This window comes from Burkholderia seminalis DSM 23518, assembly GCF_902832885.1.
Classification (GTDB): domain Bacteria; phylum Pseudomonadota; class Gammaproteobacteria; order Burkholderiales; family Burkholderiaceae; genus Burkholderia; species Burkholderia seminalis.
Map to the genome: position 1 here is coordinate 95655 of NZ_CADFDK010000004.1, position 115343 is coordinate 210997.

Annotated in this window: 97 protein-coding genes and 3 pseudogenes; 47 read left to right on the forward strand and 53 right to left on the reverse strand. The window is 67.9% G+C overall.

The features are described 5' to 3' along the window. From HWX00_RS14645 to HWX00_RS14670, 6 genes are all read right to left on the reverse strand, one after another. Window positions 1-4088: ESPR-type extended signal peptide-containing protein (locus tag HWX00_RS14645; RefSeq protein WP_279612810.1), on the reverse strand; the 4088-nt coding region annotated here is incomplete at its 3' end. Between the two features lie 1007 nt (window positions 4089-5095). Beyond that, window positions 5096-5434 (reverse strand): hypothetical protein, encoded by a 339-nt coding sequence (locus HWX00_RS14650; RefSeq protein ID WP_034185996.1) that lies wholly within the window; start codon window positions 5432-5434, stop codon window positions 5096-5098. Window positions 5435-5752: 318 nt separating this feature from the next. Then, complete coding sequence (locus HWX00_RS14655; protein WP_034185997.1) at window positions 5753-6655, reverse strand: hypothetical protein; 903 nt, start codon at window positions 6653-6655, stop codon at window positions 5753-5755. Window positions 6656-6750: 95 nt separating this feature from the next. Next, window positions 6751-6969: a hypothetical protein gene (locus HWX00_RS14660; RefSeq protein ID WP_006480563.1), complete on the reverse strand. Its 219-nt coding sequence runs from the start codon at window positions 6967-6969 to the stop codon at window positions 6751-6753. Window positions 6970-7207: 238 nt separating this feature from the next. Then, window positions 7208-7858 carry an NADPH-dependent FMN reductase gene (locus HWX00_RS14665; protein ID WP_034185998.1) on the reverse strand — a complete coding sequence of 217 codons (651 nt, stop codon included), beginning with the start codon at window positions 7856-7858 and terminating at the stop codon, window positions 7208-7210. A 318-nt stretch (window positions 7859-8176) separates the two neighbouring features. Beyond that, window positions 8177-8482 carry an NIPSNAP family protein gene (locus HWX00_RS14670; protein WP_049028850.1) on the reverse strand — a complete coding sequence of 102 codons (306 nt, stop codon included), beginning with the start codon at window positions 8480-8482 and terminating at the stop codon, window positions 8177-8179. A 281-nt stretch (window positions 8483-8763) separates the two neighbouring features. On the opposite strand from HWX00_RS14670, the gene HWX00_RS14675 reads away from it, so the two are divergent. Continuing rightward, complete coding sequence (locus HWX00_RS14675) at window positions 8764-9552, forward strand: GNAT family N-acetyltransferase (RefSeq protein ID WP_049028849.1); 789 nt, start codon at window positions 8764-8766, stop codon at window positions 9550-9552. A gap of 495 nt (window positions 9553-10047) precedes the next feature. Here HWX00_RS14675 and HWX00_RS14680 read toward each other — a convergent pair whose 3' ends face one another. The 3 genes from HWX00_RS14680 to HWX00_RS14690 all read right to left on the reverse strand — a co-directional run bounded on the left by HWX00_RS14680 (window position 10048) and on the right by HWX00_RS14690 (window position 15538). Beyond that, entirely contained in the window at window positions 10048-10701 is a 654-nt protein-coding gene (locus tag HWX00_RS14680) for a lytic transglycosylase domain-containing protein (protein ID WP_175029297.1), read from the reverse strand. A 104-nt stretch (window positions 10702-10805) separates the two neighbouring features. Continuing rightward, window positions 10806-12161, reverse strand: coding sequence for a DUF3999 domain-containing protein (locus tag HWX00_RS14685; RefSeq protein WP_175029298.1), 1356 nt, complete (start codon window positions 12159-12161; stop codon window positions 10806-10808). Then, a complete protein-coding gene (locus HWX00_RS14690; protein ID WP_175868120.1) occupies window positions 12158-15538 on the reverse strand; it encodes a DUF2339 domain-containing protein in 3381 nt (1126 codons plus the stop codon). Before HWX00_RS14690 ends, HWX00_RS14685 begins: the two co-directional genes overlap by 4 nt. 495 nt (window positions 15539-16033) lie before the next feature. Between HWX00_RS14690 and HWX00_RS14695 the strand changes: the two are divergent. The 12 genes and pseudogenes from HWX00_RS14695 to HWX00_RS14750 all read left to right on the forward strand — a co-directional run. After that, window positions 16034-17325: pseudogene (locus tag HWX00_RS14695) on the forward strand (quaternary amine ABC transporter ATP-binding protein); the annotation flags it as partial. Then, window positions 17318-18214, forward strand: a complete 897-nt coding sequence (gene choW, locus HWX00_RS14700) for a choline ABC transporter permease subunit (RefSeq protein WP_034186004.1) — start codon at window positions 17318-17320, stop codon at window positions 18212-18214. The pseudogene HWX00_RS14695 and the gene choW, both read left to right, overlap by 8 nt. A 108-nt stretch (window positions 18215-18322) precedes the next feature. Beyond that, window positions 18323-19321 (forward strand): GlxA family transcriptional regulator, encoded by a 999-nt coding sequence (locus tag HWX00_RS14705; protein WP_034186005.1) that lies wholly within the window; start codon window positions 18323-18325, stop codon window positions 19319-19321. A 110-nt stretch (window positions 19322-19431) separates the two neighbouring features. Further along, window positions 19432-20379 carry a choline ABC transporter substrate-binding protein gene (locus tag HWX00_RS14710; protein WP_034186006.1) on the forward strand — a complete coding sequence of 316 codons (948 nt, stop codon included), beginning with the start codon at window positions 19432-19434 and terminating at the stop codon, window positions 20377-20379. A gap of 586 nt (window positions 20380-20965) precedes the next feature. Then, entirely contained in the window at window positions 20966-22003 is a 1038-nt protein-coding gene (locus HWX00_RS14715; protein WP_175026727.1) for a fimbrial protein, read from the forward strand. 64 nt (window positions 22004-22067) lie between these two features. Beyond that, entirely contained in the window at window positions 22068-22250 is a 183-nt protein-coding gene (locus HWX00_RS14720; protein ID WP_049035325.1) for a hypothetical protein, read from the forward strand. A gap of 207 nt (window positions 22251-22457) precedes the next feature. Beyond that, a complete protein-coding gene (locus HWX00_RS14725; protein WP_226194129.1) occupies window positions 22458-23660 on the forward strand; it encodes an HlyD family secretion protein in 1203 nt (400 codons plus the stop codon). Window positions 23661-23663: 3 nt separating this feature from the next. Beyond that, the gene (locus tag HWX00_RS14730) at window positions 23664-25763 is read left to right on the forward strand and encodes a peptidase domain-containing ABC transporter (RefSeq protein ID WP_175026728.1); all 2100 of its coding nucleotides are present in this window, start codon (window positions 23664-23666) and stop codon (window positions 25761-25763) included. Further along, a complete protein-coding gene (locus HWX00_RS14735) occupies window positions 25760-27067 on the forward strand; it encodes a TolC family outer membrane protein (RefSeq protein WP_175026729.1) in 1308 nt (435 codons plus the stop codon). The genes HWX00_RS14730 and HWX00_RS14735 overlap by 4 nt, the downstream gene beginning before the upstream one ends. After that, window positions 27057-27971, forward strand: a complete 915-nt coding sequence (locus HWX00_RS14740) for a hypothetical protein (protein ID WP_226194125.1) — start codon at window positions 27057-27059, stop codon at window positions 27969-27971. The genes HWX00_RS14735 and HWX00_RS14740 overlap by 11 nt, the downstream gene beginning before the upstream one ends. 21 nt (window positions 27972-27992) lie before the next feature. Beyond that, window positions 27993-28091, forward strand: a pseudogene (locus HWX00_RS14745) (glycine/betaine ABC transporter substrate-binding protein); the annotation flags it as partial. Between the two features lie 248 nt (window positions 28092-28339). Next, window positions 28340-28966 carry a trimeric intracellular cation channel family protein gene (locus HWX00_RS14750; protein WP_069705524.1) on the forward strand — a complete coding sequence of 209 codons (627 nt, stop codon included), beginning with the start codon at window positions 28340-28342 and terminating at the stop codon, window positions 28964-28966. 9 nt (window positions 28967-28975) lie between these two features. Here the strand turns inward: HWX00_RS14750 and HWX00_RS14755 are convergent, their stop codons facing one another. After that, on the reverse strand, window positions 28976-29401 hold the full coding sequence (locus HWX00_RS14755) for a PACE efflux transporter (protein ID WP_049035329.1): 426 nt from the start codon (window positions 29399-29401) through the stop codon (window positions 28976-28978). Between the two features lie 147 nt (window positions 29402-29548). Here HWX00_RS14755 and HWX00_RS14760 point away from each other — a divergent pair, with 147 nt between their 5' ends. Next, a complete protein-coding gene (locus HWX00_RS14760; RefSeq protein WP_069705523.1) occupies window positions 29549-30493 on the forward strand; it encodes a LysR substrate-binding domain-containing protein in 945 nt (314 codons plus the stop codon). Here the strand turns inward: HWX00_RS14760 and HWX00_RS14765 are convergent. The 3 genes from HWX00_RS14765 to HWX00_RS14775 form a co-directional block, all read right to left on the reverse strand. Next, window positions 30480-31610 carry a WD40/YVTN/BNR-like repeat-containing protein gene (locus tag HWX00_RS14765; protein ID WP_175026730.1) on the reverse strand — a complete coding sequence of 377 codons (1131 nt, stop codon included), beginning with the start codon at window positions 31608-31610 and terminating at the stop codon, window positions 30480-30482. The genes HWX00_RS14760 and HWX00_RS14765 overlap by 14 nt on opposite strands. A gap of 67 nt (window positions 31611-31677) precedes the next feature. Then, window positions 31678-31947, reverse strand: a complete 270-nt coding sequence (locus HWX00_RS14770) for a MoaD/ThiS family protein (RefSeq protein ID WP_049035332.1) — start codon at window positions 31945-31947, stop codon at window positions 31678-31680. Window positions 31948-32067: 120 nt separating this feature from the next. Continuing rightward, window positions 32068-32757: an aspartyl/asparaginyl beta-hydroxylase domain-containing protein gene (locus HWX00_RS14775; RefSeq protein ID WP_034186014.1), complete on the reverse strand. Its 690-nt coding sequence runs from the start codon at window positions 32755-32757 to the stop codon at window positions 32068-32070. Between the two features lie 208 nt (window positions 32758-32965). Here HWX00_RS14775 and HWX00_RS14780 point away from each other — a divergent pair, with 208 nt between their 5' ends. Together HWX00_RS14780 and HWX00_RS14785 are read left to right on the forward strand one after the other, a co-directional pair. Next, complete coding sequence (locus HWX00_RS14780) at window positions 32966-33310, forward strand: DUF4148 domain-containing protein (protein WP_049035333.1); 345 nt, start codon at window positions 32966-32968, stop codon at window positions 33308-33310. Window positions 33311-33381: 71 nt separating this feature from the next. Beyond that, entirely contained in the window at window positions 33382-33657 is a 276-nt protein-coding gene (locus HWX00_RS14785; protein WP_175026731.1) for a DUF4148 domain-containing protein, read from the forward strand. A 180-nt stretch (window positions 33658-33837) separates the two neighbouring features. On the opposite strand, the gene HWX00_RS14790 is transcribed toward HWX00_RS14785, so the two are convergent. The 3 genes from HWX00_RS14790 to HWX00_RS14800 all read right to left on the reverse strand — a co-directional run bounded on the left by HWX00_RS14790 (window position 33838) and on the right by HWX00_RS14800 (window position 36506). Then, window positions 33838-34365 (reverse strand): cytochrome b, encoded by a 528-nt coding sequence (locus HWX00_RS14790; protein WP_034186016.1) that lies wholly within the window; start codon window positions 34363-34365, stop codon window positions 33838-33840. 69 nt (window positions 34366-34434) lie between these two features. Next, window positions 34435-35850, reverse strand: coding sequence for an ATP-binding protein (locus HWX00_RS14795; RefSeq protein ID WP_059556938.1), 1416 nt, complete (start codon window positions 35848-35850; stop codon window positions 34435-34437). After that, window positions 35847-36506, reverse strand: a complete 660-nt coding sequence (locus HWX00_RS14800; RefSeq protein WP_034186018.1) for a response regulator — start codon at window positions 36504-36506, stop codon at window positions 35847-35849. Before HWX00_RS14800 ends, HWX00_RS14795 begins: the two co-directional genes overlap by 4 nt. Before the next feature lie 294 nt (window positions 36507-36800). On the opposite strand from HWX00_RS14800, the gene HWX00_RS14805 reads away from it, so the two are divergent. The 3 genes from HWX00_RS14805 to HWX00_RS14815 all read left to right on the forward strand — a co-directional run bounded on the left by HWX00_RS14805 (window position 36801) and on the right by HWX00_RS14815 (window position 39468). After that, complete coding sequence (locus HWX00_RS14805) at window positions 36801-37151, forward strand: hypothetical protein (protein WP_049029880.1); 351 nt, start codon at window positions 36801-36803, stop codon at window positions 37149-37151. A 62-nt stretch (window positions 37152-37213) separates the two neighbouring features. Beyond that, a complete protein-coding gene (hpnI, locus tag HWX00_RS14810) occupies window positions 37214-38383 on the forward strand; it encodes a bacteriohopanetetrol glucosamine biosynthesis glycosyltransferase HpnI (RefSeq protein ID WP_080287712.1) in 1170 nt (389 codons plus the stop codon). Next, a complete protein-coding gene (locus tag HWX00_RS14815; protein WP_175026732.1) occupies window positions 38380-39468 on the forward strand; it encodes a lysylphosphatidylglycerol synthase domain-containing protein in 1089 nt (362 codons plus the stop codon). Before hpnI ends, HWX00_RS14815 begins: the two co-directional genes overlap by 4 nt. A 28-nt stretch (window positions 39469-39496) precedes the next feature. Here HWX00_RS14815 and denD read toward each other — a convergent pair whose 3' ends face one another. The 8 genes from denD to HWX00_RS14855 form a co-directional block, all read right to left on the reverse strand. Continuing rightward, complete coding sequence (gene denD, locus HWX00_RS14820; protein ID WP_175026733.1) at window positions 39497-40468, reverse strand: D-erythronate dehydrogenase; 972 nt, start codon at window positions 40466-40468, stop codon at window positions 39497-39499. A 28-nt stretch (window positions 40469-40496) separates the two neighbouring features. Next, window positions 40497-41273, reverse strand: coding sequence for a 2-oxo-tetronate isomerase (gene otnI, locus HWX00_RS14825; protein ID WP_034186022.1), 777 nt, complete (start codon window positions 41271-41273; stop codon window positions 40497-40499). A gap of 67 nt (window positions 41274-41340) precedes the next feature. After that, window positions 41341-42666 carry an MFS transporter gene (locus HWX00_RS14830; RefSeq protein ID WP_059556935.1) on the reverse strand — a complete coding sequence of 442 codons (1326 nt, stop codon included), beginning with the start codon at window positions 42664-42666 and terminating at the stop codon, window positions 41341-41343. Window positions 42667-42790: 124 nt separating this feature from the next. After that, window positions 42791-43429 carry a 3-oxo-tetronate 4-phosphate decarboxylase gene (gene otnC / locus HWX00_RS14835; protein WP_175026734.1) on the reverse strand — a complete coding sequence of 213 codons (639 nt, stop codon included), beginning with the start codon at window positions 43427-43429 and terminating at the stop codon, window positions 42791-42793. Continuing rightward, a complete protein-coding gene (gene otnK / locus HWX00_RS14840) occupies window positions 43426-44715 on the reverse strand; it encodes a 3-oxo-tetronate kinase (RefSeq protein ID WP_069705518.1) in 1290 nt (429 codons plus the stop codon). Before otnK ends, otnC begins: the two co-directional genes overlap by 4 nt. A gap of 19 nt (window positions 44716-44734) precedes the next feature. Next, complete coding sequence (gene ltnD, locus HWX00_RS14845; RefSeq protein WP_049029526.1) at window positions 44735-45625, reverse strand: L-threonate dehydrogenase; 891 nt, start codon at window positions 45623-45625, stop codon at window positions 44735-44737. A gap of 70 nt (window positions 45626-45695) precedes the next feature. Continuing rightward, window positions 45696-46400, reverse strand: coding sequence for a FadR/GntR family transcriptional regulator (locus HWX00_RS14850; protein ID WP_034186027.1), 705 nt, complete (start codon window positions 46398-46400; stop codon window positions 45696-45698). A gap of 189 nt (window positions 46401-46589) precedes the next feature. After that, entirely contained in the window at window positions 46590-47657 is a 1068-nt protein-coding gene (locus HWX00_RS14855) for a GlxA family transcriptional regulator (protein ID WP_034186204.1), read from the reverse strand. A gap of 287 nt (window positions 47658-47944) precedes the next feature. Between HWX00_RS14855 and HWX00_RS14860 the strand changes: the two genes are divergently transcribed. From HWX00_RS14860 to HWX00_RS14885, 6 genes are read left to right on the forward strand one after another with little or no spacing between them, the layout of a single operon-like run. Next, the gene (locus HWX00_RS14860; RefSeq protein WP_034186028.1) at window positions 47945-49330 is read left to right on the forward strand and encodes an L-serine ammonia-lyase; all 1386 of its coding nucleotides are present in this window, start codon (window positions 47945-47947) and stop codon (window positions 49328-49330) included. Between the two features lie 14 nt (window positions 49331-49344). Then, window positions 49345-50589 carry a sarcosine oxidase subunit beta family protein gene (locus HWX00_RS14865; RefSeq protein ID WP_006480591.1) on the forward strand — a complete coding sequence of 415 codons (1245 nt, stop codon included), beginning with the start codon at window positions 49345-49347 and terminating at the stop codon, window positions 50587-50589. Between the two features lie 15 nt (window positions 50590-50604). Continuing rightward, window positions 50605-50919 (forward strand): sarcosine oxidase subunit delta, encoded by a 315-nt coding sequence (locus tag HWX00_RS14870; protein ID WP_034186029.1) that lies wholly within the window; start codon window positions 50605-50607, stop codon window positions 50917-50919. Continuing rightward, complete coding sequence (locus HWX00_RS14875) at window positions 50916-53927, forward strand: sarcosine oxidase subunit alpha family protein (protein ID WP_175026735.1); 3012 nt, start codon at window positions 50916-50918, stop codon at window positions 53925-53927. The genes HWX00_RS14870 and HWX00_RS14875 overlap by 4 nt, the downstream gene beginning before the upstream one ends. Then, window positions 53917-54549 (forward strand): sarcosine oxidase subunit gamma, encoded by a 633-nt coding sequence (locus HWX00_RS14880; RefSeq protein WP_049036441.1) that lies wholly within the window; start codon window positions 53917-53919, stop codon window positions 54547-54549. Before HWX00_RS14875 ends, HWX00_RS14880 begins: the two co-directional genes overlap by 11 nt. After that, on the forward strand, window positions 54546-54986 hold the full coding sequence (locus HWX00_RS14885) for a dihydroneopterin aldolase (protein WP_034186032.1): 441 nt from the start codon (window positions 54546-54548) through the stop codon (window positions 54984-54986). The genes HWX00_RS14880 and HWX00_RS14885 overlap by 4 nt, the downstream gene beginning before the upstream one ends. A gap of 223 nt (window positions 54987-55209) precedes the next feature. Here HWX00_RS14885 and HWX00_RS14890 read toward each other — a convergent pair whose 3' ends face one another. From HWX00_RS14890 to osmF, 6 genes are all read right to left on the reverse strand, one after another. Further along, a complete protein-coding gene (locus HWX00_RS14890) occupies window positions 55210-55896 on the reverse strand; it encodes a lytic transglycosylase domain-containing protein (protein WP_175026736.1) in 687 nt (228 codons plus the stop codon). A gap of 157 nt (window positions 55897-56053) precedes the next feature. Continuing rightward, window positions 56054-56449 (reverse strand): NAD(+)--rifampin ADP-ribosyltransferase, encoded by a 396-nt coding sequence (arr, locus tag HWX00_RS14895; protein WP_124607570.1) that lies wholly within the window; start codon window positions 56447-56449, stop codon window positions 56054-56056. Between the two features lie 32 nt (window positions 56450-56481). Beyond that, complete coding sequence (locus HWX00_RS14900; protein ID WP_034186035.1) at window positions 56482-57249, reverse strand: ABC transporter permease; 768 nt, start codon at window positions 57247-57249, stop codon at window positions 56482-56484. Further along, window positions 57246-58184, reverse strand: coding sequence for an ABC transporter ATP-binding protein (locus tag HWX00_RS14905; protein ID WP_175026737.1), 939 nt, complete (start codon window positions 58182-58184; stop codon window positions 57246-57248). Before HWX00_RS14905 ends, HWX00_RS14900 begins: the two co-directional genes overlap by 4 nt. Further along, window positions 58181-59359, reverse strand: coding sequence for an ABC transporter permease (locus tag HWX00_RS14910; RefSeq protein WP_069705517.1), 1179 nt, complete (start codon window positions 59357-59359; stop codon window positions 58181-58183). Before HWX00_RS14910 ends, HWX00_RS14905 begins: the two co-directional genes overlap by 4 nt. Further along, the gene (gene osmF, locus HWX00_RS14915) at window positions 59356-60279 is read right to left on the reverse strand and encodes a glycine betaine ABC transporter substrate-binding protein OsmF (protein WP_049036449.1); all 924 of its coding nucleotides are present in this window, start codon (window positions 60277-60279) and stop codon (window positions 59356-59358) included. Before osmF ends, HWX00_RS14910 begins: the two co-directional genes overlap by 4 nt. A gap of 166 nt (window positions 60280-60445) precedes the next feature. On the opposite strand from osmF, the gene HWX00_RS14920 reads away from it, so the two are divergent. Then, window positions 60446-61375, forward strand: coding sequence for a 2-hydroxyacid dehydrogenase (locus HWX00_RS14920; RefSeq protein ID WP_175026738.1), 930 nt, complete (start codon window positions 60446-60448; stop codon window positions 61373-61375). A 21-nt stretch (window positions 61376-61396) separates the two neighbouring features. Here the strand turns inward: HWX00_RS14920 and HWX00_RS14925 are convergent, their stop codons facing one another. Both HWX00_RS14925 and HWX00_RS14930 read right to left on the reverse strand, forming a co-directional pair. Beyond that, entirely contained in the window at window positions 61397-61765 is a 369-nt protein-coding gene (locus HWX00_RS14925) for an NUDIX domain-containing protein (protein WP_175026739.1), read from the reverse strand. Between the two features lie 131 nt (window positions 61766-61896). Next, the gene (locus tag HWX00_RS14930) at window positions 61897-63861 is read right to left on the reverse strand and encodes a Xaa-Pro dipeptidyl-peptidase (protein WP_175026740.1); all 1965 of its coding nucleotides are present in this window, start codon (window positions 63859-63861) and stop codon (window positions 61897-61899) included. 503 nt (window positions 63862-64364) lie between these two features. Between HWX00_RS14930 and HWX00_RS14935 the strand changes: the two genes are divergently transcribed. Next, on the forward strand, window positions 64365-65174 hold the full coding sequence (locus HWX00_RS14935; RefSeq protein ID WP_175026741.1) for a hypothetical protein: 810 nt from the start codon (window positions 64365-64367) through the stop codon (window positions 65172-65174). Between the two features lie 8 nt (window positions 65175-65182). Here the strand turns inward: HWX00_RS14935 and HWX00_RS14940 are convergent, their stop codons facing one another. Continuing rightward, window positions 65183-66451, reverse strand: coding sequence for a lipoprotein-releasing ABC transporter permease subunit (locus tag HWX00_RS14940; RefSeq protein WP_175026742.1), 1269 nt, complete (start codon window positions 66449-66451; stop codon window positions 65183-65185). A 291-nt stretch (window positions 66452-66742) separates the two neighbouring features. On the opposite strand from HWX00_RS14940, the gene HWX00_RS14945 reads away from it, so the two are divergent. Both HWX00_RS14945 and pbpC read left to right on the forward strand, forming a co-directional pair. Then, window positions 66743-72745 carry an alpha-2-macroglobulin gene (locus HWX00_RS14945; protein WP_175026743.1) on the forward strand — a complete coding sequence of 2001 codons (6003 nt, stop codon included), beginning with the start codon at window positions 66743-66745 and terminating at the stop codon, window positions 72743-72745. A gap of 54 nt (window positions 72746-72799) precedes the next feature. Then, window positions 72800-75211 carry a penicillin-binding protein 1C gene (pbpC, locus tag HWX00_RS14950; protein ID WP_175026744.1) on the forward strand — a complete coding sequence of 804 codons (2412 nt, stop codon included), beginning with the start codon at window positions 72800-72802 and terminating at the stop codon, window positions 75209-75211. A 21-nt stretch (window positions 75212-75232) separates the two neighbouring features. Here pbpC and HWX00_RS14955 read toward each other — a convergent pair whose 3' ends face one another. The 6 genes from HWX00_RS14955 to HWX00_RS14980 all read right to left on the reverse strand — a co-directional run bounded on the left by HWX00_RS14955 (window position 75233) and on the right by HWX00_RS14980 (window position 83597). Beyond that, window positions 75233-76639 (reverse strand): methyl-accepting chemotaxis protein, encoded by a 1407-nt coding sequence (locus HWX00_RS14955; RefSeq protein ID WP_069246007.1) that lies wholly within the window; start codon window positions 76637-76639, stop codon window positions 75233-75235. A 248-nt stretch (window positions 76640-76887) separates the two neighbouring features. Further along, the gene (locus HWX00_RS14960) at window positions 76888-77958 is read right to left on the reverse strand and encodes a porin (RefSeq protein WP_175026745.1); all 1071 of its coding nucleotides are present in this window, start codon (window positions 77956-77958) and stop codon (window positions 76888-76890) included. Window positions 77959-78318: 360 nt separating this feature from the next. Continuing rightward, the gene (locus HWX00_RS14965) at window positions 78319-80193 is read right to left on the reverse strand and encodes a sigma-70 family RNA polymerase sigma factor (protein ID WP_175026746.1); all 1875 of its coding nucleotides are present in this window, start codon (window positions 80191-80193) and stop codon (window positions 78319-78321) included. Further along, window positions 80177-80491, reverse strand: a complete 315-nt coding sequence (locus HWX00_RS14970) for a high-potential iron-sulfur protein (RefSeq protein ID WP_049033830.1) — start codon at window positions 80489-80491, stop codon at window positions 80177-80179. Before HWX00_RS14970 ends, HWX00_RS14965 begins: the two co-directional genes overlap by 17 nt. A 98-nt stretch (window positions 80492-80589) precedes the next feature. Continuing rightward, window positions 80590-81795, reverse strand: a complete 1206-nt coding sequence (locus tag HWX00_RS14975) for a c-type cytochrome (protein WP_034186046.1) — start codon at window positions 81793-81795, stop codon at window positions 80590-80592. A gap of 80 nt (window positions 81796-81875) precedes the next feature. Further along, entirely contained in the window at window positions 81876-83597 is a 1722-nt protein-coding gene (locus HWX00_RS14980; protein ID WP_034186047.1) for a methanol/ethanol family PQQ-dependent dehydrogenase, read from the reverse strand. Window positions 83598-84029: 432 nt separating this feature from the next. Here HWX00_RS14980 and HWX00_RS14985 point away from each other — a divergent pair, with 432 nt between their 5' ends. Further along, window positions 84030-86360 carry a TonB-dependent receptor gene (locus tag HWX00_RS14985; protein ID WP_175026747.1) on the forward strand — a complete coding sequence of 777 codons (2331 nt, stop codon included), beginning with the start codon at window positions 84030-84032 and terminating at the stop codon, window positions 86358-86360. Between the two features lie 59 nt (window positions 86361-86419). Here HWX00_RS14985 and HWX00_RS14990 read toward each other — a convergent pair whose 3' ends face one another. Further along, entirely contained in the window at window positions 86420-87409 is a 990-nt protein-coding gene (locus tag HWX00_RS14990; protein ID WP_175026748.1) for an alpha/beta fold hydrolase, read from the reverse strand. A gap of 317 nt (window positions 87410-87726) precedes the next feature. On the opposite strand from HWX00_RS14990, the gene HWX00_RS14995 reads away from it, so the two are divergent. The 7 genes from HWX00_RS14995 to HWX00_RS15025 all read left to right on the forward strand — a co-directional run bounded on the left by HWX00_RS14995 (window position 87727) and on the right by HWX00_RS15025 (window position 94183). Further along, a complete protein-coding gene (locus HWX00_RS14995; RefSeq protein ID WP_049035952.1) occupies window positions 87727-89757 on the forward strand; it encodes a sigma-54-dependent Fis family transcriptional regulator in 2031 nt (676 codons plus the stop codon). 314 nt (window positions 89758-90071) lie between these two features. Further along, window positions 90072-90146, forward strand: a complete 75-nt coding sequence (gene pqqA / locus HWX00_RS15000; protein WP_006485436.1) for a pyrroloquinoline quinone precursor peptide PqqA — start codon at window positions 90072-90074, stop codon at window positions 90144-90146. A 61-nt stretch (window positions 90147-90207) separates the two neighbouring features. Further along, complete coding sequence (gene pqqB, locus HWX00_RS15005) at window positions 90208-91131, forward strand: pyrroloquinoline quinone biosynthesis protein PqqB (protein WP_049035953.1); 924 nt, start codon at window positions 90208-90210, stop codon at window positions 91129-91131. A gap of 2 nt (window positions 91132-91133) precedes the next feature. Beyond that, window positions 91134-91853 (forward strand): pyrroloquinoline-quinone synthase PqqC, encoded by a 720-nt coding sequence (gene pqqC / locus HWX00_RS15010; RefSeq protein WP_034186052.1) that lies wholly within the window; start codon window positions 91134-91136, stop codon window positions 91851-91853. Beyond that, window positions 91850-92131 carry a pyrroloquinoline quinone biosynthesis peptide chaperone PqqD gene (gene pqqD, locus HWX00_RS15015; protein ID WP_049035955.1) on the forward strand — a complete coding sequence of 94 codons (282 nt, stop codon included), beginning with the start codon at window positions 91850-91852 and terminating at the stop codon, window positions 92129-92131. The genes pqqC and pqqD overlap by 4 nt, the downstream gene beginning before the upstream one ends. A gap of 1 nt (window position 92132) precedes the next feature. After that, on the forward strand, window positions 92133-93272 hold the full coding sequence (pqqE, locus tag HWX00_RS15020; RefSeq protein ID WP_124669600.1) for a pyrroloquinoline quinone biosynthesis protein PqqE: 1140 nt from the start codon (window positions 92133-92135) through the stop codon (window positions 93270-93272). A gap of 212 nt (window positions 93273-93484) precedes the next feature. Further along, window positions 93485-94183: an energy transducer TonB gene (locus tag HWX00_RS15025; protein ID WP_175026749.1), complete on the forward strand. Its 699-nt coding sequence runs from the start codon at window positions 93485-93487 to the stop codon at window positions 94181-94183. An 18-nt stretch (window positions 94184-94201) separates the two neighbouring features. Here the strand turns inward: HWX00_RS15025 and HWX00_RS15030 are convergent, their stop codons facing one another. After that, complete coding sequence (locus HWX00_RS15030; RefSeq protein WP_006493567.1) at window positions 94202-94540, reverse strand: helix-turn-helix domain-containing protein; 339 nt, start codon at window positions 94538-94540, stop codon at window positions 94202-94204. A gap of 78 nt (window positions 94541-94618) precedes the next feature. On the opposite strand from HWX00_RS15030, the gene HWX00_RS15035 reads away from it, so the two are divergent. Next, window positions 94619-95518, forward strand: coding sequence for a hypothetical protein (locus tag HWX00_RS15035; RefSeq protein ID WP_034186055.1), 900 nt, complete (start codon window positions 94619-94621; stop codon window positions 95516-95518). Window positions 95519-95725: 207 nt separating this feature from the next. Continuing rightward, window positions 95726-95956, forward strand: a complete 231-nt coding sequence (locus tag HWX00_RS15040; RefSeq protein ID WP_034186208.1) for a hypothetical protein — start codon at window positions 95726-95728, stop codon at window positions 95954-95956. Window positions 95957-96041: 85 nt separating this feature from the next. Here the strand turns inward: HWX00_RS15040 and HWX00_RS15045 are convergent. The 5 genes and pseudogenes from HWX00_RS15045 to HWX00_RS15065 form a co-directional block, all read right to left on the reverse strand. Beyond that, a pseudogene (locus HWX00_RS15045) lies at window positions 96042-96167 on the reverse strand (helix-turn-helix domain-containing protein); the annotation flags it as partial. Continuing rightward, window positions 96164-97042, reverse strand: coding sequence for an alpha/beta hydrolase (locus HWX00_RS15050; RefSeq protein ID WP_175026750.1), 879 nt, complete (start codon window positions 97040-97042; stop codon window positions 96164-96166). The gene HWX00_RS15050 and the pseudogene HWX00_RS15045, both read right to left, overlap by 4 nt. Window positions 97043-97152: 110 nt before the next feature. Beyond that, window positions 97153-97893, reverse strand: a complete 741-nt coding sequence (locus HWX00_RS15055; RefSeq protein WP_034186057.1) for an alpha/beta fold hydrolase — start codon at window positions 97891-97893, stop codon at window positions 97153-97155. Further along, window positions 97890-98696: a DinB family protein gene (locus HWX00_RS15060; protein WP_034186058.1), complete on the reverse strand. Its 807-nt coding sequence runs from the start codon at window positions 98694-98696 to the stop codon at window positions 97890-97892. Before HWX00_RS15060 ends, HWX00_RS15055 begins: the two co-directional genes overlap by 4 nt. Window positions 98697-98801: 105 nt before the next feature. Further along, window positions 98802-99233, reverse strand: coding sequence for a YciI family protein (locus HWX00_RS15065; RefSeq protein ID WP_034186059.1), 432 nt, complete (start codon window positions 99231-99233; stop codon window positions 98802-98804). Window positions 99234-99440: 207 nt separating this feature from the next. Here HWX00_RS15065 and HWX00_RS15070 point away from each other — a divergent pair, with 207 nt between their 5' ends. Further along, window positions 99441-99671, forward strand: a complete 231-nt coding sequence (locus tag HWX00_RS15070) for a hypothetical protein (protein WP_034186060.1) — start codon at window positions 99441-99443, stop codon at window positions 99669-99671. Window positions 99672-99716: 45 nt separating this feature from the next. On the opposite strand, the gene HWX00_RS15075 is transcribed toward HWX00_RS15070, so the two are convergent. From HWX00_RS15075 to HWX00_RS15090, 4 genes are all read right to left on the reverse strand, one after another. Next, window positions 99717-99956 (reverse strand): hypothetical protein, encoded by a 240-nt coding sequence (locus tag HWX00_RS15075; RefSeq protein ID WP_034186061.1) that lies wholly within the window; start codon window positions 99954-99956, stop codon window positions 99717-99719. Next, window positions 99953-101377: an MFS transporter gene (locus tag HWX00_RS15080; RefSeq protein WP_069705500.1), complete on the reverse strand. Its 1425-nt coding sequence runs from the start codon at window positions 101375-101377 to the stop codon at window positions 99953-99955. The genes HWX00_RS15075 and HWX00_RS15080 overlap by 4 nt, the downstream gene beginning before the upstream one ends. 152 nt (window positions 101378-101529) lie before the next feature. Continuing rightward, window positions 101530-102291, reverse strand: coding sequence for an ABC transporter permease (locus tag HWX00_RS15085; RefSeq protein ID WP_034186063.1), 762 nt, complete (start codon window positions 102289-102291; stop codon window positions 101530-101532). Between the two features lie 3 nt (window positions 102292-102294). Then, on the reverse strand, window positions 102295-103239 hold the full coding sequence (locus tag HWX00_RS15090; RefSeq protein WP_034186209.1) for an ABC transporter ATP-binding protein: 945 nt from the start codon (window positions 103237-103239) through the stop codon (window positions 102295-102297). Window positions 103240-103659: 420 nt separating this feature from the next. On the opposite strand from HWX00_RS15090, the gene HWX00_RS15095 reads away from it, so the two are divergent. The 7 genes from HWX00_RS15095 (at window position 103660) to HWX00_RS15125 (ending at window position 111059) form a co-directional block, all read left to right on the forward strand. Continuing rightward, window positions 103660-103956: a cupin domain-containing protein gene (locus tag HWX00_RS15095; protein ID WP_059556917.1), complete on the forward strand. Its 297-nt coding sequence runs from the start codon at window positions 103660-103662 to the stop codon at window positions 103954-103956. A 620-nt stretch (window positions 103957-104576) separates the two neighbouring features. Beyond that, a complete protein-coding gene (locus HWX00_RS15100) occupies window positions 104577-106190 on the forward strand; it encodes a DUF2957 domain-containing protein (protein WP_175026751.1) in 1614 nt (537 codons plus the stop codon). Between the two features lie 71 nt (window positions 106191-106261). Next, a complete protein-coding gene (locus HWX00_RS15105; protein WP_049035971.1) occupies window positions 106262-107515 on the forward strand; it encodes a DUF2957 domain-containing protein in 1254 nt (417 codons plus the stop codon). Window positions 107516-107589: 74 nt separating this feature from the next. Beyond that, window positions 107590-108414: an OmpW/AlkL family protein gene (locus HWX00_RS15110; RefSeq protein ID WP_034186067.1), complete on the forward strand. Its 825-nt coding sequence runs from the start codon at window positions 107590-107592 to the stop codon at window positions 108412-108414. Window positions 108415-108535: 121 nt separating this feature from the next. Next, the gene (locus tag HWX00_RS15115) at window positions 108536-109039 is read left to right on the forward strand and encodes a hypothetical protein (protein WP_049035976.1); all 504 of its coding nucleotides are present in this window, start codon (window positions 108536-108538) and stop codon (window positions 109037-109039) included. Window positions 109040-109224: 185 nt separating this feature from the next. Beyond that, a complete protein-coding gene (locus HWX00_RS15120) occupies window positions 109225-109728 on the forward strand; it encodes a hypothetical protein (RefSeq protein WP_059556970.1) in 504 nt (167 codons plus the stop codon). A 209-nt stretch (window positions 109729-109937) separates the two neighbouring features. Beyond that, window positions 109938-111059 (forward strand): hypothetical protein, encoded by a 1122-nt coding sequence (locus tag HWX00_RS15125; RefSeq protein ID WP_069245998.1) that lies wholly within the window; start codon window positions 109938-109940, stop codon window positions 111057-111059. A 270-nt stretch (window positions 111060-111329) separates the two neighbouring features. Here HWX00_RS15125 and betA read toward each other — a convergent pair whose 3' ends face one another. Genes betA through betI form a run of 3 tightly spaced genes read right to left on the reverse strand, consistent with a single transcriptional unit; the run spans window position 111330 to window position 115142 of the window. Beyond that, window positions 111330-113030, reverse strand: a complete 1701-nt coding sequence (betA, locus tag HWX00_RS15130) for a choline dehydrogenase (protein WP_175026752.1) — start codon at window positions 113028-113030, stop codon at window positions 111330-111332. Window positions 113031-113055: 25 nt separating this feature from the next. Then, window positions 113056-114525 carry a betaine-aldehyde dehydrogenase gene (gene betB / locus HWX00_RS15135; protein ID WP_034186071.1) on the reverse strand — a complete coding sequence of 490 codons (1470 nt, stop codon included), beginning with the start codon at window positions 114523-114525 and terminating at the stop codon, window positions 113056-113058. Between the two features lie 32 nt (window positions 114526-114557). Continuing rightward, window positions 114558-115142 (reverse strand): transcriptional regulator BetI, encoded by a 585-nt coding sequence (gene betI, locus HWX00_RS15140; RefSeq protein WP_034186211.1) that lies wholly within the window; start codon window positions 115140-115142, stop codon window positions 114558-114560. Between the last annotated feature and the right edge of the window lie 201 nt (window positions 115143-115343).

Sequence of the window (115343 nt, forward strand, 5' to 3'; positions counted from 1 at the left end):
GTGATCGAGCTGTTCGCCGACGAGAGACCGGTCGAGGTCGAGGTCGACAGCGACGTGATCGAGCTGTTCGCCGACGAGAGACCGGTCGAGGTCGAGGTCGACAGCGACGTGATCGAGCTGTTCGCCGACGAGAGACCGGTCGAGGTCGAGGTCGACAGCGACGTGATCGAGCTGTTAGCCGACGACAGGCCGGTCGAGGTCGAGGTGGACAGCGAAGTGATCGAGCTGTTGGCCGACGAGAGGCCCGTCGACGTCGAGGTCGACAGCGAGGTGATCGAGCTGTTGGCCGACGACAGACCCGTCGAGGTCGAGGTGGACAGCGAAGTGATCGAGCTGTTCGCCGAGGACAGGCCCGTCGAGGTCGACGTGGACAGCGACGTGATCGAGCTATTCGTGGACGAGAGGCCCGTCGAGGTCGAGGTGGACAGCGACGTGATCGAGCTGTTAGCCGACGACAGGCCGGTCGAGGTCGAAGTCGACAGCGAATCGATCGAGCTGTTAGCCGACGAGAGGCCCGTCGAGGTCGAGGTCGACAGGGACGTGATCGAGCTGTTCGCCGAGGACAGACCCGTCGACGTCGACGTCGACAGCGAAGTGATCGAGCTGTTGGCCGACGAGAGCCCCGTCGACGTCGAGGTCGACAGCGAGGTGATCGAGCTATTGGCCGACGACAAGCCGGTCGAGGTCGAGGTGGACAGCGAAGTGATCGAGCTGTTCGCCGACGAGAGGCCAGTCGAGGTCGAAGTCGACAGCGAGGTGATCGAGCTATTGGCCGACGAGAGACCCGTCGAGGTCGAGGTCGACAGGGACGTGATCGAGCTGTTCGCCGAGGACAGACCCGTCGACGTCGACGTCGACAGCGAAGTGATCGAGCTGTTGGCCGACGAGAGCCCCGTCGACGTCGAGGTCGACAGCGAGGTGATCGAGCTATTGGCCGACGAGAGGCCCGTCGACGTCGAGGTGGACAGCGAGGTGATCGAGCTATTGGCCGACGACAAGCCGGTCGAGGTCGAGGTGGACAGCGAAGTGATCGAGCTATTGGCCGACGAGAGGCCCGTCGACGTCGAGGTGGACAGCGAGGTGATCGAGCTATTGGCCGACGACAAGCCGGTCGAGGTCGAGGTGGACAGCGAAGTGATCGAGCTGTTGGCCGACGAGAGGCCCGTCGACGTCGAGGTCGACAGCGAGGTAACCGAGCTGTTGGTCGAGCTGAGGCCCGTCGACAGCGACGTGATACCGGTCGACAGCGACGCGATGGCGCTGCCCGACGTCGACACCGTCGTCGACAGCGAGTCCACGACCGAATTGGTAGCGTAGAGTTGCGAGCCGTTGATCGCATCGGTGCTGTTCGCGGCGATCCGACCGGCCGCGACATTGGTCACCTGACGCTCGGCGCCAGGCGCACCCACGCTGACCACGCTGGTCGGATTGCCGCCTTGGAACGTCGCCGTCACGCCACCGACAGTGCCGGTCGGCGTCGGGTTCGGCGCCGCCGTCGTGGAGCCGCTGCCGAGTGCAACGTCGCCGGCGTTGTTGGCCGTCGCGTTCTGGCCGATCGCGACTGCACCGTTTGCCTTCGCGTTCGCGGTGTCGCCGACTGCGACGCTGCTCGTACCCGCGGCGCTGGCGGCCACGCCGGCGGCGAGCGAATTGACGCCGGTCGCGCCGTTGTTGTTGTAGTTGGCCTGTTGCGTACCACCGTCGTTGACGCTGTAGTAATGCGTCTTGGCGGCTTCGATCGCGGTCGAGGTCGACGTGGACAGCGAGGTGATCGAGCTGGTGGAGGAGCTGAGACCGGTGGACAGCGACGAGATACCGGTCGAGGTCGACGTGGACAGAGACAGGATCGAGCTGTTGGCCGATGACAGACCCGTCGACGTGGAGGTCGAAAGCGACGTGATCGAGCTGTTGGCCGACGAGAGGCCCGTCGACGTGGACGACGACAGCGACGTAACCGAGCTGTTAGCCGAGCTGATGCCCGTGGACAGCGAGTTGATGCCGGTCGAGGTTGAGGTCGACAGCGAGGTGATCGAGCTGTTGGCCGACGACAGACCCGTCGACGTGGACGACGACAGAGACGTGACCGAGCTATTGGCCGAGCTGATGCCCGTGGACAACGAGTTGATGCCGGTCGAGGTTGAGGTCGACAGCGAAGTGATCGAGCTGTTGGCCGACGAGAGGCCGGTCGACGTGGACGACGACAGAGACGTGACCGAGCTATTGGCCGAGCTGATGCCCGTGGACAGCGAGTTGATGCCGGTCGAGGTCGAGGTCGACAGCGAAGTGATCGAGCTGTTGGCCGATGACAGACCCGTCGAGGTGGACGACGAAAGCGACGTGACCGAGCTATTGGCCGAGCTGATGCCCGTGGACAACGAGTTAATGCCGGTCGAGGTCGAGGTCGACAGCGAGGTGATCGAGCTGTTGGCCGACGACAGGCCCGTCGAGGTGGACGACGACAGCGACGTGACCGAGCTGTTAGCCGAGCTGATGCCCGTGGACAACGAGTTAATGCCGGTCGAAGTCGAGGTCGACAGCGAGGTGATCGAGCTGTTGGCCGACGACAGACCCGTCGACGTGGACGACGACAGAGACGTGACCGAGCTATTGGCCGAGCTGATGCCCGTGGACAACGAGTTGATGCCGGTCGAGGTTGAGGTCGACAGCGAAGTGATCGAGCTGTTGGCCGACGACAAGCCCGTCGACGTGGACGACGACAGCGACGTGACCGAGCTATTGGCCGAGCTGATGCCCGTGGACAACGAGTTAATGCCGGTCGAGGTCGAGGTGGACAGCGACGTGATCGAACTGTTAGCTGACGACAGACCCGTCGACGTGGACGACGAAAGCGACGTAACCGAGCTGTTTGCCGAGCTGATGCCCGTGGACAACGAGTTGATGCCGGTCGAGGTCGACGTCGACAGCGAAGTGATCGAGCTGTTGGCCGACGAGAGGCCGGTTGACGTGGAAGTCGACAGCGAACGGATCGAGCTATTCGCCGACGAAAGGCCGGTCGACGTGGAGGACGAAAGCGACGTAACCGAGCTATTGGCCGAGCTGATGCCCGTGGACAGCGAGTTGATGCCAGTCGAGGTCGAGGTCGAGAGCGACGAAATCGAGCTGTTTGCCGACGACAGGCCGGTCGACGTCGAAGTCGACAGGCTGCCGATCGCGCTCGTGGTCGTGCTCATGCCGGTGCTGAGCTGGGCGACGGTGACCGCGTCCTGCGGTGCCGAGCCGTCGGCGACGTTGGTGATGCGGCGCAGTGCCGTCGAACTGCCGACGGACACTTCCGACAGCGGTGCGGCGCTGCCGGTGAGGTAGCCCGTCCCGCTCGGTGCCGTAGCGCCGGTCACGCTGCCTGCACCGATCGCGACGCTGGACGCGTAGTTGGCCGTGCCGCCGAGTGCCAGGGCGTTGGTGCCGGTTGCCGTCGCGGCATTGCCGATGGCGGACGCGCCGGAGCCGGCCGCGGTGGCCGCCGAACCAAGTGCCGTGCCGTTGGTGCCTGCCGACGTGACGACCGCGTTCGAGCCGATCGCGATACCCGACGTCGTTGCCGAGTTGACGTTGGAAAAGCGGCCCAAAGCAATGGCGTTGGTGCCGGCTGCAACGGCACCGCCCGAGCCCGAACTGTTGCCGCCGCCGATTGCGATCGAACTGCTGCCCGACGCCGTGGAGTCGTTGCCGACCGCCGTCGCCCCCGTGTTCAGCGCCTTTGCGCCCGAGCCGATACCGATCGCGCTTGCGCCGGTCGCCGTCGTGGCCTGACCGAAAGCCTGCGAATAGTTGCCCGACGCCGTTGCGTTCGCGCCGATTGCAATCGACGTCGAACCACTGGCCGTCGTGGTGCTCCCGTTGTTACCGCCAATTGCGATCGCCTGTGCGCCCGTTGCGGAGACGCCGCCCCCGCCGTTGCCTGCTACATACTGCGCATGCGCGACGCCCGCCCCCGCGACGAGAACGGCGGCTGCAACGGCCTTCACGACGGCCGACTTGTTCGGCTTGCCCCGGGCCGAATCGTGTTCCGATGCCGCGACCCAGGCGCCAAGAGCTTCGTTCCAGATCGAGCGGTATGTGCGGTTCATGTCCTGCTACCTCCAAATGTGCACGCCACACACCGGTCTCTTTTGTTAGAGGAATGCTCCGTGCGCTCGCGCGAATCTCAAAATTGATGGGCGGAGTTTATTGGAGGTGGTTTTTATAGATTGATAAAAAGTGATAAATAGACGGTTTTGAAAGTTAAAGGATGGTTAATGAACCGCGTTTCCGTGTGTCAATGAAGAATGATTTTGAAAGATGTAAGAATGTGTCTCGTTGGGTTCTGGCTTGCTTGGGGCTATCATTATTTTGGTATGAAAATCATGTACTTACACTTGTTGTGTGGGCTGGGTTACACAAGCGAACGCCTCAAAAGTAAGACAAATGAAATAGCAAACGTTTGCGCATCGGAAAATTCTTTCAGCAATGTAAGGTTAATTTGCCGGCCGATGGATAATGTCTTTGAAATCTTGTTAACCTGTTAATTTGAGATTTATATCAAATTGATTTTTATTTTAATTGATTTCGTGAAAATCAATTTAATTGAATATATTGAATATCCGACTGTGCTGAATTGCGCATCCTGGCCGACGCCGGTGCCCGTCTGACGGGCGTTCCGGGCCGGCAGGTTCGCCAAAGTTGTAAAAAAGTGCTACGGAGCAATTGATCAGCGCCCAAGCATTCTTTTTCGGATTTGTCCTATTGACGATATCGGCGTGTAAGTGGAGCGGGATGGGCGGGACAATCGGCGGGAGGCCGCCCTGTGGCGGGGTAACGACAGATTGTTGAACGCGCCGGCAGGGCATGTCGGCAGGGCCCCCCAAATTGTCAGATCAGGGGTGACAATTGGCCCGTGTGCCGCATAAAAAAGGGCGGGTACAACTGTGTCGGGGACGCGACATATGGCGGCTACGCGCGCTCGACGCGTCGAAGCTTCAAACCGACAACTGCTGGCCAAGGCGGAACAACGCGGGTTCGATGCCGTGCCCCGTCCCGGAAGCACGGGCGATCCTTTGTGTCTACATGCCGACTTGCCGAACGAGCGCGGCCGCCGTCACGGTCTCACTGCGGGCGTACAGTCGATGGCCACGGTGGCGGACGGCCCCTGCGTCGCACTCGATCCGGCCAGCGCGGTCAGCAACCCGGCCTGATTGGTCAGGCACTGAACGTTGACCGTATGCGCGTCGATTGGAGTCATCGTGATATTGCGGCCTTGCCACATGAAGACAAGGTTCGTCGACGGGATGTTCAAAGGCGTTGTCGTGCCGGTGGCGGTGCATTGGCCACCGGAGGGCGAACTGCATTGCAACGAGATGGAGGAGCCGGCGGCGAATGTGGTGCCGGCGGCGCCGGCAAGGACGATCCCGGCCACGGCATGGGAAATCGATTTCATTTGGAATCCTGAGTAGTATAGGGGAGGCTTGACGATCCGGCCGCGCCATGGCCTGACTCACGAACCGTCAGCCCTGTCGCGACGCGTGCGGCGACATCCCCGGTACGGCCAACGCCGGCTTGTCATCGCGGAACATAACCTACGTTGGCGTGACGACGCATGTCAAGAAAATGCAGGGCCTGAAAGCGATTCGGTCGTAGCGGTAGCGAGTGCCGGCCGAGGGGCGGCATTTGCGAACCTCGAGCGTGCCTGTGACGGTGTTCCGCAGACGCGGCGATCGCCGGTTGCCGGACCCGGCAACCGGGCAATCCTCCGGTCTTACTTCTTCAGAAACCGCAGCGCGAACCGCGCCATGCGTGGCACGAACATCGGGCGCAGCAGGCGCTCGTCGTACCCGGCCATCCGCCGGTCGTTCTCGGCCAGACACAGCTCGATCAGCTCGCGCGGGTTCAGCGCGTCGCCGATATCCGCAGTGCCGGTCGCCGGGAAGTTCGCGTCGCGCGCGGCGCCATTCGCATCGATGCCGCGCGCGATGTTCATGCGGTCGCGAATCAATTGCACCCACACCGCCGCGACACGCGCGAAGAACCACGGCCGGCGCCACCACGGCATCGTGCGCCAGTACCACGCATACCAGTTCACGAAGAACAGGATATGGCGGCCTTCTTCCTGGATCACGGGCTCGAAGGTGTCGACGAGCTCGGGCGGGAAATAACCGGAGCGCTGCGCGGAGCGGAACAGGCCGAATGCGAAGAAGCTGTCGATGCATTCGCTGAAGCCCGTCATCATCCACGACCATTCGGGATCGGTCGGCGCCGGGTAGGGCGGCTCCGGCGCGAGCCGGATGCCGTAAGCCTCGACGAGCTTCGACAGCACGACCTTGTGGCGGGCTTCCTCGTTGCCGTCCATCTCGAGCGCGCGGCGCAGCAGCGGATCGCCGACCGTCGCCGCGTAGGTCGCGACGCGGATCGACGCACGGCCTTCGGTTTGCACCGCGATGTCCCAGATCGGCAGCGACGTGAGCCGCCGAAGTTCGTCGGGCTTGAGCGGCGGCCAGTCGATCACGGCCGGCTTGTACGGATTGTGTGTGTCGAGCAGCATGCGGCAGAACATCTGCATGTGCGCATCGGAACCGATCCGGACCGGACCTTGCCTCTCGAAGGTCCAGTTGCGCATTGCGTGATCTGCGGCTGCGTGCTCTTCCTGCAGCGTGTCACTCATGGCTATTGTTATGCGATTGCGGATCGAAAGATTCTTGCACAGCTTCCGTAATCGCGTATTTTCGAGTGGCCATGTGCACACCGGCCCGGCGGACGTCACGCGTTGGTGTCGACCCAGAGGCGGCCCCAGCGCGACGCATAGGCGAGCGCGTGCTCCTCCTCGAAGAAGAAATCGATTGCATCGAACGACACGGAGCGCGGCGACGGCCCGCCGCTCGCCCGCTCGATCGTCAGGTTGGCGGCGAACAGCCCGTTCGGCAACCGGGCAGCGGCGGGAGCGACTTCATAGCCCTTGTAGCGGATCGTACGGTTCATGGCATGCGCGGAGAAAGTTCGGACTTTCAGCGTACGAAAACCTGCCGGCGCCGTGAACCAATCTTTCGGCCAATGCTAATCACGCGGCAGGCCGAATCGTTATCGAGGGGGGACGCGGGGGAAGGGCGACGCAGGGGAGACGACGGCGTGCGCGGCCGGCGGTCGCGCATCGGAAAACGCGCCGCGCGCGCCCGTCGAACCTTGTCGGCCGGGCGCGCGCGACGTAATGCGGCGGAGATTACTGGTTGGCGATCTTCAGCACGGGGGCGAGCGCATCGACCGATGCCGCGTGCGACGCCGCCCGATGCGATGCGAAGGCGAGCGCAAACTCGGCCGCTTGCGCGCCGACCGTCTCGAGCTGCGCGGCGACTTTCGGATCCGAGCAGTCGTCGGCGCTTTCGAAGCGTGTTTCGAGCGTGTTCACGGTCGCGCCGAACGGCGTCGGCCAGCCGCGCAGCGCATGGACGATCGACCGCACCGACGTGAGCACGGTGCCGGCCGCCTGCCAGCCGTAAGCGGTGACGATCAGGCCGACCGCGCGGCCGTCGAGATAGGGGCGTTCGTCGGCGCGCAGTTCCTCGAGCGTGTCGAGCGCGTTCTTCACGAGACCGGAGACGCCGCCGTGATAGCCGGGCGTCGCGATGATGATCGCGTCGGCCTGGCGCACGGCGTCGATCAGTTCGCGCTGCGCGTCGGTCAGCGTTTTGTGTTCGGGGGCGTAGTGCGGCAGCGTATGCAGGAACGGGCCGTCGAACAGGCGCGTTCGTGCGCCGGCAGCCTGTGCACCGCGCAGCGCGAACGTCAGCGCGCGTTCGGTGGACGACGCGGCTCGGGTGGTGCCGCCGATACCGACGACGAACGGGCGGCGGTGTTGATCGAATGCAGTCAAGGGGCGCTCCTGGGGGATGGCTTGCCCGGCTAAGCACAGGCTTAAAACCAGATGGTAACGACCCCGCCGCCACTCTGAAAACGACTTTTCGTTCTATCGATATGCCGCGCGACGGGGCAAACGTGTGCGAGGCCGCGCAAATCGATAGCAGAAATGCTTGGTTGGGACGGTGCGCCAAGGTCGATAAGATGAATCCGTCTCCTCCATGATGTCTCTACTGACATGGGTTGGCCCCGCCGCGCGGATGCAGGCGGGGCTTTTTTTTGGTTCATCGAGGATGGCCGGAAAACGGGGCGCGATGCTTTCGGTCGTGACGCGTTATTCGAATACCGGCCGGAAGAAGCTGCGCTCATAGCGGACGATGCAGCGCGTTTCCTCCGCGTAGCGGAACGCGGCCTGGCAGGCCGGATCCTCCATCGAGCGTTCGCGGTAGCGCTCGTATTCGGCGAGACTCGGGAACGAGAACATCGCGAGCGCGATGTCGTTCGCGCCTTCGGACGGCAGGAAGTAGCCGTGATGCGTGCCGCCGAACTTTTCGACGAGCGGAATCCACATCTTGCCGTAGGTTTCGAACTCGGCGAGCTTGTACGGATCGATGACGTAGCGAAGGAAGCAGGTGACCATGAACACTCGCATTGCGGTATGGGAGCAGCGAGTCTGGAGCGCGTCGCCGCACGTGTCAACGGCATGCGTGCCCGGCATCGATATCGCCGCGTGACGGGGTGCTTGCGCGAACAACGATCGGTGTGATTTCAGGGGTTTGCAACGACACGTGCGGCGTTGCGGGACGTACCTTTTTCATCGCGTCCGCCACGCCCGCTTCCCCAAACTTTTACGACATTTTTTCTTGCGACAGCGGCTGGCGCGCTCATAGACTTCGGGCATCCCCATCACGGAGCATGGCCATGTCGATACCCTGGAACGCGATCGCCGAACGTCCTTCCGTCGCGCCGCCTTTCGTGAGCGCCGACCGGGTGGTCGTACGGCGTTTCGATCCGGCATTCGACAGCTATGCGCAACTCACGCCGATGCTGCATCGCGCCTTCGCGCGGCTCGGCGCGATGGGGCTGAACTGCACGTGCGTCGATCAGGACGAGGACGTCACGCGCCGCCGCGCGGAAGCCGGCGAGTGCTACGTCGCCGTCCGTGGCGGGCGCGTCGTCGGCACCGCGACGCTGTATGCGACCGATCCGTCCTCCGCATGCTCGCTGTACCGGCGCGAAGGCGTCGCGAGCGTGCGCCAGGTGGCGGTGGACCCCGATTGTCAAAGCCGCGGGATCGGCGCGTTGCTGTTGTCGTTCGCGGAGCAGTGGGCCGCGTTGCGCGGCTACACGCTGCTCGCACTCGATACGCCGCATCCCGCCGCGCACTTGCTGGCGTTCTACGGCGCGCAGGGCTTCGAGGTCGTCGACGTGATGCGTTTTGCCGGCAAGCGCTACGACAGCGCGATTCTCTGCAAGCGGCCCGTCGCGCACGTTGCGCGGCGTGTGTCGCCGGTGTCGCGGCTGGCCGCACGGGTCGCGGCCGTGCGGCGTCTTGCGTATGGGTTGCCGTCGCGCGTGGCCGCGGTGGCCCGGCGCGATCTGCACGTGCGCCGCGGCGCGGGCTGGGCCGCGCGTCGTGCGGCCGGTGCCGCAAGCTGCCGCTCGTCGCCGTGGCGGCCGCGCCAGCACGGGCGCTACACGTTCGGCTGAGCGCCGCGCCCCGGTTCCCTTTCCGGTTTTTGCCGCGTAGGCGTCACGTGAGCGGAGTGTGGCGCTCCCGCTCGTGTACGGCCCTCGATACACCCCCGCCGCGTCGCGGCGAACGGACGTTTACGCGCTTTTTATGCGCTGGCGTGATCCTTTGCCGCGGTCTTCACGCGAACCTTCATAAGATGGTCGTATGGAACCCGGACGCGGCTCGTGCGGTTGCACGCAGGCAGCCGTCGCGCGACGCACCGGCAAGAGGACGCCCACCATGCCTCTCGCTCATGTGGCTCATGTGGCTCATGTGACATGACTCGCGCCGCGTGCGCTGTTCCGCCATCCGGTGATGTTTTGCACGTACGTCGGCAGCATCCCGCCGACGCTTGCTCGAAGCGCCGCGCTGTTCATCCAGGTCGAAGCGCCGGCTGCATTACCGCACAGCGCGAAACACGGCGGGGCCGCGAAGACGCTTTCGGCGCCCCCTGGTGTCGCGCGTCGCGCTCAGGGATTCGCGGCCGTCCGCAGTGCATCGGCCGGGGTGCCGTTCGACCGGCGCAATTGCGCATCGAATTGCTGCACGCGCAGCGCGACGCGCCGCGCATAGCGTTTCGTGCCGCCGTTGTAGCGCACGAGCGCGGTTTCGACGTCGCCGTCCGCATCGTCGAGATAGCCGCGGAAGATCGCCGCACCGATCCGCACATTGGTCGCCGGATCGGACAGGTCTTTCACATGCGCGACGAGGTCGCGGTGCGCGGCGGGCAGCACCTGCATCAGCCCGCGCGCACCCGCGACGCTGGTCGCGTGGCGATCGAAGCCCGATTCGACCGCGATGATCGCGAGCAGCAGCGCCGGTGCGAGCCCGTAGCGGTCCGATTCGGTCTGCACCGCGCGCGCGATCGTGCAGGCTTCGGCATACGCGACGTGAAAGCGGTTGCGCAGTGCGGTGACGATCGTGTCGAGGGTGGGCGACGGCGACGCGGCGGGCGTGCTGGCGGCGGTCACGGGCACGGCCGGCGTGTCGTCGGCGTGCGCGGGCAGCGCGACCGACAGTGACAGCGCGAACGGGAAAAGCAGCGCAAGCCGTTTCAACGGCAGCGTCGGGCACGGACGTGTGCGCAGTGCCGGCCGGTCGTGCGATGGACAGGTTTCCTGCATGTCGTCGCGTCGTGGTTCCGATGCGACGACTGTACGCAGTTACGCGTTGCGACCTTCGAAAGAAACGGGCGTGCCTAATAAACGCTGCATAAAGACGCGCGGCGTCACGCGTCGCGGCCGCGCGAGTCGCCGCCGCCTTTCGCGAGTCGCCACGCGATCGTGCCGAGCACGCCGACCGCGACGACCAGCGCGCCCCACAGCACGAAGCGGCGAGTCGCGTCGGTATCGGCGGGCGCCGGTGCGACCGCCGATACCGGCAGCGCCGCGCCGACCCGTGCGGGCCGCACTTCGGGCGCCATGCCGACCAGCAGCGCCTCGCGGCTCACCGCCGACGACACGAGCGACGCGTCGCCGACACCGAGCGTAAACGGCGGTGTGCCGCGCGCGACGAAGGTCAGCGCGGCCGGATGCCAGCCGATCGCGACGGCCGGCTGCCCGCCGCCGAACCCGCCGTTACGCATGTCGACGACGATCCGCCATGCACGGTCCGTATTCGCCGCGAACTCGAGCGGCGGATTGCGCTGCTCGCCGGCCTTGCCCTGCAGCCGGAACAGCACGGCGCCCGCGACGTCGCGCCACGGCGCCTGCGCGTCGGAGCGGCTCTGCAACGTCGCGCGCGCAACCGTATTCGGTTGCGGCAGGTCGATGCGCACGCGATCGACCGGATAGGCGCCATCGGTGTCGAACAGATACTCGCCGGGCGTATCGCCGGCGCGCACGCGCACGGCGTTGCGCCATTGGCGCGGCACGGACGCGGTATCGGTTCCGCGAGCGTCACGCGGATGCGTCTCCACGTCGATCGACGCGATCGCGGGTGCGTCGTCGAGCCAGTCCAGCCGCAGGTAGCGGGGCGCCGCGCCTTCGAGTGCGATGCGCTCCTGCACCAGCATGTCGTCGCCGTGGCCGACTTTCAGCAGTTGCGTGCTGCCGAGCGACCGCCAGCTGCGCAGGTCGTCGCTCGCTTCGATCGCGACACGTCCCTGGTAGCGGTCGTCGCCCACATGCACGAGCAGCGCGTCGATGGTGCCGTCCGTATGCGACAGGTCGACGAGATCGGCGCCATGTTTCGTGCGCGCCGGCGCGGTGCTTGCCGCGCGCAGCGCGCCGTCCGGGCCGACCGTCACGCCGAGCGGCGCGCCGCCGTTGTCGGTGCGGGCCGGCGGCAGCGGAAACCAGTGCACCGGCGTGCGCGTCGGTGGTACCGCGAGCGCGGCCGCGATGGGGGCGTCGAGCGAATACGGCACCGGTTCGCCCGCGCCGTTGAAGATGCGCACGTCGCCGAGATCGTCGCGCCGGCTCGCCGCATACACGAGCTGCGGCACGGTGAGCTGGTAATACGCGGCGCTGCCGTCGAGGTCGAGCGCGAAGCGTTGTGTCACGCGTGCGACGTCCGGCATGCCGTCGGCCGCCGCGAACGACGCGAGCAGGCCCAGTCCGAGCAGGGCGGCGAGTCGCTTCATGACTGCTCGTCCTGTTGTGCGGCGGCTTTCGGCGGCATCGGCGAGAAATAGCCGATCAACAGCAGCAGCACGCCGATGCCGATGAACGACACGATGCGCTCGATGCCGGTCACGTGCGACAGGTCGAACAGGAACAGCTTGACGACCGTGAGCGCGAGCAGCGCGGCGCCGACGAACCACAGCGGACGCAGCCCGCGGCGCGTGGCCCAGATCGCGATCGCGAGCGCGCAGAGCGTCCAGTACACGGATACCGAGGCCTGCACGAGCGTCGATTCCGCCATCGCGCCGAATTCGTACGGCACGCCTGCCCAGTGATGCAGCGTGCGCAGCAGGATCGCGTTCAGCCACAGGAACGCGGTGGCGCCGGCCGCGCTCAGCAGCGCGACGCGATACTTGCCGAACGACCCGCCGAGCTTGCGCGCGCGGATGAACCACGACGCGGCGAGCGCATAGACGACTGCTAGCACGAGATCGAGCGGGTTGAAGAGCGGCACGCGCGCCCAGCTTCCGCCGTCCTGCGTGAAGTTCGCATAGAAGGTCCACATCCACATCACGACGATCAGCGGCAGCGACGCGAATGCGCAGATACGGGCGATGCCGTCGCGGCGCGTCAGCCACATCCCGGCGAACGCGAACAGGCTCCAGCCGACCATGAACACCTGCTGGATGCCGAACGACGACAGCACGGTGTCGAGGTCGTAACCGGTGTGGAAGCGGTGATGCAGCGTGCGCAGCATCAGCGCGTTGAACCACAGGAACACGGTCGCGATCGCCGCATAGTCGACCACGCGCGGATGCCACGCGATGCCGAGCGCTTTCAGGCGGCGCAGCCACGCGGCGAACGCGACGAAGACGAGACACTGCGCGATGTCGAGCGGATTGAGCAGCGGCAGCCAGAAGAGGGGGGCCGCGCTGCCGTCGCTGACCGTGCTCGCGATGCTCCATAACCACAGCAGCGCGGCGAGCGGCGCGGCGCCCCACACCTGGTACGCGCGCGGGAACGCCGCGACCGGCCAGCGCAGCCGCGCGCCGGGGCCCGACACGAGCAGGAGCAGCGCGCCGAAGCCGTATGCCCATGCGCTCCAGCTCCATGCGCCTTCGGGGACGAACGCGCGCAGGCGCCAGAAGCCTTCGAGCGACAGCAGCCCGCACAGGGTCCAGAACATCAGCGTATGCAGCGGCGCGACGATGCCGGCGGCAATCGATGGCACCGTGCCGCTCCCGGCATCGGCGCGAGCCGGGCCGCGCGCCTGCCGCCACAGCAATGCAAGCCCCGCGCCGACGGCAACGGGCCACGCGAATGCGCCGATACCCGACAGCGGGGCTTCATGCGCATCGAACGCGCGCAGCGCGAGCAGCGCCAGCACCGGCGTGAGCGCGAGCGCGGGCCATTCGGCGAGCGGCCACGCGAGCTTGCGGCGCGCGACGTGCGCGAGCCACGCGGTGCCGGCCGCGAACAGCGCGGTCGTGTCGACGACGAAGCGGTCGGCATGCAGATCGACGTGGCGGCTTGCATGGACGAGGATCTCGTGCAGCCCGCCGCTGACCCACCACAGCAGCCCCCATGCAGCGGCCGCGACGCCGATTTCCGGCATCCACGCGTGCCACGCGCGCGCTTCGTCGCGCCCGTGCAGCCACCAGCCGGTGAACAGCCCGGCGAGCGCGATCAGCAGCATCGCGATGTACGGGCTGTTGAGCACCGGCAGCGCGGTGGCGTCGGCCGGCCCGAGCAGGCTCGTGAAGAACGCGCCGGCCGCGGCGATCTGCATCAACAACCCGAAGCCGAACGGCAGCAGACGCTTCTGGCGCACGCCGAGCCACACGATGGCCGCGCCTTCGATCGCCCACGCGGCGCTCGTTGTCGGCCCCGAAAACGCGAGCGGCACGGCCAGCGTCGCGAAGATCACCGCGAGCGCGAGCATCGATTCGAACAGCAGCCCGAGGCGGTCGCGGCGCCGCGCGAGCCAGGCCGCGACCGCAACGTAGAACGCCGACAGCGCGACCGCGCTCCATGCGAGCCCGAACGGCATGCCTTTCACGAGCGACGCCTGCAGCGCGGTCGCGACGATCGGCGTGCCGAACACGAGCGTGCCGTCCACGTAGTGCCGCAACGCGATTTCGCGTTTCAGCGCATACAGCAGCGCGATGCCGACATACATCAGGAAGAACAGGATCAGGAACGGTTCGGTGCTCGCGAACAGCGCGGGACGGTAGGCCGTCACGCCCCAGGCCGAGCCGATCGTGAACGTGAAGACGAAGCCGAGCAGGTTCAGCGGACGCCATGCCTTGAACCACGCGATCGCGAAGATGCCCGCGTTCAGCAGCGCGTAGTAGCTGAACAGCGCGACGTGGTTGCCCTGGCCCGTCGACAGCAGCACCGGTGCGAGGAAGCCGCCCGCGCTGCCCATGAACGCGAGCGGCAGCGCGTTCTGCCGCACCGCGAGGAACGCGCTCAGCGCGCAGACCGCGACCATCAGCGGAAACGCGGCGCCGACCGGAAGCAGCGCGTAAAGCTTGGTCGCGGCGAAGATCGTCAGGTACAGGATGCCGATGCCGCCGCCTTGCAGCACGAGGCCGTACGCGGCGCGGCGTGCGCGCACGCGCCAGCCGATCGCGAGCAACGCGGCCGCGGCGAGCGCGGTGCCCGCGAGGCGGAATTCGATCGGCAGCATGTTGTTGTCGGCCGCGTACTTGAGCAGGAACGCGACGCCGAAGAACAGCACGATGATGCCGACGCGCACGACCGTGTTGCCGCCGAGCAGCCAGTCGCGCGCGGCGCCGAATGCGCGGTCGACGAGGCCGGGTTCGCGCGGCGCGGGCGGGGCAGGGCGGGCGGGTGCGGCGGCGGGACTTGCCGTCGGGCCGACGGGAGCCGACGCGGGTACGGCCGGACGCGCCGCGGTGGCCGGCGCGGGCGTCGCGGCAGGCGCCGGGATCGAGGCGGCGGCCGATGTGTCTGCTCGTGCGGCGGCAGGTTGTGCGGACTGTACCGGCGGTGGCGGGACGGGCGTCGACGGCGGCGCGGTTGCCGCACCGGCCGGCACCGTTTGCGCGACGTTTCCGGCGGTCGCCGCACCAGCCTTCGCGCCGGCCAGCTGGGCGCGCAGCGAGTCGAGTTCGCGCGTGAGCGTGTCGACGGTCGCCTCGAGGCGCGCGACGCGATCGGCGAGCGGCAAGGGCGCGGAGGGCGATGTCGCGGACAGCGCGAACGCATCCCGAGCGGCGGGCGTGTTCCTGGGATGGCGTTGCTGAAGTGCGCGACCGATGGCGAACCCGGCGGCGGCTCCGAGCAGCGCACCGCTCGCGGCCGAGAAATCCCCGATCAAGGCGGCGATGCCGCCCACGACGAAACCGATTACGGCGAATGCCCAGTTCAACGCCTTGCTCCCTCTCGCTATCGTTATCGTCCTTCGATCGAGGATCGCACCGGATCGAGGCGGTTTCAGCGCGGCCGGCAGGCGAACCGGCAGGCGCGTGCCGCGTGGGTGGCCTCTCGTGCGAAAGGCCCGCGGCGACGTCGCGCTCAACGTGCTTGCGGGGAATGTAACACAGCGGACCGTCGCGGATTTCCGGGGTAGGGGCGGTATCGCGGCGTGCGCCGTCCGGTGTCGTCGCGCGGCTTTTTGCACGGTCATGCTTTTTACCGGTGAATGCGATGGATGTTTTCGTCTGAACAGAGCGCCGCCGGATCGGACGCGGATTTGTCGCAAAGCGACGCGCGGCCGAGGCGCGTTGGCGCAAAAACTCATGCGATGCGTGCCGCGCTGCTGCGCACAAGTCCGGCGGGGGATGCCCGTCGTTGCTGGGTGTGCGCGTATTGCACCGCCGCAATCGGGTGCCGCCGCGCGGCGCGGCCCGCCAGGCGGGGCTGGAGGGTGTGTCGTATTTGCGCAAGCGTTTGTCGTAATTCGTCGGCAGGTCGGGGTTTTTTCTGGCAACTATGTAGGCACGCTATGACAAGCGCGAGTCCCCGCTACACGAGGAGAAGGTTTCGATGGATGCCCCCAAGGTCGTGGTCGAAGGTCTGTGCAAGGTGTTTGGAAGCAACCCGCAGCAGGCGCTCGACATGCTCGCCGCCGGCGCGACGAAAGACGATGTGCTCAAGCGCACCGGTCAGGTCGTCGGCGTGCACAACGTCTCCTTCGATGTGCAGGAAGGCGAAATTTTTGTGCTGATGGGCCTGTCCGGCTCCGGCAAGTCCACGTTGATCCGCCTCGTGAACCGGCTGGTCGATCCAAGCGCCGGCAAGGTGATGATCGACGGGCTCGACGTCGCATCGGCGCGCCGCTCGGCGCTGACCGCGCTGCGCCGCAAGGACATGAGCATGGTGTTCCAGTCGTTCGCGCTGATGCCGCATCGCACCGTGGTGTCGAATGCCGCATTCGGCCTGGAGGTCGCCGGCGTCGGCAAGAAGGAGCGTGAGCGCCGGGCGATGGAAGTGCTCGAGCAGGTCGGCCTCGCGCCGTTCTCGCACAAGCTGCCGTCCGAGCTGTCGGGCGGGATGCAGCAGCGCGTCGGCCTGGCCCGCGCGCTGGCCGTGAACCCGTCGCTGATGATCATGGACGAGGCGTTCTCCGCGCTCGATCCGCTCAAGCGCCGCGAAATGCAGGACGTGTTGCTGCAACTGCAGAAGGAACAGCGCCGCACGATCATGTTCGTGTCGCACGATCTGGAGGAAGCGCTGCGCATCGGCAACCGCATCGCGATCATGGAAGGCGGCCGGCTCGTGCAGGTCGGCACGCCGCAGGACATCATCGCGAACCCGGCCGACGATTACGTCCGCGCGTTCTTCGACGGCATCGACACGAGCCGCTACCTGACGGCCGGCGACCTGATGCAGACGGGCGCCGTGCCGATCGTGTCGAAGTGCGATGCCGCGAACGTCGCGGCGACGCTGAACGGCAGTGCCGACTATGCGTTCGTGCTCGACGCCCAGCGCAAGATCCGCGGCTTCGTCACGCGCGAAGCGATCGGCCAGGACACGCCGTCGGTGCGGCCGATCGAAAGCATCCGGCACGACGCGTCGCTCGAACATGTCGTCGCACGTGTGGTCGCGAGCCCGAATGCGCTGCCCGTCGTGGACGACGACGGCTGCTACTGCGGCTCGGTCGATCGTGCGCTCATCCTGAAAGCCATCACGCGTTCGCGAGGTTCCCATGTCTGAAATGATTCCGCTCGGTACCTGGGTCGACCAGTCCGTTCACTACCTGCTCGACCACGACGCGAAGACGTTCGACGCGATCGGTCAAGCGATCGAGGGGCTCGCCGCATTCGTCGAGCATGGCCTGCAGGCGATCCCGATGTGGCTGATGATGGCGATCTTCATCGGCGTCGGACTGTGGCGGGTGGGCTGGCGCTTCGCGCTGTTCACCACCGCGTCGCTGCTGCTGATCTTTGCCACCGGCTTCTGGGATCAGACCATCATCACGCTCGGCCTCACGCTGTCGTCGACGATCATCAGCCTCGTGCTCGGCATTCCGCTCGGCATCTGGGCCGCGAAGAGCAAGTGGGTCGCCGCGATCGTGCGCCCGATCCTCGACCTGATGCAGACGATGCCGGCCTTCGTCTACCTGATTCCGGCCGCGATGCTGTTCGGTCTCGGTCGCGTGCCGGGGATCCTGTCGACGGTGATCTTCGCGATGCCGCCGGCGGTGCGCCTGACGAGCCTCGGTATCCGCCACGTGAACCGCGAGATCGTCGAAGCCGGCCAGGCCTTCGGTTGCACGCCCTGGCAGCTGCTGTACAAGGTGCAGTTCCCGAACGCGCTGCCGTCGATCATGCAGGGCGTGAACCAGACGATCATGATGGCGCTGTCGATGGTGATCATTGCGTCGATGGTCGGCGCGGGCGGCCTCGGCAACGACGTGCTCGCGAGTATTCAGCGCCTCGACATCGGCCTCGGTTTCGAAAGCGGTCTGTCGGTCGTGCTGCTCGCGATCATTCTCGACCGCATCACCGAAAGCTTCGGCCGTGCGCCGGGCACGGTGAAGGCGCCGCTGTTCGCCGGTCTCAAGCAGCTCTTTCGCGTGAAGACCGCGCCCGCACAGGCCTGATCTCCGGCGGCCGGTACACCCGCCGGCCGCTCACCCTGAACAGATAACGGCTTCCGCGGCCCGAGCCGCGGGGCTGGCCCCCTGCAACCTCCTCGCCAGGAGACCGATGTGACGTCTGCCGTCGCTGTGGCGCCCGCCGCCTGCGTTTCACCGGTTTCGTCCCTCGCCCATTTCGGCTTCCTGACGCTGCCGAACTTCTCGATGATCGCGTTCTCGAGCGCGGTCGAGGTGCTTCGGATGGCGAACTACGTCGGGCGTGCCGACCATTACCAGTGGTCGATCTACTCGCTCGACGGCGCGCCCGCGCATGCCAGCAACGGCATCGCGGTGCGGCCCACGCAGGCGCTCGACTACGAGAACCTGCCCGACGTGATGATCGTGTGCGGCGGCATCCGCATCCGCGACGTGGTCGACGAGGGCGCGCGCGATACGCTCGCGGCGCTTGCCGAGCGCGGGCTGCCGCTCGGCGGCATCTGCACGGGCGCGTACGCGCTGATGTCGAGCGGGCTGCTCGACGGCTATCGCTGCACCGTGCACTGGGAGAACCTGTCCGCGCTGCATTCGGAGTTTCCGCAGGTCGGTTTCGCCGACGAGCTGTTCGTCGTCGACCGCGACCGGCTGACCTGCACGGGCGGCACCGCGCCGCTCGACCTGATGCTGAACCTCGTCGGCATGCGCTTCGGCCAGCAACTGGCCGCGCAGGTGTCCGAGCAGTTCATCCTGGAGCGCATCCGCAGTTCGACCGACACGCAGCCGATTCCGGTCGATGCGCGCGTCGGCTTCTCGCGCGCGGAGCTGATCGAGGTCGTGCGGCTGATGGAGGCGAACATCGAGGAGCCGCTGTCGCTCGAGGAACTCGCGCGGCTCGTGCGGCTGTCGCAGCGGCACCTGCAGCGGATGTTCAAGGTGTACCTGAACGTGTCGCCGACCCACTATTACCTGACGCTGCGCCTGAAGCGCGCGCGCGACCTGCTGCGCACGACCGACGCGTCGATCGCGCGCGTGACGACGGTCTGCGGCTTTCATTCGCCGTGTCATTTCAGCAAGGCCTACCGTGCGCAGTTCGGCCATGCGCCGAGCTACGAGAGACGGTTGCCGGGGCGCTGAACGGCGCCGCCACGCAACATTCGGTCCGCGACGTCGCCGGGATCGCGGCGCGCGGCTTCAATAAACGATCCCGCATTCAAGCAAACGACATCACTTTGAGGAGAAGCAAGATGAAGCGCCTATTGATCGCAGCGGTGTGCGGAATCGGGGTAACCGCGCCGATGTCGGCCGTTTATGCGGCCGATCCGCCCGTATGCAAGAACGTGCGCTTCGCGGATGTCGGCTGGTCCGACATCGCGGCGACCACGGGCCTCGCGTCGACGATGCTGCAGGGCCTCGGCTACAACCCGACGAAGACGATCGCCTCGGTGCCGATCACGTTCGCCGGGATCAAGAGCAAGCAGATCGACGTGTTCCTCGGCTACTGGTCGCCGACGATGGACCCGATCATCCAGCCGTTCACGAAGGCCGGCACGATCAAGGTGCTGTCGACGCCGAACCTGACCGGCGCGAAATACACGCTCGCGGTGCCCGACTACGTGTACCAGGGCGGCCTGAAGTCGTTCGCGGACATCCAGAAGTACGCGGACAAGCTCAACGGCAAGATCTACGGGATCGAGCCGGGCAACGACGGCAACCTGCTGATCAAGAAGATGATCGACGGCAACAAGTTCGGCCTCGGCAAGTTCAAGATGGTCGAGTCGAGCGAGGCCGGTATGCTGGTCGAGGTGAATCGCGCGATCCGCGACAAGCAGTGGATCGTGTTCCTGGGCTGGGAACCGCATCCGATGAACGTGCAGATGAAGATCGACTACCTGAGCGGCGGCGACGACGTGTTCGGCCCGAACTACGGCGAAGCGAAGGTGCTGACGGCCACGCCGCCCGACTATGCGCAGCGCTGCCCGAACGTCGCGAAGTTCGTGTCGAACCTCCAGTTCACGACGACGATCGAGAACCACGTGATGTTGCCGATCATGAACAAGGAAGACCCGAACAAGGCGGCCGCCGAGTACCTGAAGGCGAACCCGCAGGCGCTCGACAAGTGGCTCGCCGGCGTGACGACGCTCGACGGCAAGCCGGGTCTGCCGGCGGTGAAGGCGTATCTCGGCGTGCATTGAAGGTGGTTTGCAGGTTCGGGCTGCAAGCGCCCGCCTCCGGGAAACCGGGGCGGGCGTTTTTTCGCATGCGCGGCACCGTGACGATCCGGTCCCGCGGCGCCGCTTCCCGCGTCCAGTGACGTTTTGCGAAGCGTCCGGTTGACCGTTACCCGCGTCAAAAAATAAAACACGGCAATCCGCCGATCGACGCGTGTTCCGCCCGCGCACTTTGTCGCGATATTTCTGACTTGTCCGATTGGCTTCGACGTAGCCGGGCACGAGAATAACGCCTAGCTCACAAGGCGGACGGCAACATGACTCGGTCGATGCTTGCGGGCGCCTTGTGCAACCGGCCATGTTCCTGTCGAGGATCGGGTAGCGATTTCGTTTGCAGTCGACCGACGAAGATCGGACGGGCCGCATCTTGTCGTGCGTCGGAAAAGACGCGAAACGACATCACACGCTGGGCTGCGGCGAACGACATACATGGTCCCTGAATATCTTGGCGAGGCTGACGTGGCAGTGGCGTCGGCGGCTCGCGGAGTCGATCATGCATCGAAGGGGAATTGCAGTGAACGACGAAAGTCGTGGTAACACGCTGAAGCGTATGTCATTTGTCCCGGCGGCGTGCCGCTGCCTGCCCGGCTTCTGCGCCGGCGTGGCGCTGCTGGTGTTTGCATGCCTGCCGTCGCGAGCGATGGCCGCCTGCGAACTCGGCACGGGCGGCGTCTATCGCGTATCGCTGTCGCTGCCGGCGAGCGTCACGGTGCCGCGCGATGCGCCAGCGGGTACCGTCATCACGAGCGCGCGATACACCTATTCGTTCAATCAGTCGAAGCCGGTCGGCGTCTACTGTACGACGGGGACAACCGTCGAAAACCAGAGCGGATCGGGGGTGCAATCGTCCAACGGCATCATTCCGACAGGTACCCGGGGCATCGGCTACCGGTTGCGCCTCGAAGCGGACGGCTATGCGCCGGACACCGGTTCTTACACCATACCGGTGTCGGTCTTCAATACCGCGTCGCGGTGCGGCTATCCGGCGAGCGGCAAGTGCTACGTCTATCTGGGCACGCCGGTCGTGCTGGAACTCGTCAAGACGAGCGACGTGCCGCCCAACGCGGTGATTGCCGGCGGGCTGCTCTTCACGCAGCGCATCGGCGGTCTGGCCGCGTCGACGGTCACGCTGTCGACGCCGCAGGTGAGCGTCGCATCTCAGAGCTGCACCGTGACGTCGAGCAAAGTGAACGTACGCTTCGGCCGGATCGGCGCGCACATGTTCGGCGGGGTCGGCAGTGCGGCGTCCGCGGTTCCGCTCGGTATCTCGATCGATTGCCGGGGCGTGTCGTCGAGGATTGCGGTGACCTTCACCGACGTCTCGTCGCCGAACAACCGTTCGAATGTGTTGTCGCTGACGAGCGATTCGACCGCGCGCGGCTTCGGCATCCAGATATTGTCCGACGCACGGCCGATCTCGTTCGGCCCCGATTCGTCCGTCGCCGGCAATCCGAACCAGGTCGTGATCGGCACGGTCAGCAACACGATTTACGAAGTGCCGTTCTCGGCGCGCTACATCCGCACGGCGTCGGACATCAAGGCCGGCACGGCCAACGGTCTCGCGACGTTCACGATGTCGTACCAGTGATGTGCCGCGCCCCGTGGCCGCGGCATGGTTGGCCAAATCGCTTTCAACCCAAGGAGCAGGGAAGATGAAAAAAATCGATCGCACGACGCTCGCGCAATCGCAGCTGGCGGGAGGTTGCTGCAAGCGGCGGAGCACGCCGACAAAGAACACACGCTCGGCGCCGCAGCCTACCGCCACGCCGCCCACCACGACGCCGCCGACCACGACGCCGCCCACCGGCGGTGGCGGCGTGACGATTCGGCCGTAGCGCTGATTCCCGGCTGTCGCGAACCGGTCGACGGTTCGCGCAGTTCCGCTGCCACTCCGTCGCCGGCATCACGCCGGCGCGTTCATGCACGGCACGTATGCCGCGTGATGCGTCGCACCGGGTTCCGCCCTGCACGCGGCCTGTCGCCGCGAGTCGGTCGGCAGGCTACCGGGCCGCGCAGACGGCCCGACATCCGGAACATCGAAATTGGATTGGGAAGCTGGAAAACTGCCGCGCTTCGCGGATGTGTCGTGGCGCTGGATCGCATACTGCGCGTCGGCCATCGTCGGCGCGGGCATTGTCTTTGCATGTGTCCAGGAGATCGAACTCAAGCGGGACGTGCCGTGCGAAATCGTGTCGCCGTTCGACGTCCGGATTACGGGTCATGAAGGGCTCGTGACGGCTGTGTACGTGGCGTCGGCCACCCCGGTGCGAAAGGGGCAGCCGCTGTTCCGGCTGGCACGCGACCTGACGTTGTCCGCCGACGGCCGCCCAAGGCCGGTCTTCGACGAAGCGTCGCGCGACAGGCAGACGGCCGCGACGAACGCGCAATTCGACGATCGCATCGCCGCGCTGCAGGCTCGCATGCAGGCGGTCGGGCGCACGGAGGCGGCGCGCACGCGCGAACTCGACGCACTCGGCGATCGGCAGCACCGCTTGCGGCAGATGGCCGACGACGCGCGGCGCAGGCTTGCCCGTGTCGAAGGCGCCGCCGACTACGTCATTGCCGATCGCATCGAGCAGGCACGCATCGAGGTCCGCCAGAACGAAGCGGAGATTGCCCAGGGAGATGCCCGGCATCAGGCGCTGCTTGCCGATCTCGAAACCTTGCGCGGTAGCCGCCGCGAACTCGACGCGCAGGTCCGGGAACTGCATGCGCAGCGCGATCGTGAAGTGCAGGACATTCTGGTGCGTTACGAGGCGGCGCGGCGGGACATCACCGTATCGGCGCCGAACGACGGCATCGTGACGTTTTCGGGCCTCGTGCCGGGGAATGCGCTCGCGTCCGACGACGTCGCGCTCGTGATCTCGACCGGCCCGAAACCGTCGCTGTCCGCCGCACTACGCATTCCGTCGCGGCAACGCGGGTTTGTGCGAGAAGGGCAGACGGTCCGCATCAAACTCGACGCGTTCCCCTATGCCCGCTTCGGCAGTGTCGCCGCGCGCATCGACTCGATTTCCGGCACGACGATGACCGCGGCCACGGCTTCGTCGCCGTCGTCGGCGCCCACCGGCGCGCGACCGACCGATTACATGGCGTGGGCGACGGTGCGCAGCGCGACGTTCGGCTCGCCCCGCGAGCCGCTGCGGATCCTTCCGGGCATGCATGGCACCGCGAGCGTCGTCGTCGAGCGCCGTTCGATCGCCGAGTGGGTATTCGAACCGCTGTTCCAGATGATCCGGAGTTGACGCGTGCGCGTGATTTACCAGAATGAAGTCGCGGACTGCGGATATGCGTGCCTGGCGATGGTGCTGAGCCATCTCGGGCGCGCGACCGAAGTACGCGTGATTGCCGCGCATCGTCCGGTGTCGTCGCACGGGCTGACGCTGATGGACCTTTACGACGTCGCGAACGATTTCGGGCTGGCGGTGCAGGCGTATCGGTTCGACGCCGGCGATCTGGCCGACATCCGGCCCGGCTCGATCATCCATTTCGGCGGCGCGCATTTCGTCGTCTTCGAGCGCGTTCGCCGCGGCCATGTGCAGGTGATCGATCCGGCAGTCGGGCGACGCCGCGTCGCGCTCGACATGTTCCTGTCGAGCGTGTCCGGCTACTTGCTCGAATGTGCGCCGACGCCGGGCTTGCCGCGCATTCGCGCACGTTCGCGCGTGCCGGCCGCGCTCGAGCGCGTGAGGGCGCTGAACCCGCAGTTGCGCGGGCAAATCGGCAAACTCCTGTTCGTTGCGCTTGGAAGCCAGTGCGCGATCCTGGCCATGCCGTATTTCGGCAACCTGGTGCTCGACCAGATCGTGACCAGCGACAACCGGAATCTGCTGCGGATTCTCACGCTGACATTCGCGAGCATTTTCGCGATCGGGACGTTCAGCCGCTTCGTGGAGTCGTATCTGACCGCGCTGGTTCATACGCTCGTCAACGTGAACATGACCGAAGGGCTGATCGGGCAATTGCTGCGCCACCCGATTCCGTATTTCGAGAAGCGCAACGTCGGCGACCTGTTCGCGCGCGTCAAGTCACAGGATGAAATCAACGAATTCGCAGTGCGCACCGCGATCTCGCTGCGGATCGATCTCGCGGTCGGCGGCATCGCGGTGCTGCTGATGCTCGCGCAGAGCCCGCTGCTGGCCGGCGTCGCGCTTGGCATATTCGCAACGTATGTCGGCGCGGCATTCGCGCTGTATCGGCCGATGCGTGATGCGCACATGCTGGTGCTCGAACGGACGGCCGAATGCGAGGACTTGCTGTTCGAGACGATCCGGGGAGCTCCGGTGATCAAGCTCGCGTCGGGCGAAGTGCGGCGCACGGCGATTTGCATGGCGAAATTCAAGGCGTGCGCGGCGACGATGCTGCAGAGCGCGAAGCTCACGGCCTGGCGCGACGCAGTGTTGAAATTCGTCGACTATGCGGACGTCGTCGCGATTACCTGGCTGTCGGCCGGACTGATGCTCGACGGCAAGATTTCGGTCGGCGTGTTCTATTCGTTCATGATCTACAAGTCGCTCGCGTCGGAGCGGCTCGCGCAGGCGATCAACGCGCTGTTCGCGCGCCTGATGCTGACGGTGCCGGTCGCCCGGGTCGCCGATATCGTCGACGGCGAGCCGGAGCGCTATACGCCGCTGGAGCAGATCGGCCGCGCGGCCGAGACGCGGTGCTTCGAATCGATCGAGATGAGCAATGTTTCGTTTGCATATGGGGCGTCGGACCGTCGCGTGTTGACTGGCGTGAGTCTCGATATCCGTCGCGGCGACCGCATCGCGATCGTGGGGCCGTCCGGATGCGGGAAGTCGACGGTCTTCAAGCTGCTGTGCGCGGCCGAACACGCGCAGCATGGCGACGTATGGCTGAACGGCGTGCGCTACGCGAATCTCGAGGTCGACGAGATTCGCCGTCACATGACGCAGATGCGGCAGGGCGACTTGATCCTGCGCGGATCGATCGCCGACAACGTGTCGCTGTTCAGCGCAAATGCCGACCCTGCGCGCATCAACCGTCTGCTCGACGAGGTCGGCCTGCTGGACGACGTGATGCGCTTGCCGATGCGCACGCGCACGATCATCAGCGATTCGATCGCGAACATCTCGGCGGGGCAGCGGCAGCGCCTGCTGCTCGCGCGCGCACTGTATCAGCCGGCCGAGCTGATGCTGCTCGACGAGCCGACGTCGAACCTCGACGCGGTGTCCGTTCAGCGTATCGCGGCGTTGTTGCAGCGTATCGATCGAACGGTCGTCGTGATCACCCACGATCGCTCGCTCGCCGCCACGTTCGAGCGCTGCTATGAACTCGTGGATGGTGTGCTAGTGCCGGGCGTGGCCAATCGCGCGGGGGCGGCATGACGATCGGACGGATCCTGCTCGCGGCGGCGCTCGCTTGCGTGTCGCAGCACGCGCTTGCGGATGACCTGATGTCGGTCGTGACCAGCGCGCTCGATTACGACGCGGAACTCGCCGGCGTGCGCTCGGATGTCGAAGTCGGCCGTCTCGGTGTGCCGCGCGCGCGCGCCGCGCTGTTGCCGCGGATCGATGCGGGCTGGGGACGCACGTACAACCGGATCGCGACGCGGGACGTTCCGTCGATGCATTACTGGCAGAACGGCTGGACGGTATCGTTGACGCAGCCGCTGTTCGACTGGGAACGCTGGATCGCCTATCGGCAGGCGGGAACGGCGGCCGCCAAGGCGGAACTGACCTATGCGCGTGCGCAGCAGGCGCTGATGCTGCGCGCCGGGCGTGCGTATTTCGACGTTCTGGCGGCGACCGACGAATTGATGCGCGCGACGGAGTATGTGGCGGCGGTTGCCGAACAGCACGAGATCACCGTGCACCGACGGGCGGCCGGAGAGGCGACGCTGATCGACGTACGCGAGGCGCAAGCGCAGCTCGATGCGGCGCGGCTGCAGCAGATCGACGCGCGGCAGGCCGTCGATTCGCGCCGCCGGATTGTCGAAACGCTGATCGGCCGGCCACTCGGCCCGTTCGCGCGCGTGCCGGACGAAACGCCCGCGTTGCTGCTCGATCCGGACGACGCCGGGTATTGGGTTGCCCAAGCGGAGCAGAAGGGCTATCCGGTCCAGATCGGCGAACTCGCCGTGCGCGACGCGCGGGATGAGGCTCGCCGAGTACGCGCGCAACGGTATCCCGTCGTGAATCTGACGGGCAGCCACACGCCGGCGGGTGCGGCATCGGGTTTCGCGCAGCCGACGACCACGACGACCGCGATGGTGACGATATCGATCCCGCTGCTGACGGGCGGTGACATCCAGGCGCGCCTCGGGCAAGCGCTGGCGGGTGAGGACAAGGCGCGCAGCGCGCTGCAGGCAGCCACCCGGCAGGCGGGGGCCGACACGCTCGACGCCTTCCAGCGGCTGCACTGGGCACGCGAGCGCGGCGAACTCCTTGGCCGCCTCGTGCGGGCCAACGAGCGAACGCTCGACGCGACGCGGATCGGCTACCGGGTCGGCAGTCGTTCCAACCTCGATGTGCTGCGCGCGAGCGAGGCACTTTTTGCGAGCCGCAAGGCGCGGCTGGGTGCGCACTACGACATGCTTGCCGCGTACCTCGCGTTGAAATCCGGTGTCGCGTCGCTGGATTTCGACGACGTCGCGCGGATCAACGGATGGTTGACCAACGATGGCCGATAAGCGGCAGCGACGCCTCGGTTGGCGCGATCGATGGCTGCTGCGCCTGTCGGGCCGCGGGCTCGAGCGGTTGGCGCTGGCTGTGTGGGTCTTGCGGAGTCTCGGCAGCCCACGCACCCGCTGGGCGGGCCGGTTGCGCTACGAGTGGGGGCGCGACCACGTCGCGCTCACCCGTGCGCACATCTGGCGGACGATGGCGGCAGGCGAATTCGAGCGCCTGATGGATCGGCGCCTGCATGCCGAACGCGCTGCCGGCCGCGATGTCGAATGGCCGGGCCTCGAAGCGGCCACGCAAGCGCTGGCTCGAGCGATCGCCCGGATTCGCGACGAATCGGGCGGCCGTCCCGTGATCGTGTCGCCGTTTCATTACGTGTCGCAGTTTGCGAACGTGATCGTGATCGATGCGTTGCGCGACGCGCTGCAATTGTCCGAGATCGCAGTCGTATCGGGCATCGCGCGGGATACGTATGGCGGTTTCGAGTCGACGCTGATGCCGAACGTGCGCGTGTTGCACACCTACGACGAAGTCAATCGCAATGCGCTCGGGCTGCGCGTCTTGCACGCGCTGCGACGAAACGGCGTTGCCGTGGTGTTCGCCGATGCGCCGCCGTACCTGATGCAGCGCTTTCCGATGGAGACGATCGAGGTCGCGATGTTTGGGCGGCCGGCGCGGATTCACCGTGGCGTGTTCAGGATCGGCGCGCGCGCCGGTGCGGTGCTGGTGCCGTTCCATCTCGAATTTGCGGCTGGCCGGTTCGACCACCGGATCTTCCCCCCGATTGATCTCGAGCAGGCCGACGCGCCGCAACGCGTGTCGGATTGCATCGAGCGCGCGTGTATCGATGCGTATCCGGACTGGATTCTGGCCGGGCATCCGTCGCAATACGGGTTCGCGCCGCTCAGGTAGGGCGTCGTCGCCGTCTACTCGAGCAAGGCCGCCGCCGCATGGCTGAAGGCGAACCCGCAAGCGCTCGGCAAGTGGCTCGCGGGCGTGACGGCGCTCGACGGCAAGCCGGGTCTGCCTGCCGAAGGCGTAGCTCGGCGTGCCTTGAGCATGACGCGTCGGGCTTTTTGCTGCCCGCGCCGCGAGCCGCCAGACGGTTGCCCGACGATGCGCTAGACTGCTCGATCCCCGATCGAGGAGACGGCAATGATCCGTACTGCGCCTGATGCATCCGGATGGCAATACGCGGCCGGCACACGGCCGAACGGCGCGGCCGCTTCGGGCGACACACGCTGCAACCGGACGATGCAGCGCTTCGGCCATTCATTCGCATGAAGCGCATCGAGCACATCGTGCTCGCCGCCGACCTCGCGGGCACGGCGGTGTTTGCGATCGAGGGCGCCAATGCGGCGATCGGCGCGGGACTCGACCTGTTCGGCGTGATGGTGCTGTCGCTCGTCGTCGCGCTCGGCGGCGGCGTGATCCGCGACCTGCTGATCGGCGCACGGCCGCCCAGCGCCGTCAGCGACTGGCGCTATCCGGCCCTCGCGTTCGCGTCCGGGCTGGTCGCGTTCGTCTTTCATGCGCGGGTCGCCGCGTTCTCGCCGTCGCTCCTCACGACGCTCGATGCGGCCGGCCTGGCGTTGTTCGCGGTCGCGGGCGCGGTGAAGGCGCTCGAATTCCGCGTCCATCCGTTCATCGCGACGCTGATGGGCGCCGTGACCGGATGCGGGGGCGGTGTCGTACGCGATGTGCTGCTCGCGCGGATACCGGTCGTACTGGTTACGGATATCTATGCGAGCGCGGCGCTGCTCGGCGCGGTCGTCGTCGTGTCGTGCAGGCGACTCGGGTGTCCGCCCGTCGTGGCGGCCGTGCTCGGCGGCCTTGGCTGTTTCGCGCTGCGGATGGCGGCGGTGCGCTTCGGCTGGCAACTGCCGAAAATCGCGGCCGGTGCGTAAGCGTCCGGCTCACGACGCCTTCGTCGCCGCCGGCACGTCGAACACGCGATCGAACGCCCACTGGAACACGAACGCGTAGCAGAAGAAGAACGCGAACAACCCGATATCGACGACGAACGCGTCGAACCACGAGATGTCGAGCCACCACGACACGACCGGCACGAGCATGAAGATGAGCCCGCCTTCGAATCCGGTCGCATGCAGGAGCCGCCGCCCGAGCGTACGCGACGGCTGTCGGCGCGACGCTTCCCAGCGCTCGAACAGCGCATTGAAGATCATGTTCCACAGCAGCGCGATCGCCGACATCGTCGCCGACAGCGCGCCCGAATAGACGAGGTCCTGCCTGAAGATCGCGGCGATCGCGGGCGAGATGCAGGAGATGGCGATCGCTTCGTAGAGCACCGCCTGCGTGATTCTGCGCGGTAGGCCTTGCACGGTGTTTCTCCGGTTGGACGGTAATCGTCGGGGCGGTGTGCCGCGACGTCCCGCAAGGCTAGCCGCGTTGCACACCCGCTTCAATTCACCTAATCTCACCCGGATTGAATCGAATTCAACCCGGCCGTATCCGGCCCGCGAGGCCCCGTGTTCTCGAAAATCCCCCTGACCGCATTGCGTGTATTCGAGTCGTCGGCGCGGCTCGGCACGTTCAAGGCCGCCGCGGACGAACTGTCCGTGACGCCGGCCGCCGTGTCGCATCAGATCAAGTCGCTCGAAAGCCGGCTCGGCGTGCTGCTGTTCGAGCGCGGCGCGAGCGGCGTACGGCTGACGGAGGAAGGCGCGCAACTGTTTCGCGCGAGCCACGATGCGTTGCTCGCGCTCAGCCGCGGGCTGGATGCGTTGCGGCCCGATACCGCCGGCGAGCGCCCGCTCGTGCTGACCACCACGCCCGCCTTCGCGGCGATGTGGCTGATCCCGCGTCTCGGCGCGTTTCGCCGCATCGATCCGCACCTGCACATCAAGGTCGAGACCGGCAACACGCTCGTCGATCTCGAACGCGAGGCGCGGATCGATCTGGCGATTCGCGCGACGTCGCGCACGTTTCCCGCGCTGCACGAGATCGCGTTGATCGACGAGTATTTCGGCGCGTTTGCGGCCACCGGCTTCGATGCGCATCGCACCGACGAGCCGCTCGACTTGATCGAGACCGTGTGGGATACCCCGCTGCCCGTGTCGGTCGACTGGGCGTCGTGGTGTCGCGCGGCCGGCCGCGAAACGTGGCTCGAACGCGCGGTGTTTCGCCATTACGACGACGAGCATTACGCGTTGCAGGCCGTGCTGCACGGGCAGGGTGTCGCGTTGCTGAGTTCGGTGCTGGCCGCCGAGCACGTCGAGCGCGGTGCGCTGATGCCGATCGAGCCTTCGGTGCGGCTCGACGGCGCGCGTTTCGTCGCACTGTGCCGCCCCGGGCGCGAGCGCGAGCCGCAGATCGCTCGGTTTCTCGACTGGCTCGACGCGGAAATCGCGCAGACGCGCGCGGCGGTCGCGCGGATGGCGCCCGGCGACCGTCGCGTCGTTACCCGAAGCTGACGCAATAGACCGGCGGCAAATGCGCGGATACCTGGCGCCAGTGGTCGCCGCCGTCGGCGGAGGTCCATAACCCGCCGGTCGTCGACGCCATCGCGAGGCGCATGCCGGTATCGTCCACCGCGAGCCCGTGCCGGTACACGAGGTCGTAGGCCGGCGCGGCCGGCAATCCGTTCGAGAGGCTTTCGAAACTTTGCCCGCCGTCGCGCGTGCGCGTGACGACGAGCCGGCCGTTCACCGGAATGCGGCACGCACCCTTCACGGCCGGCACGAACCACGCGGTGTCCGGTTCGCGCGGATGCACGGCCACCGCGAAGCCGAAGCTCGACGGTTGCGCGTCGATTCGCCGCCAGTGCTCGGCGCCGTCGGTCGAGCGGAAGATCGCGCAGTGGTGCTGTGTCCACAGCACGTCCGGATCGGCCGCGCATTGCACGACGCGGTGCGGATCCTGCGCGTTCGGCTCGCCGCGCCGCTCGGGCGGCATGTAGTCGGCTTCCATGCCTTGCGCGGTCACGCGCCACGTCGCGCCGCCGTCCGCGGTCTGCCAGACGCCGCCGCACGAGATGCCGACCGTCACGTGCCGGCTGTCGCGCGGATCGACCATCACCGAGTGGATGCCCGGCGCATCGTACCCGCCGCCGCCCCATTCGGCGCGCTCGGGGCGATCCCACAGCGCGCGGTTGAGTACCCACGAATCGCCGTGGTCGTCGGAGCGGAACAGCCCGCCGGGAATCGTGCCGGCCCACAGCACGCCCGGCTCGTCCGCGCCGCCGGCTTCGAGCGACCAGATCTGCTGAAGCGTCCACGGCGGCTGCGGCGTGCCGGACGGCTCGTCGTCCGCGTCGCCGGTGCCGGTGGGCACGGCGTCGGCCGGTCGCGGCGGGTAGACGGGGACCGCGCATTCTTCCCAGTCGGCGGCGCCGGCGCGCAGCCGATGCAGCTTCACGCCGAAGTGGCCGAGGTTGAGCGCCGCATACAGCGTGCCGTCGCGCGGGTCGGCGAGCACCATGCTGACGGGTTCGCCGATGAAGTGCGGTTCGCCGGGCGTCCAGCCGCCGCCCCCGTCGGGATGCAGGATGAACAGGCCCTTGCGGGTGGCGACGAGCAGTCGATCGTTCATGTGCGATGTCTCCTGAGCGGGCGGCCCGGCGTTCGGGCGCCGGGTCCGGTTCGATGCATCCGTCCCTTTATCCGCCCGTCAGCGCCTGGACGACATACACGCGGCTGGCGTCGTCGAGCACATCGGACAGGCGCTGCCGGTCGCGTATCGGCTGGCCGTCGATGAACACCGACAGATGCTTTCGCAGCGCACCCTGGTCGTCGAGGATGTAGCCGCGCAGCCGCGGCTGCTCGCTGAAAACGGTGTCGAACGCTTCGCCGACCGTGCGCGCGTCGAGGTCGCGTTCGGGCGTTTCGATATGCCGCTGGATCGACGCGGCGAAGAAGAGGTGCGCCATGGCGGTGGCTGTCAGGAGCCGTGCGGAAGGGACGGTCTGTAGTGTAGGCGATCCGCAGGAAGCCGAAAGTCGGGGGAGGGGGCGCTGCGCCGGCATGCGCGCGCCGCTTGCGCGCTGGAACTAGACCGGAATCGACCGCCCGCGGATCCGGATCCCGAGCCGCACGACGCCGATCACCGCATTCGACAGCCACGTGAGCAGGCGCGGCATGCCGCGCCGGCGGATGTCGAGCAGCAGCACGATGCGCACTGCCTCGCTGTCGTTCCACACCTCGTGCGTGAACGTGTCGTCCCACAGCAGGAAGCGGCCTTCGTCGAGCCGGTATTCGCGACCGTCGACCTTCAGCACCGCGGCCGGCGAGCCGTCCGCGCGCTTCGGCATCGACAGCACGAGATAGCCGCGCAGGATGCCGCGAAACGGCCCGCGATGCGGCGGGATGTGCTTGCCGGGCGCGAGGAACGACAGTGACGCCGACAGCACGTCCGGCGAGGCCGCGACGATCGATGCGATGGTCGGGCAGCGCGCCAGGTTGCGCGGGAATCGCTGGCCGTACGCCTGCATGATGAACATCCGCCAGTCGCGTGCGTCGTTGGCCGAGATGTCGTACTGCTCGCGCATGATTTCGTGAAAGCGCGGGATGCGCGGCATGTCGCGCGCGACGGCGAGCGCTTCGGCCCGGATCGCGGGCCATGCGCGCACGAAACGTTCGGCGTCCGGGAACGTGGCCGTGTCGAGCACCGCGCCGCCATCGAGATGGCGGTCGTACAGGGTGCGCAGCAGGCCGGCTGCATAGTCGTAAGCGACGGACATGGTCGATCGGGGTGCGATCCGCAGAAGGTGACGTCAGTCTGCCCGATCCGCAACGGGCGCTGCGTTACGTCAGGTTACGCCGGCTGACGAATGAATGACAGTTTGACGGACGCCCGTCGCGCGGATCGACCGGCAGGGAATAAACGCAGCCCGGCCGTCGTCATACGGGTGTAGCACGTCGTCTCGTTGACTTCTGAAGGAGTGAAACATGAATACGCATTGGCTGGTGGCCGCCACGGTGGTGGCGATGTCCGTCGCGGGTGTCGCGACGCAAGCGTCGGCACAGGCGCTGACGCGCGCGCAGGTCACGCAACAACTGATCGACGCGGAACACAACGGGTTGCGCTTCGTGACCGACACGTCGTATCCGGACGTGAGCCCGCTGTTCCGGCAACAGGCCGAACGGATGCCGCAGCGCCAGGCGAGCACCGCGATCGGCGGCGATCCGGCCGTGTCGTCCGAAGCCGGCAGGCCGGCGACGATGCCGTCGCATCCGCGCGCGGCCGCATGCGTCGGCCCCGCGAGTTTCTGCACGATCTATTTCGGCAGCTGACGTACCGGCCTGCCTCCGCAGGTCACGCATTCCCCGCGGTTGATCGATACGCAACATCGAAGGAGTTCATGATGAGAACATATATCGCACTACTGACGATGATCGGCGCGATCGTCGGTCAGTCGGCATTCGCGCAAGCGGCCGCGCCGCTGACGCGCGCGCAGGTTCGCGACGAACTGATGCGTCTGGAAGCGGCCGGGTACGACCCGGCGAAGGGCGACGACGGCGAGTATCCGGCGGACATCCAGGCCGCGGAGGCGAAGCTCGCCGAGCAGGATCGCGCGCGAATGGCGGCGTCCGCCGCGCATGCGCCGGCTCCCGGCATGCCGGTGCAAACCAGCAATTAGGTGCCGACGTGATCGTGTGTGAGGTCCGGCCGTCGTGTTCACGGGGCGGCAAGCCGCATGCCCTTCTGCGCGCCACGCGACGTGGCCGAAGGGCGCCGGTTGTCGTGCCGCCGATTGCACGCCGCTTCGCGCGGCGTCGCGATCAGCGGGTCGACCGGCTCCGATGAGCCGGCAGGTCGATCACCAGGGCATCATGCGCTGCACGACCTGGTCGCGCAGCACGAAGCGGTGCAACAGCGCGGCCGCCACGTGCAGGCAGATGCCGGCGAACAATACCCACGCGAGGACGCCGTGCACGTCGCCCATCGCGTGCCCGAATCCGGAGCCGGCCGCCGACAGCGCCGGCAACGGAATGACGCCGACCAGCGTCACGGCCCACGCGCGCGACGACGCGTTGATCCAGCCGAGCAGCGGCACCGCGATCAGCAGCGCGTAGAGCGCGCCATGCGTGGCGCCCGACAGCACGCGCATCGCGGGCGACAGGTCGCTGGCAGGCGGTCGATGCGTCGCGCGCCACAGCACGCGGCACGCCATCGCCGCGAGCAGTGCCGTGCCGACGATCAGGTGCGCGGCGATCAGGCCGACCGGTTGCGTGTCGCGATGCACGTCGGGCATCGTCCAGCCGATCGCGTATTGCGCGACGATCAGCGCCACGATCAGCCAGTGAAGAAAACGGGCGACGGCGTCATAACGGGCGGGTGCGGACATGGAGACTCCGGACGGATGAAAGGGGACACGGTTTTGGGGGGATTCTACGGTCGAATCCTTAACGAAACGTTAAGCACGCGGCGTCGATCCGTCCGCATCCGCCGACGGCAGCGCGATCGCCACGCCGAGGCCCTGCCCGCCGATGCCGGACTCGAACTGCACGGTGCCGCCGAAATACTGCGCGATGCGGGTGACGATCGACAGCCCGAGCCCGCTGCCGGGCGACTGCGCACCGCTGCCGCGATAGAAACGGTCGCCAAGCCGTTCGTGCTCGCCGGGCGCGACACCGGGCCCGTCGTCGCGCACGACGATGCGTTGCCATGCGCCGTCGTCGTACACGCCGATGTCGATGCGCCCGCCACGGCGGCCGTACTTGACGGCGTTGTCGACGAGATTGTCGAGCAGGATGCCGATCAGGATCGGATCGGCACCGATTGCGCGCGTGGAGAGGCCGCCGGCCGCGATGGCGATGTCCTTGTCGGCGGCCTTCGCCAGATGGCGGTCGATGGCGGCGTCGACGAGTTCGCGCACGACGACCGCGCGCGTCGGAATGCGTTCGTACTCGTCGAGCCGGGCGAGCAGCAGCAACTGCTCGGCGAGCCGCGCGCTGCGGTCGACGCCTTGCACGACGCGCTGCATCGCCAGCTGCTTGTGCGCCGGATCGTCGGTCGCGATCGCCACCTGCGCCTGCACCTTGATCGCGGCGAGCGGCGTCTTCAGTTCGTGCGCGGCGTCGGACGTGAACGCGCGCTCGCGCACGATCGATTGTCGCAGCCTCGCCATCAGGCGGTCGATCGCGTCGACCAGCGTGCGCACTTCGTCCGGCACGGTCGCGATGCCGAGCGGTTCGAGCGAGCGCGCATCGCGCGCGCCGATCAGCGCGGACAGGGTCTTCAACGGCGCGAGGCTGCGGGCGATCGTGACCCAGAGCAGCAGCGCGAGCACCGGCAACGCGACGATCAACGGCAGGACGATGCCGCGCGCGATGCCGGTCGCCAGGTCGCTGCGCGTATTGACGGTCTCCATCACGCGCACGCGGCGCCCCGACGTGCTGTCGCGCAGTGCGTACGTGCGCCACGGCGTATCGCCGATGACGATCGTCCGCGGCGCACCGAGCGGGTCGCGCGCATCGGGCAACGCTGCCGCGGTCGCGGGCAGGCTCGACGCAACGACGTTGCCTTGCGCGTCGCGCACGTCGAACAGCACGTCGCGCGGCAAGCGATCGCCGTCGTTGGCGGCGCCGTGCGCCGACGCGCCGAACGCGAGTTCGACCCGTGCGTCGGGCGGCACGCGGGCGAGGCGGTCGAGGTCGGCCGGCGCGAGATTGACCAGCAGCGACGCGTATTCGGCGAGACGGGCGTCTTCCCATTCGCCGATCTCGCGCGTCGCGTAGTGGATGCTGCCGAACACGGCGACGAGCCAGACGACGGTCACGCAGCCGATCGCCATCAGCGACACGCGGCGTCGTATCGAGCGCGCGATCATCGGAGGTCGACGACGTAGCCGATGCCGCGGACGGTGCGGATCAGTTCCGCGCCGAGCTTCTTGCGCAGGTTCGAAACATGAACCTCGATCGCATTGCTTTCGATGCCTTCCTGCCAGCCGTACAGGCTGTCCTCGAGGTGCGCGCGCGACTGCGGAACGCCCGGGTGACTGACGAGCTGAACGAGGATCGCCCACTCGCGCGACGTGAGCGCGATGCGCGCCGCATCGCGCGTCACCGTATGCGCGGTCAGGTCGATCGTGATGTCGCGCCACACGATTTCATCGCCGGCCCGGCCCTGCGAGCGTCGCACGAGCGCGCGGCAGCGGGCGAGCACTTCGGACAGCTCGAACGGCTTCGCGAGATAGTCGTCCGCGCCGTCGTCGAGGCCGCGCACGCGGTCGGCCACGGTGCCGCGCGCGGTCAGCACCAGCACGGGGACCGTCTCGCCCGCCTCGCGCAGCGCGCGCAGCAGTTCCGTTCCCGATTTGCCGGGCAGGCCGAGATCGAGCACGACGAGCGCGAAGCGCGTCGTCGCGAGTGCGGTGGCGGCGGCATGACCGTCGCGCAACCAGTCGACGTGATAGCCGGCCTGGCTGAGGCTGATCTCGAGGCCGCTGCCGATCAGGTCGTCGTCTTCAACAAGGAGGAGTCGCATGGTCGATTCGTGTACGGACATGCGCGATTGTACGAGCCTGACCACGCGCGCCGTGCAACGGAATGTAATCGGACCCCGTGCGAATGTCGCGCGATTCTGAAGAACGCTTAAGGTTTGGCGCCGTTAATCCCGCTACCATCGGCCACGACATTTCTCGGGCGGTTCTCCGTTTCCCCAGATCCCGAACCGGGCGGGTGCGTGCGGCGCGAGCCGGACGCACCCGCCCGTCAATCCGCGATCCTTTCGATCGACCTACGGTCGATGCGTGTCGCCCGTACGGGAGGTTCAATCCTGATGGCATCCTCGACGATCGAGCGATGGCGTGCCTACCTGCTGATCGCCGCACTGGCCGGCATGTTCATCCAGTGTTTCGTGCTGGTCTCGTTGCTTGCATGGCGCGTACCGGAAGCGTTTTTTACCACGATGACGTTTCGCCTCTCGATCGTCGTGGCGCTCGCCGCCGCCATTCTTTCGGTTCGCAAGCTTGCCGGCGCGGCGTTCAGGTCCGCGCTGGCATGTGGCGATGTGCGCATGACCGGTATCGATCGCCGCACGGTAGTTGTGTCATCTGATTGCGCGTACCGTCGCTGGGTCGTCCTTCATATCCGGCTCAACGGGAACCGATACGGCGGCGTGCACGGGTGAGCCCGCGTGCGCGCCGCCGTTCCCGGGCGTCGCGGTCGTACGGGTCACCACTGGGGAGAAGCATGATTCTGCTGCATGTGCTGCACGCGCTGGCCGGGGCAATGTCGATCGTCTGCGGGCTGGGCGTGGTGCTGGGCATTGCGTATACGATCACGGCCAGCGTGCTGGTCGGCCGGTTCTTTTCCCGGGCGGCGGCGGAGCCGCGCGCGTATCCGGGCGTCACCGTCGCGAAGCCGCTGCACGGCGACGAATGGAATCTCGTCCAGCATCTCGAAAGCGGCTTCGTGCAGAATTATCCGGGACCCATCCAGCACCTGTTCGGCGTGCACGATGCCGGCGACGCGGCACTCGCGGCCGTCGAGACGCTGCGCGCACGCTACCCGGACGCGAACATCAAGGTCGTCGCCGATGCGCGGCTGTACGGGCCGAACCGCAAGATCGCCAATCTCGTGAACATGCTCGAACATGCGGAGCATGCGGTGCTCTGTCTCGCCGATAGCGACGTGGTGGTCGAGCGCGATTATCTGCGCGCCGTCGTCGGCGCGCTACAGCAGCCGGATGTCGGCATCGTGACGAGCGTGTATCGCGGCGTCGCGTCGCCGGGCTTCTGGCCCGGCGTCGCCGTCGCGATGACGAACTACCATTTCCTGCCGGGCGTGATCACCGGGCTCGTCATCGGGCGCGCGCGGCCGTGCTTCGGGCAGACGATTGCGATCACGCGCGAGACGCTTGAACGCATCGGCGGGCTGGCGCGTTTCGCGCATCACCTGGCGGAAGATCACGCACTCGGCGAGGCGGTGCGGCAGGCGGGCGCGCAGGTCGTCATTCCGCCGTTCGTCGTCGGGCACGCGTGTGTCGAGGAGACGTTCGCGCGGTTGTACGCACACGAGTTGCGCTGGAGCTGCACGATTCGCGCGGCCGACCGACTCGGTCATGCGGGGTCGGTGCTGATGCACCCGCTGCCGCTCGCGCTGCTGGCGCTGCTGTTTTCGGGCGGCGCGGCCGCCGCATGCGCGCTGACGATCGCGGCACTCGCCGCGCGGGTGCTGCTGATGGTGAAGACAAGCCGCGCGACCGGCGCGGGCCTGCGCGGCGCGTTCCAGCTGCCGTTCGTCGATCTGCTCCAGTTCGTCGTGTTCGTATCGAGCTTCTTTTCGTCGCATGTCGTGTGGCGCGGCACGCGCTTTCGCGTCGACCGGGAAGGCCTGCTGTCGCCGGCCGCTGAATCGTGACCACCGGCACCAACACCGACGCCGCCCGTGCGGAACCGGGCGCCGCGCGCGGCGACGCCCGGCTGCGGCAGGCGGGGCGCGCGGCCGCGCTCGGCGGGCTGGCGCTCGCGGTGTGGCTGATCTGGCGCGAACATCCGCTCGATATCCTGCATCGCCTGCGGATCGCCGGCGCGGGGCTGCTGGTCGCCGCGCTCGCGCACATCCTGCCGATGCTCGCGAATGCGTGGGACTGGCGGATGCTGATCCGCGGCCCGCGCCGGCCGTCGTTCATGACGATGCTGAAGCTCGTGTGGATCCGCGAATCGGTCAACGGGTTGCTGCCGGTCGCGCGCATCGGCGGCGAGATCGTGTCGTTCGGCCTGCTGCGGCAGGCGGGCGTGCGTCCGGCGACCGTCGTGGCGAGCCTCGTCGCCGACATGCAGCTGACGCTGATCAGTCAGCTGGTCTTCGCGCTGGTCGCGATCGGCTACGTGCTCGAACGCGTGTCGTCCGATGCCGCGCGGGTGGCCGCGCACCTCGCGATCGGGATGGCCGCGCTGGTGCCGGTGCTGCTGCTGTTCGCGCTGGTGCAGCATGCGCGGCCGTTCGAGCGCGCGATGCGCGTACTCAACCGTGTCACGAGCGGCAAGGTGGTGGCGCTGGTCGGCGAATCGGCGCGGACCGATCAGTCGATCCGGTTGATCTGGAGAAAGACGGGCGTCGTCGTGCGCTACCTGGCGATCTGGCAGACGCTGCAGTTCGCGGGTTACACGCTGGAAATCTGGCTGGCGCTGTATTTCCTCGGCGCCGATCCGACGTTTGCGCAGGCGCTCGCGATCGAGGCGCTGATCCAGCTGGTGAGCAGCATCGCGTTCCTGATGCCGGGCGGCCTGGGGGTGCAGGAGGGCGGGTTCGTGTTGATCGGCGGGCTGCTCGGGTTCGACCCGCCGACCTGCCTGGCGCTGGCCGGCGCCCGCCGCGTGCGCGACTTGCTGTTCTATCTGCCGGGCCTGCTGGCGTGGCAATGGGCGGCCGGTTCGTCGAACCGGCCGGGCGGCACGACACCCGCGTCTTTGCCCGCCGGAGAATCCGCCCGGCCGCGCTGACCCGGCCGCATGAGGCGCGACGCGCGAGTCAGCGCTGCGCGTCGGCGATATGACTGCGGATCACGTCGGCGAACGACGTATCGCCCTTCAACCCGAGCGCTTCCGCGCGCGACGTGTCCCAGCGGCCCGGCCAACTGCCGACGATCTTCTCGATGCGTTCGTCGGGCGCATGACGGATCAGTTTCACGACCTCGTTGCCCGCGACCTCGCGCAGCGCTTCGATCATTTCGTCGACCGAGACCGACAGGCCCGGCAGGTTGATCACGCGCTTGTTGCCGAGCGCCGTGCCGTCGAGCTCGCAACCGGCGACGAGCGCGTCGATCGCGCCGCGCGGCGACAGCAGCCACAGCCGCGTCGAGCCGGGCACCGGGCAGACGCTTTCCTCGCCGTTCAGCGGTTCGCGGATGATGCCGCTCGCGAACGACGACGCGGCGGCGTTCGGCCGGCCCGGCCGCACGCTGATGGTCGGTAGCCGCAGCACGCGGCCGTCGACGAAGCCGCGCCGCGCGTAGTCGCACAGCAGCAGCTCGGCGATCGCCTTCTCGGCGCCGTACGACGATTGCGGGTTCAGCGCGGTATCGTCCTGCACGACGTCGGGCAGCGTGCCGCCATACACCGCGACGGAGCTCGTGAACACGACGCGCGGCCGGTGGCCGCGTGCGCGGCACACTTCGAGCAGCGCGCGCGACGCGTCGAGGTTGATCCGCATGCCGAGATCGAAATCGGCTTCGGCCTGCCCGCTGACGATCGCCGCGAGGTGGAAGATCGCGCCCGTCCGCGCGTCGATCGCGCTTTCGAGCACGGCGCGATCCGCGATGTCGCCGACGATCGACGTCACGCGCGCGTCGCCGAAATCGCTGCCCTTGACGACGTCGAGCAGCACCAGCTCGTCGATCTTGCCGGTCCGGCCGTCCGGGCCGGTCAGCTCGCCGCGCTCGAGGAGCTTGCGCGCGAGACGCTGGCCGAGAAAGCCGGCACCGCCGGTGATCAGTACTTTCATGTTCGTTGCCCTCTGAGGAATGCGTGAATTACAGGTACGGCCTGAGCCAGCCGAGGCCTTCCGACGTGCCGGCCTTCGGGCGGTATTCGCAGCCGATCCAGCCGTCGTAGCCGAGCGCGTCGATCAGCGCGAACAGGTACGGGTAGTTGAGTTCGCCGACATCCGGCTCGTGGCGCTCGGGCACGCCGGCGATCTGGATGTGACCGATGCCCGCGAAATCGCGCTTGAGCTTCATCGCGAGATCGCCTTCGACGATCTGGCAGTGGTAGCAGTCGAACTGCACCTTCAGGTTCGGCGCGCCGATTTCCGCGCGGATCGCCTGCGCGTCGTCCTGGCGGCTCAGGAAATAGCCGGGCATGTCGCGCTGGTTGATCGGCTCGATCAGGACCGTGATGCCGTGCGCGGCGGCGGCTTGCGCCGCATGGCGCAGGTTCGCGAGGTAGGTGTCGCGATGGCGCGCGCGGTCGGCGCCCGGCGCGACCATGCCGGCCATCACGTGCAGTTTCTTGTTGCCGAGCACGCGCGCATAGTCGAGCGCCTGGTCGATGCCGCGCCGGAACTCGTCCTCGCGGCCCGGCAGCGACGCGATGCCGCGTTCGCCCGCGGCCCAGTCGCCCGGCGGCGCGTTGAACAGCGCCTGTTCGAGATGGTGCGCATCGAGACGCGCGCGGATGTCCTCGGCCGCGAAGTCGTATGGGAACAGGTACTCGACGGCCTTGAAGCCGTCGTACGCGGCAGCGGCGAAGCGTTCGAGGAACGCATGCTCGGTGTACATCATCGAGAGGTTGGCGGCGAAGCGTGGCATGGCAGCGGGTCCTGTGAATGATTGGGGCGGGGCGCCATGCGCCCCGCGTCGAATGAAGGCAGCCGGATCAGCGGTTCACGAGTTTCGCGGGCGTGAGCCACACGGCGAGCGCGCCGATCACGAGCATCGCGGCCAGCACGTACATGCCGGACGACGTGCTGTGCGTGACGTCCTTCAGGTAGCCGATCACGTACGGGCTCGCGAACCCGGCGAGGTTGCCGACCGAGTTGATGATCGCGATCCCGGCCGCGGCCGCGGAGCCCGCGAGGAACGCGGTCGGCAGCGACCAGAACAGCGGCGCGCAGGTCAGCACGCCGCCTGCCGCGAGCGACAGGAACACGATCGACACCGCCGTATTGTGCGAGTACGACGCGGCGACCGCAAACCCGACCGCGCCCATCAGCGCCGGCACGATCAGGTGCCAGCGGCGTTCGCGGCGCTTGTCCGCGCTGTGGCCGAACAGGTTCATCACGACGATCGCGACGACGAACGGAATCGCGGACAGCAGGCCGATCTGCAGCGTGTCGGTGATGCCGGTCGATTTCACGAGCGTCGGCATCCAGAACGTGAGGCCGTACTGGCCCGTGACGAACGCGAAATAGATCAGCGACATCCACCACATGCGCGGGTCCGAGAACACGGCCTTCAGCGAATGGCCGTGCTGCTGCCGTTCCTGCGGCTGAGCGGCGATTTCGTCCTCGAGGAGCTGCTTCTCGCGCTCGTCGAGCCACTTCGCGCCGCGGATGCTGTTGTCGAGATACAGGATCGTCGCGATGCCGACGAGCACGGCCGGCACGGCTTCGATCATGAACATCCATTGCCAGCCGTGGAAGCCCGAGCCGCCGTGGAAGCGCTCCATGATCCAGCCCGACAGCGGGTTGCCGAAGATGCCCGACACGGGAATCGCGGACATGAACACCGCGATGATCTTCGCGCGCCGGTGCGACGGGAACCAGTATGTGAGGTACAGGATCACGCCCGGATAGAAGCCGGCTTCCGCGAGGCCGAGCAGGAAGCGCAGCACGTAGAACTGCGTCGGCGTCTTCACGAACGCGAACAGCGCGGACAGCAGGCCCCACGTGATCATGATCCGCGCGATCCAGATGCGCGCGCCGATGCGGTGCATCAGCAGGTTGCTCGGCAGCTCGAACAGGAAGTAGCCGAGGAAGAAGATGCCCGCGCCGAGCCCGAACACGGTTTCGCTGAACGCGAGATCCTGCGACATCTGCAGCTTGGCGAAGCCGACGTTCACGCGGTCGAGATACGCGACCACGTAGCAGAGCATCAGGAACGGCACGATGCGCCAGAACACTTTCTTGTAGGTGCGGTCGAGTTCGGCCGCCTGGGCGGGCGCGGCGGGCGAGCGGCTTGCGGCCGCGTCGAGAGCAGTCATCGTCGTCTCCTTGAATATCGTGTGCCGGCGGCGCGTACGCCGCCGGGTCGTGTGTGTGCTGACGGAAAGGCCCGCGCACACGGCGGGCATGGGAATCGGTGCGTGACGCGCGCGGTGCGCGGCGTTACCAGCGTGCGCCGAAGCGCTGGCGCAACGCGTCGAGCGCCGCGTCGGACAGCGGCTCGGGCTTCGGGTTCGTCATCAGCCACAGCCGCGCCGTTTCCTCGAGCTCCTCGAGCGCGTACGACGCTTGCGATACCGACGGCCCCCACATCACGGGGCCGAGGCGGTCGAGCAGCACGCCGCGCACTTGGTCGGCCAGCGCCGCGACCTCGGTCGCGACGGCCGGGTCGCCGGGGCGGCGGTAGCGGATCAGCGGGACGTGGCCGACCTTCATCACGTAGTACGGCGTGATCGGCGGCAGCACGTCGGTGTCGCGCCACACGCCCGCGAGCGTCAGGGCGACGAGGTGCGTCGAATGCGTGTGGACGACGCCGTTCGCTGCCGCGTTGCGCGCGTAGATGCCGCGATGCAGCGCGAGCGTCTTCGGCGGCGTGCCGCCCGAGACGGGCTGGCCGTCCGGGCCGACCTTCGCGATGTCGTTCGGGTCGAGCCGGCCGAGGCAGGCGTCGGTCGGCGTGATCAGCCAGCCGTCGGGCAGGCGCGCGCTGATGTTGCCGGCGCTGCCGACCGCATGGCCGCGCGCATACAGGCTCGCACCGACCACGCAGATCTCTTCGCGCAGTTTCGCTTCGTCGCTCATCGTGCGGCTCCATCCAGCGCGCGCAGCGCCTTGTCGAAAAAGTCCGTCGTGCCGAAGTTGCCGGATTTCAGCGCGAGGCCGAGCGGCTCGGCGTCGATGGTGGCGGTGGCCGGCACGCCCGGATCGATCTGCGCGCCGATCTGCAGCGATTTCACGTCGAGCGCCTGCACGACCGCGCCGGACGTTTCGCCGCCGGCGACGACGAACTTGCGCACGCCGAGCGCGCGCAGGCCGCGTGCGATCGCCGCGAGCGTGCTTTCGACGAGATGGCCGGCGGCCTCGACGCCGAGTGCCTGCTGCACGGCCTTCACTTCGTCGGGCGTCGCCGTTGCGTAGATCAGCACGGGTTGCGGCAGGTGCGAGCGTGCAAAGGCGAGCGCCTGGTCGACGACGGGCTCGCCGCGCGCCGCCGCGAGCGGATCGATGCGGAAGCTCGGCCGCGTCGCGCGCCACGCGGCAACCTGCGCGTGGGTGGCTTTCGACGCGCTGCCGGCGAGCACGGCCGACAGCCCGTCGAGACGCGGCAGCGACGCCGCGTTGTCGCGCTCGGGCAATTGCTCCGCGCGGCGGAAATTCGCCGGCAGGCCGAGCGCGATGCCCGAGCCGCCGGTAACGAGCGGCAGGCCCGCGCACGCTTCGCCGAGCACGTAGAGGTCGCGGTCCGACAGCGCGTCGGCGATCGCGAAGCGCGCGCCTTCCGCGCGCAATTGCTCGATCCGCGTGCGCACGGCGGCCGCGCCGAGCGCGATCGTGTCGTAGCGGATCAGGCCGACCGCCGACTTCGTCTGCCGCTGCAGCACGCGCACGAGGTTCGCGTCCTTCATCGGCGTGAGCGGGTGGTTCTCCATCCCCGATTCGTTCAGCAGCACGTCGCCGACGAACAGGTGACCGCGGTAGATCGTGCGGCCGTTCTCCGGGAACGCCGGGCACGCGATCGTGAAGCCGCCGCCGGCCGCGTCGAGCAGCGCGTCGGCCACCGGCCCGATGTTGCCCGTGTCGGTCGAGTCGAACGTCGAGCAGTACTTGAAGAAAAACTGGCGGCAGCCCTGCGCGCGCAGCCACGCGTACGCGTCGAGCGATTGCGCGACGGCGTCGGCCGCGGGGATCGTGCGCGACTTCAGCGCGACGACGATCGCATCGGCGTCGAGCGTGGCACCGCCGGCGGGCACGCCGATCGTCTGCACGGTGCGCATGCCGCTCTTGACGAGCATGTTCGCGAGATCGGTCGCGCCGGTGAAATCGTCGGCGATGCAGCCGAGCAGGGGACGGGAAGCGGAAGCGGTCATGGCAGGAACGTCGTTCGAATCAGCGGGCGGGCGGCAGCGTGATGCCGGGGAAGGTCTTGATCACGGCGGAATCGTCCTCGCCGCCGTGGCCGGCGCTCGACGCGCTCATGAACATCTGGTGCGCGGTGGCCGACAGCGGCAGCGGGAACTTGCTGCGGCGCGCCGTATCGAGCACGAGGCCGAGATCCTTCACGAAGATGTCGACGGCCGACAGCGGCGTGTAGTCGCCGTTCAGGATGTGCGGCACGCGGTTCTCGAACATCCATGAATTGCCGGCGCTGTGCGTGATCACGTCGTACAGCGCGTCGGCGTCCACGCCTTCGCGCAGGCCGAGCGCCATCGCCTCGGCCGCCGCCGCGATGTGCACGCCGGCCAGCAACTGGTTGATGATCTTCACTTTCGAGCCGATGCCGTGCGCGTCGCCGAGGCGGTAGACCTTGCCGGCGATCGCGGCCAGCACGTCTTCGCAGGCCGCGTACGCGGCGGCCGGGCCCGACGTCATCATCGTCATCTCGCCGGAGGCCGCGCGTGCGGCGCCGCCCGACACGGGCGCGTCGAGCATCTGCAGGCCGGCGGCCTCGATGCGTGCGCCGAGCGCGACGGCGAACTCGGGCGCGACGGTCGCGCTCGCGATCACGACGCCGCCCGGCTTCATCGCCGCGACCGCGCCGTGTTCGCCGAACAGCACCGTTTCCGTTTGCGCGGCATTGACGACGAGCGTGACGACGACGTCGCACTGCGCGCCGAGTTCGGCCGGCGTCGCGCAGGCCACGCCGCCTTCGGCGGCGAACGCCTGCAGCACGGTGTCGCGCACGTCGCATGCGTGCACGCGCAGGCCGGCGCGCAGCAGCGAGCGTGCGACGCCGAGGCCCATCGCGCCGAGGCCGATGACTCCAACATTTCGTGACATGGTCAACCTTGATCGATTCGGGAGAGGTTCGTGACGGCGGCGGCGCCCGTGCGGGCAGCGGCCGCCGGCTTCAGCAGATGCCGGCTTCCGCGAGACGGCGGGCGGCGTTGTACATGTGCGTGCGCGCCGCGTTGCGCGCGGCCATCGGGTCGCGTGCGCGGATCGCGTCGGCAATCGCCGCATGCTCGTCGCGCACCTGGCGCGAGAAGTCCTCGCGCGTCGCTTCGTTGCGCCGCGTGACCTTCACGCCGGCTTCGAGGTACTGGTTCAGGAACTGCAGCGTCTTCAGGAAATACGGGTTGCCGGTGACGGCCGCGATCGTGCGGTGGAACGCGACGTCTTCCGCGACGCCGTCGCGACCAACGGCTACCGCATCGTCGATCTTGCGCAGCGCGTCGTCGATGTCGGCCATGTCTTCATCGCTGTGGCGCAGCGCCGCTTCGGCCGCGACTTCGGCCTCGATCGCGCGGCGCACCGCGAGCAGGTGCGGCAGCGACGTGGCTTCGACCGCTTCCGCGTAGTCGATCCGCAGCGGCCGGATCGCGCCGTGCTGGTTCACGAACACGCCGCTGCCCTGGCGCGGCTCGACCACGCCTTCGTTCTTCAGCCGCGAAATCGCCTCGCGGATCACCGTGCGGCTCACGCCGAACTCCTGCGCGAGCACGGCTTCCGTCGGCAGCTTGCCGGTGGCCGAGAAACTGCCGACTTCGATCTGCTTGAGCAGTTGCTGCGCGACGTGGTCGCTCATCGCACGGGCGGGAATTTTCTCGAACATGACGCTCTGGTTTGTAAGGTGATGTGGTCATCATACAAATTTGAGTGAGTATCAGCATCCGGGATAACCCTCGATTTTGGGCGGCCAACTTCGGCTAAGTTGACTGAAACCGGTTCCAACACCGTCTAAACCGACCCGAACGTGTGGGGTTGCGTGGTCGATTGGAAAGAGGGGCGGTGTGCGTCGCCGTCAGTCGGCGACGTCTTCGACCGGATCGGCCGCAGCCAGCTCGCCGGCTTCGACCCCTTCGCCGCCGCGCTCGCGATAGGCTGCCGGCGGCACGCCGAACTGCTTGCGGAATTCGCGCCCGAGGTGCGATGCGTCGGCGAATCCGCAGCTCGACGCGATATCGGCGACCGTGCGGTCCGAACTCGTCAGCAGCCACGCGGCGGTGCGCAGCCGCACCTGCTTCGCGAATGCTTGCGGGCTTTTGCCGGTCTCGGCCTTGAACAGCCGCTCGAGCTGCCGTGTCGACAGGTCGAGCTTGCACGCGAGTTCCTCGAGCGGCAGCGCGCGGCCCACGTGTTGTTCCATCAGGAGAATCGCGCGCTTGACCTTCGGGTGCGTCGCCGGTTCGAGGCCCGGCGGGTGCGGCTGCGGCGCGTTGCCTTTCTGCATCTCGCCGACGAGCAGGATGCGCAGCGCCTTCTGCACGGTGGCGTGATCGAAATGGCGCAGCAGGATCGCCGCCGCGACATCGATCGACGCGCGGCCGCCCGAACAGGTGATCCGGCGCCGGTCGATCACGAACAGGCGGTCCGCGATCAGCAGGTCGGGATCGGCCGCGGGGAACCGCTCGATGAAATCCCAGTAATGGAACCAGCTCACGCAGGTCCGGTAGCCGTCGAGCACGCCGGCGCGCATCAGCGTGAACACACCGGTGCAGATGCCGACGACCGTCGCGCCGCCGGCCGCCGCGCGGCGGATGAAGTCGAGCGTTTCAGGGCCGGCCTGCGGCCCCGAATGCAGCAGCCCGCCGACCACCACCACGTAATCGAACGGCTCGGCCGCGTCGAACGTCTCCCACGGCGTGATCTGGATCCCGCAGCTCGCGCGCACCGGCGCGAGCGTCTCGCCGATCACGCTCCACGCGCAGCGCACGGGCTTGCTGTAGTCGCCGTCGTCGGCCGACAGACGCAGCATGTCGACGAAGCCCGAGAAGGCCGTCAGCGTGAAGTTCGGCAGCAGCACGATGCCGAAGCGGATGCGCCGCGGCGCGGGTTCTGCGAGGGGGGAAGCGGGTACGTCGGGGGTCATCGCGGCCAATCTCGTCACGCCGGGCGGGCGGTCTCACTCGTTTCACACTGTTTGCGGGTTGCGGCTGCCGGAGGCGACGCGGATGCAGCCAGCGTCGCCGATCGGCCGCGGCCGGACTTGTGGTTTTTCGTCGCCAACCATCGCCAAAACGCACTTTCGGGGTAGCCGGCGCGGCGCTTGGCGGCGGTATCCCACGCCGATGCCGTTTTTGTTCTATCGGCCGATTTTACGCTTTGATGTACTGAGGCCCAACGACATTTCACGACCGCCCATCCAGAGGAAGCCAGATGAACGTCAGCGCGTTCGACCTGTTCAAGATCGGCATCGGCCCGTCCAGTTCGCATACGGTCGGCCCGATGATCGCCGCGTGCCGCTTCGCGTCGCACGTCGAGGACGCGAACCTGCTCGGCTTCGTGCGCCGCGTGCGGGTCGAGCTGTACGGCTCGCTCGGCGCGACCGGCAAGGGCCACGGCACCGACAAGGCCGTGCTGCTCGGCCTCGAGGGCCACCTGCCCGACACGATCGATCCCGACCTGATCGAGCCGCGCCTCGCCGTGATCCGCGCGGAGAAGACGCTGTCGCTGCTCGGCAGGCAGACGGTGCGCTTCGACGAAAAGGAGCACATCGGCTTCTATCGCAAGCTGATGAGCGGCACGAGCATCGTGCACCCGAACGGCATGCGCTTCCAGGCATTCGACGAGCACGGCCAGCTGCTCGTCGAGAAAGAGTATTACTCGGTCGGCGGCGGCTTCGTCGTGAACCGCGACGGCGATCGCGTGAACGGCGTGCGCGCGGCGGTCGAGGTGCCGTACCCGTTCCGCACCGGCGACGACCTGATGCGCCAGTGCCGCGAGCACGGCCTGTCGATCGCCGAGCTGATGATGCGCAACGAATGCGCGCTGCGCCCCGCCGACGAAGTGCGCGCCGGGCTGCTCGCGATCTGGCGCACGATGGCCGCCTGCGTCGAGCGCGGCTGCAAGGTCGAGGGCGACCTGCCGGGCCCGATGCGCGTGAAGCGCCGCGCGGCCGAGCTGAACGGCCGCCTGCGGGCGCGTTCGGAAGAGTCGCTGCGCGACCCGCTGTCGATGCTCGACTGGGTCAACCTGTATGCGATGGCCGTGAACGAAGAGAACGCGGCCGGCGGCCGCGTGGTCACCGCGCCGACCAACGGCGCGGCCGGCGTGATCCCCGCGGTACTGCACTACTACGTGAAATTCGTGCCGGGCTCGAACGAAGCCGGCATCGTCGAATTCCTGCTGACGGCCGCGGCGATCGGGATCATCTACAAGGAAACCGCGTCGATTTCCGGCGCGGAAGTCGGGTGCCAGGGCGAAGTGGGCGTCGCCTGCTCGATGGCCGCCGCCGCGCTCGCCGCCGTGATGGGCGGTACGCCCGACCAGGTCGAGAACGCGGCCGAGATCGGCATGGAGCACAACCTCGGCATGACCTGCGATCCGGTGGGCGGGCTCGTGCAGATCCCGTGCATCGAGCGCAATGCGATGGGCGCGATCAAGGCGCTGAACGCATCGCGCATGGCGCTCAAGGGCAACGGCCAACACTACGTGTCGCTCGACTCCGTGATCAAGACGATGCGCGAGACCGGCGCCGACATGAAGACGAAATACAAGGAAACGTCGCGCGGCGGTCTCGCCGTGAACGTCATCGAATGCTAACGAAGGACCACAACATGAGCCGCTACTCGATATTCAGCCTGTTCCGCAACGGTCTCTCGTATCACGAGAACTGGGAAAAGCAGTGGAAGAGCCCGGAACCGAAGAAGGAATACGACGTCGTGATCGTCGGCGGCGGCGGCCACGGCCTCGCGACCGCGTACTACCTCGCGAAGGAACACGGCATCACGAACGTCGCGATCCTCGAGAAGGGCTGGATCGGCGGCGGCAACACCGCGCGCAACACGACGATCGTGCGCTCGAACTATCTGTGGGACGAGTCGGCCGCGCTGTACGAGAAGGCGATGAAGCTGTGGGAAGGGCTGTCGCAGGACCTGAACTACAACGTGATGTTCAGCCAGCGCGGCGTGATGAACCTGGCCCACACGCTGCAGGACGTGCGCGACACCGAGCGCCGCGTGAATGCGAACCGGCTGAACGGCGTCGACGCCGAATTCCTGACGCCCGCGCAGATCAAGGAAATCGAGCCGACGATCAACCTGAACAGCCGCTACCCGGTGCTCGGCGCATCGATCCAGCGCCGTGCGGGCGTCGCGCGCCACGATGCGGTGGCGTGGGGCTTCGCACGCGGCGCCGACCGCGCCGGCGTCGACATCATCCAGAACTGCCAGGTGACGGGCATTCGCCGCGAGGGCGGCGCGGTGGTCGGCGTCGATACGGTGAAGGGCTTCATCAAGGCGAAGAAGGTCGCGGTGGTCGCGGCCGGCAACACGACGACGCTCGCCGACATGGCCGGCGTGCGCTTGCCGATCGAAAGCCACCCGCTGCAGGCGCTGGTGTCCGAGCCGATCAAGCCGGTCGTCAACTCGGTGATCATGTCGAACGCGGTGCACGCGTACATCAGCCAGTCCGACAAGGGCGACCTCGTGATCGGCGCGGGTATCGACCAGTACACGGGCTTCGGCCAGCGCGGCAGCTTCCACATCATCGAAAGCACGCTGCAGGCGATCGTCGAGATGTTCCCGGTGTTCTCGCGCGTGCGGATGAACCGCCAGTGGGGCGGCATCGTCGACGTGTCGCCGGACGCGTGCCCGATCATCACCAAGACCGACGTGAAGGGCCTCTATTTCAACTGCGGCTGGGGCACCGGCGGCTTCAAGGCGACGCCCGGCTCGGGCTGGGTGTTCGCGCACACGATCGCGCGCGACGAACCGCATCCGCTGAACGCGCCGTTCGCGCTCGACCGTTTCTACACGGGCCACCTGATCGACGAGCACGGCGCTGCCGCCGTCGCGCACTGAACGAGGAGAAACAACATGTTGCTGATCGAATGTCCGTGGTGCGGGCCGCGCGCCGAATCCGAATTCTCGTGCGGCGGTGAAGCCGACATCGTGCGCCCCGTCAACAACGAGAACATGACCGACCGCGAATGGGGCGAGTACGTGTTCATGCGCGAGAACAAGCGCGGGCTGCACAAGGAGCAATGGCTGCACACGCAGGGTTGCCGCCGCTGGTTCAAGGTCACGCGCGACACGGTGACCTACGATATCAAGGGCTACGAAAAATTCGGTGGGGCTGCCATCAGCGGCGCCGCTGCCGGCAACGCACACGAAGAGGGCACGAGCAAATGAGCCAGAAAGACCGCCTCGGCACCGGTGGCCGCATCAATCGCGCGATTCCGTTGACGTTCACGTTCAACGGCCGCACGTACCAGGGCTTCCAGGGCGACACGCTCGCGTCCGCGCTGCTCGCGAACGGCGTGCACTTCGTCGCGCGCAGTTTCAAGTACCACCGTCCGCGCGGCATCGTGACGGCGGACGTGGCCGAACCGAACGCCGTCGTGCAACTGGAGTCCGGCCCGTATACCGTGCCGAACGCGCGCGCGACCGAGATCGAGCTGTATCAGGGCCTCGTCGCGACGAGCGTGAACGCCGAGCCGACGCTCGAGAACGACAAGTACGCGATCAACCAGAAGTTCTCGCGCTTCATGCCGGCCGGCTTCTACTACAAGACGTTCATGTGGCCGCGCAACATGTGGCCGAAATACGAAGAGAAGATCCGTGAAGCGGCCGGCCTCGGCAAGGCGCCCGACGTGCTCGACGCCGATCGCTACGACAAGTGCTACGCGCACTGCGACGTGCTCGTGGTCGGCGGTGGCCCGTCGGGCCTCGCCGCCGCGCATGCGGCCGCGACGGCCGGCGCGCGCGTGATCCTCGTCGACGACCAGCGGGAATTGGGCGGCAGCCTGCTGTCGTGCCGCGCGGAGATCGACGCGAAGCCCGCGCTGCAGTGGGTCGAGAAGATCGAGGCCGAGCTGCGCAAGCTGCCCGACGTGACGATCCTGTCGCGCAGCACCGCGTTCGGCTACCAGGACCACAACCTCGTGACGGTCACGCAGCGCCTGACCGATCACCTGCCGGTGTCGATGCGCAAGGGCACGCGCGAGCTGCTGTGGAAGGTCCGCGCGAAGCGCGTGATCCTCGCGACCGGCGCGCACGAGCGTCCGATCGTCTTCGGCAACAACGACCTGCCGGGCGTGATGCTGGCGGGCGCGGTGTCCGCCTACGTGCATCGTTTCGGCGTGCTGCCGGGCCGCAACGCGATCGTGTTCACGAACAACGACCGCGCATACCAGACCGCGCTCGACCTGAAGGCGTGCGGCGCGAAGGTGACGGTCGTCGATTCGCGCGCGTCGTCGAACGGCGCGCTGCCGGCCGCCGCGAAGCGGCAGGGCGTGACGGTGATGAGCGGGGCGGTCGTCACGGCCGCGTCGGGCAAGTGGCGCGTATCGTCGGTCGACGTCGCGTCCCTCACGAACGGCCAGGTGGGCGGCAAGCTGCAGACGATCCCGTGCGACCTGGTCGCGATGTCGGGCGGCTTCAGCCCGGTGCTGCACCTGTTCGCGCAGTCGGGCGGCAAGGCTTGCTGGAACGACGAGAAGGCCTGCTTCCTGCCGGGCAAGCCCGTGCAGGCGGAAGCGAGCATCGGCGCGGCGGCCGGCGAATTCGGGCTGGCGCGCGCATTGCGGCTCGCGGTCGATGCGGGCGTGGAAGCGGCGAAGGCCGCGGGCTTCACGGCCGCGCAGCGCCCGGTCGCGCCGCAGGTCGCGGAAACCGTCGAAGGCGCACTGCAGCCGCTGTGGCTCGTCGGCAGCCGCGAGGCAGCCGCACGCGGGCCGAAGCAGTTCGTCGACTTCCAGAACGACGTGGCGGCCGCCGACATCCTGCTCGCCGCGCGCGAAGGCTTCGAGTCGGTCGAGCACGTGAAGCGCTATACGGCGATGGGCTTCGGCACCGACCAGGGCAAGCTTGGCAACATCAACGGGATGGCGATCCTCGCGGGCGCGCTCGGCAAGACGATTCCCGAAACGGGCACGACGACGTTCCGCCCGAACTACACGCCCGTGTCGTTCGGCACGTTCGCGGGGCGCGAAACGGGCGATTTCCTCGACCCGATCCGCAAGACCTGCGTGCACGAATGGCACGTCGAGCACGGCGCGCTGTTCGAGGACGTCGGCAACTGGAAGCGGCCGTGGTATTTCCCGAAGAACGGCGAGGACCTGCATGCGGCCGTGAAGCGCGAATGCCTCGCGGTGCGCAACAGCGTCGGCATCCTCGACGCATCGACGCTCGGCAAGATCGACATCCAGGGCCCCGACGCGGTGAAGCTGCTGAACTGGATGTACACGAACCCGTGGAACAAGCTCGAAGTGGGCAAGTGCCGCTACGGGCTGATGCTCGACGAAAACGGGATGGTGTTCGACGACGGCGTGACCGTGCGCCTCGCCGACCAGCATTTCATGATGACCACCACCACCGGCGGCGCGGCGCGCGTGCTCACGTGGCTCGAGCGCTGGCTGCAGACCGAATGGCCCGACATGAAGGTGCGGCTCGCGTCCGTCACCGACCACTGGGCGACGTTCGCGGTGGTCGGCCCGAAGAGCCGCAAGGTCGTGCAGAAGGTGTGCCAGGACATCGACTTCGGCAACGAGGCATTCCCGTTCATGAGCTACCGGAACGGTACCGTCGCGGGCGCGAAGGCGCGCGTGATGCGGATCAGCTTCTCGGGCGAGCTGGCCTATGAAGTGAACGTGCCGGCGAACGCGGGCCGCGCGGTGTGGGAAGCGCTGATGGCGGCCGGTGCCGAGTTCGACATCACGCCGTACGGCACCGAGACGATGCACGTGCTGCGCGCGGAGAAGGGCTACATCATCGTCGGCCAGGACACCGACGGGTCGATCACGCCGTACGACCTCGGGATGGGCGGGGTCGTCGCGAAGTCGAAGGACTTCCTCGGCAAGCGCTCGCTCGCGCGGTCGGACACCGCGAAGGAAGGCCGCAAGCAGTTCGTCGGCCTGCTGACCGAAGACGAACAGTTCGTGCTGCCGGAAGGCGCGCAGATCATCGCGAAGGACACGCAGGTGTCGGCGGTCGATCCGACGCCGATGATCGGTCACGTGGCGTCGAGCTACTACAGCCCGATCCTGAAGCGCTCGATCGCGCTCGCGGTGGTGAAGGGCGGCCTGAACAAGATGGGCGAGAGCGTCGTGATTCCGCTGGCCAACGGCAAGCGCATCACCGCGACGATCTCGAGCCCGGTTTTCTACGATACCGAAGGGGTGCGCCAGCATGTGGAATGAAACGAGAAACCAGACGCAGGTGGCGGGCGCGGGCGGCGTGACGCTTGAATCGCCGTTCGTCGGCGCGGCCGATGTGCTGAAGCCGCATCAGGCGCGCGCATCGAAGAAGTTCACGCTGCGCGAGCGGCCCTTCCTCGATCTCGTCAACGTGCGCGGCGAGTTGAGCGATCCGGCGTTCGTCGCCGCGTTCGAGCGCGTGGTCGGCTGCCGGCCGCCCGCGGAGCCGAACACGGTTGCGCGCGGCGCCGAGTACGACGTGCTGTGGCTCGGCCCCGACGAGTGGCTCGTGCGCTCGAACGGGCCCGTGCCGGCCGGCGTGCTCGAGGCGAAGCTCGCGGAAGCCGTGCAGGGTTCGTATGCGGCGGCCGTCGATGTCGGCAGCGGTTATACGGTCGTCGAGATCAGCGGCGAGCGCGTGCGCGACGTGATCGCGCGCGGCTGCCCGCTCGATCTGCATCCGCGCGTGTTCAAGCCGGGCCAGTGCGCGCAGTCGCACTACTTCAAGTCGCCGATCACGCTGATCCCGACCGGCGACGACACGTTCGAGATCGTCCTGCGTCGCAGCTTCGCGGACTATTTCGTGCGCATCATGCTCGACGCCGCGGCGCCGCTCGTGTCATGAAGCCGTTCGACGAACCGTTCGTGGCGATCGACGCGCCGCGCCTGCGCGGGCGCGGCTGGAGCGTGTTCGTCGACGAACTGAAGGTGCCCGCGCGGATCGGCATTCATGCGCACGAGCATGAAGCGCCGCAGCCGATCGTGATCGACGCGCGGCTCGGGTATCGCTGCGAGCCGAGCGAGCAGGGCGAGTGGATCGATTACGACGGTTATTGCGCGCGTGTCGCGTCGTTCCTGTCGCACAAGCCGCATACGCGGCTGCTGGAGACGCTCGTCGCCGATATCGCGGTGTTGTCGTTCCGCGAGTGGCCGGCGCTGGAGTCGCTCACGCTGTCGGTGTACAAGCCGAAGATCCGGCCGGGGACGAAACGCGTCGGCGTGTCGCTCGACTGGACGCGGGGGGATTACTTGCGGTGGACCGGGGCGGCCGGGCAGCTTTGATCAAAGGGGGCTGGATCAAGGCACGAGAGAGGTGATCCGGAGACTCCACGGGGCGGCGGCGCGAATGCGCCGCCGCACGCGTTTATCGTTCCTGAAATATGCGAAGAATGTGACGTTGCCGCCCATTGGCGCTTGTGTTCCTGAAATACCGGAACAATTGATGGTTCGGCCTGTGAATCGCAATATGTCGGATCGTCGACGCGCGAACGCGGGTGCGCATTGCTTACTTCGCGGTGCGGTTCGCGGCGGGCGCAGGGCCGGACGGATCGCTGACCGGCACCATCTGCGCCTTCCCGTCGTTCGCGGTATTCGCGGCTTGCGCATCGTCATCGGGTTCGAGCACGAACCGGAACGAATCGACCCGTTGCATGACCTTCGCCGCATACGCGCTGGATCCGCCGCTGTAGCTCTTCAGCCCGGCCTGGACGTTGCCGCCGGCCGCTTTCACGTAGCCGGAGAGAATCCGGGAGCCGGCCTCGACGTTCGCATTCGGTTCGGTCAGGTCCTTCACGTTGCGCAGCATGCCGCGGTGCGCGGACGGCACGACCTGCATCAGCCCGGTCGCGCCGTGCTGGCCGCGCGCCTTTTCCTGGAAGCGCGATTCGATCGAGATGATGGCGTAAACGAGGGCGGGAGGCAGCGAATATTTCGTCGCGGTGACGCTCACGATATCGGCGAGCTTCGCGGCCTTTTCTCTTGCGACGCCGAATTTCTTCGTCAGGTAGGACGTGATGCGGCGGTTTGCTTCGTTCGGCTGATCGTTGGCGTTCGCGAGCGGCGCGGAGGCGACAGCCGGCGCCGATGCCAGCACGTCGGGCGCGGTGGCGGGCATAGCGGGCGTTTGCTCGGCCGATACCTGTTGCGCAATGCCGAGCAAGAGCACGATCAGCCAGAAAAACCGTCGTCGCATGGTCGAGTGCGGGGAAATGGGAGGCGCACAGTATATCGGCCAATCGCGCCAGACGGTCGAGCGCCGGCTCGAATGAAAGCGATGTGTAGGCTTGTGACGTTCGCAACGATCGACGCGGCGATCGTTGCGCGGACACGCATCGGAGTCCGGATGACCGCTAGTTGATGATCTCGCCGATGCCGGCTTCGATGCGGATTCTCAGCTGCTGAATGAACGCCGGATCGTACGGTTCCCAGTGATCGAGTTCGCCAACGACCTTCAAAGGCGATGTGCTTCGATACGAGCGCGTCGGATTGCCCGGGAATTTCTTGTCCGTGACGTTCGGGTCGTTTTCGAATGCCCCGGTGGGCTCGACGATATAGACCCGCGGCTTGCCGTCGCCTTTGGCCATTTCCGCAGCCAGGCCAGCGCCCTTGGGCAGGGCCGTGAAATAAACGTGATTCATCACGACGTCATCCCGATAATTCGATCTGAAGCCCGCCGTCAGCAAGTCGCCGATCCGCAAATCCGCTTTCGTGCCATGAAAAAACGGGCCGGTGTCCAGGACGCCCATGGCTTCTCCTTCGAAAAATGTCGCCGTGTTTTCTAGGCGCGCCGCGCGCTCGCCACTCGCGCAATCGACCCGATCGCATCGCTGACGAGCACCGCGAGCAGCCCGACGATCACGCCACCTTGCAGCACGAACGCGGTGTTCGACGTCTGCAGGCCCGCGATGATCACGTCGCCGAGCCCGCGCGCGGCGACCGTCGAGCCGATCGTCGCGGTGCCGAGATTGATCACGACCGCGAGCCGGATCCCGTTGACGATCACCGGAAACGCGAGTGGCAGTTCGACCGACACGAGTTGCTGCCAGCCGCTCATCCCCATCCCGCGCGCCGCGTCGACGACGTCGCGCGGCACGTCCTCGAGCCCTGCGATCGTGCTTTCGAAAATCGGCAGGAGCCCGTACAGCACGAGCGCGATCAGTACGGGCTTCAGGCCGAAGCCGACGGCCGGCACGGCCAGCGCGAGCACCGCGACCGGCGGGAAGGTCTGGCCGATATCGACGACGCTGCGCGCGACCGGCAGGAAATCCGCGCCGGCCGGCCGCGTGACCGCGATGCCGGCCGCGACCGCGACGATCGTGCCGATCAGGCTCGACAGCGCGACCGTGCCGAGATGCGCGAGCGTGAGATCGAGCAGGCTCGCACGATCGTAGATGACCGGCGCGCCGTTGTCCGCGAACGGCGCGAATACCCCCTGCAGCCACGCGGGGCGCAACAGCAGCACGAGCAGCAGCGCGAGCGCGGCCGCGCGGGCGACGTACGCGGGAAGCGCCGAACGCGTCGGCCGCACGCTGCCATGCGCCGTCATGCGGGCTTCCTCGCATGCGCGCGGATCGCATCGAGCGTGATGCGGCGCGCATTGCGCTCGCCGCCGTCGTCGACAGGCAGCGCGTCGACGCCGCGCCACAGCAGCTCGGACACCGCATCGCGCAGCGTGCGCGTCGCGGCGATCGGCTCGCCGTCGGCGTGGCCGGGTTCGGCCACCGTATCGATCGGCGTCAGCGCGAGCAGGCGCAGCGGCCGGTCGACCCCCGCGACGAGCTGCTCGACGACACCGGCCGCCGGCTTGCCGAGAATCTCGGCCGGCGGCGCGACCTGCAGCAGCCTGCCGCCGTCCATCACCGCGATCGTATCGCCGAGCTTCAGCGCTTCCTCGATGTCGTGCGTGACGATCACGACCGTGATGCCGAGGCGGCGCTGCAGCGCGAACAGGTCGTCCTGCGCCTTGCCGCGAATGATCGGGTCGAGCGCGCCGAACGGTTCGTCCATCAGCAGCATTGCGGGCTCGGCCGCGAGCGCGCGCGCGACGCCCACGCGCTGCTGCTGGCCGCCCGACAGTTCGTGCGGCAGCTTGTCCGCGAACTCGGCCGGCGCGAGATGGAACAGGTCGAGCAGTTCGTTCACGCGCGCGTCGATGCGCCCGGGTGGCCAGCCGAGCAGGCGCGGCACGGTCGCGATGTTGCGCGCGACGCTCCAGTGCGGAAACAGCCCATGCCCCTGGATCGCGTAGCCGATGCCGCGCCGCAGTTGCTCGGGCGCGACGGTCGCCGTATCGACGCCATCGATGCGGATCGTGCCGGTGGTCGGAGCGATCAGCCGGTTGATCATGCGCAGGAGCGTCGACTTGCCGCTGCCCGACGCACCGACGAGCGCGGTGATCGTGCCGCGCTGCATCGTCAGCGACACGTCGTCGACGGCGATCACGTCGCCGAAGCGTTTGCCGACCCGTTCGATCTCGATCATCCTGCACGCCCCTTCGCGAGCGATGTCGCGGCTTCGAACACGACGGCGGCCGCCAGTGCGAGCGCGATCGTCGGGATCGCGCCGAGCAGCACGAGATCGGCGGCCGATTGCCCGATCCCCTGGAAGATGAAGGTGCCGAACCCGCCGCCGCCGATCAGCGCGGCCACCGCGGTCAGGCCGATGTTCTGCACGAGCACGATGCGCACGCCGCTCAGGATCACCGGCAGCGCGAGCACGAGATCGACGCGCAGCAGCCGCTGCGCGCGCGTCATGCCCATCGCGCGTGCCGCTTCGGTCACGTGCGGCGGCACCTGCCCGAGCCCGACCACGACGCTCGAGGCGATCGGCAGCAGCGAATAGAGGAACAGCGCGAGCACGGCCGGCGCGACGCCGATCCCGCGGATGCCGAGCGCGGCCGCGAGCGGCACGTGCGCGGCGAGCAGGCCGAGCGGCGCCATCATCAGCCCGTACATCGCGATGCTGGGGATCGTCTGCACGACGTTGAGCACGGGCATGGCGAGGGTCCGCACGGACGCGACGCGCGCGCATGCGATGCCCAGCGGCAGGCCCGCGACGAGCGCGGCGGCCACCGAGCCGCCCGCGAGCGAGACGTGACGGATCGCCTCGCGCCAGAAATCGTCGCTGCGCACCGCGTATTCGCGCATCACCGAGAGGCCGTCCCACCAGCCGCTGGCGAGCGGCACCGAAATCGCCGCTATCGCGACGACGAGCGCGACGAGGCGCCGCCACGGGCCGAACGCGAGTCGTGCGAGCGCGTCGGCGACGAGCACGGCCCACGCGAACAGCAGCAGCCAGACGCCCGCGTCGGGCGACACGCGGGCCAGCATGTCGTCGGGCGCGACGACATGCCGCGCGGCGGCGCCGACCGCATACGCGAGCGTCGCGAGCCCCGCGCAGCCGGCCGCGAGCCGCCAGGCGGGGCGGCTCGCCGTCATCGCCCACAACGCGCCGGCGGTCCACAGCGCGGCGAGCGCGGCGCCCTGCATCGCGGGCAGCGCGGCGAACACCGACAGCCCGGTGCCGGCCGCGATCCGGTTCGGCCGCAGCACCGCGAACGACAGGCCGAACACGGCGACGATCGTCAGTACCCCGATCAGGATGCCGACCTTGTCGAGTGTCACGCGCCGCGCGGATGCGGCCGCGCGATCCGTCATTTAACGAAGCCCTTCGCTTTCAGGTAGCTTTTCGCGACGCCGGCGGCCGGCTCGCCGTTGATCTGGATGCGGGCGTTCAGCGATTGCAGCGTCTTCAGGTCGAGGCTCGCGAACACGGGCTTCAGGTAGTCGGCGATCTGCGGATGCGCTTTCAGCACGGCTTCGCGGATCACGGGCGCCGGGGCGTAGACGGGCTGCACGTGCTTGTCGTCGTCGAGCACCGCGAGGCCGCTCGACGCGATGCCGCCGTCGGTGCCGTAGACCATCGCGGCATTCACGCCGTCGGTCTGGTTCGCGGCGGCCTTGATCGTCGCGGCCGTGTCGCCGCCGGACAGCACGACGAGCTGTTCGGGCTTCATCTTGAAGCCGTACGCCTTCTCGAACGACGGCAGCGCGGACGCGCTGTTCACGAATTCAGCCGATGCCGCGAGCTTCACCTTGCCGCCGCCGGCCACCCACTTGCCGAAATCGGAGAGGGTCTTCAGGTGCTGCGACTGCGCGACGGGGGCGAGCAGCGCGACGCCCCACGTGTTGTTCGCCGGCGCCGGCTCGAGCCACACGAGGTGGTTCGCCGCATAGTCGAGCTTCTTCGCGGTGTCGTAGCCTTGTGCGGCGTTCTTCCACACGGGGTCGTCGGCCTTGTTGAAGAAGAACGCGGCGTTGCCGGTGTATTCCGGGTAGATGTCGATCTCGCCGCTCGTGAGCGCCTTGCGCACGATCGGCGTCGTGCCGAGCGCGATCTTTTCGGTGACCGGAATGCCGTGGGCCTTCAGCACCTGCGCGACGAGATTGCCGAGCAGGTTGCCTTCGGTGTCGATCTTCGACGACACCACGACGGGCGTGTCGGCGTGCGCGCCGGGCGCGACGACGGCGGCGGCGAACACGAGGCCCAGGATCCGGGCGGGCAGGGCGAGCTTCATTGGGCCGATCTCCAGGACGGGGGCGTACGCCGAAAGTTACTTGACTGAGCCGGCTTTGGCAAACCGCGTGCGGCGGTGTGTCCACAGCCCGTGTGGGGATAACCCGCATCCGTCGCGTGCGCTTGTTACACTGAAATTCGTTCCCTGCCTGCGGACACTTGCCGACATGAAGCCCGAGTTGCTGGTCCTCATCGCATTGCGCGGCGACGCGCAGCGCAAGATCGCCGCGTCGTTCGACGTGCGCCATGCTCCGACGCCCGACGAACGCGCACGCGCGATCGCCGAACACGGCGGCACGATTCGCGCGGTGCTGACCAACGGCAGCACGGGGCTCACCGCCACCGAGATCGACGGGCTGCCGCAACTGACGTTCGTCAGCGCGCTCGGCGCGGGCTACGAGCACATCGACGTCGCGCATGCGAAGGCGCGCGGCGTCACGGTCGTCACGGGCGCGGGCACCAACGACGATTGCGTCGCCGATCACGCGTTCGCGCTGCTGCTCGCGGCGGTGCGCAACGTCGTGCAGCTCGATGCGAAAACCCGCGCGGGCGTGTGGCGCGAGGGGTTGCCGATGCCGCCGAACGTGTCGGGCAGGAAGCTCGGCATCGTCGGGCTCGGCAAGATCGGCGAGAAGTGCGCGCGCCGTGCGGCCGGCTTCGACATCGAGATCGGTTATCACAACCGGTCCGAGAAGCCCGTTCCCTACCGCTATTTCGACCGGGTCGACGCGCTGGCGCAGTGGGCCGATTTCGTGATCGTCGCGACGCCCGGCGGCGCGGGCACGCGGCACCTGATCGACCGCACCGTGCTCGATGCGCTCGGGCCCGGCGGTTTTCTCGTCAACGTGTCGCGCGGCAGTGTTGTCGATACCGCTGCTTTGGCGGATGCGCTGCGCGAACGGCGCATCGCCGGCGCGGGGCTCGACGTGTACGAAGGCGAACCGGAGCCGCCGCGCGCGCTGACGGATCTCGACAACGTCGTGCTGACGCCGCACATGGGCGGCTGGTCGCCCGAGGCGCTCGATCGGTCGGTGCAGCAGTTTCTCGACAACGCGGCGCGGCATTTCGCGGGGCAGCCGGTGTTGACGCCGGTGTGAGTGCCGAAGGGCGGGCGCGAATCAGCCCGCCTGCCTGCGGAATGCCCAATAGAAATCCGGCAGGTTCGCCGGTTTGTCGGCATCGAGGTCGATCCAGCCGAACGGGTTGTGCTCGTCGCTCAGGACGATTTCATGACGATCGACCCGGCACTCGAAGCACACGATGAGCACACGCTTGCCCGGCACGACCTCGCACGAGCGGCTCGCCACGTGGCGGATCGCCGAGGCGACGATCCCGCATTCCTCCCGCACTTCGCGCGTGACGGTTTCCTCGAGCGATTCGCCGGCTTCGGGCCAGCCGCCCGGCAACGCCCATTCGTCGCGTGGATTACGCAGGAACAGGACCGAGCTGCCGTCACGGACGATCGCTTTCGCGCTGAGGGGGATCATGGGAGGGCACCGTTGGCGTTCGATTTTCGCAGCCTGGCGCAGGCGTGCCGTTCCTGCAGCGATCCCCCGCCCGCGCCGACGGGCGCGCAGGCGGGGGCGGCCGTGCCGTCATGCCGGCAGCCGGCGTGCGACTACACGCCCGCCGACGTCGAAGCCAGCGGCACCGTCACCGACGTGCCGGCCGGATCGAGCGTCAGGCCCGTGCCGGGCGCCGGCCGCAGCGTCGCCTCGTAGTCGCTGGAGAGGACGACGAGCCCGAGCCGGTGGCCGGCTTCCAGCTTGTAGTCGCGCGGCATGAACGTCAGCTTCAGGTCGTACGGCAGGCCGGGCAGCACGGGTTCCGTCAGCCACTCGGACAGCCGGTTGCGTGGGTCGGTCCAGGCACGCGTGACGATCGTGGCCGTGCCGTCCGGCGCGCGATCGACCAGCAGCGCCGTCACGTTGGCGACGCCGGTGAAGGTCAGCCTGACGCGTGCGGTCGCGGTGCCGGACAGGCGCGCCGCGGCCGTCAGCGGCGCGGTTTCGAAGCGGCTGCGGTTTTCGCCCGTCGACGTGTTCGCCAGCGTGAGCGCTGGAATGCGCGCATCGTCGGTGAAGCGCGCGAGCGGGCCGCCGCTCGGCAGCCGCAGCAGCGTGCCGGTGCTTGCGCCGTCGCCGCCCGCGAAGTACGTGACCGGCGTCGCACGGCGCGCGGCCCAGTCGGCTTCCTTCAGCAGCGTGCCGTCGGCCTGCTCGATCACCGCGCGCGGATCGCGCTCGACGCCGTTGTTGTAGCCGATCAGGTAACGCGTGAACCAGCGGTTCACCTCGGCGGTCCACGCTTCGCCCATCGCCGGCACGCGCGTCGGGTCGGTGTGCTTCAGGCGGTGCAGCCACAGCTGCGTCGGCACGCCCTGGCGCCGCATCGCGAGATACCACGATGTCGACTGGTCGACGCGCACGTTGTCGTCGGTGAGCCCCTGCGCGACGAGTGCCGGCGCGACCGCGAACCCCGTCGGGATGTCGCGCGCGGCCCAGAACGGCGAATAGTCGCCGGTCTTGCGGTCTTCCTGCTGCAACGCTTCGTCGATCAGGTGCGTGCAGCGTTCCGGATGCGCGTTCGTCAGCAACGCCTTGATGTACACGTCGACGTCCTCGCCCTGATAGCCTTCCGGCGCGCGCACGAGGCCGCCCGAGCGGTAGTAGCCGTACATGTTCGTCAGCCCGGCGATCGGCACGATCGCGTCGAGCCCGCGTGTGCGCAGGCTCGCGACCATCTTCGGCAGCGTGCCGTCGTACGACACGCCGTACATGCCGACGTGGCCCGTCGACCAGTTCGCGACGACCGTCTTGCCGTTCGCGTCCTTCGCGGTCGCGTCGCGGCCGAGCCAGCGGATCACCGACGCCATCGCGACCGATTCGTCGCGCGTCAGGATCGTCGGGCAGCCGTCCGAGCCGGCGGTGCCGAGCGAATCCGCGTAGACGATCGTGAAGCCGCGCGGCACGAAGTAGCTCTCGATCCACGAGCGGCCGGCGGCGGCCGCTTCGACCTGCTGCAGCATCCGCGACTGCGGCGCGGCGGCCAGGATGCGCGTGGATGCCGATGCCGGTGCGCCGGCGTTCGCGGCCGGATGCGGCGTGCCGTCGAGTTCGACGTCGACGTCGTGGTCGGGGCTGTCGGCGAGCCCCGCGTAGTACGGGCTCGCGAGCACGATGACGGGCGTGCGTGCGCCGTTCGCGGTTTCGGACGGCCGCACGATGCGCACGTGGATGCGGTCGCGCGTGCCGTCGCCGTCGGAATCGACCGGCGTGTCGACCCACGCGTTTTCCTCGATCGTGCCGCCCGACAGCGACGGCTGCACCTGGCCGTTGCTGATCACCGGCTTGTAGCGTCCGTTGCTGGCCGGATTCGCGTACGGGACACCGGACGGCGACACGTGCGACGCCAGCGACTGCGCATCGGCCGCCGTTGCGGCGGCCCCCTCCTGTTGGCCCTGCGCGAGTGCGGATACCCCCGCCGCGCTGCCGCCGTCGTCGCCGCCGCACGCGGCGAGCGTCGCGGCTGCCACGAGCGCGGGCAGCCACGCGCGCCGGAATCCGGTTCGATGAATGTTCATTGGATCGACCTCGTCTCTTGTGATTGTCTGGAACCGGCGCGGCTCGCGATACGCCCCCTGCGGCCTGGCCGGGTACTGCATCGGATGAAGCGGAACTGCACCATCAAAAGCGGCGGGCGACGCGCACCGGCGTCTCGCCCCGAACGGAGCGCGAATGGCGCGTCAGCGCGGCGGCGGCACGGAATGAATGCAGGAGTGCGAATCAAACGCAGGCATGACCGGGCTTCCTTCAGGTTTCGGATGAAACGGAACGGCGCGATGCGGTGACGCGGGAATGTTGCGAACGGCGGTGCGGCAATGGCAGGAAAGCGCGAAACGAGCCGGCACGGCGGGCCGGATTGCTTTCCGGAAGCTTGCGCAAAAGTTATCTCAGTGAAATGTCTGTGTCAAACTTTTTTAGCTTTAGTCAAACAAAGTTTGCATGTGTTGACGCGATACCGTCTCAACTTTCGTGGAATCCGTCCGTAAACCGTGAAAAACAGTCTGAAAGGAGAGAGAGGGCAATGACGATTTCGGTTACGGCTGCGGGCGGCCTGTCGCTCGCGCAGATGGCACAGGCGGCGCTCGACGGGCGCCAGGGCACGGATACGGCGGATTCCGGGAACCCGCCCGGCCAGCCGCTCACGGTCAGGGCGCTGGATCCTGAAGCGATGCAGGCGGCGCTGACCAAACAGTTGTCGATGGTCGGCGACCTGACGATGAAGCTGCGCGGCGTGACCGACCCGCTCGCGGCGAGCATGCAGGAGATCGTCGCGAAGCGGCCGGATCTGGCCGACGCGTCGTTCGACTTCACGACCGACAACGGGCAGATCAAGGTCGACTCGACGAGCCTGCCGGAGAGCGACCGCGCGTGGATCGAGTCGACGCTGAACGCGAATGCCGGCCTCGTGGCCGCGGTGAACGCGTTTCACGACCAGGCGGTCGACCTCGCCGCGCAGGGCGCGGCCGTGCGCGGCGACACGTTCACCGACAGCGACCGCGCGGCGGCCGGCCGGAACGCCGATGCGCGTTTTCATTTCATGAGCCTGCTCAACGCGTCCGTCGCGCGCAACCAGCCGCTGACGTCCGGCCAGCGCCTCGTCGCGGAAGACGGCACGCCGCTGACGGTCGGGCAGTCGGCCGGCACCGCGCGCGGCACGCTCGCGTTGCTGAATACCGTGCGCCAGTTGTCGTCGGGCACCGCGATCCTGGTCGACCCGTCAGGCCACGAGACGGCCGGCATGCGCGCGGAACTCGTCGACGTCGGCCTCGACGTGCTCGCCGCCTACACGCCGGACGGCAGCCACAGCGTCGGCTTCCACGAGACCGCGTAACGCGCGGCCTATTCGTCGCGCAACGCCTCGGCCGGCTGTACCCGGGCGGCGCGCCAGCTCGGGTACAGCGTCGCGGCGCACGACGTCAGGAAGGCGGCCGCGGCGATCTCGATCACGTCGATCGCCGACAGCTTCGACGGCAGCGAGCTGAGGAAGTACACGGACGGGGTGAGGAAGCGGATGCCGAGCACCTGCTCGATCGCCGGCAGCACCCACGGGATGCTCACCGCGATCGCGCAGCCGGACGCGACGCCCGCGAGCGTGCCGGCGAGGCCGATCGTCATCCCCTGGATCGCGAAGATCTTCATGATCGAGCGCGGCGGCGCGCCGAGCGTGCGCAGGATCGCGATGTCGCCCTGTTTCTGCGTGACGGTCATCACGAGCGACGACACGAGATTGAACGCGGCGACCGCGACGATCAGCATCAGGATCAGCGACAGCATCCGTTTCTGCAGCCGTTCGGCTTCGAACCACGTGCGGTTCTGTCGCGTCCAGTCGCGGATGTACAGGTCGCCCGACAGCGTGCGCGACAGCGCGAGCGCGATCTCCGGCGCGCGCTGCAGGTCGTCGACGCGCAGCCGGACGCCGGTCGGCGCGGGCACGTTGAACAGCTTCCGCGCGTCGCGGATGTGGATGTACGCGAGCGCGCTGTCGTACTGGTAATGGCCGGACTCGAACGTGCCGACCACGTTGAACTGGCGGAACCGCGGCAGCGCCTCGCCGATGCGCGCGCCGTGGCCGGGCGCGAAGAACGTGATGCGGTCGCCGATCTTCACGTGCAGCGCATCGGCGAGCGCCGCGCCGAGCACGATGCCCATCTCGCCCGGCACGAGCGCGTCGAGGCGGCCGGTCTTCAGCTTGCGCGCGATTTCGGACACGCGCGGTTCGAGCACGGGGTCGATGCCGCGCAGCGCGACGCCCGTCACGCTGCCCGCGTTCGTCAGCAGCGCCTGCGCGTCGACATAGGGCGCGACCGCGCGCACGGCCGGGTTCCGCAGCGATTCGTGCGCGGTCAGCCGCCAGTCCGGCATCGAACCGGTCGGCGAGAAGATTTCCACGTGCGCGAGCACCGACAGCATCCGGTCGCGCACCTCGGTGCGAAAACCGTTCATCACCGACAGCACGACGATCAGCGCGGCGACGCCGAGCGAAATGCCGGCCATCGCGGCGCCGGCGATGAACGACACGAAGCCGTCGCCGGCCGAGCGCCGGCCGCCGCGCGCGTAGCGCAGCCCGATCTGCCATTCGAACGGGAGTTTCAAGCGGTTTCCTTTCATTTCGATTCGATCCTGCCGAGCCGCGCATTCTAGCGAACGCGGCGCGGCCGTGTCCCGAGGTCGGGGCGGAGAGCCGAAACCTGCCCGTCCGGCCGGTCGTCGGGCGGCGTTGCGCGCCGGCACACCGATATTTCCATCCTTTCGGGTCTGATCGATAATGGCGGCCAGCATCCGGTCGAACACAACATTCCAAGCATTACGGCGCAACCAGGGCCGCGCCGCCACAGACCGATAAATCTCGGGGAACGCCGCCGAAGCCGGCCGCACGTCCTTGAACAAGGAAATAACAACATGGATTTGCTGCGCTTCCTGCTGCTCCTGCCGATTCGCGTGGCGGGCTTCGTCTGGTGGCTGCTCGGCTGCGCGCTGCGGCCGCTGGTCGGCGACGTGTCGTGGACGGCGCCCGCGTGGATGGGCATCACCGCGGCGGCCGTGCGCCGCCGTCCGTGGCATGCCGGCGGCCTGGTGCTGCTCGCGGCCGCGCTCGGCTACGGCGGCTACTGGTTCAAGCATCGCCCGAAGCCGCCCGAGCCCGAAACCGTCGGCTTCACCGTGAAGGCGCCGGCGATCACGACCTACGAGGTCGACGACACCGACAAGCCGAAGATCACCGTGCATCCGCTCGAAGTGGCGTTCGCGCAGTCGGCCGCGCCGATCGAGCGGGTCGGCAAGCCGGCCGGCGACGGCATCGAGATGACGCCCGCGCTGAAGGGCGCGTGGGAGTGGGTCGACGACAAGACGCTGCGCTTCACGCCGGCGGCCGACTGGCCGGTCGGCGCGCACGTCGAGGTGCGTTTCGCGGTGCACCGCGTGTTCGCGCCGCAGGTGATCATGCGCGACGATCGTTTCGCGTTCGACCTGCCGGCGTTCGCCGCCACCTTCGGCAACAACGAGTTCTACCAGAACCCCGACAACCCGGCGGAGAGGCAGGCCCTGCTGCAGTTGCGCTTCAACTACCCGGTCGATCCGGCCGAGTTCGAGAAGCGCATCGGCCTCGTGCTGGTCGGCCGCGACGGCAAGAGCGCGTCGCCGCTGCGCTACACGGTCAACTACGACAAGATGAAGACGAGCGCGTGGGTCTACTCGCAGCCGCTCGAGATCCCGCGCGATCCGCTGTCGGTGCGGCTGGACGTCGACAAGGGCGTGAAGAGCGCGCGCGGCGGCAACGGCACGCCGGACGTGCTGCATGCGTCGGTCGGCGTGCCGGGGCTGTACAGCCTGTCGATCGGCAACGTCGCGCCGACCCTCGTCGACAACGAGCGCTACGAGCCCGAGCAGGTGCTCGTCGCCGAAACGTCCGACGGTGTGCGCAGCGCCGATCTCGCCGCGCGCGCGAAGGCGTGGGTGCTGCCGAAGCGCAAGCCGGGCGTCGAGCAGTCGGACGACGATCCGCCGTACGAATGGAACGTGGCCGACATCAGCGACGCGGTGCTGAAGCAGTCGAAGCCGCTGCCGCTCGAAGCGGTGCCGACCGAGAACGATTTCGCGACGCTGCAGAGCTTCAAGTACCACGCGACGCCGGGCGAGCGCGTCGTCGTGCGGGTCGAGGGCGACCTGAAGTCGGCCGGCGGCTACCTGCTCGGCAAGCCCGTGACGAGCGCGTTCACGGTGCCCGACTATCCGAAGCTGCTGCGTTTCATGGCGGACGGCTCGCTGCTGTCGATGAGCGGCAGCAAGCGGCTGTCGGTCGTGTCGCGCAACCTGCCGGGGATGAAGGTCGAGATCGGCCGCGTGCTGCCCGACCAGATCCAGCATCTCGTGAGCTTCAACAACGGCACGTACGCGCGGCCCGAGCTGTCCTATTCGTTCAGCGAGGATCACATCGTCGAGCGCTTCGTGCAGACGCGCGCGTTCCCGGCCGGCGAGCCCGGCAAGGCCCATTACGAAGGCATCGATCTCGGCCAGTACCTGAAGGGCGGCAAGCGCGGCGTGTTCCTGCTGCACCTGTCGAAGTTCGATCCGGCGGCCGCGAAGAAGCAGACCGACGACGCGAAGGATGACGATGCATCGTCCGCAGACGGCAGCCAGGATCAGTCCGACAACGCCGATGCGGGCGACAGCAGCGGCAACGGCAATGGCGACGATGGCGACAGCGCGCTCGGCGACACGCGCCTGATCGTCGTGACCGATCTCGGGATGCTGGTCAAGAAGGCGCTGGATGGCAGCCAGGACGTGTTCATCCAGTCGATCCGCACCGGCAGGCCGGTTGCGGGCGCAACCGTGTCGGTGCTCGCGGTCAACGGCCAGGCACTGTTCACGCAGACGACCAGCGCCGACGGCGTCGTGCATTTTCCCGCGTTCAAGGGGCTCGACCGCGAGAAGCGTCCGCAGCTGTATGTCGTGAAGAAGGACACCGACCTGTCGTTCCTGCCGGTGGCCGGGCGCGACCGTCAGCTCGACTTCTCGCGCTTCGACGTCGACGGCGAGCGCAACGCGACGGGCCAGGGGCAGCTGTCGGCGTACCTGTTCTCGGATCGCGGCCTGTACCGGCCCGGCGATCCGTTCCACATCGGCCTGATCGTGCGCGCGGCCAGCTGGGCGCGCAGCCCGGCCGGCGTGCCGCTGCAGGCGGAAATCGTCGACCCGCGCGGGATCACCGTCGAGCGCAAGCCGGTGACCGTCGATGCGACGGGCTTCACCGAACTCGGCTACACGACCGCCGAAACGGCGCCGACCGGCACGTGGACGGTCAACCTGTATATCGTGAAGGACGGCCAGCCGGGTGCCGAGCCGATCGGCAGCACGACCGTCCAGGTGAAGGAGTTCCTGCCCGACCGGATGAAGGTCGACGCGAAGCTGTCGCAGCAGGTCGTCGAAGGGTGGGTGAAGCCGAAGGGGCTGAAGGGCATCGTCGATGCGCAGAACCTGTTCGGCACGCCGGCCGAGAAGCGCCGCGTCGCGGCGACGCTGACGCTGCGCCCCGTATGGCCGTCGTTCCGCAGCTGGCAGGGCTATCACTTCTTCGATGCGCGGCGCGCGAAGGAAGGCTACACGACGACGCTGCAGGACGGCACGACCGACGACAAGGGCCATGCCGAGTTCGACCTCGATCTCGACAAGTACGCGGACGCGACCTACCAGCTGTACTTCCAGGCGAAGGCTTACGAAGCGGAGGGCGGGCGCAACGTCGCGGCGAACGCGCAGACGCTCGTGTCGAACAACGACTGGCTCGTCGGCTACAAGTCGGTCGACGATCTCGGCTACGTGAAGCGCGGCAGCCCGCGCTCGGTGCGGCTCGTCGCGATCGATCCGGGCGCGAAGGCGATCGACGTGAAGGACCTGCGTGCGCAGCTCGTCGAGGAGCGCTACGTGTCGGTGCTGACCAAGCAGGATTCCGGCGCATACAAATACGATTCGCGGCTGAAGGAAGTACCGGTGGACGAGAAGCCGCTGTCGATTCCGGCCGCGGGGCTCGACTTCGCGCTGCGTACCGACAAGCCGGGCAGCTACGCGCTCGTGATCCGCCGCGCGGACGGCACCGCGGTGAACCGGATCGAGTATTCGGTCACGGGCGCCGCGAACGTCACGCGCTCGCTCGACCGCAACGCCGAGCTGCAGGTGAGCCTCGCGAAGCACGACTTCAGGCCGGGCGAGCAGGTCGAGATCGCGATCCGCGCGCCTTATGCGGGCAGCGGGCTGATCACGATCGAGCGCGACAAGGTGTACGCGCACGCATGGTTCCATGCGGACACGACGAGCTCGATCCAGCACATCACGGTGCCGGCCGGTTTCGAAGGCAACGGCTACATCAACGTGCAGTACATCCGCGATCCGTCGTCGGACGAGATCTTCATGAGCCCGCTGAGCTACGGCGTCGTGCCGTTCTCGGTGAATCTCGACGCGCGCCGCAACGCGGTGAGCGTCGAGGCGCCGGCGCTGGTGAAGCCGGGCGATACCGTCAACTTCACCGTGCATTCGGCGAAGCCGGCAAAGGTCGTCGTGTTCGCGGTCGACGAAGGCATCCTGCAGGTCGCGCGCTACAAGCTCGGCGATCCGCTGAAGTTCTTCTTCCGCAAGCGGATGCTCGAGGTCGGCACGTCGCAGATCCTCGACCTGATCCTGCCGGACTTCGAGAAGCTGATGGCGATGGCCGCGCCCGGCGGCGACGCCGACGACGCGATCGGCCGGCAGCTGAACCCGTTCAAGCGCAAGCGCGACAAGCCGGTCGTCTACTGGTCGGGGATCGTCGACGTGAACGGCGACACGCGCCTGAGCTACACGGTGCCCGACTACTTCAACGGCAAGCTGCGCGTGATGGCCGTGTCGGTGTCGCCGGACCTGGTCGGCACGTTCGAAGGCGCGACGACGGTGCGCGGCGATTTCGTGCTGTCGCCGAACGTGCCGACGACGCTCGCGCCGGGCGACGAGGCCGACGTCAGCGTCGGCGTCGCGAACAACCTGACGGGCGTGGGCAACCAGCCGGTGCCGGTGGCGGTCACGCTGAAGACGGGCCCGCAGTTGCAGGTGATCGGTCCGGCGACGCAGAGCGTCGCGCTCGCGCCGCAGCACGAAGGCGTCGCGATGTTCCGCGTGAAGGCGACCGATACGCTCGGTTCGGGCACGCTGTCGTTCGGCGCGCGCTACGGCGCGAAGGGCGCGCAGCAGCGCGTCGACGTGTCGGTGCGGCCGGCCGCCGCGTTCCGCACGCAGCTCGACATCGCGCGCGTCGATCCGGGCAAGAAGGCGAGCGTGCCGAACCTGCGGTCGATGTACGACGCGTACGCGTCGCGCGACGCGAGCATCTCGACCGCGCCGCTCGTGCTGTCCGAGGGGCTGTCGTCGTATCTCGTGAACTTCGACCACGCCTGCAGCGAGCAGATGGTCAGCGCGGTCGTGCCGCGCGTGTTCGCGGCGAAGTGGCTGTCGGTGCGCGCGCTGACGAGCGCGATGCATGCGCCCGAAGCCGGCGCCGACGCGGCGAATGCGAGCGCGATCGCGCAGTTCCTCGGCGTGCTGCGCGGCCGGCAGAACGCGCAGGGCGGCTTCGGGCTGTGGAGCGCGACGCCCGACGCCGATCCGTTCGTGTCCGCGTATGCGATGCACGTGCTGCTCGATGCGCGCGATCGCGGCATCGCGGTGCCGAAGGACATGCTCGATGCCGGCAACGCCTATCTGCAGAAGCTCGCCGCGAACGATGCGCTCGGCTCGCTCGACCTGCTGCGGCAGCGCGCGTACGCGGTGTACCTGCTGACGCGTCAGGGCAACGTGACGACCAACAGCCTCGCGGCCGTGCAGAAGCGGTTGCAGGATGCGTACCCGAAAGACTGGAAGAACGATCTCGCGGCCGCATGGCTCGCCGCGTCGTATCAGCTGCTGAAGCAGGACAAGGAAGCCGCCGCGCTGATCGCGGGCCCGCAGGCGTTGCTCGAACGCAAGCGCGCGTCGGACGGCGATTACGTGACGGGCTACTACATCGACCCGCTGACGCGCGACGCGAGCGTGCTGTACCTGCTCGCGAAGCACTTCCCCGAACGCGTGAGCAAGCTGTCGCCGCGCGCGATGGACAACCTCGCCGCGCCGCTCGTCGACAACCGCTACAACACGCTGTCGTCGGCGATGACGATTCTCGCGCTCGACGCATACGCGGCGTCGAACGCGGGCCAGCTCGACCGGCTCGCGATCGACGAGGTGCGTGCGGGTGCCGGCGCGAAGGACGTGTCGTCGATCCAGGCGGGCCTCGTGCGCTCGGGCACGTGGGCGGCCGGCGCGTCGCGCGTCGACTTCGTGAACGGCAGCACGCTGCCGGCGTGGTGGGTCGCGAGCCAGTCCGGCTACGACCGCGGCACGTCGACGAAGGCGATCAGGAACGGGCTGGAGATCGTGCGCGACTACACCGACACGAACGGCAAGCCGCTCGACAGGATCACGCTCGGCCAGGAGATCGACGTGCACCTGAAGATCCGCGCGACGGGTTCGGCGAACGTCGGCAACATCGCGATCGTCGACCTGCTGCCGGGCGGCTTCGATCCGGTGATCGCGCCGCCGCCCGCGACCGACACGCAGGATGGCGACGGCAACGGCGGCGCGTCGGCGCCGGTGGCCGATGCGCCGTGGCGGTCGCCGATCGGCGTGACGGGGTCGACCTGGCAGCCGCAGTTCGCGGATGTGCGCGAGGATCGCGTGGTGATCTACGGCACCGCGACGACCGACGTGCGCGAATTCGTCTACCGCATCAAGGCGAGCAACGCGGGCCGCTTCGTCGCGCCGCCCGCGTACGGCGAGTCGATGTACGACCGCCGGGTGCAGGCGCAGGCGCCGGGCGGCACGGCGCTGACGGTGGAGCGCGCGCGATGACGAGGCGGGTGCCGCGGCGTTGCGCGCCACGTCGAAAGCGGGGAGTGCTCGCGCGTGGCTGAAGCCTCTGCCGTCCGGCGCGCGCTGCACGGTGCCGGCCGCTGGCTGCACCGCTGGCAGAACTGGCTCGTGGGCGTGCTGCTCGTGGTCGGCGCGCTGGTTGCGTGCCGGCTGTGGCCGCATCCGCCGCTGCGCGACTGGAAGCCGTCGTCGGTCGCGGTGACGGACGCGCGGGGCCGGTTGCTGCGCCTGACGCTCGCGAAGGACGAGCGCTACCGGCTATGGGTGCCGCTCGACCGGATGTCGCCGCAGCTCGTCGAAGCCGTGATGCTGCACGAGGACCGCTGGTTCTGGTGGCATCCGGGTTTCAACCCGTACGGGCTCGCGCGCGGCGCGTGGATCACGTACGTGCGCGGCGGCAATCCGCAGGGCGGGTCGACGCTGACGATGCAGCTCGCACGCTCGCTGTGGAAGCTGAACACGCGCACGCCGGCCGGCAAGCTCGCGCAGGTCGCGCGTGCGCTGCAGCTCGAGCTGTTCTATTCGAAGCGGCAGATCCTCGAAGCCTATCTGAACGACGCGCCATACGGGCGCAACGTCGAAGGCGCGGGCACCGCGAGCGTCGTCTATTTCGACCGGATGCCCGATGCGCTGACGTTGCCCGAAGCGCTCGCGCTCGCGGTGATTCCGCAGGACCCGGCGCGGCGCGTGCGCGGCGGGCAGGACGAGATCAACCGCGCGCTGGCCGCGTCGCGCAACCGGCTGTTTGCGCGCTGGCTGACGACGCATCCCGGCGATGCTGCGCTGAAGCCGCTGTTCGCGTTGCCGCTCGCGATGCGGCCGCTGTCCGCGCTGCCGTTCGACGCGCCGCATGCGGTCGACCAGGCGCTCGCCGCGCGCGGCGCGTGGCGCACGACGTCGGGCGGTGCGGCGGACGACAGCGATGCCGGCGCGCGGCTCGTGACGACGCTCGATCTCGACCTGCAGCGCACGCTCGAACGACAGGTTGCACGCTATGTCGCGCGCAACGACACGCGCGGCGTGCGCAACGCGGCGGCGATCCTCGTCGATACGCGCGACATGGGCGTGAAGGCGCTGGTCGGCTCCGCGAACTTCTTCGATCGCACGATCGACGGGCAGGTGAACGGCACGCTCGCGCGGCGCTCGCCGGGCTCGACGCTCAAGCCGTTCATCTATGCGCTCGGCTTCGACCAGGGCGTGCTGCATCCGCAGACGGTGCTGCGCGACGTGCCGACGTCGTTCGGCCCGTACGCGCCGGAGAATTTCGACGGCCATTTCCTCGGGCCGATCACCGCGACCGACGCACTGAACCGCAGCCGCAACGTGCCGGCCGTATGGGTCGCGTCGCAGCTCAAGTCGCCGGATCTGTACCGGTTCCTGCAGGAAGCCGGCGTGCGCCGCCTCGCGAGCGCGCAGCACTACGGGCTCGCGCTCGTGCTCGGCGGCGGCGAAGTGACGATGCAGGATCTCGCGGCGCTGTACGCGATGCTCGCGAATCGCGGCGAGTTCCGGCCGCTGCGATTGCGCGCGGACGAGCCGGCGCGGCCCGCCCGGCGCCTGCTGAGCGCCGACGCGAGCTACGTGACGATGGACATGCTGCGCCAGCACCTGCGCCCCGACGAGACGAGCGGCGCGCAGCCGTCGAGCGTGCCCGTGTACTGGAAGACCGGCACGTCATGGTCGTTCCGCGATGCGTGGACGGCCGGCGTGTTCGGCCCGTACGTGCTGGTCGTGTGGGTCGGCAATTTCGACAATTCGGCCAATACGGCCTTCGTCGGCGTCGATGCGGCCGCGCCGCTGTTCTTCCAGGTCGTCGATGCGATGAACGCCGAGCGCCCGCTCGCCGAACCGCCACGCGCGATGCCGCCGCGGCTGAAGCGCGTGCGGATCTGTCTCGCGAGCGGCGATCTGCCGAACGAATGGTGTCCGCAACAGGGCTGGACGTGGTTCATTCCGGGCACGTCGCCGATTCGCGTGAGCAACGTGCACCGGCCCGTCGTGATCGACGATGCGACGGGGAAGGCCGCGTGTCCGCCGTACGACGGCAAGCGCACGCATACGGAGATCTTCGAGTTCTGGCCGTCGGACCTGCAGCAGGTGTTCGCGCAGGCCGGTATTCCACGCAGGCGGCCGCCGCAGAATGCGGACTGCCGCGATGCGGGGCAGGTGGAGGGCGACCCGCCGCGGATCACGTCGCCGCTGCGCGGCAGTACGTATGCGATGCGGGTGACGCGCACCGGGGAGACGCGCATCGCGTTCAACGCGACGGCCGATGCGAGCGCGCATGCGTTGTACTGGTTCGTCAACGATGCGTATGTCGGCCGCAGTACGCCGGGCGACGCGCTGTTCTGGCAGCCGGGGACGGCCGGCAGCTATACGGTGCGGGTGGTCGACGATCACGGGCGCAGCGATCAGCGGCCGCTGGGAGTGGGGCTGGAGCAATAGGCGCGGCCCGCACGCCCCGGTTCAGACGCTGTAGCCGATTCGCAGGACGCCCCACGGCCGTGCGCCGACGACGATCGGCGCGGAGACGTCCTTCATCAGCGCGAACTGGCCGTTGCCCATGTCGCGGCGATAGGTCTGCAGCAGGAACGGCTTGTCATGCGATACCGACATGCGCGCCGTCCGGTCCGTGTAGATCCGGCGGTTCCGGCAATTCGCGGCGTTCCAGGCGGCGTCCGCGCGCTGCGGCAGCGAGAACTTCCGGTTGTGGGTCGGCAGGTAGCACTGCCGGTCGAAGCTCGCGCAGTAGACGATGCGTTCGTCGAGGGCGAGGACCGGCTCCTGGACGGCCGGCAGCACGCGATCGGTGAATGCCGTGAAGCGTGTCATGAACTGTTGCGGGTCGGTGCCCGGAATCGGTTCGTAGTGCGTGTCGAACAGCGCGTCGAGTGCGATATCGCCGCGGCTTACCGCTTCCTCGAAGAGTTTGCCGATCGCGGCGGCCGTGCTCCGCGCGGTGTCGATCAGGCGCGTGTCGGGCGATTCGATGCCGGTCGCGGCGGTGAGCTCGATGAGCGTCTCGGAAACGGAGAGCAGATTGCCGAGCCGGTCCTTGGCCTGCGAGAAATTGTCGGCCGAGTTCTCGACGCCGGACGCCATCTCGCCTACCTGCTCGTCGAGTCGGTGGCACTGCGCCTCGATCTCGTCCGTCAGCGACGCGATCTGTTCGGCCCCGCCGGCAAGCTCGGTGATCGCGTGCCCGGTCGCGTGCACGACCTCGCCGATCGTGCGCGTGCCCTCGCGCACGCGATGCGCGCGCGCGGCGTTGTCGGTGCCTTCCGCGAGCAGGCGCTCGGTCTGCTCGGCGAGCCGCGCGAGGGTCGTCTCGATCTGAGCCGTCGCCTGCCCGGTTTTCGCGGACAGGTTCTTGACCTCGGCCGCGACGACCGCGAAGCTGCGGCCCGACTCGCCGGCCCGCGCGGCCTCGATCGCGGCGTTCAGCGCGAGCAGGTGGGTCTGGCGCGCGATGACGGAGATTTCCTCGGACACGGCCCGCACGTGATCGAGCGCGTCACGCAGCGCGCCCATCTGGTCGCCGATCGTGGTGACGCCCTCGACGAGGCCGTGAATGTCCGCGAGCGATGCCTCGATCGTCTGCTGCGACTGCCGGACCGCATTCGACGCATTGGCGCTGACGTCGCGCACCTGCTGCGCGGCCTCGGCGATCCGGTGGTTGCCGCGCAGCGTGAGGGCGGCCGATTCGCGCAGCGTATGGCATACCTCGGCCTGCCGGGCGACGCGGGCCGCGACTTCCTCGACGTGGCCCGATACGTCGCAGATCTCGATGCCGAGCCTGCCGGCCTGTTCGGCGATGTCGCCGACGAGCGCGCTCGTCGAACGGCGGCCGCGGCCGATTCCGAAGAAGTTCACGTGGGTGGGTCTCCTTGAAAGACGCGCGCCGGGTTCCCGGCGGAGGTTGGGCGTGCGTTCCTGACTTGACGGCCGCCCGGCCGCGGACTTGAGGTCGGGTAAACATCGAGATCGGCGTGCCGGACGACCGGACCGGCACCGGGCGGGGCGCGTTTGCGTCGGGTTTGCGCCGCGTTGCCGTGCCGGCCTTGCCGACTTGCGCAGCCGAACGGGCGGCGCGTGCCGGCCGCCCGTTCGCGAGCGCTGCGTCAGAACACGTGGCGGATGCCGGCGTTGACGCCGACCGTCGTGCCCGGCAACCCGTACAACGCGCCGCCCGTGATGCCGAGGCCGGTATTCATCGCGCCGTGGTTGTTGACGACGCCGACCTGCGCATACAGGCCGGTTCGTTTCGACAGACTGTAGTCGGCGCCGACCGCGGCAAGCAGCGAGTGATTGTGCGAATCGTTGCGGTCGGTCGTGTACCACGCGCCGGTATTCAGGTCGAGGGCCGGCGTGACGCGATAGTCGAGGCCGGCGCTATACACGTTGTTGCTGAACGAGCCGGCGACCTTGTAGCTCGTGAACGACGCCTTGCCGGTCACGGGGCCGAACGTATAGGCGGCACCGATCGTGCGGCCGACGAACGCGACCGTGCTCGCAACCGGCGTCGGGGACGTGCCGCCGTTGCCGTCGTAGAGCGCCGCGTTGAGCATGAAGCCGCCGCTCGTATAGGTGACGCTTCCGGAATACTGGCGTCCTGCCTGGAAGTCGCCGGCCTTTCCGCCGAAGCCGAACATCGCGCTGGCCGTCAGCCCGGCGATCGTCGGGCTCGTATACGAAATCGCGTTCGGGTTGAAGAGGCCCGTGACGAGCACGTTGTCGACGTACGGCACCAGTGCTGCGCCGAAGTGGGAGACGTTGCGCGGGTCCGATCCGAGTATCGCGAGCACGAACGGCGAGAACTGCAGGCCGACCTTCGTTTCGCCGAATCCGCCGTCGATCCCGACCCACGCCTGGCGGCCGAAGAAGTTGCCGTTCGAATGGCCGAATGCGCCATCCGTGACGTTGAAGCCGCTCTCCAGCTTGAACTTCGCGTGCAGCCCGCCGCCGAGATCCTCGCTTCCGGTGATGCCGAAGTTGGTCGGCGTCATGCCCGTGTCGGTCAGCGCGAACTGGCGCCCGGCGTTGCCGCCGGTTGCCGAATCGAGCGATCGGCTCGTATAGAGCAAGGCGGCGTCGAGGTCGCCGTACAGCGTGACACTGCTCTGCGCGAAACCGCTCGTGCTTGCCGCCGCGCCGAGCAGCGCCGTGCAAATCGTCCATGTCCTGCTCTTCATCGTCTGTCTCCGTTTTTTTGAGTGTTGTAATACGTATTACTAATTAAAAGCGCCGTAACGGAATCGATGTGAGCCGCCTGCATGCCGTGCCGTCGGGGAACGCACGGCGATGCTTGTTGCCGGCGCGAATGTGATTCCTGACGGCGCTCGGGAAAATGCAACATGCATGCCAGGCGCGCGACCGGTGCGTGCAGGCGGGGAAAGCCGCGACAGCCGGGCGCGTGGCGAACCACCTGGTCGACCCAGTGACATCGCGGACGGTAACGCGACACGAGGAAGCGTTCAGAAATGCAGCAGATCGTGTTGCAGTCCTGATCAGTTTTCGTGCGAGCGGAATGATGGTCGCCCGGCGCGGCCGCGTCAGGCGATCAGCGAGCGCAGCGCCGGTGCGTGCCGGAATTGCCGGATGCGTTCGAGCGCGGATACCTCGAGCTGACGGACGCGTTCGGCCGACAGGTTCAGTTGCCGGCCGATCTCGCGCAGCGAATACTCGCTTTCGACATCGATGCCGTACCTCAGGCGAAGAATCCACGCTTCGCGTACCGGGAGGCAGTCGATCAGCGCGGCAACCGCGGTGCGCAACTGGCCGGCGCTCGCCGCTTCTTCCGGCGTCGGCGCATCCGCGTCGATCGTGACGTCGCCCAGCGTGAGGTCGTGATCGGGCGAAACCGGCAGGTCGGCGGAGATCGGTTCCCGCACGATGCTCATCAGTTCGCGCACCTTGTCGACGGGCAGCCGCATCTGCGTGGCGAGCGACCGTGCGTCCGCGACGTCGCCGGTCCGCTGCCGGTGCAGTCGTGCGAGCCGCGACAGCTTGTTGAGCGAATCGACCGTATGCGTGGGCACGCGTATCGTGCGTCCGAGCTCGGCGAGCGCGTGCGTGATCGCCTGGCGGATCCACCACGTCGCATACGTCGAGAATTTGAAGCCGCGCCGATGATCGTAGCGATCGACTGCCTTCATCAGGCCGATATTGCCTTCCTGGATCAGATCGGAGAAGGGCAGGCCGCGATCGGCATAGCGTTTGGCGACCGAGACGACGAGCCGCAGATTGCTCTGGAACAGCTTCGTTCTCGCGGGTTGCATCGCACGCTCGATACGCGAAAGCCTCCCATCGAGCGCGATCGCGATGTCGAGCGGCAGCGTCGACTGGGCAGCCAGGCGAGCGAGCGCGCTGCGCGCTTCGAGCAGCGCCGGCGCATGACGGGCGAGGGCGGCCGCGCAGCCGGGATGCGCGGTGCTGCATGCGTGTAGCCATGCGCGTACGTCGTCGCATCGCGTGAACAAATCGTGGCGCGCGGATTCGATCCGTATGCCCGAGGCGGCCAGCGTATCGGCGAGCCGTTTTTCGACCGTGCGCGCCTGAGTCGCGCGCGCGCCGTTCGCTTGCGCGATACGTTCGATCGCGCGCGAGGTGAAGCGAATTCTGCCGGTCGATGCGGCTGCGTCGCGCAGCAGTGCCCGGTAAGCGGCCGACGCGAAACCGTTCGCATGCAACGCGTGCTGCATCGCCGATGCCGGCGCAGCGGCGCGCTCGAGCGCGTCGACGATCGTATCGCGCCACGCCGGGCTGTCGAGGGCAAGACCGGCGCCGTCGTCGGAAACCGGCGATGCCACGGTCGGATCGCCCGGCAACATCGTCGGCGCACGCGCTGACGGCTCGGCATCGCCGACGAACCCCGTCACGTAAACCGACGCCGCCACCTTGCCGGCGCGGATGTCGTCCGCGATCGCCGCGATGACGGCGAGCGCCGCCGGATCGCGGCTCAAGGCGCCGATGCATGCCGCGCGGCCGTTTTCCAGGCGAAGCGCGAGCGCGATTTCTTCGTCGCGTTCGAGCAGCGGCGTCGCGCTCAATTCCCGCAGATAGAGGCGGATCGGGTCGTTGGTCCGGCCCGCGGGCAGGTCGTCGGCCGCGAGCGGCGTCGATGCGTCGGCGAGCGGTGCCGCGACTTCCGACACCCGCGCGAAATGGCGGTCGAGCGTCCATGCGGTACGCGCGTCCGCATGCTCGCGCACGTCGATGCCGAGCTCGCGCAGAATCGACGCGGCTGCATCGAAATCCGGACCGTCGGCCGCGTCGCCGGGCGACGCATCGGCGATTTCGCCGCGTGTCACGTATCCGCGGTCGATGCCCAGCGCGATCAGCGCATGCAGACGGACCGCATATTCGGCGTCCGTGCCGCGACGCGGCGCGCCGTCGCGCCCGGGCCCGGTGTCACGCGAGCTTTGCATAGACGTTGCACCAGCCTTCGGCGGCAACCGCCTTGCCCGCGAACATCGGGCACGTACCGAAGGATTCGCCCGCGGCAGCCTTGTAGAAGCGGCAGTTCGAACACGTCTGGCCGGCCTGGTACTTCGGGAACTTGCCTGCGTCGACGGTCGTCGCCTTTGCGCGGTAGCCGAGCGTCTTCGCTGCCGCGTCGTTTTCGTCGACGGGCGGTGCGGCGGCGAATGCGCGCGTGCCGGCCGCGAGCGCGGCGCACAGGCCGGCAGCCTGAACGAAGAAGGTCCGGCGATGGCGGGAGATCATGATGTCGTCCTGAATGAAATGAAGGAAAAAAGTCCGGCCCGCGCGCCGGGCGTGCATCCCGGCGCGACGGTCGATCGAAGCGAAGGTGGGCGGGGAGCTTACTTGCGCGGCCCGGCGATGAGCGGCGCCTTCGAGGCGTTGGCGATATCGGCGGTCAGCTTGCTCTTCGACGTGTCGTAGCCGTTCGAGTAAAGCAGGAACGCCATCAGGTCCTCGTATTCCTCCGCGGTCAGCTTGCCGGGGCGATCGGCCGGCATGTTGCTCGACATGTACAGGAAGATGCCGCCGACGGTGATGTGCGACTTGCCCTCGGGAGCGAACGCCTCCCCGCTCAGCGCGGGCGCGGTATTGCCCTCTAGCTGGTCGCCGTGGCATTTCGCGCACGCATCGGCGTACAGCTTCTTGCCGTGCTGCACCTGCGTCTGGTCGAACGACGGGACGCCGCTGCCTTCGCCCGTCGACACCTTGATGAAACCGCTCCTTGCCGGCCGCTGCGCGGACGCGAGCGCGCCGTCGAGAAACCGGCCGGGCGCGGTCGTGGCAGCGGCTTGCGCGATGTCGTCGGGAAGCGTCCAGCCGCGCGTGAGCGATGCGAGACGACCGTTACCGCTCATCTGCGACAGCGCGGCGTCGATGCGCTTCTGCAGCGCGTCCTTGCCCGGCCCGAAGGCGAACGACAGTTGCCAGTCGGAGTATGGCGACGACGTCGCCGCAACCTGGAACCGTTGTTTCGGATGCGCGCGCGCATAGGCGACGACGCTCGGATACCAGACGATCGCGCGCTGCGCGCGGCCGGCGGCGAGCGCGCCGATCGTTTGCTCGCTCGTGTTCTCGAGGTCGAAGCGGGCGTTCGCCTGCTGCGCGGCGATCAGCTGCGACGGGCTGCCGTACGTGGCCGCGATCGTTTCCTTCGTGCCGGCCGGTGCGTGCGCATCGCGCAGCGACACGCTGACGTAGCCGGAGCGCAGATAGCCCTGCGAGAACGTCATTTTCGATCCCGACGCATCGGCGATCGCCGAACGCGGGAAGCCGGCGATCACGTCGCAGTCGCGTTCGAGCGACTTCGTCAGCTCGCTGGCGGAGATGCCGTCGTCGTCGCCATTGTCGTCGACGCCGCGTTTGTTGAAGGTCGCGGCGATGCCCGCGGTGCGGAACACTTCGCGCGCAACGGCGCGGTCGAGCGCCGTGGTCGGACTGCCGGGCAGCGTGCAGACGCGCACGCCGGCCGACGCGGCTGCCGGTGTCAGCGCCACGCCCACGGCGAGCAGACTGGCGACGGTAACGGAGGTGAGACGAGTATTCATGGTCGTGTGTCCGGTTGAGGCGGGTGGGGCGTCGCGCCCGCATCGGGCGCATGCGGGCGCGACTCGGGGCTGGCGCGCGTTCAGTCGAGCGCGAACACGTAGAGCGTGCCGCCGCGCGGAACGTCCTTCGCGATGTCGGCCATCGGGCCGCCCCAGATCGGGTTCGCGCCGCCGTAGCCGGCGAGCACGGCGACATACTCCTTGCCGTCGACCTCGTACACCGACGGTTGCGAAATGATGCCGCTCGCCAGTTGCGGGCTTTCCCACAGCACCTTGCCGGTCGCCGTGTCGAACGCGTACAGGTGGCCGTCGAGCGAGCCGCTGAACGCGAGGCCGCTCGCCGTGGTCGCGACGCCGCCGTTCCACGGCTTCTTCGACCAGTGGCTCCACAGCTTCTTGCCGGTGTTCACATCGATGGCCGTCAGTTCGCCGTAGCCTTCGCTGCCCGGTTCGGGCTTGATCTCGAAGCCTTCGCCGAGATACGGCAGGCCTTCCATGTAGCTGACCGACTTGCCGGTCAGGCTCATGCACGCGTGCAGTGCCGGCACGACCGCGATGTTGCGTTCCTGGTCGTACGAGATCGACCACCAGTTCTTGCCGCCGAGGAAGCTCGGGCACGTTTCGATCGTCGTGCCGGCCTTCGGGAACTTCGATGCGTCCTGGATCGGTTTGCCGTCGGCCGTGTAGCCGGTGACCGACAACGCCTTCACGAACGGCGTCGCGTAGATCAGCTTGCCGGTCGTGCGGTCGATCGCGTGGAAGAAGCCGTTGCGGTCCGCGTGGATGATCGCGTCGTAGTCCTTGCCCTTGTACTTGATGTCCGCGAGGACGGCCGCATTCACGCCGTCGTAGTCCCACGTGTCGTTGTTCGTGTACTGGTAGTGCCACTTCAGGTTGCCGTTCTTCGCGTCGAGCGCGAGCAGCGAGTCGGAATACAGGTTGTCGCCGGGGCGCAGCGCGGCGAGCCACGGGCCGGGGTTGCCGACCCCCCAGTACAGCGTGCGGGACGCGGCGTCGTACGTGCCGGTGAGCCACGCGGCGCCGCCGCCGTGGCTTTGCATGCCGTCGGGCCAGGTTTCCGCGCCCTTTTCGCCGGCGGCGGGAATCGTGTAGCGCTTCCAGACCTGCGAGCCGTCCTCCGGGTTCAGCGCGGCGATGTAGCCGCGAATGCCGTATTCGCCGCCGGACGTGCCGACGACGATCGCGCCGTCGATCGCGAGCGGCGCGAGCGAGAACGCGTAGCCGAGGCCCGGCTCGAACATCTGCTTCTTCCACACGAGATTGCCGGTCTGCGCGTCGAGCGCCGCGATTTCACCGCTCAGCATCGCGATGTAGACGTTCTTGCCGTACAGCGCGACGCCGCGGTTGACGACGTCGCAGCACGCGGTCTTGAACGAGGCCGCGCCGAGCTTCGGCTCGTATTTCCACAGCTGGCGGCCCGTTTTCGCGTCGAACGCGTAGACGTTGTCCTTCGGCGTCGTCACGAACAGATAGTTGCCGTTGACGATTGGCGTGGCTTCGAAACCCTGCTTCAGGTCGGCGGGGAACTTGTACGCCCAGACCTGCTTGAGATCCTTCGCGTTCGACGTGTCGATCTGCTTGAGCGGCGAATGCGAGCGGCCGTCGTAGGTGCGGTAGTAGGTCAGCCAGCCGGGGTCGCCGTGTGCATCGGTCAGGCGCTGGTAGGTCACGGCCGGGTAGTCCGCGGCCGCTTCGACGAGGCCGGGGTTCAGTGCGATGGCGGCGGCCACCGCGACTACGGTCGTCGCCAGCCGGCTCGCTGAAGCCGAGAGTTTCTTCATGGTTGTCTCCTGAGTCATTGTGGTCGCACCGCCGCGAACGATTCGTCGCGCCGGCACGGTTGGGGTGTCCGGGCCGAGTGCACTGCCCTTTACGCAAGTCGCATGCCATCGCGGCGGGATGCCGGTGCGGCGCGGTGCACCGGCGGATCGCGGGTGATGTGCCGATCGGCGAGACGCGCCATGACGTCGACGCAGGTGTTGCATTCAGGTACACCGTCGCGCGCGAAGTGTTGCCAAACATGACAGGTGGCGCAGTCCGCGGTGCAGCGGGCCGCCGGTTGCACGCATGCCGTTCCGCAGCGATGCGCGGCGCGGCACGCTGCGCTCGTCCGCGCTGCGCTGGCACGGTTCTCGCACGCCCGCTTCGCGACAACTCGTCGCCGCACGGTGCATCGCCCGCGCCGGCGGAATAGGAATGCGGAGACAACGTAAATGATCAGGAGACCAAAGGCCGCCGGGTGTGACGGCGCGACACGACGTGGCCGGCGTGCGCGATGCGTCGGCACGACCCTCGGCGCGCTCGCGCTGTTCGGCTTGCCGCCCGGCGGCGTGCGCGCGCAGCAGCAGCCGGACGCCGCCGCGATCGTGCCGCCCGCGCCGGCCGTCATGCTGCCTGCGGTGGTGGTGGTCGGCACCACGCCGCTGCTCGGGATCGGCACGCCGCTGTCGAAGGTGCCGGCGAACGTGCAGACGGTGCGCGCGGCGGAACTCGAGATCCAGCACCGCGCGACGCTCGCCGATTTCTTCGCCGCGAACCTGCAGAGCGTGACGATCTCGGATGCGCAGGGCAATCCGTATCAGACGGACGTCAACTATCGCGGCTTCACCGCGTCGCCGCTCCTCGGCACGCCGCAGGGATTGTCGGTGTTTGTCGACGGCGTGCGCATGAACGAGCCGTTCGGCGACGTCGTGAACTGGGACATCCTGCCGGTGCAGGCGATCGACCGCGTGCAGCTGATTCCGGGCTCCAACCCGGTGTACGGGCTCAACACGCTCGGCGGCGCGCTCGCGATCACGACGAAGAACGGCAAATCGAGCCCGGGAGGCGAGGCGGAGGTGTCGGGCGGCGCGTGGGGCCGCAAGACCGCGAGCATCGAGCAGGGCGGCACGATCGGCCCGAACCTCGACTACTATGCGACCGCGAACCTCGCGAACGACAGCGGCTGGGCGGACCATAACGCGAGCCGCGTGCGGCAGGCGTTCGGCAAGCTGCGCTATACCGATGCGGACACGACGCTGTCGATCGCCGCAGGCGGCGCGGACAACACGCTGTCCGGCACCCAGACGATCCCGCGCTCGTTCGTCGACAACCCGAAGCAGGCGTATACGTATCCGGACCGGAACCACAACAGCGCCGGCTACCTGACGCTGTCGGGCGATCGCTTTTTCGGCGAGAACGTCGAGCTGAGCGGCAACGCATACTACCGGCACCTGCGCAACGCGAACACGAGCAGCAACAACAATACGGATTATGGTTCGGTGAACGACGACGGAACGGTCGACACGGTGCAGGGCAGCAACGCGCAATCGACGATCGTCACCGACAGCTACGGCGGCAGCGTGCAGCTCACGCTGCTCGGCAAGCTCGGCGGAATGGCGAACCGGCTGGTCGCGGGCGTCTCGGCCGATGTCGCGAACTCGAGCTACGTCGCGTCGTCGCAGGACGCATCGTTCACCGATGCGCGCGAGGCGATCGGCATCGGCGATTTCGTCCGGCAGACCAGCGCGAAGACGCGCAACGCGAGCGTCGGTGCATACCTGAGCGATGCGCTGTCGCTGACGCCGCACTGGACGCTCACGCTGTCGGGCCGCTACGACTGGTCGAAAGCGCGAATCGGCGACGAGAGCGGCGTGCAGCCGCTGCTCGACGGCAACCATGTATTCTCGCGCTTCAACCCGGCGGTCGGGCTCAACTGGAATCCGGTCGCGGGATTCACCGCGTATGCAACCTACAACGAGGGCATGCGGTCGCCGACCGCGATCGAGCTCGCGTGCGCGGACCCGTCCGCGCCGTGTTCGCTGCCCAACGACTTCATCGCCGACCCGGCGCTCAAGCCCGTGATTTCGAAGACGTTCGAAGCCGGCGTGCGCGGCCGCGTCGGCGCGGCGACGACCTGGAGCGCCGCGGCCTATCGCACGACACTGAGCGACGACATTCAGTTCATCAGCAGCCCGGCCAGCGCGCAGGGCTATTTCCGCAACGTCGGCGATACGCGGCGGCAGGGGATCGAGCTCGCCGGCCGCACGCGGTTCGGCCCGCTCGGTGTCGGGCTGTCGTACAGCCATGTCGAGGCGACCTACCGGTCTTCGTGGACCGAACACAGCCCGGCGAATTCGGCGGCCGACGCGAACGGCAACGTGACGGTCAAGCCGCGCGACCGCATCCCCGGCATTCCCGCGCATACGGTGAAGCTGCGGCTCGACTACGCGGCGACGTCCGCGTGGGACATCGGTACGAACGTAACGTGGCGCAGCGGCGTGTATGCGCGCGGCGACGAGAACAACGAGGACGTCAACGGCCGGATCGCAGGTTACGTGCTGGTCGATCTCGACATGCGTTACCGGATCACGAAGCGGTTCGAGGTGTTCGCGAGCGTGACGAACCTGTTCGACAGGCGCTACGCGAGCTTCGGCGCACTGGGCCAGAATTTCTTCAACGGGCCGAACCACACCTTCGACGGCGCGAATCCGGTGAACGAGCAGTTCGTCGGGCCCGGCGCACCGCGCGGCGCATGGGTCGGCGTGCGCTACGCGTGGGATTGAGCGCGGCGCGTTCGCTCGTGTCGTCGCGCGGCGTCATGCCGCGAGCGGGCGCGGGGCCGTCAGGTCAACGGCACCGTCGCGAACATCGCATGCGCGGCGCGTGCGACGCTGCGCGCCAGTGCCGGGTCGCTGGCCAGATGCCCGGCCCGCACGCGTTCGATTTTCGCCTCGGGTACGGCCCGCGCGAGGCGCTCGACGTTGCGGACCGGGCAAACGGGATCGTGTATCCCGTGCGCGGCGAACAGCGGCACCTGGGCCTGGGCGGCGCGTCGCGCGAGCGCGAGCACGCGGCGCTCGCCGAGCCAGCAATCGCGTTGCAGGTAGTGCGCCTGGATCCGGTATTTGTCGATCAGCCGCCCGACGGTCTCGTTCGACCGGATCGTGCGGACGGGCGAGCGGCGCGTGCGCGCCGATGCGAGGAGGGCGTTTTCATAGGCGTGCCACGCGAGCGCCACCGCGCGCTGTCGGGCTGCGCTTGCGCCGCGGCGCAGCCGCTGCGCGCAGCGCGCCAGCAGGCGTTCCGGCTGGCCGCCGCCGGCTGCCGCATGCAGGCGGCGCCATTCGCGCGGGGCACGTGTGCGGGACGTCACGAAGAGGCCGCGGACTTCGCGTCGCGACGTCAGGAACAGGCCGCGCAGCACGACCCCGGTCACCCGCTCCGGATGCGTGCCCGCATACGCGAGCGCGAGCGCGGCGCCCCACGATCCGCCGACGACGCCCCAGCGTGCAATGCCGAGCTGCGCGCGTACCGCCTCGAGATCCGCGATCAGCCGCGCGGTGTGGTTGTGACGCGTGCCGCCGCGCGGCCCCGACGCGCCCGCGCCGCGCTGGTCGACGAGCACCACGCGCATGCGCGCGAGGTCGAACAGCCGCAGGATGCCGGCCTGGCTGCCGCTGCCGGGCCCGCCGTGCAGCACGACGACCGGGTGGCCCTGCGGGGCGCCGGCCACGGCGAACGCGATCGATTGCGCGTCGCGATGCAGGCGCCGGCGAACGGGCATGGCCGGCGAGGCGGGCGATGGCGTGGAGCGAAGCGGGCGGCGTGTCATGTCGATGGGGTTCGCGCGGAATAGGAACGGTAACCGTCGGCGGCCGGGCAGTCGCCAGGCCTGCCCTGCGACCAAGCGAGAAGCGAGCCAGCGGCGCGCCGGCCGCGAAGATCCGGATTCGCACGGGTAGTCACGCGGCGGGAAATCACGGTATCACGCAGGCAGGCCGTCGCGCGACGCGACACGCCCGGCCGTGCCCGGACGACTGATTACATTGTCCTTTCATGAGGTTGAGCGGCGTCGGCGTGGCCCGATGCTTGCTTGCAATGACGGCAAAGAGTCCGGCAGTTGACCGGAAGGATCCCCCGGAGGAGACAATGCGCGATGACGTAGAGCAGGCGGCCGGGTCACGGGCCGTGCATCCCGCTGGCTGGCCCGCGCCGTCGATCCAGAAGGCCCATGAGCGCTCGGAGACATTCGGCCTGCAGGTATCGGCGCGGCCCGATTACGACGTGCTGTCGACCTCGGCGCTGGTGCTCAAGCGCGAGCAGAGCCGGGTGCTGTGCGTGCACGCGATGCCGGTGATGGAGACGCTGCACGAACAGATCGTCAATACGCAGAGCATGATCGTGCTCACCGATGCGGAGGGGCTGATCCTGCACTCGATCGGCGACGACGATTTCCTGCGCCGCGCGGAAAAGGTCGCGCTGCGCCCGGGCGCGAACTGGGCGGAGAACCGGCAGGGCACCAACGCGATCGGCACGGCACTGGCCGAGCTGTGCCCGATGGTCGTCCACGGCGACCAGCACTTCCTGGCCGCGAACCGCTTCCTGACCTGTTCGAGCGTGCCGATTCTCGATCCGTACGGGGATGCGATCGGCGTGCTCGACGTGACGGGCGATCACCGCAGCTATCACCAGCACACGATGGCGCTCGCGAAGATGTCGGTGCAGATGATCGAGAATCACCTGTTTACGACGACGTTTCAGGAAACGCTGCAGGTATCGTTCCATGGCCGCCCCGAGTTCCTCGGCACGCTGATGGAGGGGATCGTCGCGTTTACCGCCGACGGGCGCTTCCTGTCGGCCAATCGCAGCGCGCAGTTCCAGCTCGGCATGCCGCTCGCCGTGCTGCGCGCGCACACGCTGTCGTCGCTGTTCGACGTCACCAGCGCGCAGTTGATCGACCGCATGCGCGCGAGCACCGACCGGCACCTGATGCTCAATCTCGGCAACGGCGCGGTGGTCTGCGCGCGCGTGCACTTTCGCCGCGCGACGCTCGCCGAAGGCAGCCGGCCGACGGACGTTCACGATGCGGGGGCGCCGGCCGCGCGCGCGAACGCGGTGCCCGCGCCGGCGGCGGGCACGTCGGCCGGCCTGTCGCGGCTCAACTATCTCGACACCGGCGATGCGCAGGTCGCCAGCGTGATCGCGAAAGTGCGCAAGGTGATCGGCAAGGACATTCCGATCCTGATCACCGGCGAGACCGGCACCGGCAAGGAACTGCTCGCGCAGGCGATCCACAACGACTCGCCGCGCCGCGACGCGCCGTTCGTCGCGGTCAATTGCGCGTCGATTCCGGAGACGCTGATCGAGTCCGAGCTGTTTGGCTACGAGGAGGGGGCGTTCACCGGCGCGCGCCGCAAGGGGGCGATCGGCAAGCTGCTGCAGGCGAACGGCGGCACGCTGTTTCTCGACGAGATCGGCGACATGCCGTATCCGCTGCAGGTGCGGCTGCTGCGCGTGCTGCAGGAGCGCCTCGTCAACCCGCTCGGCTCGACGAAGACGATCGCCGTGGATATCGCGATCATCTGCGCGACGCACCGCGACTTGCGCGACATGATCGCGCAGAACCGTTTCCGCGAGGATCTCTACTACCGGTTGAACGGCCTTGTGGTGCGCCTGCCGCCGTTGCGCGACCGCACGGATCTCGCGGTCGTCGTGCAGAAGATGCTGCAGCGCGAAGCGTTCGCGGGCCCGGGGCGTCCGCCCTTGTCCGTCGCGCCGGACGTGATGGCGCTGTTCGTGCGCTGCACGTGGCCTGGCAACTTCCGCCAGCTCGGCAACCTGCTGCGTACGGCGGCGGCCATGGTCGACGACGACGGCGAAATCCGCCGCGAGCACCTGCCGGACGACTTCTTCGACGACCTGCGGCGTGGCGATGCGCAGGCCGTGCAGGCCGCGCCCGATTCGTCCGCCGCGGCGGGCGCCGGGCCCTGTATCGCGGATGCGTTGCCGGCCGCCGACGCGCGGCTGCAGGACGTCGCCGCGTCCGCGATCGCCGCCGCGCTCGCCCGTCACGGCGGCAACGTGTCCGCCGCGGCGCGCGCGCTCGGCGTCTCGCGCAACACGATCTACCGGAAGATGCCGGCAGCCGACGCGGGGCGCCCGCCGTCGGACGAAAGCTGACGCGCAGCCGTCGCGCCGGGCGCGGCCTGTCACAGCCGGTGTGTCAAGTTGCAACACCGGTGTTCAACGATTCAACACCTGTCACCACTCGCGGACATCGCGCCGCCGGGGTGGCGGCCCGCATTCGCACGAATCGTGTCGGCCATTCGTAAGGATTGCGCCCCGATGGCCGGACGAGGGCCGTCTGCCGCCGCCGCACCGCCGAAATACGGCTTCGGCACGCTCCTTGCTGAAGAGTAACCGACCGCGCGATTGCCGCGGTCGTTCGACTCATCCGGCAACGCATCAATCCTCAACTCGACAGGAGACACACCATGCAGTGGACGACACCGTCTTACACCGACCTGCGCTTCGGCTTCGAAATCACGATGTACATCGCCAACCGCTGATCGCCGCGCGTGCCGCCCGCTTCGCCGTGGTCGGCGCGGGCGGTCTCGGGAGCTGACGCCCATGAAGATCAAGATACTCGGCTCGGGAGCCGGCGGCGGCCTGCCGCAATGGAACTGCAATTGTGCGAACTGCCGCCGTGCGCGCAGCGGAAGCGGCCACGTGCTGTCGCGCACGCAGTCGTCGATCGCGGTCAGCGACGACGGCATCGACTGGGTTCTGGTCAACGCGTCGCCCGACATTCTTTCCCAGTTGCGCGCGGCGCCGGACCTGCAACCGGCGCGCGCGATCCGCGACAGCGGCATCGCCGCCGTCGTGCTGTGCGACGCGCAGATCGATCACGTGACGGGCCTGCTGATGCTGCGCGAGCGCTCGACGCCGCTGCCGCTCTACGCGAGCGCGCCGGTACTCGACGACCTGTCGACCGGCTTGCCGCTCGTGCCGCTGCTCGGCCATTACTGCGGCGTTGCCGCGCACACGATCGTGCCCGGCGAGCCGTTTGCGGTGCCGGCGGCGAGCGGGATCCGTTTCACCGCGATTGCCGTCGACAGCAAGCCGCCGCCTTATTCGCCGCGGCGCGCGTCGGCCGCGCCCGGCGACAACATCGCGCTGTCGATCGAAGACGTCGCGAGCGGGCGGCGCGCCTTCTATGCGCCGGGACTCGCGTCGGTCACCGACGACGTACGCGCGGCAATGGACGGCGCCGATCTCGTGCTGGTGGACGGCACCTTCTGGACCGGGACCGAGATGATCGATCTCGGCCTGTCGGGCAAGCACGCGTCCGACATGGGACATCTCGCGCAGTGCGCGGAACACGGGCGGCCCGGCATGATCGACTGGCTCGACAGGTTGCCCGCGCGAACGCGCAAGGTGCTCACGCACATCAACAACACGAACCCGATTCTCGATCCGCATTCCGTCGAACACGCGCACCTGCGCGCGCATGGCATCGATGTCGCGCACGACGGCATGCAATTCCAGGTCTGACGATGAACGCACCGATCCCCGCTACGGCGTTGCACGCGACGCCCTGGACCGCGACCGAATTCGAGGCGCGCCTGCGTGCGCTCGAATCGCGCTATCACATCCATCATCCGTTCAACCGGCGGCTCAACGGCGGCGCCTGTTCGCCCACGCAGATTCGCGGCTGGGTCGCGAACCGCTTCTACTACCAGATCTGCATCCCGCTCAAGGATGCGGCGATCCTGTCGAACTGCCCGGATCGCGAGACGCGGCGCCGCTGGATCCAGCGGCTGATCGACCACGACGGGCAGGGCGACAACGCAGGCGGCATCGAGGCGTGGGTGCGTCTCGGCGAGGCATGCGGTCTCGAGCGAGACGAACTGTGGTCGCTCGAACACGTGCTGCCCGGCGTGCGTTTCGCGGTGGATGCGTACGTAAACTTCGCGCGGCGCGCGCCATGGCAGGAGGCGGTGTGCTCGTCGCTGACCGAGATGTTCGCGCCGCAGATCCATCTCGACCGGCTCGCGGGCTGGCCGTCGCATTACCCGTGGATCGAGCCGGCCGGGCTGCATTACTTCCGCAGTCGCGTGCCGCTCGCGCAGCGCGACGTCGAGCACGGGCTCGCGGTCACGCTCGCGCATTTCACGACACCGGAAGCGCAGCAGCGCGCGCTCGGCATTCTGCAATTCAAGCTCGACATCCTGTGGTCGATGCTCGACGCCGTCGAAAAGGCCTACCCGTTATGAATGCGATCGAAGCCGCCAGCGGCGTGCCGCTGCGCCCCTGCCTCAGGGGCATGTACCGCCTGCAATGGGAGGCGGCCCAGGAGGCGTACGTGCTGCTCTATCCGGAGGGCATGGTCAAGCTGAACCCGAGTGCGGGCGAGATCCTCGCGCGCTGCGACGGCACGCGCGAACTGGACGACATCATCGGCGAGCTCGAGCGCCTGTTCATGCAATCGGATCTCGCGACCGACGTCTACCGTTTCCTCGATCATGCGCGACTGCGCGGCTGGCTCGACTGACATGACGTCCGACACTTCCCGTCCGTCCGCGCCGCTGTGGCTGCTCGCGGAACTCACGTACCGCTGTCCGCTGCACTGCGCGTTCTGCTACAACCCGGTCGACTTCGCGACGCACGGCGCGGAACTCGACACCGACACGTGGCGCACGGTCATCAGCGATGCGCGCGCGCTCGGCGCCGCGCAAATCGGGTTCTCGGGCGGCGAGCCGCTGCAGCGCGGCGACCTCGAGACGCTCGTCGCGCATGCGCGCGGGCTCGGCTTCTATACGAACCTGATCACGTCGGGCATCGGGCTGAACGTCGCGCGCATCGAGCGGCTCAAGGCCGCCGGGCTCGACCACATCCAGTTGTCGCTGCAGGATTCGACGCGCGAGCTGAACGATTTCCTGACCAGCACGCGCACGTTCGAACTGAAGCGCGACGTGGCGCGGCTGATCAAGGCGCACGGTTACCCGATGGTGCTCAACTGCGTGCTGCATCGCTACAACCTGCCGCACGTGGGACAGATCATCGAGATGGCGCTCGACCTCGGCGCCGATTACCTGGAGCTCGCGAACACGCAGTACTACGGCTGGGCGATGCTCAATCGCGACCAGTTGATGCCGACCGTCGAGCAGGTGCGCGAGGCCGAGGATACGGTCAACCGCTATCGCAAGCTGATCGGAGAGCGCTGCAAGATCCTGTTCGTCGTGCCCGACTATTTCGAGCGCCGCCCGAAGGCCTGCATGAACGGCTGGGGTTCGGTGTTTCTCGGCGTCGCGCCGGACGGCACCGCGCTGCCGTGCCATGCCGCGCGGTCGCTGCCGGGGCTCGCGTTGCCGAACGTGCGTGACCGGTCACTGCGGGAAATCTGGTACGACAGCGACGCGTTCAACGCGTTTCGAGGCGACGACTGGATGCGCGAAACGTGTCGCACGTGCGACGAGCGGCATGCGGATCACGGCGGTTGCCGGTGTCAGGCATACCTGCTGACGGGTGATCCGAACGAGGCCGATCCGGTGTGCGAGAAGTCCGCCCATCACGGCCAGGTCGAACAGGCCGTGCAGTTCGCGCGACGTCGCGCGCCGCGCGACGAACGACCGCTGGTGTTTCGCAGCAAGGAGAATTCGCTCGCGCAAGGCGGCGCGGCGTGCGACGGCTGACGGGGCGCGGTCAGGACGAGCGCGGGTGAGGCAGTGCGACGCAATGGATGTCTGAACGATCGATACGCAGTCCTCCGGATATATCTGGCGCAATTTCGCGCGCAACGAAGGCTGAACGCGGGACGGAGTGCGTGATGCGTGCGGCTGATGCGGGTATTCGAAGGATGAACGGGGCGCGCGGCGCCCTCCACGATCGCGTCGACCCTGGCGGCGTGCGTATCGCGTTGGCGATCGCCGCGACCTGTGTGCTGCATGTGGGCGTATTGATCCTGCTCGCCCGCGAACCGGCCGTGCGCGGCGTGACCGTGCAACGCCGGGTGATGGTGGCGACGCTGATTGCGCCGGCACCGGCAGTGCCGACGGCGGCGGCTGCCGCGGCGAATTCGAGGGCTGCGTCGCACGCGATGCATCGCACGGTGTCCGCGCCTCGCTCGCCGATGAGCAGCAAGCTGCCGACGATCCAACCCGCCGCACCGGATCGAACCCGGCCGCCGGCACGCGATGCGGCGGCGCCGTCGCCGCCCGTGCCGTCCGCGACGGCAAGCGAGCGAAGCGTCACGCCGCACGACGACGCGCGTCCCGACACCAGGCAGGCACGATCCGAATCGCAGACCTTACCGGCGCCCGCGACGCCGCGCTTCGTCGCGCATCCCGACTGTGCGCTGGCCACCCCCGGCTACCCGCCGCAGTCGTTGCGTACGGGCGAGCACGGCACCGTACTCGTCGAACTGGTAACCGATGCGGCCGGCCGGGTGGTCGCTGCGCGTGTCGTGACCGGCAGCGGTTTTCCGCGCCTCGATGCGGCGGCGCGCGACGCGGTGCTGGAGAGCCGCTGCGCTGCGCAGGTCGAGAACGGCACGCCGCTGCCGATGCGGGCGCGCGTGCCGATCACGTTCACTCTCGATGAATGACCGGGCACTCTGGCGACATCACCCGTCATCCGCCTTCGCCTGCAAATCCTTCAGCCCCTGGATCACGACCAGCAGCGCGCGCCCGTGCTCGTCCGACCCGTCCCACGCGTCGACGATCGCGTCGCGCAGCAGGTCGTTGTAGCGCCGGCGCGACGGCTCCGTATCGACGCCATAGAAACTGCATAGCTTGTTGAATGGCGCGCTGCGGCGCAGCCGCCGTCCGTTCGACAGCCGCAGGCGCGACACGGTCGGCTGGCTGACCCCGGAAAGTCGCGCTATTTCGCTGGACGAGCGTGTGTCTGCCAGCAGGCGGCGCAACAGGTCTTGAACGGGAAAATCTTGGTCCGGGGCTTCCATGCGATGCATTATACCTATACAGTTACGGCTGTTGAATGGGCTTGCTGTCACCAGCGAGGCTGTATCCCGAGAAAGTTGATGACACTGAAACACCTCCCTCCCACGTTCTGCTGGACCAAGATCGGTACCGAGTCCGGCGAGGAACTGCCGACCGTCGTGCTCCGCAAGGAATGGGAGCGCCGGCTCGGGGGCGGGCGTTTTCTGTGGGGCATCAACCAGCCGCTCGGCAGCAGCGCGCAAGTCGCCGCGCATCGCACGGGCTCGTTGCTCGCGTTGTTTTCGCCGGTCGCGTCGCGCCCGCGCGCGGGCGAGCGCAAGGACGCGCTGCTGTGGAATGCATGGGTCGACGCAAGCGGGCAGGTGCGGCCGTTGCCGCCGCATACGTTCATCGCCAGCCGCTCGACGTTGCCGTCGGGCCGTCGCCGCGAACAGCACTACGCACTCGTGTGTGCGTCGTCCACCGCGCTGACGGTCGGCACGCAGTTGCGCGTGTTTCCCGATCATCTGCGCAGCGTGAGCACCGGCAAGCCGCTCGGCGCCGCACAGGGTGCGGCCGTGGTCGATTGCGTCGGGCGGGCGAGGGAGCAGACGGGCAAGAGTTATCCGCTCGCGTTGTCGGTCGAGCTCGAAGCGCCGTATTTCGTGCGGCTCGCGCAGCCGTGCGTGCTGAAGGCGCGCGATCTCGCGGAAGTGAACAAGGCCACGCGCGCGGGCGATTTCGATCGCTTCGTCGAGCTCGTCGCGCGCCTGCGCGGCCGTTCGCCGACGGACGCCGTGCGCGGCGTCACGCGCGATCTGTTCGACGTGCCGCCGATCGAAACGGCGGCCGCGTATGTTGCGCCCGCCCATGTGGCGCGTATGCGCAACCGGCCGGCCGTCGAGCATCCGCGCGATCTCACCGGCGATCTGTTCGACCTGTCGCCGGGCGACGCGGCTGCGTTTGCAGGGCTTGCGCATCCGCGTATCGGGCGCGCGTGACGCCAGGCGCGCGGCAGGCCGCGCAAGAATTTGTTGCAATCTCGCCGTGGCGGATCGGCGAGCGCAGAGGGACAATCGGCACGAAGCGCGCTGCGCGGCGGCCGATGCGTCGATACGCGATGGGTCGTGGTTCACGCCACCGACATGCGCACCACGTACACTGAGCGTCGGCGTGCTTCACACTGCAATCCTGAGGGAGGAGTGTCGATGTCGACCCACATCTGTTCGCGGGAAGCGCAGGCCGCACAGCGCTTCGTCGAAGCCACGCGCAACGTCGATCAGGCGTTTCGCGCGGTGCGCGGCGAAAGCGACGACGACGGTTCGTCGGCCGAATACGCACGTGCGATGTCGCGCCTCGATCGCGCGCTCGACGAACTGGCGCGTGCACAGGAATGCTTCGATCGCGTCGTCGGCGCGGACGCCACGCACGGCAACTGACCGATTCGTCTCCGCCGTTGTCCTCGCACGCCGGGCCGCGTGCGTACCGCTTCATGCGAGCGGGTTGCCCGGCCTGTCAATCCATCATCGTGTAACCGAGTGCCGATTGCGGCACGCCGAGTCGGGCGGCCGCACGCGTGAAGCTGCGCTCGCGCGCGACGGCGACGAAGACAGGCAGGCCTGCCGGGTTGTCGCGCGGCGCGTGCGTCAGCCCGCGCGCGTCATGCCCGGCGCGGCAGGCGCGGGGCGGTACGCGTAGCCGCGATGCTGGAACGACGTCGCGAAGAACCGCATCTGGTAGCGGATCGCGTTCGCCCAGTAATCCCAGGTATGACCGCCGGGCCGTTCCGTATAGTCGTGAGGCACGCCGAGCGCGACGAGCCGTTCGTGCAGCGTGCGGTTCGAGTCGACGAATGAATCGTCGCGGCCGCAATCGATCGTCAGGTCGAGATGCGCACGGACGAACGCGCGCGCGCTTTCGACGATCACGTTGCGGTTCCAGAACGACGGATGGCGCACGGGATCGCCGAACACGTGGTCGATGCCCGGCTCGTCCGCGCAGCAGCGCGGATCGACCGCGCCGCTGATGCTGCCGACCGCGCCGAACGTGTCGGGCCGGTCGAGTGCGATGCGCAGCGCGCCGAAGCCGCCCATGCTGAGCCCGGTGATCGCGCGCGCGTGCTGCGTCGCGATCGTGCGGAAATGCAGATCGACGTAGGACACGACTTCGTCGCCGATGAAGGTTTCGTAGCGGCTGCCCGAATCGAACGGACTGTCGATGTACCAGCTTTCGTGTCCGCCGTCGGGCATCACGAGGATCGCGTGATAGCGGTCGGCCAGCGCGGCGATGCGCGTGTTCGACGTCCAGTCGGTATGGTCGCCGCCGGAGCCGTGCAGCAGATAGACGACCGGATAGCGTTCGTCGCCGCGGTTGCCGTGCGTGTAATCGTCGGGCAGCACGACGGTCGCCTTCAGCGTCTCGTGCATCGCGGCGCTCGGGATCGCGACGACCCGCGCGTGAAACGCGAACGCAGGGCTCGTGACGGCGAGCAGCAGAAGCAGCCAGAAGGTACGTGCCAGGTTCATCGATCCTCGCATGTGTCGACTCGGTCCGGCGCCGGGCACCGGGAAAACCCTGTTCAGGCGACTCTAGCAACCGTGCCTTTCAGACAAATTTCGGTGAATCCTACGGGTTGTCAGGTGGGCGGCGCGGCGACGATGCGCTCGATGGCGGCGCGAAACGCATCGGGCTGCTCGGCCGCGATCAGGTGACCGCAGCCTGCGATCGTGTCGAAGCCCGCACAGCGCGCGAGCGCCCAGTCGGGCACGTGCCAGCCCGCGCGCGAGCGTTCGCCGGCGACCAGCCAGACGCCGTGACGCTCGAAGACTTGCGCGAGCGCCTGCAGGTAGCCGGGAGCGCCGGTAGTCGCGACCACCGAGCGGCCCATCGCGCGCAGCGTCGATGCCGGCTGATGCGCGAGCCAGCGGCGTGCGGCGTCGAGCTGGCTCGGCGACGGTGCGTCGATCGCGCCGCGCAGCCAGTCGAGCGGGGCGGCGCGCAGGCCGTCGAGCATCGCGTCGGCCTCGTCGGGCGTCATGCGGCCGACCGCCGCCGACCAGAACGCATCGTCGAGCGTGAAGTTGCCTTCGACGTTGACGACATGCCGCACGCATTCAGGATGTGCATGCGCGAACAGCATCGCGATCGCGCCGCCGACCGAATGGCCGACGATATCGACCGGCTGCGCGCCGAAATGCGTGGCGACGGTCCGGCGCACGTGTTCGACCTGTGCGGCAAGCGAGATCGCATCGAACGGGGTTGCGCGATGCGCGCCGTAGCCGAGCAGGTCGGGCGCGAGATGCGGGCCGTTCCATCCGCGCACGTCGAACGTGCCGATGAAACCGTGAATGAAGACGACGGGCGCGGGCTGGGTCATTCGGCGGATACGGAGGGCAGGGGCGGCAACGCGAGTTCGGCGAGCAGTTCGTCGAGTTCGAGCATGTGCGTGCGGTCGTGGTCGAGCAGTTCGCGCACGAGTTCGTCGAGCGACATCCGGCGGATCCCGTCGCGCAGCCCGCAGCGCGCGCGTTGCGACGGTTCCAGCGCGGCGGCCGTGGCGCACAGCGCGGCGCGACCCGATCGGAATGCGTCGACCGCGGGGGCGAGCGGCTGCGCAAGATAGTCGCGCTGCGCGGCGAGGGCGGTACCGTCGACCGACTCGATCACGGGCAATTCGGCCGTACGCACGACGTCGATGCGCTCGGCGAACACGGCGTCGAGGTCGCGCAGGTGGTACGCGTGTTCGACGAGCGAGAAGCCGGTACCGGTCGGGCGGCGCGTGCGCAGCGCGACCGGCACCCGCGCGGCATACGCGGCGAGCCGGTCGGGCATGCGGGCCAGCGCGGCGACGACGTCGGCGAACGGCAGCCGCCGCGGAAACGGGCTGAACACCGCACCGTAGCTGAACAGCGCGCCGCCGAGCCGCCCGCGCGCCTGCACGACCTCGTGACCGTGACGGCGCATGACTTCCGCGACCATCGCGCCGCAGAACTGGCGAGCCGTCGTGTCCGCTTCGATTTCGGGGAATTTGCGCGCGATCTCGTCCTGGATCGCGCCGATCGCGGCGACGCCGACGCGCGACAGCGCGGCGAACTCGAGATAGCGCTCGGGCTGTTCGATCAACGCTTCGAGCTGGGCGCCGAGCGCGGTCGTGCGGAAACGGTCGAAACGGGAATGCATGACGAACGGGTTTCGATTAGTAACGTATCAAAACGATACGTTACTAATCGGGTGCTCGTCAACCGGCGTCTCCGGACACGCGCGAGGCGCGTGCCCGCCTGCTGCTCAGGACTTCTGCCGCGCGTCGACTTCCGCGCGCATCCGCGCTTCCTGTTCCTTCAGTTCGGGGGTGAGCGCGTCGCCGAAATCCTCGGCTTCGAACAGCGGGCGGATCTCGATGTCGGAGTCGCCCGGCATCGGGTTCGGGCAGCGCTTCACCCATTCGACGGCTTCTTCCATCGATTTCACCTGCCATAGCCAGTAGCCGGCGACGAGTTCCTTCGTTTCGGCGAACGGGCCGTCGACGACGGAGCGATGCGTGCCGGAGAAATGCACACGCTTGCCGTGGCTGCTGGGGCGCAGCCCGTCCGCGTCGAGGAGGATGCCGGCCTTGACCAGTTCCTCATTGAAGCGACCCATTTCGGCCATGCTTTCGGTGTCGGGCATCCGGCCGGACTCGGAATCGGCGGTGGCTTTGACGATGACCATGACGCGCATTGTCGTATCTCCTGAAAAATGAATGAGGGAACCGCCGGCCGCATCGACGGCAAAACGATCGGTTACGACAACACGACGTACGAGAAGGACGCGTATCGACAGCGCGCGCGAAGCATTTTCCGCGAAGGGCGAACTGGCGGCCGCCGCCGCGGAGCGCATCACCAAAACTGGTATGCTGATCTTCACCACGTTGACGCGGAGGGTGCCATGGCTGCTAAGGAAGTCTCGAAGAAGAAGTACCTGAAGATCCTGAACAAGCGCCTGCGTGCGGAACCGGCCGCGCCGGCCGGCGCGTCGTTTGTGTTTTTCCCGCTGGGTGCGAAGGCGAAGCACGCGACCGGTGTCGTGTCCGGCGACACGCGCAGCAAGCGCGAACTGGCCGTGATGGCCGCGGTCCAGCGCAAGGCGGCCGAAGAGTTCGTCGTCGCCGGTGCCTGACCGGCACCGGCCGCACCCTCATCGTTGAATTGCCGCCTCCGCGGCTTACGCGGCGGCGGCTTCGCAGTGCGCGATCGTCGCGCCGGGTATCGGCAGGAAGAGGCCGAGATCGGGTGCCGGGATCCGCCGCGGCGCGTTCGCCACGTGCGCGAGCGACGGCAGGTCGTCCGGGCGCCGGATCGATTCGAGGATGACCGGCCACGGGCGCGAAGCCTGACGGTTGACGCAGCGGCCGGGAACGGCGCTGAACGCGTTCCCGGCCTGAAAGCGAACCCCGGCGATCACGACACCTTGTCCGCCGCCGCCGCCGGATACCGGCCGCTGCCCCCGGCCGCGTCGCCGGCCGCCAGTTGTTCCAGCGCGAGGCCCTTCGTCTCGATCCCGAGCGTCCACACGGCGATCGCCGCCGCGACGAACGACAGCGCGCCGAGCGTGAACACGCCGCCCTGGCCGAAGATCGGCAGCACGATACCGACCACGTAAGGCCCGATCAGCGAACCGACGCGTCCGATCGCCGACGCGAAGCCCGACCCCGTCGCGCGCGCGCCGGTGCCGTACAGTTCGGGCGTGTACGTGTACAGCGCGGCCCACATCCCGAACAGGAAGAACTGCATCGCGAGGCCCGTGACGATCAGCAGCGTCGTGCTGCCGCCGTACAGCGCGCTCTGGCCGTAGGCATACGCCATCGCGCCGCCGCCGATCAGCGACGCGATGCAGGTCGGCTTGCGCCCCCAGCGCTCGACGAGCCATGCGGCGCACAGGAACCCCGGCACGCCGCCCAGCGAGATCAGTACCGTATAGAACACCGATTTCGTGACTTCGAAGCCGGCTTGCTGCAGCAGGGCGCCGAGCCACGACGTGAGGCCGTAGAAGCCGAGCAGCGCGAAGAACCACAGCAGCCACACCATCACCGTGCGGCGACGGTACACGCCGCTCCAGATCTCGCGCAGCGCGCCGTGGCCGCGTGCGACGACCGGTTCCGCGAGTCGCGACGGCGGCGGCAGCGTCGTGACGCCGGCCGAGCGCATCACTTTCGCCTCGATCGCGTGCATCACCGTGTCGGCTTCCGCGTGCCGGCCCGCGTGCTCGAGCCAGCGCGGCGATTCGGGCACGATGCGGCGCACGACGAGCACGAATACCGCGGGAATCGCGAGCAGCGCGAACACGGTGCGCCAGCCGAACTGCGGCAGCACGAAGTACGCGACGACGCCGGCCGTGATGAAGCCGAGCGGCCAGAAGCCGTCCATCAGCGCGATCAGGCGGCCGCGCTTCTCGGTCGGCACGAACTCGGACAGCAGCGTCTGCGCGACCGGGAATTCCATGCCCATCCCGATGCCGAGCAGCACGCGGTAGACGATCAGCGCGTCGACGCTCTGCGCGGTCGAGCACAGGTACGACGCGGCACCCCACAGCACCATGCTCCACTGGAACACGGGCCGGCGGCCGAAGCGGTCGGCGAGCAGGCCGGCGACGGCCGCGCCGAGCACCATCCCGAAGAAGCTCGCGCTCGCGACGAGGCCGGCGGCCGCGGTCGACAGCCCGAACTCCTTGCGGATCGAGCCGAGCACGAACGTCATCGTGCCGAGGTCGACCGAGTCGAAGAAGAACGCGATCGCGATGATGAAGAAGATGCGCTTGTGATAGCCGGAGAACGGCAGGCGTTCGAGCCGGGCGGCGGCGGAGACGGGAGCGGTGGCGGCGGGCATGGCGTCCTCTGAAATGAAAAAGGGGCCGCGCAGCGCATGCTCCAGGGCCCCGATGCTTCACGTTCAGTAGACGCGACCACAAACTGCCGCATCAGAGGAAAAACGCCGCCTGCTTGCCCAAATGCGTCATCGGCGCGGCGGCGCGTGCGCCGTCAATTCTTCAGCTTGTATCCGGTGCGGAACATCCACGCGACGATCGCGAGCAGGATCACGAGGAACAGCCCGGTCGCGGCGAGGCTGATCCACACGTGCACGTCGGCCAGCCCGTAGAACGACCAGCGGAAGCCGCTGATCAGGTAGACGATCGGGTTGAACAGCGTGACGACGCGCCATGCGGGCGGCAGCATGTCGACCGAGTAGAAGCTGCCGCCGAGGAACGTGAGCGGCGTGATGATCAGCAACGGCACGAGCTGCAGTTTCTCGAAGCTGTCGGCCCAGATGCCGATCACGAAGCCGAACAGGCTGAACGTGATCGCCGTCAGCACGAGGAACAGCACCATCCAGAACGGATGCAGGATGTGCAGCGGCACGAACAGGCCGGCCGTGGCGAGGATGATCACGCCGAGCAGCATCGACTTCGACGCGGCCGCGCCGACGTAGGCGATCACGATCTCCCAGTACGACACGGGCGCGGACAGGATCTCGTAGATCGTGCCGGTGAAGCGCGGGAAGTAGATGCCGAACGATGCGTTCGAGATGCTCTGCGACAGCAGCGACAGCATCACGAGCCCCGGCACGATGAACGACCCGTAGCCGATCCCGTTCACGTCGCTGATGCGCGAGCCGATCGCGGAGCCGAACACGACGAAATACAGCGACGTCGAGATCACCGGCGCGATGATGCTCTGCATCAGCGTACGGCGCGTGCGGGCCATTTCTGCGCGGTAGATCGCGCGGATTCCATGCCAGTTCATGCGTCAGGCTCCTTGCACGCCGTTGCGGCGGTTGTCGATCAGGCTGACGAAGATGTCCTCGAGCGAACTCTGCGTCGTGTGCAGGTCGCGAAAGCCGATGCCGGCCGAGCCGAGCGCGCCGATCAGTTTCGCGATGCTCGCGTCGTCGCGCTGCGAGTCGTACGTGTAGACGAGCGCGGCGCCGTCGTCCGCGCGTTCGAGCCCGAACGGCGCGAGCGCGGGCGGCACCTCCGCGAGCGGGTGCTCGAGTTGCACGGTCAGCTGCTTCTTGCCGAGCTTGCGCATCAGCTCGCGTTTTTCCTCGACGAGCACGAGCTCGCCGCCGAGGATGATGCCGATCCGGTCGGCCATCTCTTCGGCTTCCTCGATGTAGTGCGTGGTCAGCAGGATCGTCACGCCGCTTTCGCGCAGCGAATCGACGAGCTTCCACATGTCGCGGCGCAACTCGACGTCGACGCCGGCCGTCGGCTCGTCGAGGAACAGGATGCGCGGCTCGTGCGACAGCGCCTTCGCGATCATCACGCGGCGCTTCATGCCGCCCGACAGCGTCATCAGCTTGTTGTCGCGCTTGTCCCACAGCGACAACGCCTTCAGCGTCTTCTCGATATACGCGGGATCGGGCGCCTTGCCGAACAGCCCGCGGCTGAACGACACGGTCGCCCAGACGCTTTCGAACGCGTCGGTGGTCAGCTCCTGCGGCACGAGGCCGATCATTTCGCGGGCCGCGCGGTATTGATCGCGGATGTCGTGACCGCCGACCGTCACGCGGCCTTCGGTCGGCGTGACGATGCCGCAGATCGAGCCGATCAGCGTGGTCTTGCCGGCGCCGTTCGGCCCGAGCAGCGCGAAGATTTCGCCGGGGCGGATGTCGAGGGTCACGTGCTTCAGCGCCTGGAAGCCGGACGCGTAAGTCTTGGAGAGGTCGGAGACGGAAAGGATCGGTTGCATGCTCACGGATGGTACGGCCGGCCGGCGCGACGCCGCGCCGCGCGTGCCCGGCGTCGCCGCCGCTGCGAAGCGGCCGGGACCGGGGACGGCATGGCGGTCGGGCGTCATGTCGAACGACGTTGTGGTGCGGGATCGCAGGACCGCCATATTAGCAATCGGTAGATCGAAATGCATTCCGGTGGAAAGGCCGCGTATTGCCGGCGCCGGATTTGCATGAATCGGCCGTACATCGATCAGCAAATACGTGTTTTATTTAAATTGAGCGAACAATTTGCCGTATTTCTCATGATTCCCGCCGCGACCGTGGTTCCGCCGTTGCGGCACGTCGACTGTGCTGCCGGAAGACCCTTGCGCCGTACCGGGACGGCACGCATCGCGCTCGCGATAATGCGTTCCTTTCATCGTTCATGGAGCGGGCGCATGTCTTTGGTCGATTTCAAGTCCGTGGCCGCCGCGCAGGCCGCCGCATGGAAATCCACGATCGTCGGCGAGGTCGGGCCGGCCCGGATCAAGGTACTGCGCATGGATGCGCAGCCGTACGACGCGGAAGTGCACGACTACAACGAGGGGCTGCTGGTGCTCGACGGCACGCTGATGCTCGAGGTTGACGGTGAGACGGTGGTGGTCGGGGCCGGGCAGATGTATCTCGCGCGCGCCGGGATACGTCACGCGGTGCTGCCCGGCAGCCACGGCACGCTCGCGATCATCGACGTTTGAGGTTGCGCCGCAACATGCGTGCGGGCCGCTGAAGGCCGCCTGGCCTGGCTCGGCGCGGATTGCGCGAGTGCCGTTCAAACGCGTGTTCCACAGCCCGGGTATTTGTCTGAGCAAATAAAATGAAGGCTGTTTGAAAATCTGTTAAATACCGTGTAAACGCTAGGATCGCGCGGGTTCATTCGTTTGGAACTCTGCATCCATTTACTTGTTTGAATGGTCCGATCATAGTCTCGACAAACGACGCATCACGATAACGAATCAAGCGTACGTATGGAGACCACACCATGAGACGCCCATCCGCGGGGCCAGCCGGACTGCCGTTTCCCGATTTTTCGCTGCATGCAGGCGCGACGCAGGTCGCGTGCCTGCGTCGTCACCTCGCCGTGTAGCGCGGCGAACCACTTTCCGTTCCGATCGTTCCGACGGCGCCGTGCCGCATGACGGCGCTGCGGGACCGCGCTTGTCTGCCGCCGCGGCGTGTGCCGCACATGCCTGACCGGCATCGCGGCCGTCTGGCGCGCATTGTCATGCGCCGCGCGTTCGGGCGGCGGCGCGATACCAACCGGCGGGCCATGCAGCCTGGCCGGACGAGACTTGTCGTACCTCAAAAGGAGGGGTTGATGATTTGCATTCCTGAATGGCGGAAGGCGATCCTGTCGTGCGCGGTGCTGGTGCTGCCGTTCGTCGCCGGTTGCGGCGGCGGCGACGATCCGGGGCCGATCAACGTGCCGCAGTGCTCGGGCAGCGCCTGCGGACCGAGCGGCGCCGAAACGACGCCGCCCGTCGTGGCGAAGCTGTGTCCGGACGCGCTCGATTACATGACGACGTATACGGGCGGCGCCGGCAGCGGCGAGTACGTGAAGGTGAAGTTCGACACGACGAAGCTCACCTACCAGATGCAGTTCATCGAATCGTCGGTGCCGACGTCGGCAGGGCAAGTCAACAACACGCGCGCGGGCCTGACGATCAGCGGCGCGTTCCATCATCCGACCAACCTCCCGACGGCCGAGCAGAACCGCTGCGCGTTCGTGCTCGACAGCGGCGCGACGAGCGACGGCGCGTATGCGGTGACGATCAATCGCGCCGATCCGCCGATGCTGTTCGTCGGCAATGGTGTCGTGGGCGGCGGGATTCCGGGGGCGACGATCGCGTTCAAGGGCATCGACCTCGGCGCTCCGTTGCCCATCGGCTACGTGCCGTCGCGCACGTTCGATTTCTATCCGTTCATCGGCTTCATCGAAACGGAAACCGATTTTTCGAAGGTTGCGGGCAATTACAACGAGGTAGGCATCCATCTGTCGCCGCTCGGCGGGGGCGGGCAGAGCGCGCCCGGGCCAATCGGCTGGGAACCGGACGTCGTCAACTGGAACCAGACGCTCAATGCGGACGGTTCGTGCACGATCACCCCGGGCAGCGACTACTCGTGCCAGACGACCGGGACGCCGTGGACGCTGCGCAAGAATGCGGACGGGTCGGCCGACAACGTGTTCGTGAGCAACGGGCTGCCGAACGCGTTTGGCGTGCTCTCGTATCCGATCGCGGGGCAGGGGTCGTCGCTCATCCTTCTTGCGTCGAGCCAGGCCAAAGGCATCATGATCGTCGGCAAGCTGAATGGCGTACGGATACCGGTCGTGATTCGCGTCGGCTACACGTATGTCGATGCGACCAATCTGCTCGCCTCCGTCGCCGATGCCGAAGTCGGTATCTCGATGCTGTCGTCGACCACCGCGATCGCCGCGAATTCGCTGAAAGGCGGCTACATCGGCGCGACCAGCGCCTCCGCCTGCGGCATCGTGACGTCTCCCGGCACGACGACCTTCTTCCCGACGGCGGGCCCGAGCTTCAATCCGAACGTGCCGCATCCGGAGCTGCCCGGCAGTTTCGTCAACGGCACCTTCCTGACGGAAGCGGGCACCTGCAACGACGGTACCGCCGTGTCGACGCTGGCTGCGAACTATACGTCCACGCTGTTCCAGGGCAATACCGCGGCATTCATCGATCCGCAGACGTCGTCGGTCACCTCGCAGTTCGCGCTCGACTATACGCAGGCCACGCCCGGCAAGATCAAGGTGACCGCCACGCAGGACTTCAACGCGAAGGGCGCGAACGGCAACGTGGCGATCTTCAGCAAGGGCGACACCGGCTGGCTCGTGACGGCCGGCAACGTCTACGCGATGGTCGTCAACAACAACAAGGTCAACCCGTTCTTCACGGTCGGCGCGTTCGTCCAGTAACCCTGCATTGAACACGTAACACCGGCGGCGCATGCGTCGCCGCCGGCGAATCGAATTTCAAGAGGATTCCTATGAATGTGAAGCAATGGATGGCCGCGGCATCGCTCGCGCCCGTGCTGGCCGCATGCGGCGGCGACGGCGACCCGCCGCCCGCGCCGGTGGTCCGGCTGTGTCCGCAGACGATCGACTACAACACGGTATTCATCGGCGGGTCGGGGTCGGGCGAGCTCGTGAAGGTGCAGCTCGACACGACGAAGATGACGTACCGGATGACCTACCTCGCGTCGCCGGTGCCGACCACCACCGGCACCGTGCAGCCGACGCGCGACACGGCGCCCGCCAATGTGGTCGACGGCACGCTGGCCGACGAAACGGGGCTGCCGACGGTGAAGCTGAACCAGTGCACGTTCCGGATGCAGAACGCGAGCCTCGACCCGAGCCGGCCCGCGCGGCTGTTCCTCGGCGAAGGCGTGCTGGGCGGCGCGATTCCCGGCGCGACGATCCAGTTCGACGGCGTGATCGGCGTCGGCAAGATCCCGAAGACGACGTTCCCGTATTACCCGTTCATCAGCTTCTCGTCGCTGGAAACCGACCTGACGAAGATCGCCGGCACGTACAACCAGCTCGGCTATCACCAGGTGCCGTCGCAGAACTTCCAGCCGGTGGCGCTCGACCAGAAGGTGACGATCAACGCGGACGGCAGTTATACGGAAACCGACAACTTCGGCAAGAAGAACGGCGGGTTGCCGCTCGCGTCGAGCGCGACCGTGAACCAGCCGTTCACGCTGCGCCCCGATGCGCCGGCGTTCCAGTCGCTCAACTATCAGCCGCAGATTCCGCCGACGCTCGCCGCGCTCGATCCGGCGAAGGCCGGCAAGGGAATCCTGATCGTCGGCAAGCTGCGCAACCAGCTCGTGCCGATCTTCATCCGCACCGGCGCCGCGAACGCGGACCTCACGCAAGGCCCGCCGAGCGCGGACGACGAATCGGGCATCTCGTTCCTGAGCCCGCAGACGGCGATCGCGCAGGGCTCGCAGGACGGCGAGTACACGGGCGTCGACAGCGCGTTCAACTACCGCGCGACCGCGCTCGTCGGCGCGCAGGCCACGCTGCTCGATCCGTTCAACGCGTCGCAGGCCGCGCTCACGCGCGCGCTGAACCTCGACTACACGCAGAAGGTGCCGGGCGTCGTGACGACCGTGCACGCGGATGCGGCGTCGGGGCCGGCAACCGGCAAGTTCGTGTTCACCGGCGGCGTGTTCGGGTTCCTCGACATGGCCGATACGAGCAACCCGTACTTCACGGTCGGCGCGTTCGTGCAGTGACGCACGCCTGGATGGAGACACGGTGGCGCCGCGCGCGGATGCGCGGCGCCCCGACAGAACGAGGGGGAGACTTCATGAAGAAGCTGATTGTCGCGGGTGTCGCCGCAGTCGCGTCGACGCTCGCATCGGCCCAGCAGGCGGGCGACAACGTCGCGACGCTGGGCTGGCTGCACATCATGCCGCAGGATTCGACCAACGGGTTGACGACGAATCTCGCGAGCATGCCGATCAACGGGCCGCTTCGCCTGCCTGGCTCGTTCACGTCGCCGGGCACGAGCCTGACGGTCAACAATGCCGATACGGTCGGCCTCACGCTCACGCACTTCTTCACCGACCACATCGCGGTGACGTCGGTGCTCGGCGTGCCGCCCGAGTTCACGCTGACCGGCCACGGCGTGATCAAGCCGCCGGGCCCGGCCGGCGCGCTTGGCAACGTCGACATGGACAAGTCGGCGAACCAGCCGGCCGTGAAGAACGCGCGGCAGTGGAGCCCGACGATCATCCTGCAGTACTACTTCAATGCGCCGACGGCGAAGTTCCGCCCGTTCGTCGGGATCGGTGTGGCCTACAGCTGGTTCAGCAACATCGAACTGAACGGCAACTTCGCGAAGGACATCAACGAGAACCTCGGCAGCGTGCTCGCGGCCGGCGCCGGCAAGCCGGGCGCGACGTCGGTGGAGGGCAAGGCGTCGTCGTCGTTCACGCCGGTCTACAACGTCGGCGCGAGCTATGCGATCGACAAGCACTGGGGGCTGACGGCGACGCTGACCTATATGCCGCTGAAGACCTACTCGTCGCTCGTGATCAAGGCGGCCGACGGCTCGACGCTCGCGACCACGCGCACGCGGCTGAAGGCCGATCCGCTGATCACGTTCGTCGGGATTTCCTACAAGTTCTGAGCCGACCGGCGCGCATGACGCGTGCCGGCGGTTTCCTGCGCCCGGCTGGCCGGATCGTTCCGGCCGGAAGGTCGCGTTCCTGGCGGCGTGCCGCCATTTGTGAAGAGAGGGGGCAGTTCAAATGAGCATTCGCAAAATCGTATCGCTTGTTGCTGCAGTGGCTTTCACCGCGGTTTCGGCCGCGCCTGTTTTCGCCGTCACCGTTTCGCGTGCCGACGGCCAGCCGATGAATCCGAACGGCGAGCCGTTCTCGGCGTCGGGGCTGACGGCGCTGGCCAAGGGGTCGATCAACGCGAACTGCAACGCGACCTTCAACGGCACGATCACGTCGACCGGCATCGTCAACATCACGTCGACGACGTTCTCGGGCGGCGCGACGTGCGGCCTGATCAGCGGCAGCGCGAGCAGCACGTCGCCGTGGACGGGCCAGGCCGACAGCACGACGCAGTTGTCGATCAACAACGTGAAGGTGAACGTCACGTTGCTCGGTACCTGCGGGCCGAGCAAGGTCGTGACGGCGTGGAGCGATTCGAACTCGTCGCTGACCTTCGACAAGTCCGCGCTGACGCCGGATTGCACGGTGAGCGGCACGGTCGCCACGTCGCCGAAGTTCCACGTGCAGTAAACGCCGGGCGATCGAAGCGGAACCCGCCGCGCACGAGGGCCGTGCGGCATGTGCGGCGGGTTTCCGCGGCTTCGATGGGTTCGTGCCGTCGCGTGTATCGGCGCGGCGGCCGGATTCATTCGGCGGCGCGGTCGTTTCTGCCGGTGTGCCGCCATTCATATCAAAAAAGAGAGAGGGCAATGCAGATGAACATTCGTCCAATCGCATCGCGTGTCGCTGCCGTGGTGTTCACCGCGGTTTTGGCCGCGCCCGCCTTTGCCGTGACGGTTTCTCGCGCGGACGGTCAGCCGATGAATCCGAACGGCGAACCGTTCTCCGCGACGGGAATGACCACGCTCGGCAAGAAGGCGATCAACACCAACTGCGCGGTGACGTTCAACGGAACGATCACGCCGGCGGGCGTGATCCGCATCACGTCGGCGCAGTTCGGCGGAGGCAACTGGTGCCCGCTGATCAGCAGTACGGCGAGCAGCGCCGCGCCGTGGACGGGGCAGGTGGACAGCGCGACACAGCTGTCGATCAACGATGCGCAGGTGACCTTCACGCTGCTGGGTTCTTGCGGTCCCGACAAGCTCGTGGCGGCGTGGAACGATTCGAACGCGTCGCTGACCTTCAACCAGGCCGAATGGGCGCCGGACTGCAGGTTGGCCGGCACGCTCGTCGCGTCGCCGAAGCTCCACGTGCAGTAACCGTCGCGGAGCGCCAGCCGTGCGCGAGGATCGTGCGGTTCGCACGCGGCCATGTTCGCTTCCTCGATGTATTCGCGTCGTCGCGCTTATCCGCGTGCCGGCCGAGCCGCCCGTGTCGCGATCCGGCATGGGCGGACCCGCGGGGCGGGCGTGACGTACTGCGCTTCCCCGATTCGATCGAAACAAAACGATTCCAATTGGCCGGAACCATGCTTACCGATCCAGCAAAGTATGGCGATGCCCGCGACGCGACGCCCGACCGGCTGCGCACCGCCGCGTGGCTGCAATACCTGATCGACCATCTCGACACGGCGTCCTGCACGATGACCGCGCGCGATGCCGGCGACACGGCCGTCGCCGCGTCGTACACGACGCGCGCGGGAACCGGCACGCGCCTGTCGCGCGAAGCGGCGGCCGCGCTCCACCGGCTCGTCCCGTGGAGCGCGTCGGACGGCGGCGGCTGCGCGTGCGACCCGGCCGATCCGCTCGGCGCGTGCTCGCATGTGCCTTCCGTCCGTCAACTCGCCGAGGCCGAACGTTGCTGCCCGGGCTCGCGTGCCGTATTCGACTCCGCGCACGGCGTGATCGAGGCGTGCGCATTCGACGATCCCGACATCGGCTGGGCCGCGCTCGAACGCATTGCCGGCGGCGTCGAACGCCACGGCGAAGACGCGCGAGAACGCGTCGCGAACCCACCTGACGGGCCGCGCGAGATGCCGCCTGCGAAGAACCCGAGAGAAAGGCTGACCGCTATCGCGGCAGCGAACGGGGAAACGCCGACCCACCCCGGTGCCGTCATCGACGCGATCGTGCTGCGCGCATGCGGCCCGCGAGACGACGCGGCGCGCATCGACGAGATGGCCGCGCTCGCGATGTTCTCGGCCGGGCTCGCGGCCGGCAACGGCGTGTCGGTTCAGGCGTACGGCGGGCAGCACAATCTCGTCGCGCGGGCGATCCGTACGCATCGCGCCGATCTCGCGTCGATGGACGGGCTGCTTGCCGCGCTCGCCGTTTGCCGGCTCGATCGACTCGTCGGCGCGGGCAGCTTCTGGGCCTGCTACCTGCTGGCGGGCATCGCGATCGCCGCACCGGATACGGTGCGGGAAATCGGCGGTCGCTTCCACGGCGATACCTGGCAGGCGTGGCTCGACCACGTGCTCGCGTGGCCGGCGGTCAGCCGCTTCGGGTCGACGGAGGATATCGCGTTCGACCGCCTGCGCGACGCGATGAGCCTGACGTCGCGCTGGAATCCGATCGTCCGCGGCAAGCGGGTGCGCACGCGGGGCGTGACGATTTCCCGCTCAGGCGAAGACGGGAGCAAGGCCGGCTGACGGGGGGCTTGGCCTGGATGAAACGGCCGGCACCGCCTCGCGCGCAGGCGCTCGCCCCGGGGCGACATCCCGGGCCGCGTTGGCACGTGCGGGCGCGGCGTCACGCCATGGGCCGCGTCGTGCGACCGCACGACTGCCGCGCCGACCGGCCGCGCAACGCCTCGGTTCCGCGCTCCATCGACCGGACGCAGTATGTGATGCCGCCGACCATCGCGATCGGCGGCGTTTCATCAGGACACCATCCAGGTTCGGGCAGCGCGCCCGCCGTCGTCAGACCGTCTCGGGCTGCCGCACGGCCTTCGCGACGTTTCTCGCCATCGCGCCGTTCGCGACGAAGTAAGGGACGTCGACCCGCGCGAGCGGCTGGCGGCCGCGGATCTTGTCGGCAATCTTCTCGGCGATCATGATCGTCGGCGCGTTCAGGTTGCCGGTCGTGATGATCGGCATGATCGACGCATCGACCACACGCAGCCCTTCGAGCCCGTGGACGCGGCCTTCTTCATCGACCACGGCCATGTCGTCGTAACCCATCTTGCACGAGCACGACGGATGGAACGCGGTCTCCGCGCGGGCGCGCACGAACGCGTCGAGTTCCTTGTCGCTCTTGCAGTCGGCACCCGGGTTCAGCTCGCGGCCGCGATAGCGGTCGAGCGCGGGCTGGCGCATGATCTCGCGCGTCGCGCGGATCGCGTCGCGGAACTCGCGCCAGTCGAGCGCTTCGGCCATGTAGTTGAACAGGATGCTCGGATGGTCGTTCGGGTCGCGCGAGCGCAGCTTCACGCGGCCGCGGCTCGGCGAGCGCATCGAGCCGACGTGCGCCTGGAAGCCGTGCATCTCGATCGCGTTCGAGCCGTTGTAGTTGATCGCCACCGGCAGGAAGTGATACTGGATGTTCGGCCAGAGGTCGTCGTCGCGCGTGCGGATGAAGCCGCCCGCCTCGAAGTGGTTGCTCGCGCCGAGGCCCGTGCCGTTCAGCATCCATTCGAGGCCGATCTTCGGCTGGTTCCACCACTTGAGCGCCGGGTACAGCGAGACGGGCTCCGTGCACTCGTACTGGATGTACATCTCCAGGTGGTCCTGCAGGTTCTGGCCGACACCCGGCAGGTCGAGCACGACCGGGATGTCCAGTTCCTTCAGCCACGCGCCGGGGCCGACGCCCGAGCGTTGCAGCAGCTGCGGCGACGCGATCGCGCCGCTGCACACGAGCACTTCGCGGCGTGCATGCGCGCTCGCGCGCTCGCTGCCGCGCAGGTACGTGACGCCCGACGCGCGCTTGCCGTCGAACAGGATGCGGTCGGCGAGCGCATGCGTGACGATCTCGAGGTTCGGCCGCACCTTCGCCTGGTCGAGGTAGCCGCGCGCGGTGCTCGCGCGGCGGCCCTTCGGCGTGACCGTGCGGTCCATCGGGCCGAAGCCTTCCTGCTGGTAACCGTTCAGGTCGTCGGTGCGCGGATAGCCGGCCTGCACACCCGCATCGACCATCGCCTCGAACAGCGGGTTCACGCCCGGCTTGCTGGTCGTGACCGACACGGGGCCGCTGCCGCCGTGATAGTCGTTCGGGCCGACGTCGCGCGTCTCGGCTTTCTTGAAGTACGGCAGGCAGTCGAGATACGTCCAGTTCTCGAGGCCCTTGTGCGTCGACCAGTTGTCGTAGTCGAGCGCGTTGCCGCGGATGTAGCACATCCCGTTGATCAGCGACGAGCCGCCGAGCCCCTTGCCGCGGCCGCATTCCATCCGGCGGTTGTCCATGTGCGGCTCGGGGTCGGTCTCGTACGCCCAGTTGTAGCGGCGGCCCTGCAGCGGGTAGGCGAGGGCGGCCGGCATCTGCGTGCGGAAGTCGAAGCGGTAGTCGGGGCCACCGGCTTCGAGCAGCAGCACCGTGACGTCCGGATCTTCCGTCAGGCGCGTTGCGAGCACGTTGCCCGCGGAACCGGCGCCGCAGATGATGTAGTCGTATTCGCGTGTCGTCATGACGGTCAATCTCCTTTCGTGATCCTCAAAACACCGGGTTGTAGCGGCCGAGCTCGACCTGCACCGACTTGATTCGAGTGTAGTGCTCGAGCGTCGTGATGCCGTTCTCGCGTCCGACACCGGATTGCTTGTATCCGCCAACCGGCATTTCGGCCGGCGATTCGCCCCACGTGTTGATCCAGCAGATGCCGGCTTCGAGGCGATGGATCGTGCGGTGCGCGCGCGACAGGTTCTCGGTCACGACGCCGGCCGCGAGGCCGTAGTGCGTGTCGTTCGCGCGGGCGATCACTTCGTCTTCCGATTCGAAATCGAGGATGCTCATCACCGGCCCGAAGATTTCCTCGCGCACGATCCTCATGTCGTCGCGGCAATCGCCGAACACGGTCGGCGCGACGTACTGGCCGTTCGCGAAGTGGCCGTCGGTCAGGCGGGTGCCGCCCGCGAGCAGCTTCGCGCCTTCGGCCTTGCCGCTCTCGATGAAGCCGAGCACCTTGTCGAGCTGCGCGGCCGACACGAGCGGGCCGAAGTTGGTGTCGGCATCGGTCGGCTTGCCGACGCGGATGCGCTTCACGCGTTCGAGCACCTTTTGCGTGAACGCATCCTTGATCGAGCGGTGCACGAACACGCGCGTGCCGTTCGTGCAGACCTGGCCCGAGCTGAAGAAGTTGGCGGTCACGGCGATGTCGGCCGCACGATCGAGGTCCGCATCGTCGAACACGATCAGCGGCGACTTGCCGCCGAGTTCCATCGTCACTTCCTTCAGCGACGAGGCGCCGGCCAGCGACATCACTTTCTTGCCCGTCTCGACGCCGCCCGTGAACGACACCTTCGCGATGTCCGGGTGGCCCGTCAGCAGCGCGCCGACCGAGCCGTCGCCCTGCACGACGTTGAACACGCCGGCCGGCACGCCGGCTTCCGTATAGATTTCCGCGAGCTTCAGCGCGGTCAGCGGCGTGACCTCGCTCGGCTTGAACACCATCGCATTGCCGGCCGCGAGCGCGGGCGCGGTCTTCCAGCACGCGATCTGGATCGGGTAGTTCCACGCGCCGATGCCCGCGCACACGCCCAGCGGCTCGCGGCGCGTGTAGACGAACGACTCGGCGCGCAGCGGCACCTGCAGCCCCTCGATCGCGGTCGCGAGGCCCGCGTAGTACTCGATCACGTCCGCGCCGGTGACGATGTCGACCGCGAGCGTCTCGCCGATCGGCTTGCCGGTGTCGCGCGTTTCGATCGCCGCGAGTTCGTCGTTGCGTTCGCGCAGCAGGTCGACCGCGCGGCGCAGGATGCGCGAGCGCTGCATCGCGGTCATCGCGGCCCATTCGCGCTGGCCTTCCTGCGCGGACGCGACGGCGCGCTCGACGTCGGCCGCGCTTGCCTGCTGCACCTGGGCGAGCAGTTCGCCGGTGGCGGGATCGAAGGTGTCGAAAGTCTTGCCGCTCGTGGCGTCGACGTAACCGCCGCCGATGTAGAGGCGCTGCAAACCGTATACGGACATGAGGATCTCCTGGTAGGCGACTGCGTGACGCGTCAGGCGGACGCGAGCAGCAGGTCGATGTAATCGTGGGCGAGCTTCAGTGCAGCCCGGGTGTCGATCGGGCCGCCGGCGAGCGCGCCGCGCAGCCACAGGCCGTCGATCAGCGCGGCGAGGCCGCTGGCGGCTTCGCGCGCTTTCGTGCGCGGCAAGGCCTTCGCGAACTCGGCGCACAGGTTCGAATGGAGGCGCCGCGTGTTGACGTGCTGCAGGCGCTTGAGCATCGGGTCGTGCATGCTCTGCGACCAGAACGCGAGCCACGTCTTCATCACGGGGGCGCTGACCTGCGTATCGTCGAAGTTCGCGGCGACGATCGCGCGCAGCCGCGAACGCGGATCCTTGCGCGCGGCCGTGCGGCGGCGCGTGGTGGCCGACCACAGGTCGCGCAGCACGTGCCGCATCGTCGCTTCGAGCAGGCCGTCCTTGTCGCCGAAGTAGTGGCTGACGATGCCCGTCGAGATGTTCGCGCGTTGCGCGACCGAGGCGAGCGTCGTGCCGGGCAGGCCCGCTTCGTCGATCGAGCGCAGCGTGGCATCGATCAACTGCGCGCGGCGGATCTCCCGCATTCCGACTTTCGGCATCGCGACTCCCTTCGCCCGGACGGGGCCGTTCATGGAAGTCGAAAGCTTAGCGGTTTTTTATTGATCGTTCAATCAACAAAAAATCAGGGTCCGACGGCGAAACAGCACGCCGCGACGGGTGCCGCGTCGCCTCCGCGGTCATGTGCGGGTGCGGAAAAATGCATTGAAAGAAGGTTAATTAAATTGAAATCTGTTTAAAAC

Coding starts and splice junctions, on each gene's coding strand:
- HWX00_RS14905 (WP_175026737.1), bottom strand. CDS start 58,184: ATGATCGAGATCGAACGGGTCGGCAAACGCTTCGGCGACGTGATCGCC.
- betB (WP_034186071.1), bottom strand. CDS start 114,525: ATGTCCGTATACGGTTTGCAGCGCCTCTACATCGGCGGCGGTTACGTC.
- HWX00_RS14870 (WP_034186029.1), top strand. CDS start 50,605: ATGTTGCTGATCGAATGTCCGTGGTGCGGGCCGCGCGCCGAATCCGAA.
- HWX00_RS14875 (WP_175026735.1), top strand. CDS start 50,916: ATGAGCCAGAAAGACCGCCTCGGCACCGGTGGCCGCATCAATCGCGCG.
- HWX00_RS14920 (WP_175026738.1), top strand. CDS start 60,446: ATGAAGCCCGAGTTGCTGGTCCTCATCGCATTGCGCGGCGACGCGCAG.
- HWX00_RS14800 (WP_034186018.1), bottom strand. CDS start 36,506: ATGCGACTCCTCCTTGTTGAAGACGACGACCTGATCGGCAGCGGCCTC.
- HWX00_RS15105 (WP_049035971.1), top strand. CDS start 106,262: ATGAATGTGAAGCAATGGATGGCCGCGGCATCGCTCGCGCCCGTGCTG.
- HWX00_RS15035 (WP_034186055.1), top strand. CDS start 94,619: ATGACACTGAAACACCTCCCTCCCACGTTCTGCTGGACCAAGATCGGT.
- arr (WP_124607570.1), bottom strand. CDS start 56,449: ATGGGCGTCCTGGACACCGGCCCGTTTTTTCATGGCACGAAAGCGGAT.
- HWX00_RS14960 (WP_175026745.1), bottom strand. CDS start 77,958: ATGAAGAGCAGGACATGGACGATTTGCACGGCGCTGCTCGGCGCGGCG.
- HWX00_RS14945 (WP_175026743.1), top strand. CDS start 66,743: ATGGATTTGCTGCGCTTCCTGCTGCTCCTGCCGATTCGCGTGGCGGGC.
- HWX00_RS14735 (WP_175026729.1), top strand. CDS start 25,760: ATGACGATCGGACGGATCCTGCTCGCGGCGGCGCTCGCTTGCGTGTCG.
- HWX00_RS14855 (WP_034186204.1), bottom strand. CDS start 47,657: ATGACCCCCGACGTACCCGCTTCCCCCCTCGCAGAACCCGCGCCGCGG.
- HWX00_RS14830 (WP_059556935.1), bottom strand. CDS start 42,666: ATGACTGCTCTCGACGCGGCCGCAAGCCGCTCGCCCGCCGCGCCCGCC.
- HWX00_RS14975 (WP_034186046.1), bottom strand. CDS start 81,795: ATGAATACTCGTCTCACCTCCGTTACCGTCGCCAGTCTGCTCGCCGTG.
- HWX00_RS15055 (WP_034186057.1), bottom strand. CDS start 97,893: ATGACCCAGCCCGCGCCCGTCGTCTTCATTCACGGTTTCATCGGCACG.
- HWX00_RS14785 (WP_175026731.1), top strand. CDS start 33,382: ATGAGAACATATATCGCACTACTGACGATGATCGGCGCGATCGTCGGT.
- HWX00_RS14940 (WP_175026742.1), bottom strand. CDS start 66,451: ATGAAAGGAAACCGCTTGAAACTCCCGTTCGAATGGCAGATCGGGCTG.
- HWX00_RS15080 (WP_069705500.1), bottom strand. CDS start 101,377: ATGCCCGCCGCCACCGCTCCCGTCTCCGCCGCCGCCCGGCTCGAACGC.
- HWX00_RS14740 (WP_226194125.1), top strand. CDS start 27,057: ATGGCCGATAAGCGGCAGCGACGCCTCGGTTGGCGCGATCGATGGCTG.
- HWX00_RS14890 (WP_175026736.1), bottom strand. CDS start 55,896: ATGCGACGACGGTTTTTCTGGCTGATCGTGCTCTTGCTCGGCATTGCG.
- HWX00_RS15090 (WP_034186209.1), bottom strand. CDS start 103,239: ATGCAACCGATCCTTTCCGTCTCCGACCTCTCCAAGACTTACGCGTCC.
- otnI (WP_034186022.1), bottom strand. CDS start 41,273: ATGCCACGCTTCGCCGCCAACCTCTCGATGATGTACACCGAGCATGCG.
- HWX00_RS14925 (WP_175026739.1), bottom strand. CDS start 61,765: ATGATCCCCCTCAGCGCGAAAGCGATCGTCCGTGACGGCAGCTCGGTC.
- HWX00_RS15100 (WP_175026751.1), top strand. CDS start 104,577: ATGATTTGCATTCCTGAATGGCGGAAGGCGATCCTGTCGTGCGCGGTG.
- HWX00_RS15120 (WP_059556970.1), top strand. CDS start 109,225: ATGAACATTCGTCCAATCGCATCGCGTGTCGCTGCCGTGGTGTTCACC.
- HWX00_RS14985 (WP_175026747.1), top strand. CDS start 84,030: ATGATCAGGAGACCAAAGGCCGCCGGGTGTGACGGCGCGACACGACGT.
- HWX00_RS15060 (WP_034186058.1), bottom strand. CDS start 98,696: ATGCATTCCCGTTTCGACCGTTTCCGCACGACCGCGCTCGGCGCCCAG.
- HWX00_RS14900 (WP_034186035.1), bottom strand. CDS start 57,249: ATGACGGCGCATGGCAGCGTGCGGCCGACGCGTTCGGCGCTTCCCGCG.
- HWX00_RS14970 (WP_049033830.1), bottom strand. CDS start 80,491: ATGATCTCCCGCCATCGCCGGACCTTCTTCGTTCAGGCTGCCGGCCTG.
- HWX00_RS15050 (WP_175026750.1), bottom strand. CDS start 97,042: ATGAACCTGGCACGTACCTTCTGGCTGCTTCTGCTGCTCGCCGTCACG.
- HWX00_RS14990 (WP_175026748.1), bottom strand. CDS start 87,409: ATGACACGCCGCCCGCTTCGCTCCACGCCATCGCCCGCCTCGCCGGCC.
- HWX00_RS15115 (WP_049035976.1), top strand. CDS start 108,536: ATGAGCATTCGCAAAATCGTATCGCTTGTTGCTGCAGTGGCTTTCACC.
- HWX00_RS14790 (WP_034186016.1), bottom strand. CDS start 34,365: ATGTCCGCACCCGCCCGTTATGACGCCGTCGCCCGTTTTCTTCACTGG.
- HWX00_RS14655 (WP_034185997.1), bottom strand. CDS start 6,655: ATGAGTGACACGCTGCAGGAAGAGCACGCAGCCGCAGATCACGCAATG.
- HWX00_RS15110 (WP_034186067.1), top strand. CDS start 107,590: ATGAAGAAGCTGATTGTCGCGGGTGTCGCCGCAGTCGCGTCGACGCTC.
- otnC (WP_175026734.1), bottom strand. CDS start 43,429: ATGAGCGACGAAGCGAAACTGCGCGAAGAGATCTGCGTGGTCGGTGCG.
- HWX00_RS14850 (WP_034186027.1), bottom strand. CDS start 46,400: ATGTTCGAGAAAATTCCCGCCCGTGCGATGAGCGACCACGTCGCGCAG.
- pqqE (WP_124669600.1), top strand. CDS start 92,133: ATGACGTCCGACACTTCCCGTCCGTCCGCGCCGCTGTGGCTGCTCGCG.
- HWX00_RS15095 (WP_059556917.1), top strand. CDS start 103,660: ATGTCTTTGGTCGATTTCAAGTCCGTGGCCGCCGCGCAGGCCGCCGCA.
- hpnI (WP_080287712.1), top strand. CDS start 37,214: ATGATTCTGCTGCATGTGCTGCACGCGCTGGCCGGGGCAATGTCGATC.
- HWX00_RS14715 (WP_175026727.1), top strand. CDS start 20,966: ATGTCATTTGTCCCGGCGGCGTGCCGCTGCCTGCCCGGCTTCTGCGCC.
- HWX00_RS14680 (WP_175029297.1), bottom strand. CDS start 10,701: ATGCAGGAAACCTGTCCATCGCACGACCGGCCGGCACTGCGCACACGT.
- HWX00_RS15040 (WP_034186208.1), top strand. CDS start 95,726: ATGTCGACCCACATCTGTTCGCGGGAAGCGCAGGCCGCACAGCGCTTC.
- HWX00_RS14805 (WP_049029880.1), top strand. CDS start 36,801: ATGGCATCCTCGACGATCGAGCGATGGCGTGCCTACCTGCTGATCGCC.
- HWX00_RS14930 (WP_175026740.1), bottom strand. CDS start 63,861: ATGAACATTCATCGAACCGGATTCCGGCGCGCGTGGCTGCCCGCGCTC.
- denD (WP_175026733.1), bottom strand. CDS start 40,468: ATGAAAGTACTGATCACCGGCGGTGCCGGCTTTCTCGGCCAGCGTCTC.
- choW (WP_034186004.1), top strand. CDS start 17,318: ATGTCTGAAATGATTCCGCTCGGTACCTGGGTCGACCAGTCCGTTCAC.
- HWX00_RS14750 (WP_069705524.1), top strand. CDS start 28,340: ATGAAGCGCATCGAGCACATCGTGCTCGCCGCCGACCTCGCGGGCACG.
- HWX00_RS14650 (WP_034185996.1), bottom strand. CDS start 5,434: ATGAAATCGATTTCCCATGCCGTGGCCGGGATCGTCCTTGCCGGCGCC.
- HWX00_RS15085 (WP_034186063.1), bottom strand. CDS start 102,291: ATGAACTGGCATGGAATCCGCGCGATCTACCGCGCAGAAATGGCCCGC.
- HWX00_RS14770 (WP_049035332.1), bottom strand. CDS start 31,947: ATGGCGCACCTCTTCTTCGCCGCGTCGATCCAGCGGCATATCGAAACG.
- HWX00_RS14795 (WP_059556938.1), bottom strand. CDS start 35,850: ATGATCGCGCGCTCGATACGACGCCGCGTGTCGCTGATGGCGATCGGC.
- HWX00_RS14675 (WP_049028849.1), top strand. CDS start 8,764: ATGTCGATACCCTGGAACGCGATCGCCGAACGTCCTTCCGTCGCGCCG.
- HWX00_RS15030 (WP_006493567.1), bottom strand. CDS start 94,540: ATGGAAGCCCCGGACCAAGATTTTCCCGTTCAAGACCTGTTGCGCCGC.
- HWX00_RS14910 (WP_069705517.1), bottom strand. CDS start 59,359: ATGACGGATCGCGCGGCCGCATCCGCGCGGCGCGTGACACTCGACAAG.
- HWX00_RS14660 (WP_006480563.1), bottom strand. CDS start 6,969: ATGAACCGTACGATCCGCTACAAGGGCTATGAAGTCGCTCCCGCCGCT.
- HWX00_RS14965 (WP_175026746.1), bottom strand. CDS start 80,193: ATGCAAAGCTCGCGTGACACCGGGCCCGGGCGCGACGGCGCGCCGCGT.
- HWX00_RS14995 (WP_049035952.1), top strand. CDS start 87,727: ATGCGCGATGACGTAGAGCAGGCGGCCGGGTCACGGGCCGTGCATCCC.
- HWX00_RS14720 (WP_049035325.1), top strand. CDS start 22,068: ATGAAAAAAATCGATCGCACGACGCTCGCGCAATCGCAGCTGGCGGGA.
- HWX00_RS14780 (WP_049035333.1), top strand. CDS start 32,966: ATGAATACGCATTGGCTGGTGGCCGCCACGGTGGTGGCGATGTCCGTC.
- HWX00_RS15125 (WP_069245998.1), top strand. CDS start 109,938: ATGCTTACCGATCCAGCAAAGTATGGCGATGCCCGCGACGCGACGCCC.
- HWX00_RS14670 (WP_049028850.1), bottom strand. CDS start 8,482: ATGGTCACCTGCTTCCTTCGCTACGTCATCGATCCGTACAAGCTCGCC.
- HWX00_RS14935 (WP_175026741.1), top strand. CDS start 64,365: ATGACGATTTCGGTTACGGCTGCGGGCGGCCTGTCGCTCGCGCAGATG.
- HWX00_RS15065 (WP_034186059.1), bottom strand. CDS start 99,233: ATGCGCGTCATGGTCATCGTCAAAGCCACCGCCGATTCCGAGTCCGGC.
- betA (WP_175026752.1), bottom strand. CDS start 113,030: ATGACGACACGCGAATACGACTACATCATCTGCGGCGCCGGTTCCGCG.
- HWX00_RS14880 (WP_049036441.1), top strand. CDS start 53,917: ATGTGGAATGAAACGAGAAACCAGACGCAGGTGGCGGGCGCGGGCGGC.
- pqqD (WP_049035955.1), top strand. CDS start 91,850: ATGAATGCGATCGAAGCCGCCAGCGGCGTGCCGCTGCGCCCCTGCCTC.
- ltnD (WP_049029526.1), bottom strand. CDS start 45,625: ATGTCACGAAATGTTGGAGTCATCGGCCTCGGCGCGATGGGCCTCGGC.
- otnK (WP_069705518.1), bottom strand. CDS start 44,715: ATGACCGCTTCCGCTTCCCGTCCCCTGCTCGGCTGCATCGCCGACGAT.
- betI (WP_034186211.1), bottom strand. CDS start 115,142: ATGCCGAAAGTCGGAATGCGGGAGATCCGCCGCGCGCAGTTGATCGAT.
- HWX00_RS14865 (WP_006480591.1), top strand. CDS start 49,345: ATGAGCCGCTACTCGATATTCAGCCTGTTCCGCAACGGTCTCTCGTAT.
- HWX00_RS14980 (WP_034186047.1), bottom strand. CDS start 83,597: ATGAAGAAACTCTCGGCTTCAGCGAGCCGGCTGGCGACGACCGTAGTC.
- pqqB (WP_049035953.1), top strand. CDS start 90,208: ATGAAGATCAAGATACTCGGCTCGGGAGCCGGCGGCGGCCTGCCGCAA.
- osmF (WP_049036449.1), bottom strand. CDS start 60,279: ATGAAGCTCGCCCTGCCCGCCCGGATCCTGGGCCTCGTGTTCGCCGCC.
- HWX00_RS14860 (WP_034186028.1), top strand. CDS start 47,945: ATGAACGTCAGCGCGTTCGACCTGTTCAAGATCGGCATCGGCCCGTCC.
- pqqC (WP_034186052.1), top strand. CDS start 91,134: ATGAACGCACCGATCCCCGCTACGGCGTTGCACGCGACGCCCTGGACC.
- HWX00_RS14765 (WP_175026730.1), bottom strand. CDS start 31,610: ATGAACGATCGACTGCTCGTCGCCACCCGCAAGGGCCTGTTCATCCTG.
- HWX00_RS14685 (WP_175029298.1), bottom strand. CDS start 12,161: ATGAAGCGACTCGCCGCCCTGCTCGGACTGGGCCTGCTCGCGTCGTTC.
- HWX00_RS14885 (WP_034186032.1), top strand. CDS start 54,546: ATGAAGCCGTTCGACGAACCGTTCGTGGCGATCGACGCGCCGCGCCTG.
- HWX00_RS14775 (WP_034186014.1), bottom strand. CDS start 32,757: ATGTCCGTCGCTTACGACTATGCAGCCGGCCTGCTGCGCACCCTGTAC.
- HWX00_RS15070 (WP_034186060.1), top strand. CDS start 99,441: ATGGCTGCTAAGGAAGTCTCGAAGAAGAAGTACCTGAAGATCCTGAAC.
- HWX00_RS14710 (WP_034186006.1), top strand. CDS start 19,432: ATGAAGCGCCTATTGATCGCAGCGGTGTGCGGAATCGGGGTAACCGCG.